At 70.8% G+C, this 115343-nt stretch carries 102 protein-coding genes, 2 pseudogenes and 2 riboswitches (2 of these 106 running past the window's edge); of the genes and pseudogenes, 41 read left to right on the top strand and 63 right to left on the bottom strand.

The features are described 5' to 3' along the window. From AB0J90_RS01050 to AB0J90_RS01035, 4 genes are all read right to left on the bottom strand, one after another. Window positions 1-765: the 5' portion of an SDR family NAD(P)-dependent oxidoreductase gene (locus AB0J90_RS01050; protein WP_363591381.1), read on the bottom strand. 144 nt of this gene lie to the left of the window's left edge; the window shows 765 of its 909 coding nt (coding positions 1-765); its start codon is at window positions 763-765; its stop codon lies beyond the left edge, outside the window. Window positions 766-987: 222 nt separating this feature from the next. Beyond that, window positions 988-1281 (bottom strand): DivIVA domain-containing protein, encoded by a 294-nt coding sequence (locus tag AB0J90_RS01045; RefSeq protein WP_363590816.1) that lies wholly within the window; start codon window positions 1279-1281, stop codon window positions 988-990. Window positions 1282-1341: 60 nt separating this feature from the next. Further along, window positions 1342-1584 (bottom strand): hypothetical protein, encoded by a 243-nt coding sequence (locus AB0J90_RS01040; RefSeq protein ID WP_363590815.1) that lies wholly within the window; start codon window positions 1582-1584, stop codon window positions 1342-1344. Further along, window positions 1577-1831, bottom strand: coding sequence for a hypothetical protein (locus tag AB0J90_RS01035; protein WP_363590814.1), 255 nt, complete (start codon window positions 1829-1831; stop codon window positions 1577-1579). The genes AB0J90_RS01040 and AB0J90_RS01035 overlap by 8 nt, the downstream gene beginning before the upstream one ends. A gap of 292 nt (window positions 1832-2123) precedes the next feature. On the opposite strand from AB0J90_RS01035, the gene AB0J90_RS01030 reads away from it, so the two are divergent. Further along, on the top strand, window positions 2124-3896 hold the full coding sequence (locus AB0J90_RS01030) for a prolyl oligopeptidase family serine peptidase (RefSeq protein ID WP_363590813.1): 1773 nt from the start codon (window positions 2124-2126) through the stop codon (window positions 3894-3896). Here AB0J90_RS01030 and AB0J90_RS01025 read toward each other — a convergent pair. The 4 genes and pseudogenes from AB0J90_RS01025 to AB0J90_RS01010 all read right to left on the bottom strand — a co-directional run bounded on the left by AB0J90_RS01025 (window position 3865) and on the right by AB0J90_RS01010 (window position 6307). Next, the gene (locus AB0J90_RS01025) at window positions 3865-4620 is read right to left on the bottom strand and encodes a hypothetical protein (RefSeq protein WP_363591405.1); all 756 of its coding nucleotides are present in this window, start codon (window positions 4618-4620) and stop codon (window positions 3865-3867) included. The genes AB0J90_RS01030 and AB0J90_RS01025 overlap by 32 nt on opposite strands. A gap of 369 nt (window positions 4621-4989) precedes the next feature. Continuing rightward, window positions 4990-5058, bottom strand: a pseudogene (locus AB0J90_RS01020) (hypothetical protein); the annotation flags it as partial. A gap of 232 nt (window positions 5059-5290) precedes the next feature. After that, window positions 5291-5917 carry a DUF1349 domain-containing protein gene (locus tag AB0J90_RS01015; RefSeq protein WP_363590812.1) on the bottom strand — a complete coding sequence of 209 codons (627 nt, stop codon included), beginning with the start codon at window positions 5915-5917 and terminating at the stop codon, window positions 5291-5293. Window positions 5918-5923: 6 nt separating this feature from the next. Continuing rightward, entirely contained in the window at window positions 5924-6307 is a 384-nt protein-coding gene (locus AB0J90_RS01010) for a VOC family protein (RefSeq protein WP_363590811.1), read from the bottom strand. An 86-nt stretch (window positions 6308-6393) separates the two neighbouring features. Here AB0J90_RS01010 and AB0J90_RS01005 point away from each other — a divergent pair, with 86 nt between their 5' ends. Beyond that, window positions 6394-6879, top strand: a complete 486-nt coding sequence (locus AB0J90_RS01005; RefSeq protein ID WP_363590810.1) for a hypothetical protein — start codon at window positions 6394-6396, stop codon at window positions 6877-6879. Here AB0J90_RS01005 and AB0J90_RS01000 read toward each other — a convergent pair. From AB0J90_RS01000 to AB0J90_RS00980, 5 genes are all read right to left on the bottom strand, one after another. Beyond that, window positions 6867-7184: a hypothetical protein gene (locus AB0J90_RS01000; protein ID WP_363590809.1), complete on the bottom strand. Its 318-nt coding sequence runs from the start codon at window positions 7182-7184 to the stop codon at window positions 6867-6869. The genes AB0J90_RS01005 and AB0J90_RS01000 overlap by 13 nt on opposite strands. Before the next feature lie 91 nt (window positions 7185-7275). Then, window positions 7276-8553: an adenylosuccinate synthetase gene (locus tag AB0J90_RS00995; RefSeq protein ID WP_363590808.1), complete on the bottom strand. Its 1278-nt coding sequence runs from the start codon at window positions 8551-8553 to the stop codon at window positions 7276-7278. Beyond that, window positions 8550-9527, bottom strand: a complete 978-nt coding sequence (locus tag AB0J90_RS00990; RefSeq protein WP_363590807.1) for a hypothetical protein — start codon at window positions 9525-9527, stop codon at window positions 8550-8552. The genes AB0J90_RS00995 and AB0J90_RS00990 overlap by 4 nt, the downstream gene beginning before the upstream one ends. Window positions 9528-9551: 24 nt before the next feature. Then, window positions 9552-10559 carry a molecular chaperone DnaJ gene (locus AB0J90_RS00985; protein WP_363590806.1) on the bottom strand — a complete coding sequence of 336 codons (1008 nt, stop codon included), beginning with the start codon at window positions 10557-10559 and terminating at the stop codon, window positions 9552-9554. Continuing rightward, window positions 10556-11308, bottom strand: coding sequence for an NUDIX domain-containing protein (locus AB0J90_RS00980; protein ID WP_363590805.1), 753 nt, complete (start codon window positions 11306-11308; stop codon window positions 10556-10558). Before AB0J90_RS00980 ends, AB0J90_RS00985 begins: the two co-directional genes overlap by 4 nt. A gap of 328 nt (window positions 11309-11636) precedes the next feature. Here AB0J90_RS00980 and AB0J90_RS00975 point away from each other — a divergent pair, with 328 nt between their 5' ends. Then, window positions 11637-13721: a multicopper oxidase domain-containing protein gene (locus tag AB0J90_RS00975; protein WP_363590804.1), complete on the top strand. Its 2085-nt coding sequence runs from the start codon at window positions 11637-11639 to the stop codon at window positions 13719-13721. A gap of 48 nt (window positions 13722-13769) precedes the next feature. On the opposite strand, the gene AB0J90_RS00970 is transcribed toward AB0J90_RS00975, so the two are convergent. Then, on the bottom strand, window positions 13770-14603 hold the full coding sequence (locus tag AB0J90_RS00970) for a bacterial transcriptional activator domain-containing protein (protein WP_363591379.1): 834 nt from the start codon (window positions 14601-14603) through the stop codon (window positions 13770-13772). Between the two features lie 529 nt (window positions 14604-15132). Between AB0J90_RS00970 and AB0J90_RS00965 the strand changes: the two genes are divergently transcribed. The 10 genes and pseudogenes from AB0J90_RS00965 (at window position 15133) to AB0J90_RS00920 (ending at window position 23954) form a co-directional block, all read left to right on the top strand. After that, the gene (locus tag AB0J90_RS00965; protein WP_363590803.1) at window positions 15133-15477 is read left to right on the top strand and encodes a TcmI family type II polyketide cyclase; all 345 of its coding nucleotides are present in this window, start codon (window positions 15133-15135) and stop codon (window positions 15475-15477) included. Further along, window positions 15474-17258: an acetyl-CoA carboxylase carboxyltransferase subunit alpha gene (locus AB0J90_RS00960; RefSeq protein WP_363590802.1), complete on the top strand. Its 1785-nt coding sequence runs from the start codon at window positions 15474-15476 to the stop codon at window positions 17256-17258. Before AB0J90_RS00965 ends, AB0J90_RS00960 begins: the two co-directional genes overlap by 4 nt. Continuing rightward, the gene (gene accB, locus AB0J90_RS00955; RefSeq protein WP_363590801.1) at window positions 17255-17740 is read left to right on the top strand and encodes an acetyl-CoA carboxylase biotin carboxyl carrier protein; all 486 of its coding nucleotides are present in this window, start codon (window positions 17255-17257) and stop codon (window positions 17738-17740) included. The genes AB0J90_RS00960 and accB overlap by 4 nt, the downstream gene beginning before the upstream one ends. An 18-nt stretch (window positions 17741-17758) precedes the next feature. Further along, entirely contained in the window at window positions 17759-19141 is a 1383-nt protein-coding gene (locus AB0J90_RS00950) for an acetyl-CoA carboxylase biotin carboxylase subunit (protein WP_363590800.1), read from the top strand. 166 nt (window positions 19142-19307) lie between these two features. Then, on the top strand, window positions 19308-20204 hold the full coding sequence (locus tag AB0J90_RS00945; RefSeq protein ID WP_363590799.1) for an SRPBCC family protein: 897 nt from the start codon (window positions 19308-19310) through the stop codon (window positions 20202-20204). Beyond that, window positions 20197-20616 (top strand): cupin domain-containing protein, encoded by a 420-nt coding sequence (locus AB0J90_RS00940; protein ID WP_363590798.1) that lies wholly within the window; start codon window positions 20197-20199, stop codon window positions 20614-20616. The genes AB0J90_RS00945 and AB0J90_RS00940 overlap by 8 nt, the downstream gene beginning before the upstream one ends. Continuing rightward, window positions 20613-21884, top strand: coding sequence for a beta-ketoacyl-[acyl-carrier-protein] synthase family protein (locus tag AB0J90_RS00935; protein ID WP_363590797.1), 1272 nt, complete (start codon window positions 20613-20615; stop codon window positions 21882-21884). Before AB0J90_RS00940 ends, AB0J90_RS00935 begins: the two co-directional genes overlap by 4 nt. After that, window positions 21881-23140: a beta-ketoacyl synthase N-terminal-like domain-containing protein gene (locus AB0J90_RS00930; RefSeq protein ID WP_363590796.1), complete on the top strand. Its 1260-nt coding sequence runs from the start codon at window positions 21881-21883 to the stop codon at window positions 23138-23140. Before AB0J90_RS00935 ends, AB0J90_RS00930 begins: the two co-directional genes overlap by 4 nt. A 17-nt stretch (window positions 23141-23157) precedes the next feature. Next, a pseudogene (locus tag AB0J90_RS00925) lies at window positions 23158-23463 on the top strand (antibiotic biosynthesis monooxygenase family protein); the annotation flags it as partial. Window positions 23464-23585: 122 nt separating this feature from the next. After that, entirely contained in the window at window positions 23586-23954 is a 369-nt protein-coding gene (locus AB0J90_RS00920; RefSeq protein ID WP_363590795.1) for a SchA/CurD-like domain-containing protein, read from the top strand. Between the two features lie 200 nt (window positions 23955-24154). Here AB0J90_RS00920 and AB0J90_RS00915 read toward each other — a convergent pair whose 3' ends face one another. From AB0J90_RS00915 to AB0J90_RS00865, 11 genes are all read right to left on the bottom strand, one after another. Continuing rightward, window positions 24155-24463, bottom strand: coding sequence for a hypothetical protein (locus tag AB0J90_RS00915; RefSeq protein ID WP_363590794.1), 309 nt, complete (start codon window positions 24461-24463; stop codon window positions 24155-24157). Between the two features lie 186 nt (window positions 24464-24649). After that, complete coding sequence (locus AB0J90_RS00910; RefSeq protein WP_363590793.1) at window positions 24650-25957, bottom strand: toxic anion resistance protein; 1308 nt, start codon at window positions 25955-25957, stop codon at window positions 24650-24652. Window positions 25958-26032: 75 nt separating this feature from the next. Continuing rightward, window positions 26033-27178, bottom strand: a complete 1146-nt coding sequence (locus AB0J90_RS00905; protein WP_363590792.1) for a hypothetical protein — start codon at window positions 27176-27178, stop codon at window positions 26033-26035. A gap of 50 nt (window positions 27179-27228) precedes the next feature. Then, window positions 27229-27825: a hypothetical protein gene (locus tag AB0J90_RS00900; protein ID WP_363590791.1), complete on the bottom strand. Its 597-nt coding sequence runs from the start codon at window positions 27823-27825 to the stop codon at window positions 27229-27231. 11 nt (window positions 27826-27836) lie between these two features. Beyond that, on the bottom strand, window positions 27837-29480 hold the full coding sequence (locus tag AB0J90_RS00895; protein WP_363590790.1) for a VWA domain-containing protein: 1644 nt from the start codon (window positions 29478-29480) through the stop codon (window positions 27837-27839). A gap of 248 nt (window positions 29481-29728) precedes the next feature. Beyond that, window positions 29729-30343 carry a DedA family protein gene (locus AB0J90_RS00890; RefSeq protein ID WP_363590789.1) on the bottom strand — a complete coding sequence of 205 codons (615 nt, stop codon included), beginning with the start codon at window positions 30341-30343 and terminating at the stop codon, window positions 29729-29731. Between the two features lie 253 nt (window positions 30344-30596). Beyond that, complete coding sequence (locus tag AB0J90_RS00885; RefSeq protein ID WP_363590788.1) at window positions 30597-31559, bottom strand: PDR/VanB family oxidoreductase; 963 nt, start codon at window positions 31557-31559, stop codon at window positions 30597-30599. An 18-nt stretch (window positions 31560-31577) separates the two neighbouring features. Then, window positions 31578-31808, bottom strand: coding sequence for a hypothetical protein (locus tag AB0J90_RS00880; protein ID WP_363590787.1), 231 nt, complete (start codon window positions 31806-31808; stop codon window positions 31578-31580). Then, entirely contained in the window at window positions 31805-32863 is a 1059-nt protein-coding gene (locus AB0J90_RS00875; RefSeq protein ID WP_363590786.1) for an aromatic ring-hydroxylating dioxygenase subunit alpha, read from the bottom strand. The genes AB0J90_RS00880 and AB0J90_RS00875 overlap by 4 nt, the downstream gene beginning before the upstream one ends. Before the next feature lie 65 nt (window positions 32864-32928). Next, on the bottom strand, window positions 32929-33891 hold the full coding sequence (locus tag AB0J90_RS00870) for an ABC transporter substrate-binding protein (RefSeq protein ID WP_363590785.1): 963 nt from the start codon (window positions 33889-33891) through the stop codon (window positions 32929-32931). Between the two features lie 193 nt (window positions 33892-34084). Then, the gene (locus AB0J90_RS00865; RefSeq protein WP_363590784.1) at window positions 34085-34663 is read right to left on the bottom strand and encodes an excalibur calcium-binding domain-containing protein; all 579 of its coding nucleotides are present in this window, start codon (window positions 34661-34663) and stop codon (window positions 34085-34087) included. A 172-nt stretch (window positions 34664-34835) separates the two neighbouring features. On the opposite strand from AB0J90_RS00865, the gene lon reads away from it, so the two are divergent. Then, window positions 34836-37178, top strand: coding sequence for an endopeptidase La (lon, locus tag AB0J90_RS00860; RefSeq protein WP_363590783.1), 2343 nt, complete (start codon window positions 34836-34838; stop codon window positions 37176-37178). A gap of 388 nt (window positions 37179-37566) precedes the next feature. After that, entirely contained in the window at window positions 37567-39237 is a 1671-nt protein-coding gene (gene abc-f / locus AB0J90_RS00855) for a ribosomal protection-like ABC-F family protein (protein WP_363590782.1), read from the top strand. A gap of 52 nt (window positions 39238-39289) precedes the next feature. On the opposite strand, the gene AB0J90_RS00850 is transcribed toward abc-f, so the two are convergent. Both AB0J90_RS00850 and AB0J90_RS00845 read right to left on the bottom strand, forming a co-directional pair. Further along, complete coding sequence (locus AB0J90_RS00850) at window positions 39290-40258, bottom strand: hypothetical protein (protein ID WP_363590781.1); 969 nt, start codon at window positions 40256-40258, stop codon at window positions 39290-39292. A 786-nt stretch (window positions 40259-41044) separates the two neighbouring features. Beyond that, a complete protein-coding gene (locus AB0J90_RS00845) occupies window positions 41045-41266 on the bottom strand; it encodes a hypothetical protein (RefSeq protein WP_363590780.1) in 222 nt (73 codons plus the stop codon). 592 nt (window positions 41267-41858) lie between these two features. Between AB0J90_RS00845 and AB0J90_RS00840 the strand changes: the two genes are divergently transcribed. After that, window positions 41859-42221, top strand: a complete 363-nt coding sequence (locus tag AB0J90_RS00840) for a hypothetical protein (protein ID WP_363590779.1) — start codon at window positions 41859-41861, stop codon at window positions 42219-42221. Between the two features lie 62 nt (window positions 42222-42283). On the opposite strand, the gene AB0J90_RS00835 is transcribed toward AB0J90_RS00840, so the two are convergent. Beyond that, window positions 42284-43225: a siderophore-interacting protein gene (locus AB0J90_RS00835; RefSeq protein WP_363590778.1), complete on the bottom strand. Its 942-nt coding sequence runs from the start codon at window positions 43223-43225 to the stop codon at window positions 42284-42286. 329 nt (window positions 43226-43554) lie between these two features. Between AB0J90_RS00835 and AB0J90_RS00830 the strand changes: the two genes are divergently transcribed. Then, a complete protein-coding gene (locus AB0J90_RS00830) occupies window positions 43555-44382 on the top strand; it encodes an SAM-dependent methyltransferase (RefSeq protein WP_363590777.1) in 828 nt (275 codons plus the stop codon). A gap of 30 nt (window positions 44383-44412) precedes the next feature. Here AB0J90_RS00830 and AB0J90_RS00825 read toward each other — a convergent pair whose 3' ends face one another. Genes AB0J90_RS00825 through AB0J90_RS00815 form a run of 3 tightly spaced genes read right to left on the bottom strand, consistent with a single transcriptional unit; the run spans window position 44413 to window position 47629 of the window. Then, window positions 44413-45261: a carbohydrate ABC transporter permease gene (locus AB0J90_RS00825; RefSeq protein ID WP_363590776.1), complete on the bottom strand. Its 849-nt coding sequence runs from the start codon at window positions 45259-45261 to the stop codon at window positions 44413-44415. Then, the gene (locus tag AB0J90_RS00820; RefSeq protein WP_363590775.1) at window positions 45258-46244 is read right to left on the bottom strand and encodes a sugar ABC transporter permease; all 987 of its coding nucleotides are present in this window, start codon (window positions 46242-46244) and stop codon (window positions 45258-45260) included. The genes AB0J90_RS00825 and AB0J90_RS00820 overlap by 4 nt, the downstream gene beginning before the upstream one ends. A gap of 8 nt (window positions 46245-46252) precedes the next feature. Then, window positions 46253-47629, bottom strand: coding sequence for an extracellular solute-binding protein (locus AB0J90_RS00815; protein WP_363590774.1), 1377 nt, complete (start codon window positions 47627-47629; stop codon window positions 46253-46255). Window positions 47630-48111: 482 nt separating this feature from the next. On the opposite strand from AB0J90_RS00815, the gene AB0J90_RS00810 reads away from it, so the two are divergent. Further along, window positions 48112-50511, top strand: a complete 2400-nt coding sequence (locus AB0J90_RS00810; protein WP_363590773.1) for a discoidin domain-containing protein — start codon at window positions 48112-48114, stop codon at window positions 50509-50511. A 175-nt stretch (window positions 50512-50686) separates the two neighbouring features. Here AB0J90_RS00810 and AB0J90_RS00805 read toward each other — a convergent pair whose 3' ends face one another. From AB0J90_RS00805 to AB0J90_RS00760, 10 genes are all read right to left on the bottom strand, one after another. After that, a complete protein-coding gene (locus AB0J90_RS00805) occupies window positions 50687-51943 on the bottom strand; it encodes a caspase family protein (protein ID WP_363590772.1) in 1257 nt (418 codons plus the stop codon). Between the two features lie 41 nt (window positions 51944-51984). Further along, window positions 51985-52356 carry a hypothetical protein gene (locus AB0J90_RS00800; protein ID WP_363590771.1) on the bottom strand — a complete coding sequence of 124 codons (372 nt, stop codon included), beginning with the start codon at window positions 52354-52356 and terminating at the stop codon, window positions 51985-51987. A 130-nt stretch (window positions 52357-52486) separates the two neighbouring features. Next, window positions 52487-54607 carry an alpha-L-fucosidase gene (locus AB0J90_RS00795; protein ID WP_363590770.1) on the bottom strand — a complete coding sequence of 707 codons (2121 nt, stop codon included), beginning with the start codon at window positions 54605-54607 and terminating at the stop codon, window positions 52487-52489. A 369-nt stretch (window positions 54608-54976) separates the two neighbouring features. Continuing rightward, entirely contained in the window at window positions 54977-55696 is a 720-nt protein-coding gene (locus AB0J90_RS00790) for a DinB family protein (protein WP_363590769.1), read from the bottom strand. 81 nt (window positions 55697-55777) lie between these two features. Then, window positions 55778-56617 (bottom strand): aldo/keto reductase, encoded by an 840-nt coding sequence (locus tag AB0J90_RS00785; protein WP_363590768.1) that lies wholly within the window; start codon window positions 56615-56617, stop codon window positions 55778-55780. A gap of 127 nt (window positions 56618-56744) precedes the next feature. Further along, window positions 56745-57539, bottom strand: a complete 795-nt coding sequence (gene trpA / locus AB0J90_RS00780) for a tryptophan synthase subunit alpha (RefSeq protein WP_363590767.1) — start codon at window positions 57537-57539, stop codon at window positions 56745-56747. Next, window positions 57536-58852, bottom strand: a complete 1317-nt coding sequence (gene trpB / locus AB0J90_RS00775; protein ID WP_363590766.1) for a tryptophan synthase subunit beta — start codon at window positions 58850-58852, stop codon at window positions 57536-57538. Before trpB ends, trpA begins: the two co-directional genes overlap by 4 nt. A 131-nt stretch (window positions 58853-58983) precedes the next feature. Next, window positions 58984-59265: a DUF6295 family protein gene (locus AB0J90_RS00770; protein ID WP_363590765.1), complete on the bottom strand. Its 282-nt coding sequence runs from the start codon at window positions 59263-59265 to the stop codon at window positions 58984-58986. 10 nt (window positions 59266-59275) lie between these two features. Then, complete coding sequence (locus AB0J90_RS00765; RefSeq protein WP_363590764.1) at window positions 59276-60019, bottom strand: dienelactone hydrolase family protein; 744 nt, start codon at window positions 60017-60019, stop codon at window positions 59276-59278. Between the two features lie 149 nt (window positions 60020-60168). Beyond that, window positions 60169-60885 (bottom strand): DUF981 family protein, encoded by a 717-nt coding sequence (locus AB0J90_RS00760; protein ID WP_363590763.1) that lies wholly within the window; start codon window positions 60883-60885, stop codon window positions 60169-60171. Between the two features lie 441 nt (window positions 60886-61326). On the opposite strand from AB0J90_RS00760, the gene AB0J90_RS00755 reads away from it, so the two are divergent. After that, window positions 61327-62181, top strand: a complete 855-nt coding sequence (locus tag AB0J90_RS00755; RefSeq protein WP_363590762.1) for a PhzF family phenazine biosynthesis isomerase — start codon at window positions 61327-61329, stop codon at window positions 62179-62181. On the opposite strand, the gene AB0J90_RS00750 is transcribed toward AB0J90_RS00755, so the two are convergent. Further along, the gene (locus AB0J90_RS00750; protein ID WP_363590761.1) at window positions 62178-63395 is read right to left on the bottom strand and encodes a CaiB/BaiF CoA-transferase family protein; all 1218 of its coding nucleotides are present in this window, start codon (window positions 63393-63395) and stop codon (window positions 62178-62180) included. The genes AB0J90_RS00755 and AB0J90_RS00750 overlap by 4 nt on opposite strands. Window positions 63396-63460: 65 nt before the next feature. Between AB0J90_RS00750 and AB0J90_RS00745 the strand changes: the two genes are divergently transcribed. Continuing rightward, on the top strand, window positions 63461-64696 hold the full coding sequence (locus AB0J90_RS00745; protein WP_363590760.1) for a low temperature requirement protein A: 1236 nt from the start codon (window positions 63461-63463) through the stop codon (window positions 64694-64696). 10 nt (window positions 64697-64706) lie between these two features. On the opposite strand, the gene AB0J90_RS00740 is transcribed toward AB0J90_RS00745, so the two are convergent. After that, entirely contained in the window at window positions 64707-65702 is a 996-nt protein-coding gene (locus AB0J90_RS00740) for a tripartite tricarboxylate transporter substrate-binding protein (protein WP_363590759.1), read from the bottom strand. Window positions 65703-65976: 274 nt separating this feature from the next. Here AB0J90_RS00740 and AB0J90_RS00735 point away from each other — a divergent pair, with 274 nt between their 5' ends. Further along, window positions 65977-67536 carry an ATP-binding protein gene (locus AB0J90_RS00735; RefSeq protein ID WP_363590758.1) on the top strand — a complete coding sequence of 520 codons (1560 nt, stop codon included), beginning with the start codon at window positions 65977-65979 and terminating at the stop codon, window positions 67534-67536. Then, the gene (locus AB0J90_RS00730) at window positions 67533-68210 is read left to right on the top strand and encodes a response regulator (protein ID WP_363590757.1); all 678 of its coding nucleotides are present in this window, start codon (window positions 67533-67535) and stop codon (window positions 68208-68210) included. The genes AB0J90_RS00735 and AB0J90_RS00730 overlap by 4 nt, the downstream gene beginning before the upstream one ends. A 12-nt stretch (window positions 68211-68222) precedes the next feature. Here AB0J90_RS00730 and AB0J90_RS00725 read toward each other — a convergent pair whose 3' ends face one another. The 8 genes from AB0J90_RS00725 to AB0J90_RS00690 form a co-directional block, all read right to left on the bottom strand. After that, window positions 68223-69773, bottom strand: coding sequence for a tripartite tricarboxylate transporter permease (locus AB0J90_RS00725; protein WP_363590756.1), 1551 nt, complete (start codon window positions 69771-69773; stop codon window positions 68223-68225). Next, window positions 69770-70357, bottom strand: a complete 588-nt coding sequence (locus tag AB0J90_RS00720) for a tripartite tricarboxylate transporter TctB family protein (protein ID WP_363591377.1) — start codon at window positions 70355-70357, stop codon at window positions 69770-69772. The genes AB0J90_RS00725 and AB0J90_RS00720 overlap by 4 nt, the downstream gene beginning before the upstream one ends. Before the next feature lie 101 nt (window positions 70358-70458). Further along, window positions 70459-71541, bottom strand: a complete 1083-nt coding sequence (locus AB0J90_RS00715) for a tripartite tricarboxylate transporter substrate-binding protein (RefSeq protein WP_363590755.1) — start codon at window positions 71539-71541, stop codon at window positions 70459-70461. A 243-nt stretch (window positions 71542-71784) separates the two neighbouring features. After that, window positions 71785-72129 carry a C40 family peptidase gene (locus tag AB0J90_RS00710; protein ID WP_326558844.1) on the bottom strand — a complete coding sequence of 115 codons (345 nt, stop codon included), beginning with the start codon at window positions 72127-72129 and terminating at the stop codon, window positions 71785-71787. Window positions 72130-72937: 808 nt separating this feature from the next. Next, entirely contained in the window at window positions 72938-75043 is a 2106-nt protein-coding gene (locus AB0J90_RS00705; protein WP_363590754.1) for an alpha-galactosidase, read from the bottom strand. Then, window positions 75040-75864 carry a carbohydrate ABC transporter permease gene (locus AB0J90_RS00700; RefSeq protein WP_363590753.1) on the bottom strand — a complete coding sequence of 275 codons (825 nt, stop codon included), beginning with the start codon at window positions 75862-75864 and terminating at the stop codon, window positions 75040-75042. The genes AB0J90_RS00705 and AB0J90_RS00700 overlap by 4 nt, the downstream gene beginning before the upstream one ends. Then, entirely contained in the window at window positions 75861-76799 is a 939-nt protein-coding gene (locus AB0J90_RS00695) for a sugar ABC transporter permease (protein ID WP_363590752.1), read from the bottom strand. The genes AB0J90_RS00700 and AB0J90_RS00695 overlap by 4 nt, the downstream gene beginning before the upstream one ends. Then, the gene (locus AB0J90_RS00690) at window positions 76799-78094 is read right to left on the bottom strand and encodes an extracellular solute-binding protein (RefSeq protein WP_363590751.1); all 1296 of its coding nucleotides are present in this window, start codon (window positions 78092-78094) and stop codon (window positions 76799-76801) included. The genes AB0J90_RS00695 and AB0J90_RS00690 overlap by 1 nt, the downstream gene beginning before the upstream one ends. A gap of 162 nt (window positions 78095-78256) precedes the next feature. Between AB0J90_RS00690 and AB0J90_RS00685 the strand changes: the two genes are divergently transcribed. From AB0J90_RS00685 to AB0J90_RS00655, 7 genes are all read left to right on the top strand, one after another. Then, the gene (locus AB0J90_RS00685; RefSeq protein WP_363590750.1) at window positions 78257-79003 is read left to right on the top strand and encodes an SDR family NAD(P)-dependent oxidoreductase; all 747 of its coding nucleotides are present in this window, start codon (window positions 78257-78259) and stop codon (window positions 79001-79003) included. 37 nt (window positions 79004-79040) lie between these two features. Continuing rightward, the gene (locus AB0J90_RS00680; RefSeq protein ID WP_363590749.1) at window positions 79041-79751 is read left to right on the top strand and encodes a FadR/GntR family transcriptional regulator; all 711 of its coding nucleotides are present in this window, start codon (window positions 79041-79043) and stop codon (window positions 79749-79751) included. Further along, on the top strand, window positions 79748-80893 hold the full coding sequence (gene dgoD / locus AB0J90_RS00675; RefSeq protein WP_363590748.1) for a galactonate dehydratase: 1146 nt from the start codon (window positions 79748-79750) through the stop codon (window positions 80891-80893). Before AB0J90_RS00680 ends, dgoD begins: the two co-directional genes overlap by 4 nt. Next, window positions 80887-81984, top strand: coding sequence for a hypothetical protein (locus AB0J90_RS00670; RefSeq protein WP_363590747.1), 1098 nt, complete (start codon window positions 80887-80889; stop codon window positions 81982-81984). The genes dgoD and AB0J90_RS00670 overlap by 7 nt, the downstream gene beginning before the upstream one ends. Continuing rightward, window positions 81981-82622, top strand: coding sequence for a bifunctional 4-hydroxy-2-oxoglutarate aldolase/2-dehydro-3-deoxy-phosphogluconate aldolase (locus tag AB0J90_RS00665; RefSeq protein WP_363590746.1), 642 nt, complete (start codon window positions 81981-81983; stop codon window positions 82620-82622). The genes AB0J90_RS00670 and AB0J90_RS00665 overlap by 4 nt, the downstream gene beginning before the upstream one ends. 194 nt (window positions 82623-82816) lie before the next feature. After that, the gene (locus AB0J90_RS00660; RefSeq protein ID WP_363590745.1) at window positions 82817-83767 is read left to right on the top strand and encodes a sugar kinase; all 951 of its coding nucleotides are present in this window, start codon (window positions 82817-82819) and stop codon (window positions 83765-83767) included. A gap of 137 nt (window positions 83768-83904) precedes the next feature. Next, on the top strand, window positions 83905-84783 hold the full coding sequence (locus tag AB0J90_RS00655) for an SMP-30/gluconolactonase/LRE family protein (protein WP_363590744.1): 879 nt from the start codon (window positions 83905-83907) through the stop codon (window positions 84781-84783). 8 nt (window positions 84784-84791) lie between these two features. On the opposite strand, the gene AB0J90_RS00650 is transcribed toward AB0J90_RS00655, so the two are convergent. Together AB0J90_RS00650 and AB0J90_RS00645 are read right to left on the bottom strand one after the other, a co-directional pair. Beyond that, the gene (locus tag AB0J90_RS00650) at window positions 84792-85715 is read right to left on the bottom strand and encodes a DMT family transporter (protein WP_363590743.1); all 924 of its coding nucleotides are present in this window, start codon (window positions 85713-85715) and stop codon (window positions 84792-84794) included. 113 nt (window positions 85716-85828) lie between these two features. Then, entirely contained in the window at window positions 85829-86287 is a 459-nt protein-coding gene (locus AB0J90_RS00645; protein ID WP_363590742.1) for a DUF3592 domain-containing protein, read from the bottom strand. 114 nt (window positions 86288-86401) lie between these two features. Next, a riboswitch (cobalamin riboswitch) is annotated at window positions 86402-86526 on the top strand. Between the two features lie 86 nt (window positions 86527-86612). Between AB0J90_RS00645 and AB0J90_RS00640 the strand changes: the two genes are divergently transcribed. Genes AB0J90_RS00640 through cobM form a run of 7 tightly spaced genes read left to right on the top strand, consistent with a single transcriptional unit; the run spans window position 86613 to window position 93600 of the window. Beyond that, window positions 86613-88628, top strand: coding sequence for a VWA domain-containing protein (locus AB0J90_RS00640; RefSeq protein ID WP_363590741.1), 2016 nt, complete (start codon window positions 86613-86615; stop codon window positions 88626-88628). A gap of 1 nt (window position 88629) precedes the next feature. Beyond that, window positions 88630-89232, top strand: a complete 603-nt coding sequence (cobO, locus tag AB0J90_RS00635; RefSeq protein WP_363590740.1) for a cob(I)yrinic acid a,c-diamide adenosyltransferase — start codon at window positions 88630-88632, stop codon at window positions 89230-89232. Continuing rightward, the gene (locus AB0J90_RS00630; protein ID WP_363590739.1) at window positions 89226-90575 is read left to right on the top strand and encodes a cobyrinate a,c-diamide synthase; all 1350 of its coding nucleotides are present in this window, start codon (window positions 89226-89228) and stop codon (window positions 90573-90575) included. The genes cobO and AB0J90_RS00630 overlap by 7 nt, the downstream gene beginning before the upstream one ends. Then, window positions 90566-91087 (top strand): cobalamin biosynthesis protein, encoded by a 522-nt coding sequence (locus AB0J90_RS00625; RefSeq protein WP_363590738.1) that lies wholly within the window; start codon window positions 90566-90568, stop codon window positions 91085-91087. Before AB0J90_RS00630 ends, AB0J90_RS00625 begins: the two co-directional genes overlap by 10 nt. Further along, entirely contained in the window at window positions 91084-91500 is a 417-nt protein-coding gene (locus AB0J90_RS00620) for a TIGR03618 family F420-dependent PPOX class oxidoreductase (protein WP_363590737.1), read from the top strand. The genes AB0J90_RS00625 and AB0J90_RS00620 overlap by 4 nt, the downstream gene beginning before the upstream one ends. Further along, window positions 91493-92860 (top strand): precorrin-6y C5,15-methyltransferase (decarboxylating) subunit CbiE, encoded by a 1368-nt coding sequence (cbiE, locus tag AB0J90_RS00615; RefSeq protein ID WP_363590736.1) that lies wholly within the window; start codon window positions 91493-91495, stop codon window positions 92858-92860. Before AB0J90_RS00620 ends, cbiE begins: the two co-directional genes overlap by 8 nt. After that, window positions 92857-93600, top strand: a complete 744-nt coding sequence (gene cobM / locus AB0J90_RS00610; RefSeq protein WP_363590735.1) for a precorrin-4 C(11)-methyltransferase — start codon at window positions 92857-92859, stop codon at window positions 93598-93600. The genes cbiE and cobM overlap by 4 nt, the downstream gene beginning before the upstream one ends. A 22-nt stretch (window positions 93601-93622) precedes the next feature. Here cobM and AB0J90_RS00605 read toward each other — a convergent pair whose 3' ends face one another. Then, the gene (locus AB0J90_RS00605) at window positions 93623-94711 is read right to left on the bottom strand and encodes a cobalt-precorrin-5B (C(1))-methyltransferase (RefSeq protein ID WP_363590734.1); all 1089 of its coding nucleotides are present in this window, start codon (window positions 94709-94711) and stop codon (window positions 93623-93625) included. Between the two features lie 68 nt (window positions 94712-94779). On the opposite strand from AB0J90_RS00605, the gene AB0J90_RS00600 reads away from it, so the two are divergent. Continuing rightward, complete coding sequence (locus tag AB0J90_RS00600) at window positions 94780-95556, top strand: cobalt-precorrin-6A reductase (RefSeq protein WP_363590733.1); 777 nt, start codon at window positions 94780-94782, stop codon at window positions 95554-95556. An 86-nt stretch (window positions 95557-95642) separates the two neighbouring features. Here AB0J90_RS00600 and AB0J90_RS00595 read toward each other — a convergent pair whose 3' ends face one another. From AB0J90_RS00595 to AB0J90_RS00585, 3 genes are all read right to left on the bottom strand, one after another. Beyond that, window positions 95643-96083, bottom strand: a complete 441-nt coding sequence (locus AB0J90_RS00595) for a hypothetical protein (RefSeq protein WP_363590732.1) — start codon at window positions 96081-96083, stop codon at window positions 95643-95645. A gap of 233 nt (window positions 96084-96316) precedes the next feature. After that, entirely contained in the window at window positions 96317-97366 is a 1050-nt protein-coding gene (locus AB0J90_RS00590; protein WP_363590731.1) for a LacI family DNA-binding transcriptional regulator, read from the bottom strand. 136 nt (window positions 97367-97502) lie between these two features. Continuing rightward, the gene (locus tag AB0J90_RS00585; RefSeq protein WP_363590730.1) at window positions 97503-100991 is read right to left on the bottom strand and encodes a discoidin domain-containing protein; all 3489 of its coding nucleotides are present in this window, start codon (window positions 100989-100991) and stop codon (window positions 97503-97505) included. Between the two features lie 259 nt (window positions 100992-101250). Here AB0J90_RS00585 and AB0J90_RS00580 point away from each other — a divergent pair, with 259 nt between their 5' ends. The 3 genes from AB0J90_RS00580 to AB0J90_RS00570 all read left to right on the top strand — a co-directional run bounded on the left by AB0J90_RS00580 (window position 101251) and on the right by AB0J90_RS00570 (window position 104954). Next, complete coding sequence (locus tag AB0J90_RS00580; protein WP_363590729.1) at window positions 101251-102669, top strand: GH1 family beta-glucosidase; 1419 nt, start codon at window positions 101251-101253, stop codon at window positions 102667-102669. Between the two features lie 137 nt (window positions 102670-102806). Continuing rightward, window positions 102807-104444, top strand: a complete 1638-nt coding sequence (locus AB0J90_RS00575; RefSeq protein ID WP_363590728.1) for a LamG domain-containing protein — start codon at window positions 102807-102809, stop codon at window positions 104442-104444. Window positions 104445-104462: 18 nt separating this feature from the next. Continuing rightward, window positions 104463-104954 (top strand): hypothetical protein, encoded by a 492-nt coding sequence (locus tag AB0J90_RS00570; RefSeq protein WP_363590727.1) that lies wholly within the window; start codon window positions 104463-104465, stop codon window positions 104952-104954. A gap of 289 nt (window positions 104955-105243) precedes the next feature. Here AB0J90_RS00570 and AB0J90_RS00565 read toward each other — a convergent pair whose 3' ends face one another. From AB0J90_RS00565 to cobG, 3 genes are read right to left on the bottom strand one after another with little or no spacing between them, the layout of a single operon-like run. Next, a complete protein-coding gene (locus AB0J90_RS00565) occupies window positions 105244-106845 on the bottom strand; it encodes a precorrin-2 C(20)-methyltransferase (protein ID WP_363591375.1) in 1602 nt (533 codons plus the stop codon). Between the two features lie 17 nt (window positions 106846-106862). Next, complete coding sequence (locus AB0J90_RS00560) at window positions 106863-107489, bottom strand: precorrin-8X methylmutase (protein ID WP_363590726.1); 627 nt, start codon at window positions 107487-107489, stop codon at window positions 106863-106865. Then, the gene (cobG, locus tag AB0J90_RS00555; protein WP_363590725.1) at window positions 107486-108754 is read right to left on the bottom strand and encodes a precorrin-3B synthase; all 1269 of its coding nucleotides are present in this window, start codon (window positions 108752-108754) and stop codon (window positions 107486-107488) included. Before cobG ends, AB0J90_RS00560 begins: the two co-directional genes overlap by 4 nt. Window positions 108755-108874: 120 nt before the next feature. Beyond that, window positions 108875-108997: riboswitch (cobalamin riboswitch) on the top strand. A 122-nt stretch (window positions 108998-109119) separates the two neighbouring features. Here cobG and cobN point away from each other — a divergent pair. Beyond that, window positions 109120-112740 (top strand): cobaltochelatase subunit CobN, encoded by a 3621-nt coding sequence (cobN, locus tag AB0J90_RS00550; RefSeq protein WP_363590724.1) that lies wholly within the window; start codon window positions 109120-109122, stop codon window positions 112738-112740. A gap of 41 nt (window positions 112741-112781) precedes the next feature. Here cobN and AB0J90_RS00545 read toward each other — a convergent pair whose 3' ends face one another. The 3 genes from AB0J90_RS00545 to AB0J90_RS00535 form a co-directional block, all read right to left on the bottom strand. Further along, on the bottom strand, window positions 112782-113975 hold the full coding sequence (locus AB0J90_RS00545; protein WP_363590723.1) for a cytochrome P450: 1194 nt from the start codon (window positions 113973-113975) through the stop codon (window positions 112782-112784). Between the two features lie 64 nt (window positions 113976-114039). Then, window positions 114040-115251, bottom strand: coding sequence for a nucleotide disphospho-sugar-binding domain-containing protein (locus tag AB0J90_RS00540; protein ID WP_363590722.1), 1212 nt, complete (start codon window positions 115249-115251; stop codon window positions 114040-114042). A gap of 44 nt (window positions 115252-115295) precedes the next feature. Further along, window positions 115296-115343: the 3' end of a glycosyltransferase family 2 protein gene (locus AB0J90_RS00535; RefSeq protein WP_363590721.1), read on the bottom strand. The gene runs 1290 nt beyond the window's last position; only the last 48 of its 1338 coding nucleotides appear in the window; its start codon lies off the right edge, out of view; the stop codon is at window positions 115296-115298.

Genomic DNA, 115343 nt, shown 5'->3' with positions numbered 1-115343 from the left:
GTCGATCAGTGGTGAGGCGGCGAGCAGCACCGACGTGGCGGCGCCCTGCTCCGGAGTCTTCCAGGACACCCCGGTGCTGTTCGTCTCCAGCGTTGCCGGTGCCTTCGCCGACTCGGGCAGGTGACGCATCAGGTTCGTACCGATGATGCGTCCGGGGTTCAGTGCGTTCACCAGGATCCCGTCGGCGGCCCAGCGCCTGTTGCCCTCGACCGCGAACAGGATGTTGGCCGTCTTCGACTGCCCGTACGCCACCCAGGGGTCGTAGGGGCGTCGCTCGAAGTGGATGTCGTCGAAGTCGATGCCGCCGCCGACGTGACCGACCGAGCTGACCGAGACGACGCGGGCGCCATCCGCCGCGGCGAGTGCGTCGTGCAGGCCGGTGGCCAGGGCAAAGTGGCCGAGATGGTTGGTGGCGAACTGCATCTCCCAGCCCTGCGCGGTGCGCATGAGCGGCGGGGCCATGATGCCGGCGTTGTTGACCAGGATGTGCAGCGGCCCGGTCCAGCCGGCCACGAACGAGGCGACCGATGCCCGGTCGGCGAGGTCGAGCGGGGCGACCCGGACCTGGAGGTTGCCGGTGCTGGCGATGATCTCCGCGGCCGTATGCTCGCCCGCCGCGAGGTCGCGTACGGCGAGGGTCACCTCGGCGTTCGCGCCGGCCAGCGCACGGGCGGTCTCGACGCCGATGCCGGACGCGGCACCGGTGACGATCGCACGGCGGCCGGCGAGATCAACGCCCGCGAGGACCTCCGCGGCGGTCGACATCGCGCCGAACGAGGTGGTGACAAGGTCGTTGCTCACGGTGCTGCTTCTTCCTGCTCGGACACGTACCTTGAAGTGGAGGTATGCCTCCGCTAAGCCAACGTAGCCGGACGGTGCTCGGCTCGCAACGGGGGAGGGACACGATGGGATGCCCCCTGCTTAAGGTAATCGTCCAATCTCGGTTAATTCGTGCGGTTCGGTCATACAGGCGCCGGGCCCAACCGGTCAACGCGAATCCGTCCAGTGCCCCGCGTTGTCCGGGCGACTCCTGGGTTGCCGCGCCTGCCAGTCCCGCAGCGCCCCCTTCAAACGGCTGTTCTCCTCTCGGAGACTCGCCTCGGCAGCGTCCCGGGCGATCAGCTCGTCCACCACCTGCCGGACGAAGGCGTAGACCTGCTCCTCGGCCAGTCCGCGCCGACCAAGCCGGGTGCGACCGAAGCGCACCGCCCGTACCTGCTCGGGCCGCAGACGCGACAACCGTCGTACGGCTCGCGTGACACCCACCGCCCGCGCGTTCACGACCGGCATCCGTACGTCTGCGACGTACCCATGAAGTTCGCTCCTTCTCTGGTTGACGGCTCAGTTCGGTCGTCGTTCGACCGGTAGCAGACTGGCTCGGACGAGGATCTGCGTCTGATCGCCGGAGCGACCGCCGGGCAGGATCCGCACCCCCTCCAGCCAGATCCACTCGGCCCGCTCGGGTCGGTTCGCCACCAGCCGCACGCCGGTGACCCGCAGCGTCACCGGCCCGTCGGTCGGCCGGAACCGGTCTTCCGCTTCGAGTCGCAGTACCGCGCCGAGCTGCACACGAACGTCAAACACGACGCCTCCGCGCGGGTGCCGCGATCGGGGCCGGTGGGATCAACTGGACCCCGGCGGGCTGGACGAACAGCTCACGCCGTTCGATCGCCGTACCCTTGCGGTCCAGGACGTATCCGGTGATCCAGGCCCAACCGTCGTAGGTCGGTTTCTTGCTCACCGAGATCACCCGGAACACCATCGGAGGCGATCCGGCGAACTGCACCGACGCCCGCCGGTCGATCCGCAGTACGTCACCCGGCTCCGGCACCCACACACGATCCTCCAGCGTCTCCACATCCGTGCCTGGAAGGCGGGCTCGCCGGCTGTTGCCGCTGCCGGTGAGCCCGCCCGGCGCCCACCGCCGCAGCCCTCAGGCGGTACGGCGGTGAGGTCATGGGTTCCATTCACGCGGTAGCGACCCGGTGCCCGCCAGACGATCGGTGGGGACGTCGGACGTGTCCGCTTCGCCGTTCGCTGACCATCCGTTCGCATCCGACCCGCCGGCCGTGTTGTGATCGGGGCAGCTTGGCAGGCAGGGGGCGAAGGTTATGGGCGCAGCGATGCCACTCACCGCAGACGAGGTGGCCAGGGTCCGCAGGTCCTACGACTGGCTTGCCGGTCTCGCTGGCGGCCTGCACTGGGTGGAGTCCTCGCCGCGGAGTGGCAAGGCGGTGGTGGCGAGTTGGTGGCCGTCACCGGGCTCCCGGACCCGTGTCTCCGAATTGCCGGCGGACAGCGTCGGCAGCACGCTGCACGCTTATGGCGGCATGCCCTACGGCTGGCTGCCGTCGCACGGAATGGTCCTGGTGGACGCCTCGGCCGGACAACTCCACGGAGTGGCCGGGCTACCTGCCACCGCACACTCGTACGGCGACCTCGCTGGCTCCGGCGACGAGCTGTTGTGCGTACGGGAGGACGACGGTGGCGACGAACTGGTTGCAATCGAGCCGGCGACGGGGACATGCCGAGTGCTGCGAGCGACGGATGGCTTCCTCGCCTCGCCGACCCCCGGCCGGGATCGGCTGGCATGGGTGCAGTGGGACAGGGCTGTCATGCCGTGGGACTCGAGCGAGATCTGGATCGCCGACCGAACGGCATACGGCTCGATCGGTCGACCCAGACGCGTCGCCGGTGGTCCGGACGAGTCGGCGGTTCAGCCGCGGTGGGGTGAGGACGGTGCGCTGTATTTTCTCAGCGACCGGAGCGGCTGGTGGAATCTCTACCGGTGGAGTGTGGGCGGCACGGAGGCCCTGGCGCCGATGGACGTCGACTGTGCCAGGGCGCCCTGGGAGTCCACTTATGCCGACTACGTCCTGCTGCCTGAGAACCGCATCGGCATGGTCGTCCAACGGGGCCCATCACACCACCTCGTGCTCGTAGAACCAGATGGCGAGGTCGTACGGATCGAACTGCCGTACACCTCGATCAAGCCCTACCTGGCCGCCCTCGGCAGCCGGATCGCGTTGATCGGCTCGTCGCCGACCCGCGCGCAGGAGGTCGTGCTGGTCGAAACCGACGGCTCGGACAAGATCGAGATAATCCGAGCCGGCACCGACCGGGCGGACCTGGCGGCGGTGCTCTCGATACCCGAGGTCATGCGCTTCAGTTCCGCCGGGATCGAGGTGACCGGGCTCTTTTATCCGGCTGCGACCGGCGGCGCCCCCGCGCCGTTGATCGTCAGGCCGCATCCCGGACCGACACACCAGAGCAATCTTCGGCTGGACTGGGAGGTGCAGTTCTTCACAAGCCGAGGGTTTGCCGTCGTGGACGTCGATTATCGGGGGAGTACCGGCTACGGTCGGCAGTTCCGGAAGGCATTGGACGGCCACTGGGGCCGTTTCGACGTGGAGGACTGCCGGACCGTCGCGCTGCACCTCATCGAGAACGGTTCGGCGCGGCGCGGGGCGGTCTTCATCTCCGGCGCCAGCGCCGGCGGCTATACGGCGTTGCGGGCCGTGTCTGAGGACGGACCCTTTGCCCTCGCCGTCGCCCGGTCGGCGATCGTCGATCCGGGGCGTTGGACGGTCACCGCGCCCCGGTTCCAGCGACCGCACGCGGCTGTCCTCGCCGGTGCCGACGGCAGAGTGGCGGCGACCGAGGTCCTGCGTCCGGTGCTGCTCATCCACGGAGTCGAGGACCCTGTTGCCCCGATCGCCGACGTCATCGAGCTTGCGGACGCGTTGAACGATCGGCAACTACTGGTTCGGATGATCCGGCTCGACGGCGTCGGACATTACCTTTCGGACGCCGCTACGCTGTCTGCCGCATTGGAAGCCGAACTCGACGCCTATCGGGCCGTACTCAGGAGCGCTGGGATATCCCCCGCAGAGTAACCACGGGCGGCAGTTTCGTGTGGACGTACTCGCCCAGGTCGCGAACCACGGGCAGATCGGCGTAGGGCTGGAGTTCAGCCATCATCAGCGCGATTCGGTGGGCGCTCCGAAAAGACACGACCTCTGCCGCCCGGTCAACGGCCCGGTAGCCGATCGCGCAGGCGTGCTCGATCTCGCGGGACCGGGCCAGCGAGGTGGCGTGCAGTGACGTGTCGAGCGCCAGGCGACGGGCACGGCGCGGCGTCAGCAGTTCCACCGCGCGGGCGGCTTCGCGTTGGGCGAGTTCGTGGTGGCCGAGGTCGAAGAGGCAGTGGGCTCTCTCGTCGGCGAGGTCGGCCTCGCCGAAGTAGGAGATCCAGGGTGGCTCGTCGGCGGGATCCCGCCGTGAGAGGTCGGCTTCGACCTGGAGCAGAGCAGCAGCACAGCCGGCTGCGTCACCGCGTCGGGCATGGGCACGGGCGAGCACGACGCGTAGTGCCGCGCGTACGGCGTAAATCGTCCGTTGTCTGGTGCCCGCCAATGCCGCTGCGGCCAGCCGCGCGGCCTGCTCCGCGTCACCACAGTGCAGGGCGAGATGGGCGAGGCTTACCGCGATCAGGTAGCCCCCGTAGATCCGGTCGCCGCTGGCGGTCACGATCTTGAGAGCGTGCAGATAGTGTTCCTGCGCTATGCCGTCGGCGCCGAGATCAACGGCCTCGTAGCCGGCCAGTTCGAGCAGACCCACCGCAATCTGGGGGGAATGGGTTGCGAGAACATCAAGATCAGGGCCGAGGTGAGTGGCAACCTCTGGGTAGGTGTCACCGGCTCCCCGGACATGTCCCATCACCCGAAGCCGCTGAAGTCGTTCGGCGAGAACTGGTTCGCGTTGGGCGTGAGGGCGCCGAGCGTCCCGCTCAGGAGAGAGGAGCCAGTCGAGCACCGGCCGATCAATGGCCGCCGCGTCGAACGCTACGGTCGTGGTCGGGCTGACCGGGTCGCCGGACAGACGAAGAAGTCGCTCACGTTGGAGTATCGGCGCCATCCACCGAAACGCCCCTCTGGCGCCGAGTGCCTCATCGCAGCGATCTATCAGCGCATCCGATGGCATCCGTTCGGCGGTCTCGATCTTCCGTACCAGGTCCTTGTGTACGAACAGCAAACCACCAAGGTCGGCTTGGGACATTCCCGAGGTCTCGCGCAGTCGCCGGACCTCGGCGCCGAAGAAGTGCAGTGGGGACCGCGTCGGGTCGAGTTGTTTGGGAGCTTGGCCCATCATCACCGCCGTCCGGACGCTACCAGTTACAAACAATCGCCTGTTTTCAGTCAAACGCTTGCAGTGGCCAAGTCGGACAGAATCCATGCGGACATTGGCTGAGTCCTCATCGCTGAGGACCAGGAAAGACCTCCGGGCTGGTTCAGGAGCCGTTGCGGAGGTCGCTCAGGCGCTCGTGGGTGAATCGGATGTTGTCGAAGGTGACAACACAGCCGTCACCGGTCGGCGACTGCGCCTCGAAGCCGATCATCGCGGACGTGGCGGGGCCGTCGACAGCGAAGTAGCGGATCATCCGCCACACCTCGCCGTCGAGCGAGGCGTGGTAGGCGAAGGCGGGGCCGATCCGGGACACCCGCAGCCACACCGTACGGCCGTCGACAGCAAAGGCGTTGGCGTCGTCGGCGACGCCACGGGCGACCACGGAGACGATCATCGGTTCGTCGTCGGGGGAGAACTCGAAGCAGAGCTTGCCCCAGTGGTGGTCGTCCACCCACAGGAGCAGCACACCCGCGTCGTAGGTGGCGGCGAACTCCACGGTGACGCGGGCGCTGAACTGGAAGTCACCGTCCGGCGGGACGCCAAGCAGGGTCACCGCGTCGAGCGTCGACCCGGCGTCGTGCGGGTTGTCGGACCCCGGGTCGATGAAGATGTCGCTGTGGGGTGCTGCCGTTCCCGTCACCGTGGCGGACGCCTCGGTGATCGTCCAAGCCGCCTCGGCGGACGGCGAGAGGGTGAACGGCAACCCCGGTACGTTCCACGCGCTGGCCATCAGGACCTACTCCTGGTCAAGGCAGAGGCAGAAGGGGTGACCGGCCGGGTCGAGGAGTACCCGTACGTTCTCCTGCGGCTGGGCCGAGGCCAGCGTGGCTCCCAGGGCGATCGCGTCGGCGACGGCGGAATCGAGGTCGCCGACCTGGAAGTCGAAATGGATCATCGGGCGTTGCTCGCCGTCGACGGGCGGCCAGACGGGACGCTGGTAATCGGTCGCCTGCTGGAACACCAGATAGACGGAACCCTGGGGAGGCGCGACGATCGCCGTACCCGGTTCCTCGTGGCCGATCGGCCAATCGAGCAGCTCCGAATAGAACCGCGCCAGGGCACCGGGATCGGGTGCTTCGATAGCGGTACCCCACCACATGCCGGCCGTCCGAGATCGCATCCTCGTATCCTGGCGCAGTGGCTTCGGTCACGCTACCCGGTGCGGCAGAACCGCGGTGCCGGTGACGGGCCGGTTCCGGGGGGATCATGAGTCGTACGGCTACGGTCAGCTTCGGCGACCGGTACTTCTGGACCTACGACGTCAGCCTCTCCATCCTGGTCGCGGAAACCGTCGCGGTCGCCGAGGAACTGCCGTCGGGCCACCGGCCGCCGTGGCTGGCGGAGATGCTGACCGACCTGCGGGTCACGGCGGTGGTGACGGATTCCGGCCTGAGTATCGGCGACGGGTGGCCGGCCGAGCAGGTCGAGCGGTTCGTCGGCTGGGTCGCGGAGGCGGGCCGGCGACTGGCCGTCCGTGGCACGATCACCGAGGCTGAAGCGTACGCGTGGAAGGTCCTCGACGATCACACCGTGGCCTGGCGGGGCGAGGCGACAGTGGACACCGGCCCGGTCGTACAGCTCGCGGAGGCGGTCATCGCGCTGGTGAACGGCACGCTGCCGCCGCCACCGGACGGGCACTCATGGTTCTACGGTCTGCCCGACGGGCCGAGGACCCTTCCTCAGCCGGGGTAGCCGCCGCGTAGGCGGGCGGTGGCGGTGCTGGCGAGCCGACGCAGCGGTTCGGCTGCCTCCGGGTGGTCGTCCAGGGCGTCCTGGAGGCGGGCCCGCCAGCGTCCGGCCTCGACCGCCTCGGCGTTCGTCCCGGTCGGCCACCGGAGGCGGGCGCGGGTGTCGGTCAGCTCCCGTCGGTGCTCGGGACCGAGGATCGTCGCGACCTCTCCGCTGAGCCAACCGAACACCTCGTCGGTCTCGGCGGCGGCCACGACGACCCGAGCGGTGTCCCATGCCACTCGTGGGTGGTGAATGACCTCTGGCATCGCGCCCTCCTCGACTCGTGGCGGTGCTGCGACCATCGTCTATCCGAACATCGACCGTTGACAAGCTGGCCGATCAGCCGAAACGACCCGATCAAGCGGCCAACGCGCCGCCGAGCACGCGTTTGTCGGTCAGGCTGGGGCCGTACGACTCGATCAGGACGGGGGCGTCGAGCAGTGCGCCGATCGCGGACGCCCAGTGTGCGGGCCGGTCGAGCCGCGCCGGGCGGGCGCGGCCCAGCAGGGCGGTCAGCCGTTCCTGGTACGCGAGGTCGCCGCGTCTACCGGGCAGCAGGCGGTCGAGCGTCGACCCGGACGGGCCGGCGAGCGTGTACGCCGGGCAGATGGCCAGCTCCGGAACGCGGTCCGGGACGTCCAGGTGGGTGACGGCCAGCGCGTCGACACCACCGGCCACCTCCACCGCGTAGCGGTGGGCGACCGCGTCGAAGTGACCCACCCGGAACGCGCCCTGCCAGCGCCCGGTGCCGTTGTGCCGCTCCGGCAGCGCGGCCGTCAACGACGCGTCCTCGGTGACCAGTGGTCCGGCGCCGTGCCGGGTGGTGTAGGTCCGGACCACCCCCAACCGCAGCGCCTCATGCCCCGCCTGCGCCAATAGTGTTTCCGCGTTGTCGAACGTCGTGGTGGACCACGTCGTGTACGGATGCCACCCGAACCACTCGTCCAACAGCACCCCCTGCGCCCCCTCGAACACACACCTGCCCGTTTCCAACAGCCGCCGCAACGTCGAGGGACCGTCCACGACCGACACGATCGAGCCGAACGCCCGGAATACCGACACCACCTCGTCTAGCGGCGGCCCGCCCAGCTCACCCAGCTCGTCGGTGAGGCGGTCGCGTACGGCCGCCAGCCGGTGGCGCAGTCGTGCCGGGTCGAGGGTGTCACCGGCCCGGGGTGCGTCGGGGTGGCACAGCGCGTACGCCGTGGTCTCGCCGACCCCCATGCCGCAGGAGCCGTGCCGCCCGGCGCCCCGACCCAGCTCGCGCAGCCGGTTCGCCGCGACGTGCCAGGGTGTGCTGAGCAGTGCCTGCGCGTCGACGGTGAGCAGCCCGAACGGGTCCGGTACGCCGAGCGCGTTGAGCTGCTCCGCCTCGGCGGCCAACGCGAGCGGGTCGACCACCATGAAACGCGACAGGTGGGTGGGCACCCCGTGCAGGGTGCCCGACCCGAACTGGGCGAACGTGTGGTGCCGCCCGTCCGGCGCCACCACGTTGTGCGCCGCCTGCGCGCCCCCGTTGAACCGGATCACCGCGCCGACCGGCCCGTCCGCGCAGAGCAGGTCGACCACGGTGCCCTTGCCCGCGTCGCCGTAACCGAGGTCGACGACGATGGTGTGCCGGCCGGCGCCGGTCACAGCCGGATCAGCCCGTCGTCCGGGCCGTCGGTGTCCAGACCGGCGGCGGGCAGGTCGGTCCGGACCACGGTGCCCCGCGCCGACCCGATGGTGGCCAGTGCCTTGCCGACCGAACCGGTGGCGGTGGAACCGACGTCCGCCAGGTCGGTCAGGCCCTCGGCCAGGTCGATCGCCTCCTCGCCCAGGCCGACGGTGAGCGCGATCGTCTCGCAGACCGCGTCCAGGTCGTCGAGTTCGATCACGTGCTGGCCGAGCAGCCGGCGCCAGTAACCGAGGATCTCCGGGTCACCGGCGTAACTCGCCCCGCTGGGCAGGATGTAGTAGACCTCGAAGCGCTGGCGCAACTCGGCCACGATCGCCGCGACCGAGATCGGCTCGGCCAGCTCGTCGCCGATCCACCGCCGCACCTCGGCCGGCTTCACCTGCGGGTACGGCAGCTCGTCACCGATCAGGAACAGGTAGCCGCGCCGGCCCCGACGCTCGACACTGTCCAGGCTGGTGTGCCGGGCCATGAAGTACATCGCCAGCTCGTACGACTCGGTGCGCTGACCGCCACCGCCGCCTTCCAGCACGATGCTGCCCAGGTCGTCGTCCATCCGGTTGTCCGACTCGAACTGCCCGATCTGCAACGGCACCCGGTCGCAGGTGGCGTCGCCGATCGCGCCGAACATGATCTGCGGATCGGCCGCGTACCCCTTGCGTTGCAGCAGGCCGAACAGTTCCGGCAGCTTGGTCTGGAGCGTACGGGGCACGTTGCCCATCGATCCGGTCACGTCGAAGAGCACCGCGATCGGAGTCGAGCGGGGGTGCTCGTCGCTGTCGCGGCTCTCCCGTACGTCCACCCCGCGCGGGTCGAGCCGTTCGTGCACCTTTCGCGCCCCACTGTCGCTGTACGCGAACGCACTGCGTCCGGTGGCCGCGCGGTAGCTCGCGGCGGCGCCGTAGACGTCGGTTGACCAGCGTCCACTACCCATGGTCTTTCTCCTTCTCTCGGTGTCTTACGCGGTTGTCGTCGGTAGGAGCAGGCGCCGGAACCGGCGCGGGCCGTAGAGCTTTTCGAGCAGTTCGTCGAGTTCGCCCAGCAGCCGCCAGGCGTCCTGGGGGCGTCTGCGCGGGTTGGGTTGGGTGCAGCCGCGGGTGAAGCGGAACAGGGCGTTGTTCGCCCGGCTCCCCATCAGCCAGCGCATGCAGCCGGTGGCCAGGTGGATGTCGGTGGCCGGGGTGGCCGGTGCCCGGTTGGTGACCTCGGGCGGGTACCAGTCGCGGTGGCGGGCGACCAGCGCCGGCACCGAACCGCCTTCGGTGGTCACCGAGTAGCACCAGTCGACCAGGACCACCCCGTGCTGGTCCGGTTCGATCAGCACGTGTTCGGGCAGCACGGCGCCGTGCACCACGCCGGCCCGGTGTGCCCAGCCGAGGGCGACCAGCAGGCGCCGCCAGATCCAGGCGACGTCGCGCGGGTCGAGCCCGTCCGGGTAGGCACGTGCCACCTCGGTGAGCGGGACCAGGCCGGGGGAGTAGGACAGCACGTTAGCGGTGCGGCGTACGCCGGTGGTCGGGTCCTCGTGCCGAAAGCTCTCCACCAGCTCCGGCGCGTAGGCACGATGCTGCGGGTCGCCGTCGCGGCGCAGTGTGGCGAGCGCGGTGGCCTCCCGTTCGAGCAGGTCGTTGGCGGCCGGTTGGCGGGGCAGTTTGAGCAGGGCTTCCTTGCCGTCGTAGCGAACCCGGTAGAGGTTCGCCAGGTCGCCGGTGGCGAACCGTTCGCCGAGCGAGTAGCGATGTCTGCGGGTGGTGAGCGTGGCGTCCCCCCGGCCCTGATGGGTGGCCCAGAGGCTGGACAGCCGGGCGAAGACGACCGTCGCGGTCGCCCGCCGCCAGGCCGGCACGGCGTCCGGGTGCAGCAGCCGGGCGAGTTTCCGGTACGTCGCCGCGGCGTCCTCACCACGGAACAGCTCGCCCGGCGTACGGGCGGCGTCGACGAGTGCGACGGCCTCGGCGAACGTCATCGCACACCGTCCTCACGGGACGGCCGGAGCAGGGCCGGGTGGAGCAGTTTGGCGTCGCCGGCCCGGTAGAGGCGGGCCCTGGGTCCGCCGCGCTCGCCACCCCGGCTGGTGGTTTCACCGGTGCTCTCCACGAAGCCGGGCACGGACAGCACCTTGCGGTGGAAGTTCCCGGCGTGCAGTTCCTCGCCCCAGACCGAGGTGTAGACCGCGCGCAGTTCGCCGATCGTGAACCGTTCGCCGAGGAAGGCGGTGGCCAGCGGGGTGTATTCCAGTTTGGAGCGTGCCCGTTCCAGCCCGGCGGCGAGGATCGCGGTGTGGTCGAAGGCGAGTGCGCCGGCCGAACCGACCGGGACCCAGGCCGCGGCGGCGGCGTCGGAGCCGGCCTGCGGGTCGGGCAGGCTGGGCGCGAACGCCAGGTAGGCGACCGACACGATCCGCATTCTCGGGTCCCGGTCGGGGTCGCCGTAGCTGGCGAGCTGCTCCAGGTGCAGCCGGGCGAGGGCGCCCTCGCCGGGATGCAGCCCGGTCTCCTCGGCGAGTTCGCGGACCGCCGCAGCCTCGAGCGGCTCGTCGCGGACGAATCCGCCGGGCAGGGCGCGGTGCCCGGCGAACGGCGGCGCCCCACGGGTGACCAGCAGTACGTGCAGGCCACCGTCGCGGATGGTCAGGGTGACCACGTCGACGGTGACGGCCAGCGCCGGAAACGCGCGCGGATCGTAGCTGTCGAGGAATTCCTGCTCGGTGGTCATGCCCTGCCTCCGGCCTATCATTCTCTAACTGAGTGTTTCTCAGATCGAGAGTAACCTAACCCGCAGGACGGCTGAGGTCAACCGGGTTCGGTGCCGGGTTTGGGGCTCCGACGACGACCCAGGGTTGTTTGGCGGAGCCCTTTTGCGCCTTGATCGGTCGGGTTTTCCGCATCTTCAAGCCTTCGGGGTGAATCCACCGATAGGTGGCTGACCGCGAGTCTTCCTCGGTTACCTTCAACCGGAAGATTCGCCCAAGTCGGACATTGACCTTGGACGGGCTGTTGCCAACCAAATGGTGTCGAAGAAGTGGCGGAAGGTGGAAAGGCTCATGGTTGGACGAAGGCAACTTCTCGCGGCCGGTGCCGCAGGTGGTGCCGCACTGATGATCCCGGCAGCGAGCCGCCCGGCGAGCGCGTACGCGAGCGTTCGGTCGGCGCTCGCGCTGAACCCGGCGACCATCCCGAAGTACGTCACCGACCTGGTGATCCCACCCGTGATGCCACCGCTGGCCCAGAGCGGACAGCACGCCCTCGACGAGTACCGGATCGCCGTACGCCAGTTCCAGCAGCAGGTGCTGCCGCCCAGTTACCCGAAGACGACGGTCTGGAGCTACGGCTCACCCGGCCACGGCAACACCTTCTCTTGGCCGGCGTACACCGTCGAGGCCAAGGTCGGCCGCCCGGTCCGGATCACCTGGGCGAACGAACTGGTCGACGACAAGGGCAACTTCCTGCCGCACCTGCTGACCGTCGACCCCACCCTGCACTGGGCCAACCCTGGTGGCGGCATCGAACACCGGGACCACCGCCCCACCTTCACCTCGGCGCCCGAGGCGTACAAGGGCCCGGTCCCGATGATCACCCACCTGCACGGCGCGCACACCACGCCGGAGAACGACGGCTACCCCGAGGCGTGGTACCTGCCCGCCGCCAAGAACATCCCCGACGGGTACGCCCCGGTCGGCAAGTTCTACGACGAGTTCCACGAGACCTTCAGCCGCCAGCACAAGGCGGCCTGGAAGGCCGGCTCGGCCACCTTCCAGTACCCGAACGACCAGCGCGCCACGACGCTCTGGTACCACGACCACACCCTCGGCATGACCCGGCTGAACATCTACGCCGGACCTGTCGGGTTCTACCTGCTGCGCGGCGGCCCCGCGGACGTGGCGCCGGGCGTGCTGCCCGGACCGGCACCCGCGCTCAACGACCCGCCGGGCTCGCGGTACTACGAGATTCCGCTGGTCATCCAGGACCGTACGTTCAACGAAGACGGCTCGCTGTCGTACCCGAGCGAGGCGGCGATCGACGGGTTCGACGGGCCGTACATCCCCGACAGCGACGTCTCGCCGATGTTCAACCAGACGTTCTTCGCCGAGACCATCGTGGTCAACGGCAACACCTGGCCGGTGCTCAAGGTCGAGCCCCGCCGCTACCGGTTCCGCGTGCTCAACGCCTGCAACTCGCGGTTCCTCGTGCTGAAGATCGCCGGGGACGCGACCGCCCGACCGGCCCCCACCGCCGTACCGATCTGGCAGATCGGCTCCGACGGCGGCTTCCTGCCCAAGCCGGTCCGGCACGAGCAACTGGTGATCGGCAACGCCGAGCGGGTGGACGTGGTCGTCGACTTCACCGGCATCGCCGAGGGCACCGCGCTGTACCTGGTCAACGAGGGGCCGGACCACGAGTTCAGCGGCGGTACGCCCGGCACCGACTACGCGGTCGCCAATCCCGCGACCACCGGACAGGTGATGAAGTTCCTGGTCGGTTCGCTCGTCGCACCCGACGGCAGCCTTCCGCCGGAGCAACTGGAACTGCCCGCGCTCACCCCGCTGGGCAAGGAGTCGGGCACCCGGCAGTTCTCGCTCAACGTGCAGAACTCGACCGTGGTGCCGGCCGCTGGCACGGTAGCGCACCTTGCCGGCGGGGTGGACGCGGCCGGCGCGCGGCAGCCGCTGCGCTGGCACGACCCGATCCGGGACAACCCGAGCCTGGGCGCCACCGAGATCTGGGAGTTCCGGAACTTCACCCCGCACGCGCACCCGGTGCACATCCACCAGGTCCAGTTCCAGGTGCTCGGTCGGGGGCCCGACGGTCAGACGCCACCGGACCCGTCGGAGTCCGGCTTCAAGGACACCGTCGTCACGTTGCCCGGCCACCTCACCCGGGTGAAGGCGAAGTTCGACCTGCCCGGCCGGTACGTCTGGCACTGCCACATCCTGGAGCACGAGGACAACGAGATGATGCTCCCGTTCTTCGTGGGGCAGGCGCCCAAGGGCGGGGCGCACACCGGCGACGGTGGCAAGGACGGTGCCGACCCGGTGCTGACCGCGGCCGGGGTGACCATGCTGGCGGCGGCCGCCGCGACCGGCGTCGTCCTCACCCGGCGCACCCCCGCTTCGTCCCCCTCCGCCTGACCGGTCAGCGAGGGGCCCTTCCTGTCGCTTCACAGGAGGGGCCCCTTGCTAACCGGAGCCGGGGCGCGGCTGGCGGGGGGCCGACGGTGGGAGCGGGTCGTGGGCGGCGTACGGGTAGCGGCCCGGTGTCGGCCCGCCCAGCGGGGCGAGAATGTCGTCGAGCAGGGCCCGCATCGCCACCGACGGCTCCAACTGGAGTTCACTCAGGATCAACTGCCGGTACGCGTAGAACGCGTGCAGCGCCTCGTACGCGTTGCCCTCGGCCAGGTGCACCTGCACCACCAGCCGGTGCGGTGTCTCCCGCAGCGGTTCGGCCCGCATCGCCTCCAGTGCCGCCTGCAACGCCTCGCCGTGCTGACCGGCGCGCAGGTACGCGCGGGCGATCTGCTCCAACGTGTGCAGCCGCAACTGCCGTAGCCGCTCCCGCTCCACCAGCACCCAGTCGTCGTACCAGCCGGGCAGCAGGTCGTGCCGGCCGGCGATCACGACTCCCTCGGCCCAGCGCGGGTCACCGCCCTCGCGTACCCGGGCGGCGGCGCGGACCAGGTCGTCCACGTCCACCTCTACCCGGGCGTCGAGGCGTACCGTGCCGCCGGAGGTGAGCACCGGGCAACTGCCGTTGCGGCGCAGCCGCCACAGTGCCGTACGCAGCCGGGACAGCGCCCGTTCCTCCGGAGTGTCCGGCCACAGCAACCCGGCCAGGTGCGTACGCGTGGCGCCCGGCCGCAGCCCGATCAGCGCGACCACCCGTTGCAGCCCCCGTGGTACGACCGCGGGGGCGCCGCCGTGCAGCAGGCGGAAGCCGTCGAGCAGGAAGAGTTGGACGGTCTCGGCCTCGGAGCGCTGGCCGGGGACCGGTTGGCGGAGCACGGTGGGCGCCATGCTGCTGTCAGAGGTCATGGTCGAACCCCCTGCACCGGAACCTTGTCCCGAACCGCGCTGGCCGGGAATGGTGCCCCCGGGCTGGCTGGGCATGACCGTGGTGCAACGGCTCTGTCGTTGAACTGTCCCATGCCCCCGAAAGTGTGACGAAGAGTAGCAATTGCCCATATGCTCGGTCAATCGTAGCGGCGATCTTTTGACTCCCGCGCGCCGTGGTGTGCCGGCGACTCGTTGGGCCAGGCCCCGAATCGTTGGCCCCGGTACGACCGCCGTACCCGATCCACCCTCCGCCGATCACGCCACCGCGGCGTCACCGCAACGTCACCGGATCCGGTCACCGGGCGGTCCACCTCCGTGACATCACGTTGACGGTCACCGGAGCATCGTGACCAGCGTTTCTGTGGACGCGCCGTCGCTTCCGCAGCGGCGGCGACCGGAAACCTCCCGCTGGCCCGATCGCACTCCGCGCACATCACGTCCCGACCCTCGAACCGAGCGGGCACGGGGCACGACCGTTGGGAGGTCACAGATGCATCGATCGCTGATCGTCGCCAAAATCATGCCCGGCGCCGAGTCGGAGGTGGCACGGATCTTCGGCGAGTCCGACGAGACCGAACTGCCGGGCATCGTCGGCGTACGACACCGATCCCTCTACCGCCTCGACGATCTCTACGTGCACCTGTTGGAGACCGAGGAACCGGTCGCGGCCGGGCTGATGGCGGCCAGCCAGCACCCCGAGTTCGTCCGGGTGAGCGAGCGACTGCGGCCGCACATCTCACCGTACCTGTCGACCTGGCGCTCGCCCCGCGACGCGGTCGCAGGATGCTTCTACCAGTGGAACGCGTCGGTCCCGGTGACCGGGAGCGGACGATGACCGCAACCACCACCGACGCCGTCGCGGACCAGTTCTGGACCCGCTGCCGGTCGTGCTCCTCACTGCTCTACCGCAAACGGTTGCGTCGCAACCTCGACGTCTGCCCCGAGTGCGGCGACCACCAGCGGCTTGCCGCGCCCGAGCGGATCCGGCAACTGGTCGACCCGGGCAGCTTCACCGCGCTGCCCGACGACGTCGCCGCGGTGGACCCGATCGAATTCGTCGACACGGTGCCGTACCCGCAGCGGCTGGCCGCCGCCCGCGCGGACACCGACCTCACCGAGGCCGTCGTTTGCGGCGAGGCCCGGATCGACGGGCACCAACTCGTCCTCGCGGTGATGGACTTCCGGTTCCTCGGCGGCAGCCTCGGCGCGGTCGTCGGCGAACTCATCACCCGGACCGCCGAGCGGGCACTCGACCGCGGCCTGCCGCTGCTGCTGGTCACCGCCTCCGGCGGCGCCCGGATGCAGGAGGGCGTGCTGTCGCTGATGCAGCTGGCCACGGTCAGCCAGGCCATCGCCGCGCTGCGCGAGGCGGGACTGCTCACCATCAGCCTGATCACCGACCCGACCTTCGGCGGCGTGGCCGCCTCGTTCGCCACCAACACCGACCTGGTGGTGGTGGAGAGCGGCGCCCGGATGGGCTTCGCCGGCCCCCGGGTGATCCACCAGACCATCCGCCAGCCGCTGCCGGGCGGCTTCCAGACCGCGGAGTTCCTACTCCGGCACGGTCAGGCCGACATGGTGGTGGAACGGTGGGGCCTGCGCGCCCGGCTCCGGCCGCTGCTCGCCACCGCACACGCCGCCCGGTCCGCCGCCGTACGCAGAGCCGACGGCACCGGCGGGGCAGGGTCGGTCGGCGGTTCGCCCAGTTGGGTGGGGCCGGCCGGCTCCGGACTGACACCCGGTGACGCCGCGGGATCGTCGGTGCTGATCCGGGACCCGGACCGGCTCGCCGAGCCGGACGGCTGGCGGGCGGTGCAGGCCGCACGCCACCTGGACCGGCCGACCACCCTGGACTACCTGGCCACCGCGTTCGACGGCTTCACCGAACTGCACGGTGATCGGCTCGGCGCCGACTGCCCGGCGATCGTCGCCGGCCTCGCCCGCCTCGGCGACCAGCACCTGGTCGTGGTCGGGCACCAGAAGGGACACCACACCAAGGACCTGCTGGCACGCAACTTCGGCATGCCCACCCCGGCCGGCTACCGCAAGGCGCAGCGGGTGATGCGGTTGGCGGTCCGGCTCGGGCTGCCGATCGTGACACTGATCGACACGCCCGGCGCGTACCCGGGCGTCGAGGCCGAGGAGCAGGGCCAGGCGGCCGCGATCGCGGACAGCATCCTGGCCATGACCGGTCTGCCGGTCCCGGTCGTCGCGGTGGTCACCGGCGAGGGCGGCAGCGGCGGTGCGCTCGCCCTGGGCGTCGCCGACCGGGTACTGATGCTGCAGCACGCGGTCTACTCGGTGATCAGTCCGGAGGGGTGCGCGGCCATCCTCTGGAACGACCCGACGGCCACCCCGCGCGCCGCGCGGGCGCTCCGGGTCACCGCGCCGGACCTGCTCCGGCTGGGTGTCGTCGACGGTGTCGTACCGGAGCCGCCGCACGGGGCGCACAGCGATCCCGCGGCCGCCGCCGACCTGCTGCGCCGGGCCATCGTCGAGACACTCACCCCACTGCTGCGGCTACCGGCGGAGACCCTGGTACGCCAGCGCCGGCTGCGCTTCCGCGGGTTCGGTGCCGGCAACCGCCGGGTCCTGCCACCGGCGGGTACGCGATGACGGGCGACACGACCGACGACGAGCACCTGTTGGCGCAGTTGCGTGAGCAGGCGAGCCGGCTGGTGGCCGAGGTGGACGGGCCGCTGCGCCGGATCAGGATGCGCAGCGGCAGCGCCGTACTCGAAATCGAGTGGCACGGTGCTCCGGCACCGAACGGGGCTGCTGCCGGCACCGGCATGCTCGCCGTGTCCGCCGTCGCGGGCGGGTCGGTGGTCGCCGGTGCCGCCGCCGACCGTGAGTCCCCCGACTGGGTGGTCGCACCGATGGTCGGCACGTTCTACCGGGCCGCCGAGCCGGGAGCGGCACCCTTCGTCGAGGTCGGTGACCTGGTCGAGCCCGGACAGGTGATCGGCATCGTCGAGGCGATGAAACTGATGAACCACATTACGGCCGAGCACGCCGGCAAGGTCGCCGAAGTGCTCGTTGGCAACGGCGAGCCGGTGGAGTTCAACCAACCGCTGATCGCCCTGGTATCTGCCTGACGCCGAGGACGGTGTCCGATGTTCGAAAAGCTGCTGATCGCCAACCGGGGCGAGATTGCCCTGCGTGTTGCCCGGGCCTGTCGTGAACTGGGCATCCGTACGGTCGCGGTCCACTCGACCGCCGACCGTGACTCGGCCGTCGTCCGGTACGCCGACGAGAGTGTCTGCATCGGACCGGCGGCCAGCCGGCACAGTTACCTCAACGCCGCCGCCATCGTCGAGGCGGCCCGACAGACCGGCGCCGAAGCCGTCCACCCCGGCTACGGCTTCCTTTCCGAGGACCCCGACTTCGCGGAGATCTGCGCCGACAACGGGTTGACCTTCGTCGGCCCGCGCCCCGAGGTGATGGCCGCGCTCGGCGACAAGTCCCGGGCCCGGGCGCTGATGCGCGAGGCGGGGTTGCCGCTGTTGCCGGGCAGCGTCGAGACGCTGGCCACGGTGGGGGAGGCCCGGGCGGTCGCGGACGAGATCGGCTACCCGGTGATCATCAAGGTGGCCGCCGGTGGTGGTGGTCGGGGCATGACCGTGGTCTGGTCACCCGCCGACTTCGCCCGCGCGTACGCGCACACCCGTACCGTGGCCCGCGCCGTCTTCTCCGACGACCGGGTCTACGTGGAGCGGTACCTGCCCCAGGCCCGCCACGTCGAGGTGCAGGTGCTCTGCGACGGGCACGGCGGTGGGGTGCACCTGGGCACCCGCGACTGTTCGGTGCAGCGCCGCCACCAGAAGCTGGTGGAGGAGGGCCCCGCGCCCGCGCTCTCGGCCGCGACCCTGGAGGCGATCGCCGCGGCTGCGCTGCGCGGTGCGCTGAGTGTCGGCTACAGCGGCGCCGGCACGGTCGAGTTCCTGGTGGACGAGGCGGAACGGTTCCACTTCATGGAGATCAACTGCCGGATCCAGGTGGAACACCCGGTCACCGAGATGATCAGCGGCGTCGACCTGGTCCACGAACAGCTCTACGTCGCCAGCGGCGTACCGCTGCGGATCAGCCAGGACGAGGTCCAGTTGCGCGGGGTGGCGATCGAGTGCCGGGTCAACGTGGAAGACCCGGACCGGGACTTCCTGCCCACGCCCGGCCGGCTGGACCGGTTCCAGCCGCCCGGTGGCCCGTTCACCCGGGTCGACACCCACGGCCTGCCCGGGTACGTGGTCGGACCGCACTACGACTCGCTGCTCGCCAAGGTCATCGTCTGGGCGCCGGAACGGGCCCTGGCCCTGGACCGGATGGAACGGGCACTGGACGAGTTCGACATCACCGGAGCGGGAGTGCACACCACCATCCCATTCATCCGGCGGGTCCTCGACGACGCCCGGTTCCGCAAGGGCAGCTACTCCACCGACCTCGTCGACCGCCTGCTGCGTGACGGCGGCGCTCCCGGCACGTCGGCGGTACACACCTGACCGAGCCGGCCGTAGGGCCGGCTCGATCCCGTTCGACACCGTGTTTCGACCACCTGACCGTGTTTCGACCACCTGTCCGTGTTTCGACCACCTGACCGTGTTTCAACCATCCGACCGTGTTTCGACCACCTGACCAGTCCTGTTCGTCGAGTTCAAGGAGACCCAGATGACCGTGCAGAGGGCGGACAAGCGGCTGGCCACAGCCGAGGACATCACCTCGATCCTCGTCCGCAACTGCGGACTCAACGCCGACTCGGCCGCCGCGGCACCCACCGCGTCACTGGAGGAACTCGGCATGGACTCCCTCGCCCTGCTCGAACTCCAGGCCGTCGTCGCCGACCGGTACCAGGTGCAGATCCCGGAGGAGGTGAAGCACCTGTCCATCGCCGAGATCGCCGAACTGGTGGACCGCCAGGTCGACCCGGCCAGCGTGCCCGTGCAGTCGACCGGTGCCGCCGACGAACCGCCGGACGCCGATCCCGCGGCGACCCTCGACGCCGCGACGACCACGCAGACCGCGGCCGGCGCCGCGGTGGTGACCACTATCGAACCGGTCAGCTCCGTCGGTACGGATCCGCCGGGGCACACGGAGAACAGCATCGTGATCGCCGCGCCCCGCCAGTTGGTCTGGGACCTGACCAACGACGTCACCACCTGGCCCACCCTGTTCACCGAATACCAGTTGGCGGAGGTGCTGGAGCAGCGGGGAAACCGGGTGCTGTTCCGGCTGACCATGTTCCCGGACGAGAACGGCACCGCCTGGAGCTGGGTCAGCGAACGCACGATGGACCCGACCGCGTACGAGGTGCACGCGCGCCGCGTCGAGACCGGGCCGTTCGCGTACATGCGGATCTACTGGCGCTACGACGAGGTGTCCGCCGGCACCCGGATGACCTGGGTGCAGGACTTCGCGATGAAGCCCACCGCCCCGGTCGACAACGCGCAGATGACCGAGCGGATCAACAGCAACAGCAGGATCCAGATGAACATCATCCGTGACCAGATCGAAGCGGCCGCGCGGGAGCGGGCCGTCGACGTACGCGCCGGGGGCGACGATGAGTGAGCGCAAGCCGTACCTGGTGGCCGCCCGGGACGTGCCACCGGACCAGCGACGCGGCGGAGAACTGCGGGTGCTGCTCGGCCCGAAGACCGTCGGTGCCACCTCGGGCTTCATGGGGGTGGCGACCCTGGCACCCGGGGAGCGGATCGCCGAGCACTACCACCCGTACAGCGAGGAGTTCCTCTACGTCGCCCGTGGTGCGATCACCGTCGACCTCGACGACCGACCCGTACCGGTCGCCGCCGGCGAGGCGCTCTTCATCCCGGTCGACACCCGCCACCGGCTGCGCAACACCGGCGACGAACCGGCCGAGGTGGTCTTCCAACTCGGCCCGCTCGCGCCCCGCCCCGAACTGGGGCACGTCGACACCGAACACGCCGACACCCCACCGACCCGGCCGGAGTTCGCGTCATGACAGCGCGCCGCACCGTGGTGACCGGCATCGGGGTGGTCGCGCCCGGTGGGCCGACCCGTAAGCAGTTCTGGGCCACCATCACCGACGGGCACACGGCCACCCGCCGGATCAGCTTCTTCGACCCGTCGCCGTTCCGCTCCCAGATCGCGGCAGAGTGCGACTTCGACCCGGTCGCGGCCGGACTCACCCCGAGGGAACGCCGCCGCGCCGACCGGTACGTCCAGTTCGCGCTGGCCGGCTCGATCGAGGCGATGGCCGACAGTGGACTCGACCTGAGCGACGCGACCCGGCTGCGTACCGGAGTGGTGCTCGGCTCGGCCGTCGGCGGGACCATGGCGCTCGAAGACGAGTACGTGGTGGCCAGCAACTCCGGCGCGGAGTGGTTGGTCGACCACGAGTGCAGCGGACCGTACCTCTACCAGGCGCTGGTGCCGAGCAGCCTGGCCGCGGACGTGGCGGTACGGCACGGGCTGCACGGACCCGCGCAGGTGATCTCCACCGGCTGCACCTCCGGCATCGACTCCATCGGGTACGCGTACCAGCTCATCGCCGACGGCGAGGCGGACATCGTGGTGACCGGCGCGTCGGACACTCCGATCTCGCCGGTGACGGTCGCCTGCTTCGACGCGATCAAGGCGACCACCCCGGACAACGACGACCCGGCACACGCCTCCCGCCCGTTCGACCGGGACCGGCACGGCTTCGTGCTCGCCGAGGGAGCCGCGGTGCTGATCCTGGAGGAGCTGGAACACGCCCGGCGCCGGGGCGCACACGTCTACTGCGAGGTCGTCGGGTACGCCAACCGCAGCAACGGCTTTCACATGACCGGTCTGCGCCCCGACGGCGCCGAGATGGCGCTGGCGATCGGCTCGGCGCTGGACCAGGCCCGGGTGAACCCGGACGAGATCTCGTACATCAGCGCGCACGGGTCGGCGACCCGGCAGAACGACCGGCACGAGACGGCCGCGTTCAAGCGCTCGCTCGGCCCGGCCGCGTACCAGGTGCCGATCAGCTCGATCAAGTCGATGGTCGGGCATTCGCTCGGCGCGATCGGCTCGATCGAGATGGCCGCCTGCGCGCTGGCCATCGAGTACGGCGTGGTGCCCCCGACCGCGAACTGGGCCAACCGCGATCCCGAGTGCGACCTCGACTACATCCCCAACACCGCCCGCGACCTGCCGGTCGACGTGGCCCTGTCGGTGGGCAGCGGCTTCGGCGGCTTCCAGTCGGCGATGGTGTTCAAACGGTTGCGGGAGCTGGACCGGTGACGCCCCGGGCGGTGATCACCGGCATCGGTGTGGTCGCACCGAGCGGCATCGGCACCGACGCGCACTGGAAGAGCGTGCTGGCCGGGGAGAACCGGATCGGTCGGATCACCCTGTTCGACCCGGACCGCTATCCCACCACCCTGGCCGGTGAGGTCGCCGACTTCGACGCCGCCACCTTCGCCGACAACCGGCGGCTGGTGCAGACCGACCGCTGGACGCACCTCGGTTTCGCCGCCACCCGGCTCGCCCTCGTCGACGCCGGCCTGCCGGAGGTGGCCACCGACCCGTACGGCTACGCGGTCACGCTCGCCAGTTCCTCCGGCGGCAACCTGTTCGGGCAGCGGGAACTGCAACGGCTCTGGGGGCAGCCGTCGCGCACCGTCGGGGCGTACCAGTCGATCGCCTGGTTCTACGCCGCCAGCGTCGGCCAGGTCTCCATCCACCACCAGTTCAAGGGGCCGTGCGGGGTGCTGGTCGCCGAGGCAGCCGGTGGGCTGGACAGCCTCGCCCACGCCGCCCGGATCATCCGTCGGGGTACCCCGGTGGTGATCGCCGGCGGCACCGAGTGCCCGCTGAGCCCGTACGCGCTGGCTTGCCAGATCCGCAACGGACTGCTCAGCGACAGCGACGACCCCCAGCGCGCGTACCGGCCCTTCGACGTCGCCGCCTCCGGTTACGTGCCGGCCGAGGGGGGAGCGGTCTTCGTGGTCGAGGAACTCGAACACGCGCTGGCCCGCGGGGTCACCACGATCTACGGCGAGATCGCCGGCTGGGCCGCGACCCACGACGGGCAGCACACCGTACGGGTCGGCGCCGCCGACGGTACCCAGTACGCCCGGTCCCTGCGGCTGGCGCTGGAACGGGCCGACTGCCCACCCGAAGAGGTGGACGTCGTGTTCCCCGACGCGCTGGGTGTACCGCGCTACGACCGGGCCGAGGCGGGCGCGCTGCGTACCGTCTTCGGGCCTGACTCTCCGCCGGTGACCACCCAGAAACCGCTGGTCGGACGGGCCCACCAGGGTGGTTCGGCGCTGGACGCGGCGAACGCGCTGCTCGCCCTGCGCCATCAGGTGCTGCCGCCGACCGCGGGCCTGGACAGCCCGGCGCCCGGCTGCGAGCTGGACTTCGTCCGGCAGACCCGCACCCAGCCGGTGCGTACCGCGCTGGTCGGCGCGCGGGGCTTCGACGGCTTCAACAGTTCCGTGTTGATCCGTGCCTACCAGCCGCCGGGCCAACGTGCCGGCGATGACCAGTGAGCCAGGAGAGGACGGCGATGGGCGTATCGGGCAAGGGACGGGTGGTGTTCCTCATCCGGATACCGGCGGAGCGGACCGACGAGTTCCTCCGGGCGTACGAGCGGATCCGCTACCAGGTCGCCGAGGGGGTGCCGGGACACCTGGTGGACCAGGTGTGCCGCTCGACCACCGACCCGGAGCAGTGGTTGATCACCAGTGAGTGGCTGTCGTTGGCCCACTTCGAGGACTGGGAGCGCGGCAGCGACCACCGGGAACTGGTCAAGCCGATGCGCGAGTGCATGACCGAGGCCCGGTCGATGCGGTTCGTCGTCCACGAGCAGACCTCGGCGCGAAACCGCACGGTCGAGCGGGACGGCGCCGGGGACTGGGCCGACGAGGAGATGGAGACGGTGACGGCGGAGGTCTGACCGGGATGCCGCCGCGCCGACCGAGGAAGGAAGAACGGATGAGTTCGAACTGGCATGCGCTCTACTACCCGCTCAAGCCGGGGAGCGAGGAGAAGGTCAAGGAGCTGTTCCGGATCAGTGGGCGACCACAGTTCGAGATCTTCGGCGACGACGGGCGGCTGGTCGGGCGACTGCTCGGCACGATGGCCTTCGTCGGCCGGGAGATGGCCGTACGGGTGATCGAGGTCGAGGGTCCGCTCGGCCTGGTCGCCGCGCACATGAGCAAGCAGGAGGCGGTACGCGAGTTCGAACGCGAGTTGCAGGAGCACCTTGCCGTTCCCCGGGACATGGCCACCCCGCAGGGTGCCCGGGACTTCTTCCGCCACGCCTCGATGGAGTGTGTCCTGTCCCGCCGCCACGACCAGTAGCGCGGGTCGACCGTCCGGCTCGGCACGGTGGCAGGTCGGGTGGGCGGTCTGATGTGGTGGTAGCTCGGGTGGCCGGTTCGGGCCACCCGAGCTACCCGGAGTCCGCGCGTCGGATCTGGTGCGGTCGCAAACCGGGGTACGGGTGGCGAGTCGGAAACCGGGGTACGGGTGGCGAGTCGGAAGCACGGCAGCGGGTGCCGTCACGACGAACTGCTGCCGCCGCCTCCACTGTCGCCCCCGCCGCCCCAGCCGCCTCCACTGTCGCCCCACCCGCTGTCCGGGTCACCGTGGCGCTCGTCGCCGTACTTCTTGATCGGCGTCTGGCCGAAATGCGAGCCGGAGCCGCGTACGCGGTAACCCCGCCGCCGACGAGCGTCGCGGGACATCGCCTGCAGCGCCCGCGCCCCCTCGTCCCGCGACGACCCGGTCCCCGTCCGCTGCCGTCCGCGCACCGCGACGACACCGATCAACGCCACGGCGACGATTGCCCCTATCGATATCCACAGCATGCCGTCAGGGTAGGAAGGCCGGTCCAGAGTGCAGAACGGCCGAGCGCGACAGCATTGGGGCCGGGCGCGCGGCGGTACGGCCACCGGGTGGCACGGCAAGCGGGATGTGCCCGGTGCTGCCTGACCGGTGACCGAACCGGGTCAGCGGGATGTGCCGGGTGCTGCCTGACCGGTGACCGAACCGGGTCAGCGGGGTGTGCCGGGTGCCGCCTGACCGGTGACCGAACCGGGCAGGTCGGGCGCCGCCGGCAGGACCAGCGGATCGCGGGCCTTCGCCACCAGGTCCACCACGATCCGGCTCAGCCGCTGGGCCGAGGCGGACATCGACTCGTTCGCCTCGACGATCGCGGACGCCACCTCCGCGCGCTTCTCCTGACCGTAGCGGACCGCCTCCTCGATCCCGCGCGCCTGGGCGTCGATCGAGTCCGCCACCTCGAGGATCGTCTCCGGCCGGATCGTCGGGGTCTGGATCACCTTGGCGATCTGCGGCACCGCCGTCCTGGACGCGGCGGCGTACGCGCTCAGCACGTCGTTGGCCCCGTCTGCCACCGCCTGCTGCATGCCGGCCGCCTGGTTGGCCTGTAGCAGCAGACCCCACTGGGCGATGGTCAGCTTCATGGTCGGGATGGTCAGGTTGATCAGCAGGGCCAGCCGCTGCCCCAGGCCGTAGTTGAGCGTACGGATGTTGCGGACCTGCGGTGAGGTCGACCACGCGACGAACAGCCGCTGCTGGAACTCGTTGATCCGCACCTCGAGGGCCGAGATGAACTCGGTCACCCGGGACAGCCGCTCCTCGGAGTCCCGGCGGTGGATGTCGTCCGGGTCGATCGTGATCGACCGCGCGTCCGCCACCGCCGCGTCCCGCACCAGCTCCATCACCGCTATCGCGCCGATGAGCTGCCCGATCGCCGCCTCGTTGGCCTTGTACAACTCGTCGCAGAGCACCACGTTACGACGCAACTGGAGCTGCTTCTCGCTGAGCTGGCCGGCGACCAGGTCGAGCTGGCGCTCCACCGTACGGGCCTCCTCGAAGAGCATCTCCAACAGGTTGCGCCCCTTGCGGAACAGTCCACGGATCGAGTCGGCGAACTTGTCGAACGCCTCCCGTACCTTCGGATCCGACGGGTCGTATTTGCGGCGGAAGCCGCGCATCCGGTCGTTGAGCTGGCGCATGATCGACGTCAGCTCCGGGATGTCGACCCGCCCGACCTCCCGGAAGATCCGGGTCACCTGGGCGTTGACCTGCTCGATCGCGGCGCTGCCGAAGTTCGCCAACTCGTTGGTACTGGCCAGCATCGTCGGGTAGAGCTTCTCCGCGACCACCCGGGCCTGTGCCCGCTGCTCCGGACTGAGCAGGTCCGCGCAGACCAGGGCCCGTGGCTCGGTCGAGACGAGCACGGTGGCCACCGCGCTGTCAGCCGCGCCGGCCGGCGGGTCGGCCGGCCCGCCGACGATGGTGCCGAAGTCGATCTGTAGGGCGTTGCCTTGCGTCATCGGGTTCCTCTCCCGTTCGGGTGCGTCATCGGGGTCTTCTCCCGTTTGGGTGCGTTCATCGGGGTCGGTACCGGGTCAGGCACAGGTCTTGGCGTCCTTGACGCAGGCCAGCAGGGCGAGCGTCACGTCCGCGGCCGGAGGCGGGGTGACCCGGATCTGTTCGGCCAGCGGGATGTCCGGGAAGTCGGCCACGTTGCTCAGTCCGAGTTGGATCGCCGACCGGAAGCCGTAGCTGCGCCAGGCCACCGTCTGGACCTCCGGGTCCTTCATCGCCTCGATGAACCGGGCGCTGTCGGCGTCGAGGGCGAGGATCGGGTGGTCGCTGTAGATGGTCGGGTCGGGGTAGAGCACCCGGATGTTCTTCAGCAGCGTGCCGGCGGCCGACGAATCGCGTACGATTTGCTGGATCACCTGGTTCTCGTAGCCGGCGTAGATCGGCGCCTTGAACTCGCCGCCCTGGGTCAGCCACTCCCGGAACCCGGTCTCGGAGGTACGCGACTGCAAGCCCTGCGCGTCGTAGATCTGCCGCATCGTCGGCAGGGCGGTACGCGCCTGCGCCAGGTTCGGTGCCGCGTACGGGTCCGAGGTCGCCACGATCGCCAGCTGCAACTGGGCCAGGGTGAAGCCGCTGTTGGACTTCGCCGGGTCGGTGCTCGACACCGAGATCGGCCCTCGTAACCCCTCGGCGCCGACCGAGTCCCAGGTCCGGTGCTTGAGCACGTAGTCCAGCAGCAGCGCCTTCATGTCGATCAGGTAGTAGCGGTTGTCCCGCTGCTCGACCAGGCCGAGCTTCACCAACGCCTCGGTGCCGCGCGGTCCGGCGTACAGGACCTCCGGCGACTGCAACACGTTCTCCGCCCGGTACGCCGCGAACGCGCCCTGGTGGCCCGCTTCGAACACGCTCTGTGCGCTCGAACTGGACGGCCACAGGCAGCCGATCTTCCTGGCCTTCAGCTCGTCCGTGGAGAGCTGCACCTGGTCGTACGACCCGAGATGCTGGAAGTCGACGGTGAGCCCGTACCGCTCCCGCAGGACCCGGGTGACGGTGGGATCGGCCATCAGCTCCGACTTCTCCGAGCCTCCCAAACAGGTGATCGCCACCGGTGCCGCCGGGCCCGGTGCCGCCGGCTGGCCGGATCGCAGCCACAGCACTCCGGCCACCACACCGACCACGATCACCATGCCCAGCCCGATGAGAAACCGCAGACTCGGCAGTCTCACGTCAACTTCCTCTCGATTGAACCGTCGGAGCACGCTGCTGACGGCATCGGCTACGTCACCTCGGGCATTCGTGGCGGGGCCACCGTGTCGAGGTTCGCCACGTACTGTCCGATGTCGCCCTGGTTGACCAGCCGCACGCTGTCCAGGGTGAAGTCCGCGAACCGTTGGAACGCCTGGTCCCCGCTGGTCAGCAGCGCGTCCGCGTCCCGGTAGAGCAGCGGTGAGCCCTGGATGTCGAGGTACCTGCGTACGGCACCGTCGAGGGAGACCAGGTGCGCGCCGATCTGGCTCGCGGTCGAGTACAGGGTGTTGGGCGAGGTGCTGCGTACCCGGTCGAACAGGTCGGGCACGTGTCGGCAGGCGGTCTCCAGACTGGCGCGGGCCGCCGGTGCCTGCACCTCCCGGCTCAGCCGCCGTACGTCGCGCAGCGTGCGCAGCGCCTCCGCGACCTTCGCGTTCGCCTCGTCCAGGTAGCTGTCACCCGCCGCCCTCGCCGGGGACCGGTCGTCGACCATCAGGTAGACGCCGATCGCCGCCGTCACGGCGAGCAGCGCCGGCCACAGCACCGATCGGGTGGCGAGCAGGACTCCGACGAAGACCAGCGCGCCGGTGGCCAGCCCGGCCGGGGCCGCGAGTTTGTGTCGCACCGGGCCCGCCCTTACTTGTAGCCGGCGGCCTGGCGCAACGCGGCGACCAGGTCGTTCTGCTCGAAGAACGCGCCGGAGGTGGCCTGGGCGACCTCGGTCAACTGGCTCGGGTCGGCGTCCTTGCCGAACGCGATGGCGACCACCGGCACCCCGGCCCTGCGCAGCGCGTCGAGCGCCGCGGGCCGCTCGCCCTGGCTGGACTTCCCGTCGGTCATCAGCACCACCAGGCGCTTGCGGTCACCGAGGGACGAATCCGTGAGCTGGGCCGCGGCCCGGAGCAGGCAGCCGTACAGGTTGGTCTCGCCGTCGGGGCGGTAGCGGGTGATCGCCTCGGTGAGGCCGTGCAGTTGACCGGGGTCGTTACCGCTGACCGTGAAGGGGCTGCCACCGGTGATGCCGCCGTTGAAGATCGTCACGGTGGTCACGTCCTGCGGGTGGGTCTGCAGGAAGTTGCGGGCGGCCTGCTCGGCGTCGAAGACCTGGGCGGCGGCCTGCTTCACCCCGGTCCACCCGTCGTTGTCCTGCATGGAACCGCTGCCGTCCAGGCAGTAGTGCACCGCGACCGGGCGGCGGTAACTGGTCTGGTAGCGGTTCAGCGCCGACTCGATCACGGTTGCCACCGGGAACTGGATCCCCTGTTCGTTGATGGTGGCCTGGATGCCCCACTCCGGGTTGAACACCGACAGGTCCGGGTTGTCCAGGGTGAGACCGATACTCGACGCCGGACGGCGTCCGAGGCCGCGTAGCTTCGCCTGCGCGTCCGGCGCAGACAGCACGTGCGCCTGCAACTCGGTGAAGAGCTGCCGTTTGGCGGCGTCGTCGCCGTTGCCGTGCGGCAGGAAACCGAGCGGTGCGTCGCTGATGGCCAGGGAGCCACGGGGGTAGGCGACCACCAGCGGTTCCCGGCCCGCCTTGACCAGTTCCTGGTTCCGCTCGATCACCAGGTCCTCGTAGGTGAACATGGTCCGGCAGTCGTCCGGCCGGGCCAGGCAGTCGGTCATCAGGGTGCCGGTCGACGGCGGGGTCTGTTCCATCGCCTTGACCAGCCGGGTCACGCCCTGCACCACGGCGGGCGAGTCGAGCTGTTCCTGGGTCAGCGGCTTGCCCGGCCCGTTGCCGGCGAAGTGGTTGAGGAAGCCGAACAGCACCGTCGCGCCCGAGTTCGACTGGGTGGGGTTGGTCATCCAGACCCGGGTCCGCCCGGATTCGACCGCGGTCAGGATCTCCGCGATCGACACGTCGTCACGCCCGGCGAAGCCGAGCCGCTGCATCTCGCCGCGCCAGCCGGCGAACACCACCGGGGTCAGGAACATCGGCTTGACGTCCTGCAGGACGTTGCGCTGGTCGCCGACCTGGAGGAAGACGCTGCTGGCGAACCAGTACGCGTCGTACTCGCCGGAACCGGCGGCGAGTTGCCGCGCCTGGTCCACCGAGCCCATGAAGGTCACCGGGCACCGGTAGCCCTTGGCGTCGCACCAGGGCTTGACGATGGTGTCGATCACCGACTGCTGCTCGGACCCGGCCACGATCCGCAGCGTCGTACCGACCGGGCCGGACGCGCCGGACCTGTCGGGGTCCGGTGGCCCGTCGTCGGTACAGCCGGTGAGGAGCAGCGCCACCGCCAGCGCGGTACCGGCCAGTCCCTTGAATCGCACCCGTGCCCCATTTCCCGTATGGAGATCCTGTTCCGAACGGGTTCTTGGTAGCAGTGCGCGGCTACCGGCGGGTTACCCGGCACGAGGGGACTGACCAGGGCCGCAGCGGTTCGGCCAGGGATGATCAGGGCGTGCCGCACGTCGATGACGCCAGGTCGTCGATGAGATGTCATCCGGATGTCGCCGCCCGGTCACCGTCGTCACCCGGGCGGGCCGGCGCGGAAGGTTCGGACCGGCGGGTCGGGCGGTCAGCGGTGGTGGCGGCGCCTTCGCCGTACGACGAACCAGCGGACGAGCACCGCCAGCACGACCACCGCCGCGATCCCGATGCTCGCCGCCCCGAGGTAGCCCTGCGCCCGTTTCCAGGACGCGCCGAGTACGTACCCGACCAGGACAACCGTGGTCGCCCAGGTCACCCCGCCGACCACGTTGTAGGCGAGAAACCGCCGGTACGGCATCCGGGTCATCCCGGCCAACGCCGGTACCAGCGCCCGCAGCACGCCGATCCAGCGGCCGAGCATGACGGCGGCCGGGCCGTGGCGCTGGATGAACGTCTCCGCCCGTTGCCAGCGCTCCTCGCCGACCCAGCGGCCCAGCCGGCTTCGGCGCAGCGGCATTCCCGTCCGCCGGCCGATCTCGTAGCCGACGCTGTCCCCGACGACCGCGCAGACCGCCGCGACGATGACCAGCGCCGCGATGTTGGTCCGCCCGGTCGCGGCGAGCGCGCCGCCGATCAGCAGGGCCGTCTCGCCGGGGAGGATCAGCCCGATGAAAGCGGCGCACTCGCCGAAGGCGAGCAGCCCGACCAGCACCAGCAGCGGCCAGCCGGACAGGTCGGACAGGATGCTGGTGAGTTGGTCCACCCGTCGGCCCCGATCAGCCGCTGCCGGACGGTGGGCGCATCCGCGCGCCGCTGCCGTTCGGGCGCGGGTCGACTCGGACGGGTGTGCGCATCTCGTCCCCTCGTCGGGCAGGTGCTGCCGCTGGTGCCGCAACCGGTGGTCGGCATCGGACCACCAGCACCATCAGAACACCTCGCGACGGTCCGACCAGGGAGAATCCGCGACCCTCCCAGGTCACCGTCGTCACCCGGACGGGTGACCCGTCGACTCCGGCTCAGAGATCCAGTACGAGTCGTGGGCCCCGGGACCGGGACACGCAGATGTACATCGTGTCGTTGGCCGCCTGCTCCTGCTCGGTGAGCACCGAGTCCCGGTGGTCGGGTTGCCCCGCCAGCACACTGGTCTCACAGGTCCCGCAGGTCCCCTCGGTGCAGGAGTAGAGCACGTCCACGCCCGCGTCCTCGATCGTCTCCAGTACGGAACGGTCGGGTGGCACGGTCAGCACCAGACCCGACTTCGCGAGTTCGACCTCGAAGGAGCCCGCCAGCACCGGCGCGCCCTGCTCCTTCGGGGCGAAACGTTCCACCCGCAGGGTGCCCGGACGCCGCTCTCGGCAGGCCGCTTCCATCGCCAGCAGCAGGGGTTCCGGCCCGCAGCAGTAGACCAGGGTCGCCGGATCCGTGTCGGCCAGGATCTCGTCGAGGTCGAGCAGGCCCGTCTCGTCCTGCGGCCGGACCGATACCCGGTCGCCGTACCGTGCGGCCAACTCGCGCAGGAAGGCCATCGAGGAGCGGGTACGGCCGCCGTACACCAGCCGCCACGGGACACCGGCGGCCTCGGCGGCGGCGAGCATCGGCACGATCGGGGTGATCCCGATGCCGCCCGCGACGAAGACGTACCGCGGTGCCGGCTCGAGCGCGAAGTGGTTACGCGGCCCCTGCACCCGTACGGTGTCGCCGGTCGCCAGGTTGTCGTGCATGAAGCGGGAACCGCCGCGGGAGGTCGGCTCCAGCAGCACCGAGATCGTCCACTGCCCCGCCTCGGTCACATCGCCGCAGAGAGAGTACTGACGGGTGGTGCCGTCGTCCAGGATCACGTCGATGTGGGCGCCCGCGGTCCATTCGGGCAGCGCCCCGCCGTCGGGCTGGGCGAGGGTCAGCCGTACGACTCCCTCGGCGGCCCGCTCCCTGCTCCGGACGACCAGGTCGAGCTTTTCCTCGCCGCCCGTGCTGCCCATGTCCGCTCCTCCTGGTGCTCACACCCGCATCTCGGCCCGGGACCGACCGGTGGGTGGGACCGGCCGGTACGGCGCGGCGTCGCCGCCGTGCTGCTCGGGATGGCGCAGCAGCCAGTCCCAGAGTTCGACCGGATCTTCGGCCTCCTGCGTCGTACCGCACCAGCAGTAGCCACGCAGGAGGTCGGAGCCGGGCAGCCAGACGATGCGGTAGATCCCGGTGCCGGTGAGCCTGGTCGGCTCCGGGGTCATCGCGCCGCTGCCTGCGCCTGTGGGGTGTTCGCCGCCGCCATCCGCCTCAGTATGCGGCGGGCGGCCAGGCCACCGGTATCGATGTTTATGCTCAGTTCCCGGAAGCCCTCCGGCTCGGTGGCGATGACCTGCTCCAGCCGGTTGAGCGCGGTGACGTCCTGCAACACCACGGTCCGGTTGCTGCGCTCCAGGAAGTCCGAGACCTCCCGGTCGTCGAGGGCGAAGTCGCGCGCCACCGCCCAGAAGTCGTGCGTACTGGTCTCGGTTTCCGGGGTGATGGCGTAGACCACCTCGACGTGGAACGCGCGCTCGTCGGTGCCGTCCGGCTCCGGGTAGACCCCGACCGGGGCGATCCGGCTGTGCAGCAGGTAGAGGCACGGCGGGTGGTACTCGATGTCCTGCCACCGTACGATCCGGCCCTCGATGCCGGTCGAGCGGGAGTAGAACGGGGGGCATTCGGCATCGTCCATGTGCCGACTGACGTAGATGATGCCCCGTTCCTCGTCGACCTCAGTGGTGATCGGCGTGTTCGCCACCTCCGGGGTGCCGATGTAACCACCGTGCAGGTACGTCTCGTGCGAGAGGTCGAGCAGGTTGTCGACCAGCAGGTCGTAGCGGGCTGCCAGCGGCTCCATCCCGTACACGGCCGTGTAACCGTCCAGGTCGAGCCAGGGCGCCCGCGGGATGGTCGACTCGTCGGCACCGGCCGGCTCACCGATCCACACCCAGACGAACGAGTCCTGCTCCTTGACCGGGTACGAGCCCAGTCGCGCCGCCCGGGGCACCCGGGTCTGCCCCGGCACCGCCACACAGACCCCGTCCGCGCCGTAGGTGAAGCCGTGGTACCCGCAGACCACGGTGTCGCCGACCAGGTGACTCGGCGGTTGGGACAGCGGGAAGCGGCGGTGCACACAGCGGTCGGTCATCGCGACCACGGCACCGGCCTCGGTACGCCAGAACAGGATCGACTCCCCGCAGACCGTACGGGAGAAGAGGTCCCGCCCGATCTCGCTGCCGTAGGCCGCGACGTACCACTGGTTCCTGACGAACTCCATCTCCGGTCTCCTTCCCACCGGCCCCGCCCCGCGGGCTGCGCGGCGGGGAACGGTTCCGTTCCGGCTTACTGGAAGAGCGCGTCGACCTGCGGCGCCTTCGTGACCAGGCCGTCGCGCAGGGCCAAGTCGGCCAGCGCCTGTACGGACTGCCGGTTGATCTCCGCCGGGAAGGAGGGCAGCGTCAGGGTGGGGATGATCTCGGCACCGATCGAGGTGTACGTGGACAGGACCTGTCGGGTCTCGTCCGGGTGGGACGAGGCGTACGCCTGCGATTCCACCATCGCGTCGGTGAACGCCCGAGCCAGGTCGGGGTCGGACTTGAGCAGCGCCTCCGAGGTGAAGTACGTGGCCACGGAGAGGTTCGGGGTCGCCTCGGCGTAGGCCGAGGAGATGTCCCGGCCCTTCTGGTTGCGGGCGATGGTCAGGAAGGGTTCGACGATGAACGCGGCGTCGACCCGACCGTTCATGACCGCCGCCGGCATGTCCGGGAACGGCAACTCGACGAACTTCACCGTCTTGGGGTCGCCGCCGGCCTTGCGGACCGCCTCGCGTACGACGGTGTCGCTGATGTTGTTGAGGGTGTTGATCGCCACGGACTTGCCGGACAGGTCGGCGCTGGACTTGATCGGACTGTTTTCCGGCACGACCACTCCGGCGAAGTCCTTGCCGGGTACGCCGGTGGAGGAGGGACCGGGCGCGACGATCTTGAGGGGGAGCCCGCGGGTCTGCGCGAGCAGCAGCGACGTGTTGTTGCTGAATCCGAACTGGAACTGGCCGGAGAGCACGGCCGGCACGATGGCGGCGCCGCCCTGGGCGAGTTCGAGTTTCACCTCGAGTTTGCGCTCGGCGAAGAATCCCTTCTGGACGCCGAGGTAGATCGGCGCCACGTCCAGGATCGGGATCACCCCGACGGTGATTTTCCTGGCCTGGTCCCCGGCTCGGCTGTCGGTGCTTTCGCCGTCTCCACCACCGCCGCAGGCGGTGAGCAGCATGGCCGCGGCCAGGACTACGGCAAGTTTCCTACGCATCTGGTTCTCCCGATCCGGCCGAGAACATGTAGCTTTCGGCCAACCCCGTGCGAATCGTGAAGGTGAATCCCTCTATGGACCCTAGAGACGGTCGGACGGGCGGTCAACAAACCGCCGGTCGGAGGCCGTGGGCAGCGGATCGTCGACCGGCGAGCCGCTGTCCGGTGGACGGGCCGGGAGCGTACGGGCCGGCTCAGTCCTTGTTCTTCTCGCAGGCGATGCCGTCGCCGTCCCGGTCCAGCTTTGCCGAGTAGCCGGGATCGCCCCGGTGCAGCGGTGTCACGCCCGCCCGGCGGGCCTGGTTGCAGTTGCGGTAGACGACGGCGCCCGGGGTCGGCGCGACGACGGGTTGGGCGGTGGGCGGGGTGCTGGTGGCCGCGGTCGTGCTCCGGGCGGTCCCGGTTTTCGCGCGGGGCTGGGCCGGCGGCGCGGCAGTGGTCGGCCGGGCTGTCGTCCGGGGCGTGGGGGGTGCCGGTGGTGCGACCTGCACCGGTGCCATGGCGGCGCCGTCCGGTGCGAGTGCGGTCGGGGTCTGACCGGCGAAGACGGCGCTCAACGTGGCCGCACCCACGCCCAAGATCAGGACCAGCAGCATCGCGAAGAGCCAGTAACGTCGGCGGTTGGCGCCAATCCGGGCAGGTGCCGCGGCGGTGGGCGAGGGGTCCGCCGGTCGGGGGACCGGCGAGCGGTAGCGGCCCGCCGCCTGGTTACCTCGCCCGTACGCGAATGCGCGAGGCTCCTGCCGCTGGTTGTCGAGGGGCGGCTGGCTCACCAGAGCAGGTTACAGGTGTGCTCAGCGAAGCCGGCCGATGGCTGGCGCGCGTCGGGAAGGTTCGGACGGCCGATGGCCGGGGCCGGATGTGGCCTGCGCCACAAGGTGGAACACGGGGCATGGTTTGTTACTTGAGTCGTACAGGCTCAACTCAAACGATGGCAGGTGTTCGATGGCAACTCTTCCGGTTCTGCCCCTGACCGACGCAGTCCTGCTGCCCGGGATGGTCATCCCGGTGACCCTCGACCCGAGCACCCAGGCTGCCGTCGACGCCGCTCGCGCGGCGGGTGACAAGAAAGTTCTTGCGGTGCCCCGAGTTGATGGGGAATATGGCTCTGTGGGCGTTATCGCCCTGATTGAGAAGGTCGGTCGGCTGCCCGACGGCGAGCCGGCCGCGGTGGTCCGCGGCCTGTCCCGGGCCCGGATCGGCTCCGGCGTGCCCGGACCCGGAGCGGCGCTCTGGGTCGAGGCCAACGAGTTCGAGGAGCCCGCGCCCAGTGGCAAGGCCAAGGAACTCGCCCGCGAGTACAAGGCACTCACCACGTCGCTGCTCCAGGAGCGCGGTGCCTGGCAGGTCATCGACGCGCTCGAGCGGATGACCGACCTGTCCGAGCTCGCCGACTCCTCCGGCTACGCCTCCTGGCTCACCCTCGCTCAGAAGACCGAACTGCTCTCCGCGCCCGACGTGACGACGCGACTGGAGCTGCTCGTCGGCTGGGTCCGCGACCACGTCGCGGAGCAGGAGGTCACCGAGCAGATCAACTCGGAGGTCCGGGAGGGTCTGGAGAAGTCCCAGCGCGAGTTCCTGCTCCGCCAGCAGCTCGCCGCGATCCGCAAGGAACTGGGCGAGGACGAGCCGGACGGCTCGGCCGACTACCGGTCCCGGGTCGAGTCCGCCGACCTGCCCGACAAGGTACGCGAAGCGGCCATGCGCGAGGTCGGACGGCTGGAGCGGGCCAGTGACGCCTCCCCGGAGGCGGGGTGGATCCGCACCTGGCTGGACACCGTACTCGAAATGCCGTGGACGACCCGGACCGACGACAACACCGACCTGGCCGCGGCCCGTGAGGTGCTCGACGCCGACCACGCCGGCCTGAGCGACGTGAAGGACCGGATCCTGGAGTACCTGGCGGTGCGCAACCGTCGGGCCGCCCGCAACCTGCAGGTGGTCGGCGGTCGTGGCTCCGGTGCGGTGCTCGCCCTCGCCGGCCCGCCCGGAGTGGGCAAGACCAGCCTCGGCGAGTCGGTCGCCCGTGCACTCGGCCGCAAGTTCGTCCGGGTGTCCCTCGGTGGCATCCGCGACGAGGCGGAGATCCGGGGTCACCGGCGCACCTACGTCGGTGCGCTGCCCGGCCGGATCGTGCGGGCGCTGCGCGAGGCGGGTTCGATGAATCCGGTCGTGCTGCTGGACGAGGTCGACAAGATCTCCGCGGGCTACGCCGGTGACCCGGCCGCCGCCCTGCTCGAGGTCCTCGACCCGGCCCAGAACCACACCTTCCGGGACCACTACCTGGAGGTCGACCTCGACCTCTCGGACGTGCTCTTCCTCGCCACCGCCAACGTGGTCGACTCCATCCCCGGCCCGCTGCTGGACCGGATGGAACTGGTCACGCTCGACGGCTACACCGAGGAGGAGAAGGTCGCCATCGCCCGCGACCACCTGCTGCCCCGGCAGCTGGAGCGGGCCGGCCTGACGGCCGAGGAGTTCAGCGTCAGCGACGAGGCCCTGGGCCAGGTCGCGGCCGAGTACACCCGCGAGGCGGGGGTACGGCAACTGGAGCGGGCCCTGGCCCGGATCCTGCGCAAGGTCGCGGTCGCGCTGGCGACGACCGACGGACCGGTACGGGTCGACACCGACAACCTCAAGACCTACCTGGGACGGCCCCGGTTCACCCCGGAGTCGGCCGAGCGCACCGCCGTACCGGGCGTGGCGACAGGTCTTGCCGTGACCGGTGCCGGTGGTGACGTGCTCTTCATCGAGGCGACCAGCATGGAGGGCGAGCCGGGGCTGACCCTGACCGGCCAGCTCGGCGACGTGATGAAGGAGTCGGCGCAGATCGCCCTGTCGTACCTGCGCTCGAACGGCCGCAAGTTCGGGCTCGACCCGAACGCGCTGGCCGGACGCCGGATCCACCTGCACGTACCGGCGGGTGCGGTGCCCAAGGACGGCCCCAGTGCCGGCATCACCATGGTCACCGCGTTGGCCTCGCTGGCCTCCGGCCGGCCGGTCCGCCCGGAGTTCGGGATGACCGGTGAGGTCACCCTGGCCGGCCGGGTGCTGCCGATCGGTGGGGTGAAGCAGAAGCTGCTCGCCGCACACCGGGCCGGCCTCACCGAGGTCATCATCCCGGCGCGCAACGAGCCGGACCTGGACGACCTGCCGACCGAGGTGCGCGAGGCGTTGACCGTGCACACCCTGGCCGACGTGGCGGACGTGCTCGCGCTGGCCCTGCGGCCGGCCGAGGAGGTCGAAGACGTGCAGACGCTGGACGGTCCGGCGCTCGCGGTGGCTTAACACCTGCGATCGCCCACGGTCCCGGGCGATCGATGCGAGGGCGCTCCACTTCGGTGGGGCGCCCTCGCCGTCTTCGCGTACGCCGGATGGCACACTGCCGCACATGGGTGACGTACGGCCGTGCTCGCCTTGGCGCAGGCGCCCGTCGGCCGGCATCCGCTCGCGCCCTGAGAAGGGGTTCCCCGGCTGGTAGAGTCACCTGCGAGTGATCGGGAACCAGGGAGACGAAGACATGGTGGGTGACGACGACATCTCCGGGTGATACCCGGAAGTGATCGGCCATCGGTGGGCGCCCAGCAGCGCCGACATGGCCATGTTGTCGTTCGATCCTTCCCTGTTTCCCGCCGGGCGGCCCCGGTACGCCCGCATCACCCTCGAAGGCAATCGCATGTCCGACGCGTTCATCGTCTGTTCGAACGTTTCCTTCTCCTGGCCGGACGACACCCCGGTCTTCCAGGACCTGTCCTTCTCCGTCGGCGGCGGCCGTACGGGCCTGGTGGCGCCGAACGGTGCCGGCAAGAGCACCCTGCTCAAGCTGATCGCCGGGGAGTTGCGGCCCAGTACCGGCTCCGTGTCCGTGTCCGGGATGCTCGGTTACCTGCCGCAGACCCTGCCGCTCGTCGGCGACCTGACCGTGGCGGAGGTACTGGGCATCGCCCCGGTGCTCGCGGCGCTGCAAGCGATCGAGTCCGGCGACGCGAGCGAGGAGCACTTCACCACGATCGGCAACGACTGGGACATCGAGGAACGTACCAGCGCCGAACTGGACCGACTCGGTATCGGCGACGTCGACCTCACCCGCCGCCTGCACACCCTCAGTGGTGGTCAGGTCGTCTCCCTGGGCCTGGCGGCACAGCTGATCAAGCGGCCGGACGTGCTGCTGCTCGACGAACCGACCAACAACCTCGACCTCGACGCGCGCCGCAAGCTCTACGGCGTGATCGAGGAGTGGAAGGGCTGCCTGCTGCTGGTCAGCCACGACCGCGCCCTGCTCGACCGGATGGACCGCATAGTCGAACTCGACCGGGGCGAGGTCCGTTCCTACGGCGGCAACTTCACCGAGTACACCGAGGCCGTGCGCGCCGCGCGGGAGGTCGCCGAGAAGAACATCCGCAACGCCGAGCAGGAGGTCAAGCGGGAGAAGCGGGAGATGCAGCAGGCCCGCGAGCGGGCCGACCGGCGGGCCAGCAACGCCTCGAAGAACCTCAAGAACGCCGGTCTGCCGAAGATCTTCGCCGGGACGATGAAGCGGGGCGCCCAGGAGTCCGCGGGTAAGGCGAACACGACACACGCCGGCCGGGTCAGCGATGCCAAGGCCCGACTCGACGAGGCGGGCCGCGCGCTGCGCGAGGAGCAGAAGATCACGCTGGAACTGCCCGACACCAAGGTTCCGGCCGGGCGTACGGTCTTCCTCGGCGAGCGAATGCGGATCCGTTACGGCGACCTGGTCCTGTTCACCGGCGACGGCGCCGACCTGACGATCCGGGGCCCCGAGCGGATCGCGCTGACCGGGCCCAACGGCGCCGGCAAGTCGACCCTGCTGCGGTTGGTCAACGGTGACCTGGAGCCGGAGGGCGGCGAGATCAAACGGGCCGACGGCCGGATCGCGTACCTGTCCCAGCGGCTGGACCTGCTGGACCTGGACCGTACGGTGGCGGAGAACCTGGCCGCGTTCGCACCCGGGATGGCGCAGGCGCAGCGGATGAACCTGCTCGCCCGCTTCCTGTTCCGGGGCTCCCGCATCCACCTGCCGGTCGGGGTGCTCTCCGGTGGCGAGCGGTTGCGGGCCACCCTGGCCTGCGTGCTGTTCGCCGAGCCGGCGCCGCAGTTGCTGCTGCTGGACGAACCGACGAACAACCTCGATCTGGTCAGCGTCGCCCAGTTGGAGAGCGCGCTCGACGCGTACGAGGGCGCGTTCGTGGTGGTCAGCCACGACGAACGGTTCCTCGCCGAGATCGGGGTGGACCGCTGGCTGCGACTCTCCGACGGCCGGCTGTCGGAGGCCCGGGCACCCGACGCGACTGAGGGCGTACGGAAGGGCCGGACGGGGGACCGGTGACCTACCCCGGGTGGGGTGGGCACCGCCCGCGTCCGGCCCGCCGCTGCCGTCGTTACCGCTGCGCGGTGCGTACCAGGTACTGCACGCCGCCCACGTCGGTCTTCGGCCCACCGGCCTTGGCCGGTCCGAACTGGACCACGTCGACGGTGAAGAGCCTCGACGACACGGTCGTCGTGGAGAAGATCAAACTGAACGCCGGACGTTCACCGGGGTTGAGCAGCAGGTCGTTGATCTTGGCGTTTGCCGCCACGATCTCCACCTGGTTGCGGCCGACTTCGCGGATGCCGGTGCCGGGCCGCCCAGCCTGTACCCACCGCTCGAACAGAACCGGACCCAGGTCGGCGACGATCCGCCCGCCGGCATTCTGGAACGGTTCTCCCCGCTGGTTGAACACGAGGTCGTTCCTGGTCGGTACCTCGGTCTCGTTGCCGATCGCGAATGGGCGCACGGCGGGGCTTCCCGGGGCCGGGTTGACCGAGTCGACGTTGCGCCACGCAAGGTTGTTGTTGTACTGGACGTTGATGCTGTGGCTGGGACCTTCGGACGTCATCGGGTCGGTCGGGGACACCCACCGGGCCAGCAGACAGAAGTGCCCGGGACCGGGTACGCCGTTCCACGGGATCGTCACCGTGGTGACGCCCGGCACCGCGCTCGCCGGGGTCGCGCCGATCAGCGTCCAGTGGATCGGCCAGGTCGCGCCGCCGCCCGGAGTCGTACGGTAGAGCTCCAGCGTGCCGTTGCTGACTCCGGAGCCGTACGGGCCGGGGTTGTTCAGCTTGACGAAGACGTAGTTGGTCACGCCGACGATCGGGTTCTGGCTGGTGGCGCACTCGATCGCGGTCGGGCAGACCTTGATGTCCGGGCTGGCCCAGAGCGGGTTGAGGTAGTGCGGTTCCGCGCCGACGTCACCCGTGACGTCCCGGATGTAGGCGTCGGTACGCGCCGCCACCGTTGCCCCGTCGGTGGTCGAGCCGGCCAGGGCGGCGCCGGCGGTGGTCAGGGTCAACAGTGTCGCCAACACCGTTCCGACGATCAGCCGGGGCCCTGAGCGTCGGGCATTCTGTCGTGCTGTGCCCATGGTAATTCCCTCCGGTTGGTGGTGGAGTGGTCCGACAAATCGCTGCCCGGATGGGCCGCGGGGTCGGCAGAATTACTGTATGGCACAGATCGACGACTATGTTTAGAGGCGTAATTCCGATTGCCTTGGGTGCCCGGTTATGTCGGTAAGATTGCCATTTCGAATGCGGCCCGAATGTCGACTCGGCAAGCGGCCCGCGGCGATCGTCGGCAACCGGATGCCGTGCGTCACGGCCGTCGATCGAGATGGAAATACCACCGGACGGCGGGTGCGCGGTACCGCGGCTGCGCCGCTGTCTGTGCTGCTCCGCCTGCCTTCGGCCCGTGGGTGGCGGCCGTGACGTGGATCGGGCGGTCGTCGTCGGTTGGCACCGCCGATCCCGTCTCCGCGTGCCTTGGGTGCCGATCGTGGGCGCCTGTTTGCACGGTTCAGTGGACCAGTCAAAACGAGGGTGCCGGTAAGCGACTCGGATGACGAAAGACGTACGTCGGGTGCAGTGCCTTGGTGTCACCGATGCCCGGTGACGAAGAAAATCGGTCGCCCATCCTCCCCAAATGAGCGACCGATGTCCCGAGCCGGTCCGGTCAGGGCGTCCAGGTCGGTCCGATGTCCTCTGACCGGGTGGACAGATTGCGATAGATGTCCCGGCGGAGGGTGATCTGTCCGACCGGATGGCGGCCGGCGTTGCGCCTGATCCTCCTCAGGCGGCGCTGCCGGTCCACCATGGAATCAAAGCGCTGGTCTGCTGGGTTCGGCATTCCGACCTTCCGGGTTGTCGTCGTCGTCCTCGGGGGCCAGGTGCCGTACGGCCTCGGTGTCCACCTTGACCCGTAGGCGCCTGTTGATCTGGATGTCGACCGCGTACCCCCGGTTGCTCGGTGCGTCCTCCGGGTCTGATGCCTCGGTCGGGTCATCACCGTCTCGGGGGCTCGCTCCGTCTTGCTGGGTCACTCGTTGAGTCCTTCTGTTCGTAGGGGAGGCTTGTGGCCCGGTACGCCTGCGTCAAGATCACCTAGGGTGACCGTGACGCTACAGACCATACATTGACTGGCTGGATCCCCGATCTCGTGCTGCTAAGACGAGGTGTGTCCCGGCAATTAGGTAAAAAAGTCGCGCTACTGGACCATCTGGTGAAATGGTGGTCGTCGCACCGGGCGCAAGGTGAATTGCGGAATGCCGCAATGAGTACGCCACAGTGATGGCTGTCAACCTCCGATGTGGATGTCGCACACCCGGTACGTCAATTGGGGTCCTATGTGTCCCACTAGTCGTGTTCCTGACAGCAGACTTCGCAGTAGCGGGAATAACCTCCCGGCGACCGTCGCGGGAGGCGAAAGTGGGGGCGATCGCCACCCGGGCAGGTCCAGCTCGGTCCGAGGGTCGGACCGGTCGTCATCGAGGGGACAACCGTGATCACACCGGGGGAGTGCGCTGTGGCGACCAGAGGCGGCACTGGGAAGCCAGCTCACGACCGGGGCCCCGGTGCAGGACGGTGCCCGTGACGCGGGTGGCCGACGGACGAACCATGACTGATGGGCGAAGCGTGGCTGACGAGCGAGCGGTGGCCGACGGACCGGGCGGGATCATCGGGGGACCACCCTTGCCGACCGGGCCGGTGGTGTCCGAGGCGGGTGTGACCGGCGACGGATCCGTGGCCGGGGGAAGGGATGCGGGACCGGGCGCTGGCGACGGCAGCCGGTCACTGGTGAAGGTCACCGTCAACCTCACCCCGCGCGCGGTGGACGCACTCGACCTGGCCTGTACGCGTACCAGGGACACCAAGACCGACACGATCAACCGTGCGCTGGTGGTCTACAACCTGGTGCTGGAGCTGATGGAACGCGGCGGGGGCAGCCTCACCCTGCAAAACCGCGACGGTGGCACCGAACGGATCCACCTGCTCTGAACGGCGACCCCGCTCGGCTGACGGGAAGCGCCGGGGGTGGCCCTTCCCGTCAGCCGGTGGTGTCAGTTCTGCTCGGTGCGGCCGAGGCGCCAGTAGCCCATGAACGCGACCGCCCGGCGGTCCATGCCGTACTCGCCGACCAGTTGCCGGCGCAGCGTCTTGACCACGCCCGCCTCGCCGGCCAACCAGGCGTAGAGGTCGCCGTTGCCGGTCTGCCGGTGGTCGTCGGCGTCGACCGGGACCTCCCACAGGATGTCGGTGTCGACGTCGACGTCCTCCAGCTCGACCGCGGGTGCCGGGGTCGCCGAGCCGGCTCGTAGGCGTCCGGCGGCGGCCCGTACGGCTGGGACGAGTTGGCTGCCGTGTTCCGCGCCGTCGCGGGGCAACCAGGTCACCCGTACCCCGGGAGGTCCGGCGATCGGCAGGTGGTCGCCGCTGACCGGTACCTCCAGCAGTGCCTCGCCGTACGCGTCGGCGGGCAGCCGCTCCAGGATCGAGCCGATCGCCGGTACGGCGGTCTCGTCACCGGCCAGCAGGAGGCGGTCGGTACCGACCGGTGGGTGGAATTCGAGCCCGCCGTGCACGCCCGGGTAACCGGCGTCCGGGCCGAGCAGGGCCGCGGTCGAACCGGGCCGGGCGGCGACGGCCCACCGCGACGCCGGTCCGCCGTCACCGTGCAGCACCAGGTCGACGTCGACCTCGGCCGCTCCTGGCCGGACCGCCCGGACGGTGTACGTGCGGATCGGGTTGCGCCGCTCGGCCGGCAGCTCCCGCCAGCGCGGGTACCAGTCCGGTCCGACCGGCATGTCCGTCAGCCCGGTGTCCGGCAGCGGCAGGATGAGCTTGATCCGCTGGTCGTAGCCGTTGTCGGCGAACGCGCCGAGGTCCGGCCCGGTGAAGGTCACCCGCAGGAAACTCGGACTCAACCGTCGGGCGTGCAGCACCTCGACGCCGAAGACGCGGTACGGCTGGATCGAAGTGGGTCGCTCGGCGGTCTGGGTCACGGCAGCCTCCATCTTCCTTAGGTATGGCTAACCTAATCCAACCGGGCTGGAGATCGTCAACCGCCCCCGCCGGCGGCGACCGCGACATCGGCCCGCCCCGGTCGAGTCGTGTTACCGCCGTGCGGGCGGCTGGCGGCGTTTCGGTTCGGTCGTCACAGGTGCGGGCGGTGCGCCGACGGATGCTTGCCCGGATTTGTCGCCGAGGACGGATTTTGTTGCTGGGGACGGATTTTGTCGCTGGCACCGGGCAGGCATGATGGTGGCTTCCCAACGAACGGGTCGATGGTCTTCCGTGACGGGGATCAATCCGGTCGACCGGAGGAGGAGTCATGGCGCGGTCCGAGGACAAGCAGTGGATGCCGGACGAGGTGGACCCGACCGGACCGAACCTGGCCCGGGTCTACAACGCCATCGGTGGCGGTACGCACACGTTCGGTGCGGACCGGGAGATGGCGAACCAGCTGCTGACCGTACAGCCCGAGTTGGCGTACTGGGTGCGTACCAACCGGGCGTTCCTGGCCCGGTCGGCCAGGTTCGTGTTCGAGGCGGGGATCCGGCAGGTGCTCGACGTCGGCGCCGGTCTGCTCGCCCCGGGCAGCGTGCACGACATCGCCGCGCAGGTCGCGCCGGACGCCCGCGTGCTCTACCTGGACGTCGACCCGGTGGTGGTCGCCCAGGCCAACGAGATACTGCGCGACCAGCCCTTGGTGTCGGCGTTCCGCGGCGACCTGCGTAACCCGGCCGAGGTGGTCCGGCTGGCCTCCGAGGCCGGCCTGGACTTCACCCGCCCGGTGGCGATCCTGCTGGTCGCGGTGCTCCACTTCGTGCAGGACTCGGACGACCCGGAGGGGATCCTCGCCCGGCTGCGTGACGCCGTACCCGCCGGATCCTATGTGGTCATCTCGCACGCGTCCCGGCCGCCGCAGCTCACCGAGGCGGGTGTGCAGGCGGAGAGGGAGTACAGCGAGCGGACCGCTCCGGTGGCGTTGCGCACCCGGGAGCAGGTCGAGCGCCTCTTCGAGGGCTGGGACCTGCTGGAGCCGGGACTTGTCCAGCCGCCGTTCTGGCGCCCCGAGCCGGAGGACCTGGTCGAGCCCGCCGAGGTCGAGCGGGCCAAGGGGACGCCGGCCTGGGTCGGGGTGGCGATCAAGCGTTGACCCGGTCGAGGCGTCACCGGCGCCGAGGGTTCAGTCCTTCACGGCGCCGGTGAGGCCGTTGACGAAATAGCGCTGGGCGACGAGGAAGAGCACGATGACCGGCACCACCAGGATCAGCGAGCCGGCCATTATCTCGTTGTACCGGGGCACGTTGCCCGAGGCGAGCATCTCCAGGGCCAGCGGCAGGGTGTAGCGGGACTCGTCGTTGAGCGAGACCCGGGTCAGCACGTACTCGTTCCAGGTGGGCACGGCGGTAAGCACCGCGATGGTGATCAGTGCCGGACGGCTCAGCGGCAGGTAGACCCGCCAGAAGATGCGGGCCTCGCCGGCCCCGTCCACCCGGGCGGCGTCGTGCAACTCGCGCGGAATCGACCGGAACGCGTTGGTCAGCAGCAGCACCGTCAGCGGGGCGGTCCCGTTCACGAACGGCAGCACCAGTCCCAGGTGGGTGCCGAGGATGCCGAGCTTGTTCTCCAGGATCACCAGCGGCAGCAGCACGGTGATGCCGGGCACGAACAGCAGCGCGACGAAGAACCAGAACAGGAACCGGCGACCGGGGAAGTCGAGCACCGCGAAGGCGTACGACGCCAGGCTGTAGACCACCAGCACCCCGAGCACGGTCAGCCCGGTCACCCGCAGGCTGTTGAGCAGGTAGTCGAAGAAGTGCAGCCGGCTCCAGGTCTCGACCAGGGTGTCCCAGGTCGGCTGGCGTGGCACCAGGTGGCCACCGCGCAGGATCTCGTCGCGGTCCTTCAACGCTCCGGACACCATCCAGGCGAACGGGTAGAGGCTGACCACGGCGTACAGCGCGAGCGCGGCGTACGCGACGAGCTGGCCGACGGAGGGGCGACGGCGTACGGCCGGTCGGATGACGGTCACTGGCTGCTCCGCAGCAGTCGGGCGTTGACCACGGTGAGCAGCAGGGCGGCCAGGAAGATGAGCCAACCGAGCGCGCTGGCCACGCCGAGGGTGGGGGAGAGGTTCTGGAAGAAGGCGAGCTGGTACGCCTGTAGGCCGAGTACGTCGGTGTGCCCGCCCGGCCCGCCGTTGGTCATCAGCAGGAAGATCTGGAAGCCCTGCATGGTGTCCCGGATCCCGAGCAGGGTGATCGCCGCGGTGATCGGCACCAGCAGTGGCCAGGTGATGTGCCGGACCACCCGTACGCCACCGGCGCCGTCGAGCTGCGCGGCCTCCGTCAGGTGCGGGTCGATGGCCTGTAGTCCGGCGAGGTAGAGCAGCATCGCCACCGGCACGCCGCCCCAGATGATGATCACGATGAGGGTGCCGAGTGCGGTGTCCGGATCCGCGAGCCAACCCTCGGGACGGGCCACGCTGCCCAGCCCGACCGAGCGGAGCAGCAGGTTGATCGCCCCGTCCGGTTCGAGCACGTACCGCCAGGCGTAGTAGACCGCGATCCCGGTGGTCACGTACGGCAGGAAGTAGACCGACCGGAGCAGGCCGCGCAGCCGCCGGATGGTGTTGAGCAGTACGGCCAGTGGCAACGCCACCGCCACCGTGCCCAGCGGTACGGCGAGCATCGCGATCGCGGTGTGCCACGCGGCGGCCCGCAACTCGGGCGCCAGGGTCGGGTCGCGGTAGAGCAGGTCGCGGTAGTTGTCCAGCCCGACCCATTCCCAGTTCGGGGTGAAGCCGTTCCACTTGGCGAAGCTGAGCGTGACGCTGTAGCCGACGGTGTAGAGCCCCATCACCAGGAAGAGCAGGACGGCGGGCGCGACGAAGGCGTACCCCATCAGCCACTGTCGCCGGGACCGGCGGCCGGCCCGGCGGGTGCGGCGGCGTTGCCGTCGGGACGGCCCGGCTCCGGGCCGTCCCAACGGGTCGATCGTGTTCAGGATCGCCACGGTGCGTCCTAGCCGGACTTCTGCCACATGGCCGTGATCACCTTGTCGAGCTGCGCGGCGGTCGCCGCCGGGTCGGTCTCGCCCAGCGGGGAGAACTTCACCAGCGGATCGCCGACCTGGACCTCGTCGTAGTCCGGCGGCCGGAACCCCTTGTCGGCCGCGTCGTAGGTGCTCTCCGGCGGCCCGGTGAAGTACTGCTGCAACGCGGCGAGCTTCGGCCCGAGCAGGGTGGCGGCCTCGGCGCCGAGATCGGTCGCCGGCAGGTCCAGCGACGCCTTGGCGAACGCGCCCGATCCCTCCGGGGAGGTGAGGTGGTCGATCCACTTGACCGCCGCCGCCCGGTTCTTCGTCTGGGAGCTGACCGACAGGCCGGTCAACGCCAGCGGGGCGAGCCGCAGGTCGGTGACCTTACCGCCGGTCGCCGGTGGGATCGGGAACGTGACCAGGTTCTCCGCCGGCATGCCGTTCTGCGCCAGGAAGGCGAGGGTGAAGGTGCCGCCGACGTTGAACGCGGACTTGCCCTGGGCGAACGCGACGTCGGCCTCGTCGATGCCGAGCGCGCTCACCCCGGCGATCCAGTGTGGCTTGAGCTGCTGGTAGAGCTGGAGCGTACGGAGCCCGTCCGGGCTGGCGAAGCCCTGCGCGGGGTCCTTGTCGAACAGCGCCTCGAACCCGGCCTGGCCGAGGTACGCGAAGGCGAGCTGCTCGTAGATCCAGTTGAAGCCGGTCTGGCTCACCTTCAGGCCGAGCGACAGTCCGCCCTGTTTCGGGTCGGCGGCGCCGGTCGCCGCGAGGTAGCCGATGAACTCCTCCCAGGTGCGCGGGGGCTTGTCCGGGTCGAGTCCGGCCGCCTTCATCTTCTCCCGGTTGCCGTAGACGATGCCGAAGGTGCCGGCGGTGAACGGCACGCTGAACAGGCTGCCGACCTTGGCGTCCTTGACCTCTTCCTGTTCGGCCCGGCGCTTCTCGGTGACCAGCCCGGCCGCGCGGGTGTTGGGCAGGAACCGTTGCAGCGCCGACTCGGGGAAGTCGGGGGCGAGGTCGCCGAGCAGTCCGGCGCCACCGATGCGCAGGTCCTCGCCACCGGCGTGCAGTTCGAAGACGTCCGGCAGGTCACCGGTCTGCGCGGCACTCTGGATCTTGCTGGTGAACACGTCGTCCGGCGTGTACGCCTCGATCTTGACGGTGATCCCGGTCTTGGTCTTGAACTCGGTGGCCACCTGTTCGAGGGCCGCGACGTGGGTGTTCTTGAAGGTCCACATGGTCACCGACTGGTCGGTCGAGTCGGCGTTGTCGTCGTTGCCGCAGGCGGTCATGCCGAGTGCCAGCGTCGCGGCGGCGACACCGGCGAACATCCGGCGGCGGGCCGCCGATGATCTGCTCATGGTCACGGTCTGCTCCCCAGGAAGACGGGTGTGTCGGGTGCGCCAGTGCTGCGGTGGGTCACCTTCCTCGCGCGCCAGTCATCCGAGCTATCCCACCGGCCGGGGCGCCCGGCATCACGGCGATCCGGTGTATTAGCCCTGGCCAAGGCGGGTAGGCATCCGATGTTTATCGCAGGTTACGAGCATCATGCCGAAGAAACAAGACGTGGGTAAATATTCATCGATGTTGCACCCCTGGCCTCGTCGCCCTCGGGTCGGCCTTCATCGTGGACGGTGATGGTCGTGATTTTGCTCCACGCCGTCCAAATGTTTCACACATCGATCCTTGTATTGCGGTCATGTGAACAAAGCTGGCAGGATGACCGTGATCGGCCGGCTGGGCGGACGCCCCGCGGCCGGCACCCTCGGCGCGCGCCCGTGTCACCCCTCGCCCCGGTACGACGCGGTACCGATCCCGCTCCTTCACGAAAGGGAGTGCACCCATGGCAGTCTCCCGCCGCAGGTTCATGTCATCGGTCGTGGCCGGCTCCGCGCTGGCCGCGGTGTCCACGTCAGAGCTGCTCGCCGCCGCGGCCCGGCCGGCCCACGCGGCCAGCCCGCCCGGCGACGTCGTCGGCAAGATCTCCGTGGGATACCAGGGCTGGTTCTCCGCCCCCGGCGACGGCGCGCCGATCGGCGGCTGGTGGCACTGGAGCCGCGACCGGTTCCAGTCACCGTCGCCGAGCAACACCACGATCGTGTCCTGGCCGGACAACCGCGAATACACCCGGACCTACAACACCGCGTACCCCAACCTCGGCAACGGCCAGCCGGCGGCGCTGTTCTCCTCGTACGACCAGCAGACCGTCGACACGCACTTCCGGTGGATGCAGGAACACAACTGCGACACCGCCGCGCTGCAACGCTTCAACCCGTTCGGCGACGAGGGCCCCACCCGCGACGCCATGGCGGTCAAGGTCCGCGGCGCGGCGGAACGCTTCGGCCGCAAGTTCTACATCATGTACGACGTCACGAGCTGGACGAACTTCCAGTCAGAGTTGAAAACCGACTGGACTACGAAGATGTCCGCCCTGACCGCGTCACCGGCGTACGCGCGACAGAACGGCAAGCCGGTGGTCTGCATCTGGGGCTTCGGCTTCAACGACAGCGGTCGGCCGTTCCCGCCGGCACCCTGCCTGGAGGTCGTGAACTGGTTCAAGGCACAGGGCTGCTACGTGATCGGCGGGGTGCCGACCTACTGGCGTACCGGGGTCAACGACTCCCGGCCCGGCTTCCTCGACGTCTACCACGCCTTCAACATGATCTCGCCGTGGATGGTCGGCCGCACCGGCACCCTCGACGGGCTGGACTGGTTCTACAACAACGTCAACGTCCCCGACCAGGCCGACTGCAACGCCCACGGCATCGACTACCAGCCCTGCGTCATGCCCGGTGACCTCTCCTCCGGTCACCGCTACCACGGCGACTTCTACTGGCGGCACCTCTACAACATGATCAGGCTCGGCGCGCAGGGCCTCTACGTCTCCATGTTCGACGAGTACAACGAGGGCAACCAGATCGCCAAGACCGCCGAGAGCGCCGCCTGGGTGCCGGCCGGCACCGGCATCCGTGCCCTCGACGAGGACGGCACGGCCTGCTCCTCCGACTACTACCTGCGGATCACCGCCGACGGCGGCCGGATGCTCAAGGGTCAGCTCGCCCTCACCCCGATGCGACCGACCCAGCCGGTTGCCGGCGGTGGCCCCGGCCCCGGTCCGACCAACCTCGCCGCGGGCAAGCCGACCACGGCCAGCAGCCAGAACGGCCCGTACCCGTCCGGCAACGCGGTGGACGGCAACCCGTCCAGCTACTGGGAGAGCAGCGGCAGCCTGCCGCAGTGGTTCCAGGTCGACCTCGGTGCCGCGGCCGGCGTCAACCGGGTCGTGCTGCGGCTGCCGAGCGGTTGGGAGAGCCGTACCCAGACCATCACCGTGCAGGGCAGCACCAACGGGTCCAGCTTCTCCACCGTCGTCGGCCAGAGCGGTTACCTGTTCAACCCCGCCAGCGGAAACACGGTCACCGTCAACTTCGCCACCGCCAACCTGCGCTACCTGCGGCTCACCGTCTCCGCCAACACCGGCTGGCCGGCGGCGCAGTTCTCCCAGGTGGAGGTGTACGGCGGCGTGATCAGCGAGCCGGGCACCCCGCCGAGCGTACCGAGCGGGCTGAACGTCACCGCCAAGACCGCCACCAGCGTCTCGCTCGCCTGGACCGCCTCCGTGGACGACGTCGGGGTGACCGGCTACCAGGTACGCCAGGGCAGCACCGTGGTCGGCTCGCCGAGCGGTACGTCGTACACGGTGGGTGGGTTGAGCCAGGCCACCGCGTACAGTTTCTCGGTGGTCGCGCTGGACGCGGCGAACAACGTCTCGTCGCCGTCGAACACCGTGACGGTCACCACCGACGCGGCTCCGCCGCCCACCACGAACCTGGCGCTGAACCGGCCCACCGCCGAAAGCGGCCACGTCCAGGTCTACGGCTCGTCCAACGTGGTCGACGGCAACCCGAACACCTACTGGGAGAGCCCCAGCAACGCCTTCCCGCAGTGGGTGCAGGTCGACCTCGGTGCCGCGACCCCGGTCCGCCGGGTCGTGCTGAAGCTGCCGCCGTCATCGGCCTGGGCGACCCGCAACCAGACGGTCACCGTGCAGGGCAGCACCAACGGCTCGACCTTCACCGCCGTCGCCGGCCCGAGCAGCGTCACCTTCAACCCCGCCAGCGGCAACACCGCGACCGTCCCGCTGCCCGCCACCACCACCCGGTACGTCCGCGTGGTCTTCACCGCCAACACCGGCTGGCCGGCCGCCCAGCTCTCCGAACTGGAGATCTACAGCACCACCTGACCCGACGCCACCGGCCCGGACCCAGTACGGTCCGGGCCGGCAACCCTGCTCCGAATCCGGGTTGCCGCCTTGGGCTCCCCGCCACAGCAGGTGCGGCGGTCGGTTGATCGTGTCTGTCCTGGTACCCCCGGTCCGCGCGCACGCGTCGAGGGGCATCGGGGCGCGGGGACGAGTGTTACACGCAGGGGCGGCTGCTGCGCGGCGCCTCGCCCCGACCCCACCGCACCTGGAACACCACCGGGGTATCGAAGTCGTCGTCGGTAGCGTCAGCGGTCGAGAAGATCTGCCGCAGCGGCACGAACCGGATCCAAACGTCGTCGTGCTGCGGCACCACGATCGACTCCCCGATGTCGGAACCTTTGACGCTGCAACTGGCCTGGGGGGTCACGACGGAGAAGGATATGCCGTCCTGGTTGACCCCGCTCAGCACGATCTGGACAAGACCGTCGGGCGTCGAGACGTCGCGGAGCCAGCTCGCGGTCACGTTCTGCGTCTGCGGGAGCGTACTGGTCGTTGTCGCAGGAGCCTCGGTGGCGTGGCTGGTCGTGGCGGGGACACCTGACCCGACGGGTGGGGTGGAGCCGGTTACCTGCGGCGCTCCCCGGTCGCGGCCGAGCGTGAGGATGCCCGCGAGCCCGGTCGCGGCGACCACCAGGGCGGCGGCCGTCACCCAGAGGACCCTGCGCTGCCGGCGGGGCTGCTCGTACGTCCACGCCGGAGTCTCGCCCGGGGTGTCGGCGGCAGGGTTGCGGACCAGTGCGATCCGATTGCCGTCGTTGCGGCTGCGACGCTGCGGAGTCGGCTGGCCACGGCTACGCAGCTCGGACTCGACCTGGTGGAAGAGGGTGTCCATGTCGAGCGGGTCGGGGCCACCGGGCACGCCCTTTTCCAAGGCACCCAGCAGCGCCGCAGTGAAGGCGGTGTACCTGTTTCCCGGTGGCGCCAGGGCGAGTGTCGTCTCGGCGGTGGCAGTCATCAGGTATGTGCCGTCGATGACGGCGTGGTCGGCCAACGGTCCCGGCGCGGCCATGAAGCCCGACATCGCCCGCCCGCTGAAGCAGCAGTCGAGCATTACCACCTTCGCCCGGCAGCGACGCGCGGTCGTGACCACCTCCCGGCGTACCTGGGCGAACCGCACCGCATGGTGCAGCGCGTCCGCGGCACCACCGACCAGAGCGAGCTCAAGCTCGCCGTTGTCGAGCAACCCGTGACCGGCGAAATACACAACCAGCGCGTCGGTGGCCGCCGCGGCCGCCTCGTGGATCGGGTCGAGGATGTCCTGAGCGGTTACCGGGTCCACGACCACGCGGCAATGCTCCGTCGGCAACCCCCACCGGCTGGGGTCCGTGAGCACGGCGGACAGGGCGGCGACGTTGGCCGCGGCGGCGGGAATGGCCGGCATCCGGGTGTACGCCGAGACACCGATCAGCACGGCCCGCGACCTGGCCGGATCGGGTAGGTAGGCGGACCCCGTCACTGGCCGGTCTGACCCGACCCGCCGTCCTCCTCAGCCAGGAACTGCCGGATCACGTCGACGTTCCCGGCATCCCCGCTCGGCAGCGTCAAGGTGGCACCGTCCTCCCGGCTGATCGTGATGGTCTCCGGGCGAGAGCGGGAGCGACGCCAGGCGTCGACGGCCAACGCGAGACCGGAGATCGCCGTCGCCTGCCCGAGCAACACGTCGATGATCTCCAGTGCGCCGAGCTTCCCCGGATCGGCCGGCCCGGGCCGTACCTCGGCGCTTCTGACCAGGCCGGCATCCGCGCGCAGCCAGTCGAAGAGCTCGGCCGAAGCCGCAGGGTCGTCCATCACGATCCGTACCTGCACGCCGTACTCCCTCTCCATCGCCAAAGGCCATGGTCAGCGTCCATGATAGGCGCCGGGCGCACCGCGATCACGCCACCGGCGGAGTGCCGCCGCCGGCCACCGGTGCGGTTGGCGGCCGGCGGGGCTCGAGCCCCGCCGGCCGCATCCGCTACTGGGTTACCACGTCGAAGCGGTCCACGAGCATGTACGTGCCCGATCGTTTGACGCCGCGCAGGGTGTGCGAACCCGGCGATAGTCCGCGGACGCCGTAGACGACCTGTTGGGTCAGGCGGGTGCTGCTGCTGGTGTCCACCGTGGCCCGCAGGACACCGTCAAGGTAGATGTCCACCAGGCCCTGGTCGGAGTAGCGCTCCGACAGGTAGTCGATGCCGGTGCCGTTGAACGTGTACGTGAACGACCCGCCGTTGCCGGTCGTGTAGTGCACGTCGTCGTTGTAGTCGCCGAAGCCGCGGGCGCTGCTGACGGCCCAGCCGGTGCTGTACGTCGCCACGTTGTCGTTGAATCGCTGGAGCGCGCCGGTGGTCGGATAGAGCTGCGACCGCGGCACGATCTGGGCGGGTGTGTTGGGGCTGCTCCAGATGAGCTTCATGTACGCCGAGCCGCTCTGGTCGGTCTGTTCCAGGCGGATGTCGTGCCGGCCGGCGGTGAGCGTGACGCTGCCCTGGTCGACGGCGGGTGCGTGGGGCGTGGCGTTGTCGATGACCAGTTGCCCGTCGATCCACAGCCGGACCGTGTCGTCCGACACCGCGGTGAAGGTGTACCGCTCGGAGTACCGCGGCTCGATCGAGCCGGTCCAGCGGCTGGCGAAGTTGTCGGTGCCGATCGAGGCGGCTGGGGAGCCGCTGAAACGCCAGGCGTAGTTGACGGTCGGATCCGTACGGGTGACCGCTGGCGTACCGGCGAATGTGGTGTTGTTCCAGAATTCCGCCTTGAGCCCGGAGCCGGTGCCGACCGCCGCGGGTGCGGGGGTGCTGATGTCGGCCTCGATGACGGTGGCGATGGCGTTGGTGGCGCCGCCGCTCGGCAGGAAGTCGTATCCGTCCCCGGCGGCGCGCACGGTCACCGGCGCCGCGCTGCCGAGCACCCGGGCGCCGGTGACCGTGAACGGCGACCGTTGGCTGAGGTGCAGAGTCGTGGCCCAGTTGTTGACGATGAGATAGAGCTTGTTGCCCTTGCGGGTGACCTTGCCCCAGGTGGGCGTGCCGACCAGGCCTGTGTAGCCCGCGCCGGTGATGGCCGCGCCGTTGGTGGTCATCCAGGTTCCGACGCCGTTGAGGGCACCGGACTGCCCCGCCGTGACCGCACCGGTGGGCGTCGGGCCGATGTTGAGCAGGAGGTTGGCGCCGTTGCTCGTCACGCTAGCCAGGTCGCGTACGAGTTGGGTCGGTGACTTGAAGTTGGTGTCCCAGGCCGCGTACCCCCAGGTGTTGTTGATGGTCATGCAGGTTTCCTGCAGTTGTGCCGACGGCGGGGAACCGGCGAGGGCCTGTTCAGGGGTGCCGTAGTCGCCGTCGACGGGCCGGCGCTTGCCGATCCGGTTGTTGGTGATGACCTGGGGTGAGATGCCGCGGACGAACCGCTCCAGATCCTCGCCGTTCTGTTCCGACCACGGGTTGGTGGGATTGCTCTCGGTCCACTCGCCGTCGAACCACAGCAGCGCCGGGTCGTAATTGGTCACGAGTTCCTGCAGTTGCGCCTTCATCTTCGTGACGTACGCCGGGAAGTTCGCGACGAAATCCGTGTCGTGCCAGTCCCAGATCGAGTAGTAGAAGCCGAGTTTGATGCCGTTGGCGGTCGCGGCGTCCTTGAGTTCGCGCAGAAGGTCGCGGGAGAAGCCGGAGTGGTCGCGCAGGTTCCACCGGTTGACGCGGGTGGGCCACATGGCGAACCCGTCGTGGTGCTTGGCGGTGATCACGATGTACTTCTGACCTGCCTGCTTGGCCAGCTGCACGATCGCGTTCGCGTCGAACGCCGCAGGGTTGAAGGTGGCGGCCTTGGCCTCGTAGTCGCTCCACGGGATGTTGCATTGCCGCTTGATCCATTCGACTTCCCGGCAGGTCCCGTATTGGCCCTGGTAGACGGCGTACGTGCCGAAATGGATGAACATGCCGAAGCGTGCCTCGTCGAACCAGCGGGTGCGTGGTCCGCTCAACGCGTCATCGACGACGTAATTGTCGCCCGGAGCGGCGGCCGCCGGTGCCGACGGAATGACGACCGTCGCCGCCATCGCGATGAGCAACGACAGTCCTATTCGGAATATTGGTCGCATGGTGTCCTCTCCTGTGCGTCGCGCACCATCCACGCACCGGCCCCGGGCAACTGGCGATGGACGTTCAGAGATTGAAATGACTCGATAATATTCCCGAAACATCGGAGGTATGTCAAGGACCGGTCCTCACGTGGGGTGCAAACAGCGAGAGCCCCGGCCGATTCATCGGATGAGTTCGGTGAGCGGTCGCGCCGAGTGACACTGCTCGGGCTGCGATCGCCGAGAGTGCCGTCCGCATCCGCGCAGCCGCTGGCCCGGAAGTCCTCACCCACGCAGCCGGTCGTACCGAGCTGCCGCCGGTCGCGCTGAGCTGCCGCCGGTCGGGCGAGGCGGCGTTGCCTTGCCCCGTGACGGGGCGGTGGGCGGCCTTCAGCCCTGCGCGTCCAGGTCGCGCAGGGCGAAACGGAGGTGCTCCCACTCCTCGTCGAAGATCACGTGTAGGCAGCGCAGGACGGACTCTTCGTGGTCGGGTGACCAGGCGCTCGATCGACGCTCGGCAAGCACGTCCGGCGTGACGGCCGCGAGGAAATCGCGGACCATCGCCTGCCGCTCGGCCCGCACCCGGAGCACCGCAGCGAAAGTCGGCTCTTCGCTGGCGAAGATCGACATGTCGAGCCCGTCCGTCTCGTACTCGGCGTGCGGCTGGCCGAGCGGGTGGAAGGGGTGTGGCAGGCGCAGGATCGCCTTGCCGAGCCATGCGTCGGTGGCGAACGCGAGGTGGCGCAGCGTCTGCGCGAACGACCACTCGCCGTCTATCGAGACGTCGGCGGCACCCTCGGGCATGGACAGGACCCGGTCGACGGCGGCTGCCCAGGCGCGTTCGAGCGCCGCCCACGCCGTACGCAGACCGTCCGGGTCGCTGGCCTGCTTCAGCTCACGCCCCGGGAACCGCCGGTTGAGCTCGGCCTCGACGAGCGGCACGACGTCGACACCATTGACCAGCAGCGGGCCTTCGGCCAGCCACGGTGCGTCGATATCCAGCCCGTGTACGTCGACACCGCGCATCACGGCGCCGGCCAGCGTCGACCTGTCGAACCGTGCACCCCGCAGGTCCCGGTCGACAAAGGTCGTGATGTTGTCCTGGGCCATGGCGCCATCCCACCCCTCCGGTGATCGGGGGGATGCTAACGCTCGGGTCCGACAATCCGGGCCCGACCCGCCAGTCCGGTCCTATGCCGGCTCGTGCAGCCGGTCCAGGCGGGCGCGATGGGCCTGGCTCAGGTGAAGCCCTTGCGCAGCGAGATTCTCCTCCAGGTGGTCCACCCGAGCCGTACCGGGAATTGGCAGGATCACCGGCGACCGGCTCAGTAGCCACGCCAGCGCGACCTGGGTGGACGTGCCACCAGCCTCAGCCGCCACCGCGGCGACTTCCGCCTTCGCTCCCGACGCCCCGGCCGAGATCGGGCGCCACGGCAGGAACGCGATCCCGGCCCGCTCGCAGGCTTCGAGAACGGGCTCATGCTCACGGTCGAGCACGTTGTACCTGTTCTGCACACTCGCCACGTCGACGATCCGCCGTGCCTGGTCGAGTTCGGCGACGGTGACCTCGGAAAGTCCGATCCGGCCGACCTTCCCCTCGGCCCTCAACTCCCGCAGCGTGCCGAGCTGGTCGGCGAGCGGCGTCTCCGGATCGATCCGATGTAGCTGAAGCAGCTCGAGCCGCTCCAACCGCAGTCGGCGCAAACTCTGCTCGACCTGCGTACGCTGGACAGCCGGTCGCCCGTCCAGCCTCCATTCGCCGGAAGGGCCCGACCGTTCGACACCGACCTTCGTGGTGACGAGCAGTCTGTCCGGATAGGGGTGCAGCGCCTCGGCCAGGAGTTCTTCGTTGGCGCCCCCGCCGTACAGGTAGGCGGTGTCGATCAACGTGACGCCCAGCTCGACGGCCCGCCGGGCCACCCGCAGGGAGGCTTCGCGGGCAGGGCCCGGCTCGGTCGGCAGGTGCATCGCGCCGAACCCCAGCCGCCGTACCTCCAGGCCTGCGTCGAAACGGAACACCGACGATGTCATGCGCTCTCCCCGCTGAAGGAGAAACGCTAACACCACGATCGGGCCACGTCCGGCCGCAGTCGGGGAGCGCGGAGCCCACCGGGAACACGACAAGCAACAGCCTGGTACGGAATTATCGGTTCGGGGATCAGGCGGAACGGACGCCCTCGGCCAGGTCTCTGGCGATGGCTTCCACGGCGGCGATGCCGGACTGGCGGTCGGGCGCGTCGATCAGGGCGCGGACGAAGGCCGAGCCGACGATGACACCGTCTGCGAAGGCGGCGACCTGCGCGGCCTGGACCCCGTTGCTCACCCCGAGCCCGACACAGACGGGTACGTCGGTCACCGCCTTCACCCGCTCGACCAGGTCCCGCGCGCCCGCGCCGACCGAGTTGCGCTCGCCGGTCACGCCCATCAACGACGCCGCGTAGACAAAACCGCGTGACGCGTTCGCCGTCATCGCCAGCCGCTGCGGGGTGGAGGTCAGCGCGACCAGGTAGACCCGGTCCAGGTCGTGCGCGTCCGAGGCGGCCTGCCACTGCGCGGCCTCGTCCGGGATCAGGTCCGGTGTGATCAGCCCCGAACCGCCCGCGGTGGCCAGGTCGTCGGCGAACCGGTCCACGCCGTACCGGTCAACCAGGTTCCAGTACGTCATCACCAGTGCCGGCGCACCGGCGTCGACCACCCCGCGTACGGCGGTGAACGCGTCCCGGGTCTGGGTGCCGGCGGCCAGTGCCGCCTCGGTGGCCCGCTGGATCACCGGGCCGTCCATCAGCGGATCCGAGTACGGCAGTCCCACCTCGACGATGTCCACGCCACCGGCCACCATGGCCCGCATCGCGGCAACCGAGGTCTCGACGTCGGGGAACCCGACCGGCAGGTAACCGATCAGTGCGGCGCGGCCCTCGGCGCGAGCCTTCTCGATGGTCGTACGGACGGTCACTTGGCCGCGTCCTCTCCGTGCGCCGCGTCGGCCGCCCCGGCCGGTGCGGAGGTGGCGTCCGGCGCGGGCGCGCCGTCCAGCAAACCGAAGTAGCGGGCGGCGGTGTCGACGTCCTTGTCACCGCGGCCGGAGAGGTTGACCAGGATGACCCCGTCCGGGCCGAGTCGGCGGCCCTCGCGCAGCGCACCGGCCAGCGCGTGCGCGCTCTCGATCGCCGGGATGATCCCCTCGGTACGGGAGAGCAGCAGGAACGCCTCCATGGCGTCCGCGTCGGTCACCGCCTCGTAGCGGCCCCGACCGATCTCGTGCAGCCAGGAGTGCCCCGGCCCGACGCCGGGATAGTCGAGCCCGGCCGAGATAGAGTGGCTCTCCACGGTCTGGCCGAACTCGTCCTGGAGGATGAAGGAGCGGCTGCCGTGCAGCACACCGGGTGCACCGCCGCTGATCGCCGCCGCGTGCCGGCCGGTGTCGACACCGTCGCCGCCCGCCTCGAATCCGGCCAGTTCGACCTCGGTGTCGTCGAGGAAGGCCTGGAAGATCCCGATCGCGTTCGACCCGCCGCCGACGCAGGCGCAGATCACGTCCGGCAGCCGGCCGACCAGGTCGAGCACCTGCTGCCGGGCCTCGATCCCGATGATCTTCTGGAAGTCGCGCACCATCGACGGGAACGGGTGCGGCCCGGCGACCGAACCGATCAGGTAGTGCGTGTTGTGCACGTTGGTGACCCAGTCGCGCATGGCCTCGTTCATCGCGTCCTTGAGCGTGCGCGAGCCCGCCGTGACCGGGATGACGGTGGCGCCCAGCAGCCGCATCCGGGCCACGTTCAGCGCCTGCCTCCGGGTGTCCTCCTCGCCCATGTAGATCACGGCTTCGAGGCCGAGCAGGGCGGCGGCGGTCGCGGTGGCGACGCCGTGCTGGCCGGCGCCGGTCTCGGCGATGACCCGGGTCTTGCCCATCCGTACGGTCAGCAGCGCCTGACCCAGCACGTTATTGATCTTGTGGGACCCGGTGTGGTTCAGATCCTCGCGCTTGAGGATGATCCGGGCACCACCGGCGTGCTCGCCGAACCGAGGCGCCTCGGTCAGGATGCTCGGCCGGCCGGAGTAGCTGCGGTGCAGCTCGTCGAGCTGGGCGACAAATTCCGGATCCAGCAGCGCCGTGGTGTACGCGGCGTCCAGCTCCTCCAGCGCCGCGATCAGCGCTTCGGGCACGAACCGCCCACCGAACCGACCGAAGTACGGCCCGTTCTGTGCGGAGAGCGGGGCGGCCGCGGCCGCGGGATCCTGTGCGGTGTTGTCGACAGTCTGGGTCACCGGGTCCTCATCAGTTCGGAGCAATAGGTCGCGATCAGCGCGGATCGTCCGTCGCGGTGGCGAGGCCTGCGGAAAAGCTTACTTTCCGCGTCGAGCCGCTCCGGCGCACCGGATCCGCCCCTTCCCGAGGATCAGGACGCCGGACGCGGCGCGCTGGCCAGTCCGGGCGGGGCGCTGGCCAGCGCCGCCTGGATCGCGGCGATCAGGGCCAGCGCCGACTCCTCGGTCAACTCCACCGCCACCCGGGCGGCCGGACCGGCGGCCGGATTCACCAGATCGATGTTCACGGTGTGCTCGTACGGGGCGTGCACGGGGTGGTCGACGTACACGGTGGCGTCGGTGAGACCGAACCAGCCGGTCGGGCCCTTGCCGCTGCCGTCGATCTCGATCTTCTCGGTGACGTAGGTGCACATGTCCGGCTCCTCAGGCGCTCAGGTAGCGGTCGAACCAGGCGAAGATCTTCTGCCAGCCGTCGACCGCGGCCTGGGGGCGGTAGCTGGGCCGGTCGGTGGCGAAGAAGGCGTGACCGGCGTTGTCGTACGTGTGGAACTCGAAGGTCTTGCCGAGCCGGGTCAGCTCCCGCTCCAGTTCCTCGGTCTGCTCCGGCGACGGGTACTTGTCCTCCGCGCCGAAGAGCCCGAGCAGCGGGGCGGAGAGCCGGTCGGCCATGCCCAGCAGCGGTTGGAACGTCGCGGGCATGCCCGCCGGGGGCGTACCGACCACGAACGCGCCGTAGCAGTCGACCGCGGCGTCGAGCGGCAACTGGCAGGCGGCCAGGAACGACTGCCGGCCCCCGGAGCAGTGCCCGATCACGCCGACCTTGCCGTTGCTGGACGTCAGCCCCCGCAGGTACGCCGCCGCGCCGGCCACGTCACCGACCAGCCGTACGTCCGGCACCCCGCCGTTGGCGCGGGCGGCGGCGGCCGCGTCGTCCGGGCTCGCGCCGGGCGCTTCCCGGCTGTACAGGTTCGGGCAGACGGCCAGGTAACCGTGGTGGGCGAGGCGACGGGTCATCTCCTTGGTCGCCTCGTCGTAGCCGGGCATATGGTGGATCACCACCACCGCGCCGTACGGGCCGGGGCCCAGCGGGCGGGCCAGATAGGCCTCGATCTCGTCCCCGTCCGCCCCGGTGAGCGTGACCGTCTCCGCCAGCATCGCGTCGTACATGGTGCCACCCGATTTCCGCGCGTTCGCCGTACCTTGGCCGGTATTCCGGCCCGGATCCGGGTCAGCTTAGATCAGCTAGATCCACCGATCCTGGGGGCCTCCGGACCGACCCGGCGGCCCCCAGGCGATTCACGCGGGGTCGGTGCCGCTCACCACCGGTAGTCGGCGCCGTCCGTGCCGAGGTTGATCAGCATTCCGGTGTGGGTGTAGAAGTTCATCGCGCTGAACAGGGCGAACCCGAAACCGGCGATGGTCCAGCACCAGTAGAGGGTGAGCCAGGCAACCCGCCCGTTGCCCCGTACGGCGGCGGGGAACAGCAGACAGCCGACGGCCGCGGGACCGTACAGCAGCAGGGCGAAGAAGAGATTCTCCACCATCGGCCAGTCGTGCAGCAGTCCGGTGATCGGTTCCTCCGCCGGGGCGGCGCCGACGACGTTGAACCGGATGATGGCCAGGGTGCACCAGACCAGGATGATGCCGAGCCAGAACACCACCCAGCTCACCGGGGTGAGCACCGCGCGCAGCGCCACCGGGTCGAGTTCCTCGCCGTCGGGTCGTCGGCCGAGATACCAGGCGGCGGCCAGCAGGATGACGCCCAGCAGCAGGGTCGGCTCACCGAAGATCGTGTCGATGTAGTCCTTGGCGGGGGCGGAGGGATGCCAGATCGTGGTGACGAAGCCGAGCGAGGTGAGGACAAAACCGAGGATGCCGAACGTCGCCGCCCAGCCGCTCGGGCTGACCGGCTGGTTGCCGAGCAGCAGCAGCGGCGGTCGTTCACCCCGTACCACCGCCCAGAAGCGGGGTACGAGGAGCAGTGCGATGCCGGCGCAAGCGCCCATCAGGGTGTTGAAGAGGATCAGCCGCATGGTGTCTCTCCTTAGGCGTGCGGCGAGAACTGCCATCGTGGTGCCGTCCGAACCGAACTTGTCGCGGTAGGGAAGGAGGCTGACGCGGATGGGAGCCGACTGCCATGGGGCGGGCGTCACCAGGGCTGTGGATGGAGATGGGTGCCTGCGGAGGGTTTCGGGGTTGACTCGTGATCGGTGATCTGCCTGCCCGCGGTCGTCGTCCGGCGACCGCCGGCATCGGTTGGGAGTGACCACCGACGGCCCCCGATACATTCAAGTTTGTCAACAATCCGGGGTGTGTTCGCGGCGTAGACGATGAGTGAAAATGAACCATTCTCGTACTCACCGGCACTAGGGGTGCGAGCAGGGGATCCTTGCCGGTTGCGGGTCGGGTCCGTCGAGCCAGCGGACGGCGATTGGCCGTCGCTGGTCCCGTACGCCGCGCGTAGGGTCGTGATCATGGAAATCCTGCGGTACGCCGCCTTCAGCACCGACCCGAGCGGCGGTAACCCGGCCGGGGTGGTGCTCGACGCGACCGGCGTGGACGGTGCGGAGATGCTCCGGGTGGCCGCCGAGGTCGGCTACTCCGAGACCGCCTTCCTGCTGCCGCGCGGCGACGACCACTTCGACATCCGCTACTTCAGCCCGCTGGCCGAGGTGCCGTTCTGCGGCCACGCCACCATCGCCACCGCCGCCGCGTACGCCCAGCGGCACGGCACCGGACGGATGCACCTCGACACCCGCGCCGGTCGGGTCGACGTGACCACCGCCGCCACCCCGGACGGTACGACCACCGCGACGTTGACCAGCGTCGCGCCGCGTACCGATCCGATCGACGCCACCGACCTCGCCGAACTGCTCGCGGCCCTGCGCTGGGATCCGGCCGACCTCGACCCGGCCCTGCCGCCACGGGTCGCGTACGCCGGTGCCCGGCACCCGGTGATCGCGGCGGCGACCCGGCAGCGGCTCGCCGACCTGGACTACCACCTGCCCACGCTGGCCGCCCTGATGGCGCGCCACGACTGGACCACCGTCGACCTGGTCTGGCGCGAGTCGGCGGAGATCTTCCACGCGCGCAACCCGTTCCCGCCGGGCGGGGTGTTCGAGGACCCGGCCACCGGCGCCGCCGCGGCCGCGTTCGGCGGCTACCTGCGCGAGTTGGGGCTGGTCACCGTGCCCGCGATGGTCACCGTCTACCAGGGGGCCGACCTCGGCCGCCCCAGCGTGCTCACGGTCGGCATCCCTGCCGCCCCCACCTCCGGCATCGCCGTCACCGGCACCGCCGTGCCCCTGCCGAGCCCGTTGCCGAGCTAGGCGACCGTCCGGTTCTCGCGTAGCCCGGCGATCGCGGCGGGGGAGAGACCCAGGTCGGCGAGGATCTCGTCGGTGTGCTCGCCGGGGTGCGGCGGCGGACGGCGGATCGCACCGGGGGTGCGGCTGAACCGGGGGGCCGGCGCCGGCTGGACGGCACCGGCGTGGCTGACGAAGACCCCGCGCGCGGCCAGGTGCGGATGCTCCGGCGCCTCGTCCCAGTCGAGCACCGGGGCGACACAGGCGTCGCCGTGTTCCAGCAGCGTCGCCCACTCGTCCCGGGTCCGGCTGCGGAACAGCTCCGCCCAGGCCGCCCGGTCGACCGCCCAGGAGTCCGGATCGAACCGGCCCTGCCCGTCCCCGGACGGCGGTCGCAAGCCGGTACGGGTGACAAGCTCGGCGTAGAAGCGCGGCTCCAGCGCGCCGACGGCGACGAACCGGCCGTCGGCACACTCGTACGTGTCGTAGAAGGGTGCCCCGCCGTCGAGCAGGTTGGCGCCCCGCTCGTTGCGCCACATGCCGAGACCGCGCAGCCCGTGCAGGGCGGTCGAGAGCAGGGTGGCGCCGTCGACGATGGCGGCGTCGACCACCTGCCCGGCACCGCCGGCACGTACGTCGAACAGCGCGCAGACCACCCCGAAGGCGAGCATCATCCCGCCGCCGCCGAAGTCGCCGATCAGGTTCAGCGGCGGCACCGGTCGTTCGTCGGCGCGGCCGATGGCGTGCAGGATCCCGGTCGGCGCGAGATAGGTGAGGTCGTGTCCGGCGTACCCGGCGTTCGGCCCGTCCTGCCCCCAGCCGGTCATCCGCCCGTACACGAGGCGCGGGTTGACCTCGTGGCAGTCGGCCGGACCGAGGCCGAGCCGCTCGGTCACCCCCGGACGGAACCCCTCCAGCAGTACGTCGCTGTCCCGCACCAGGTCGAGTACGAGTTGCCGGGCGCCGTCGGCCTTCAGGTCCACGCCGATCGAGCGGCGCCCCCGGTTGAGCACGTCCGGGTGCGGAGTGCCGAACCGTTCCGGGTGCACGTCGGCGGTCCGGTCCACCCGGATCACGTCCGCACCCATGTCGGCCAGCATCATCGCGGCGAACGGGCCCGGCCCGATCCCGGCGAGTTCCACCACCCGTACGCCGTGCAGCGGACCCACGGCCGGGCCGTCGGCTGGACCGTCGGACGGGTCGACGGACGGATCGACGGACGGGTATCGTGCGGGCATCCCGCCACGATAGTGATCTGATCGCTCCGGCTCCGGCGACCCACCGTGATCGGTATGTTGATTCGGTGCGGCAGCGGCAGTCGGACAAGGGGGTGACCTGGGAAGAACTCTTCTTCGATCTGGCCTTCGTCTTCGCGGTCACCCAGATCACCGCCGAGCTGTTCCGCGACCACGACCTGTTGGGTGTCGCCCAGGCGCTCATCCTGTTCATCTCGATGTACTGGGCATGGGTCGGCGTCACCATCTACGCCAACCAGCGCGACATCGGCAACGTCCGCGACCGGGTCGTCATCTTCACCCTCGGCTTCGGCAACCTCGTCCTGGCCCTTGCCATCCCCGGCGCGTTCGACGACCGTGGGCTGCTCTACGGGGTCAGCTACCTGATCATCCGAGTTCTGCTCGCCGGCTTCGCGGTCAACAACTTCCGCGAGTGGCGGGGCTTCTTCGTCGGCCCGTACGGGGTGGGCGCGGTGATCGCCGGGCCGTTGCTGCTGATCGGCGGCATCGTGGACGGCTACGCCCGGATCGTGCTCTGGGCGACCGCCTCCGCGATCGACATCTTCAGCCCGTTGGCGTTGCGCAGGCAACTGGCCAGGTTCCGGGTCCGGCCCGTGCACTACACCCACCGGTACGGGCTGCTGCTCATCCTCGTACTCGGCGAGTCCGTGGTGCAGGTCGGCGCCGTCGCCTCCAGCCTGCCGTTGACCTGGTACCGGATCCTCGCCGTCGCCGGCTCGTACGCGCTCGCCTGCGGGCTCTGGTGGGCCTACTTCATCCACGGTCTCTGGGCGTTCCGTCGTGCCGTGGTCCAGTCCGAGGGCAGCGGCGACGTACGGCGGGCGATCCTGCTCTACGCGCACCTGGGTTTCAGCTGCGGGATCATCGTCATCTCCGTCGGCCTGGCCGAGGTGGTCCGGACGCCGGAGAACGGGATGCGGATGGGAGACGCGGCGCTGCTGTACGGCGGATCCGCGCTGTTCCTCGGCACCTTCGCCTACACCCACTGGCGGCTGCACCGGACCGTGGCCTGGCGCCGGCTGCTGGCCGCCGGTGCCTGCCTGGTCTTCTTCCCGGTCGCCACGGTGATCCCCTCGCTGGCCGCGCTGGTCACCCTGGCCGCCGTGATCATCGTGGTGAACGTGGTGGAACAGGCGATCCTGCGCCGGCACGGCGCGGGGCGCTTCTCCGGCATCGGCCCGTACCGCCCGGACGGGGTCGAGTCCGAGGCCGACGAGGGCATGCGGATCGGGCCGGGCAGGGGAGAGGACACCACCGACGACGGCCCGGTGGTGAGCGACTGACCCTCGGGGCTCAGCCGGTGCCGGCACCCGTGCCGGTCAGGCCGAGCCCACCGAGCAGGTGGTCGAGCCGGTCGTTCTCCGTACGCAGGAAGTCGCCGAAGGCGTCGCCGTCGAGGTAGGCGTCGGTCCAGCCGTACCTGGTCAGGGCGGTCCGCCACTGCGCCGAGTCGTGCAACCGGGCGATCGCGTCCCGCATCGCCTGCACGTCGCGGCGGGCCAGTCCGGGTGGGGCGACGATGCCCCGCCAGTTGCTGAACACCACGTCCACGCCCTGCTCCCGCAGGGTCGGGGTGAGGATGCCGGGGATCCGGTGTTCGCTGGTGACGGCGAGGACCCGTAACTGCCCGGAGGCGATCTGGTCGGCGTACTCGCTCTGCCCGGAGACACCGAACGCGACCTGGTGGTGCAGGATCGCCGCGAGCAGGTCGCCACCGCCGTCGTACTGCCGGTAGGAAACCTTCCGGGGTGGGATGCCGACGGCGTCCGCGACCAGCATCGGGGCCAGGTGGTCCGGGCCGCCGGCCGAGGAACCGCCGCCGACCGGTACGGCCGCCGGGTCCGCACGCCAGGCCGCGATCAGCTCCCCCAGGTCCCGGTACGGGGACTCGCGGGTGACCACCACGATCGCCGGCTCCTCGATCAGCCGGGCGATCGGCGTGGTGTCCTGGAGCGTCACCCGGGCGCTCTCGGTGTACTGGCTGCCGACCACCCCGAGCCCCATCAGCATCATCAGCCGGCCGTTGCCGCGCTCGTAACCGAGCCGTTGCAGACCGACCACGCCCCCGCCGCCGGGCAGGTTGAACACCTCCACACCACGGATCACCCCGGCGTCCTCCAGTGCCTTCGCGGCGATCCGCGCGGTGACGTCGTAGCCGCTGCCCGGCGCGTTGGGCACCAGCACCCGCAGTTCGGACAGGTCACCAGCGGGCCGGCCGGTGCCGCAGCCCGGTACGCCGACCAGCAGCACGGCGAGGCCGAACGCCAACGAGCGCTTCAGCCGTCGCACTGGTGATCTCCTCCTCTGTCGGCTTTCCTCCGCTGAATCCCCGCTGCCGTTATCTGTCGGCCCGTGGCCGTCCGGTGCGCGCATACCTGGCGCCTGGCCGAGGTACCTGACGATCCTGCTCGTCCGACGCCCCGTTGTCACCCGCCTGGCCTCGGGTAGTTTGCGGTTGACTCCGGCGTCGGTCGGGCGGACGCTTCCCACCACGCCCATCCGGGTCCGGTCCAGCCCGTCCCGGCGTCGAAATGGGTGCCGACCCCCCGGCGGAGGAGGAGCGATGCGTCAGCGGATGTCCCTGGCCGGCCAGTTCCTGCTGCTCCAACTCGGCATCGTGCTGCTGGTGGTCGGTGCGGTCGCGGCCGTGTCGATCGCCGAGTCCGACGCGGCGTTCCGTCGCGAGGAGGGCGCCCGGCTGCGGTCGGTGGGGGAGAACGCGGCGATCAACCGTACGGTGCGGCTGGGTCTCGGCGACCCGACCGGACAGGAGGCGCTGGCCGCGGTCGCGGAAAGCGCCCGAGCGGTCTCCGGTGCCTCGTACGTCCTGATCGCCGACGCCACCGGCAAGCTCGTCACCGGCCCGGACGCGGGCACCGCCGCGATGCTCGGCACCAGTGACGGGCTCGCCGGCCGGTCCTGGGTCGGCGTGGTCGACGACGGGTCCAAGGCACTGGTGGCGCACGTGCCCGTACTCGACGAGCGGGACGGCAGCTTCCTCGGCCTGATCGTGGTCGGCGACGTCTACCCCACCCTGCCCGAACAGCTCGCCGCCGGGCTCACCAACCTGCTTACCTACCTGCTGCTCGGCGGGGTGCTCGGGGTGGCCGGGTCGCTGCTGCTGGCCCGCCGGGTGAAGCGGCAGACGCTGGGCCTGGAACCGGACGAGATCACCGGCCTGGTCGAGCACCGGGAGGCGATGCTGCACGGCATCAAGGAGGGCGTGCTCGGCACCGACGCCGCCGACCGGGTCACCCTGGTCAACGACGAGGCCGTACGCCTGCTCGGGCTGCCGGCCTCGCCGGTCGGGCAGTCGCTGCACGCCCAGCCGATGGAGCCCCGGCTGCGTGACGTACTCACCGGGCGGGTCAGCGGGGTGGACCAGATCGTGCTCAGCGACGACCGGGTGCTGGTGCTCAACCGCCGGCCGGTGCTGGTCCGGGGGCGCCGGGTCGGTTCGGTGACGACCCTGCGGGACCGCACCGAGCTGACCGCGTTGCGCCGCGAACTCGACGTCAGTCGACACACCACGGACACGCTCCGGGCCCAGGCACACGAGTTCAGCAACCGGCTGCATACCATCGCCGGGCTGGTGGAGTTGGGCGAGCACGAAGAGGTGGTCCGCTACATCACCCGGGCCAGCCAGGTGCACGAGGCGCTCAACCGGGACGTGACCAGCCTGATCCGGGACCCGGCGCTGGCCGCGCTGCTGATCGCGAAGGCGAGCCTGGCCGCCGAGCAGGGGGTGCAGCTGGTGATCTCCGCCGAGTCGGACCTGCCGGTGGTCGACGAACGGCTCGCCGGTGACCTGGTCACGGTGATCGGCAACCTGATCGACAACGCGCTGGACGCGATCGGGCCGGGCGGCCGGGTGGAGGCGGGGGTACGGGTGCACGACGGCGAGGTCCACGTGACGGTCAGCGACTCCGGTCCCGGCGTACCGGAGGAACTGGTCGAGGAGGTGTTCCGGCAGGGCTACAGCACCAAGGACGAGGCGCTCGGTCACCACGGCCTCGGTCTGGCCCTGATCCGGCTGATCTGCCAGCACCGGGGCGGCAGCGTGCAGGTGCGCGGCTCGTCGTTCGTGGCCCGGCTGCCGCTGGTCGTCGGGGTGTCGGCATGATCCGGGTGCTGGTGGTCGACGACGACTTCATGGTGGCGAAGGTGCAGTGCGGCTTCGTCGCCCGGGTGCCGGGCTTCGCCGTCGCCGGGGTGGCGCACACCGGCGCCGAGGCGCTCGCCGAGGTGGACCGGCTCCGGCCGGACCTGGTGCTGCTCGACATCTACCTGCCGGACGTCTCCGGCCTGGAGGTGCTGCGCCGGTTGCGTGAGGGCGACGCGGTGGTGGACGTACTCGCGGTGACCGCGGCCCGGGACGTCAACACCATCCGGACCGCGTTGCGCAGCGGCGTGGTCCACTACCTGATCAAGCCGTTCAGCTTCGACGCGCTGCGTGACCGGCTGGAGCGGTACGCGGTCGCCCACCACGGTCTCGCCGGCTCCCGCGAGGTGGCCCAGGACGACGTCGACCGGCTCTTCTTGGCGCTCCGCCCGGCACCCCCGGTCGAACTGCCCAAGGGCCTGACCCCACCCACGGCCGACCTGGTCGCCGAGGCGCTGCGAAAGGCCGACGGCGACCTGTCGGCCACCGAGTGCGCCGAGCGGGTCGGCCTGTCCAGGGTCAGCACCCGCCGCTACCTGGAGCACTTCGTCGGTGCGGGCAAGGCCGGGGTGAGCCTGCGGTACGGCTCCGCCGGCCGACCGGAACGTCGTTACCGGTGGACCGGCGGAGCCTGAGGCGGTTCTGCCTCAGTCGTCCTCGCCGAAGGCGAGGCGCTGCACCGACTTGGCCGACCTGCCCCGCAACCGGGCGATGATCCTCGGCAGGTACGGCACCACCACGGCCAGCACCACCAGCGACAGCAGTACGGCGGTCAGCGGGCGGGTGACGAAGACGCTCAGGTCACCGTTGCTGAGTACGAGGGTGCGGCGGAACTGCAGTTCCATCATCGGGCCGAGGATGGCGCCCAGGATGACCGGTGCGATCGGGAAGTCGTAGTGCCGCATGAAGAACCCGATCACCCCGATCCCGTACGCGATCAGCACCTGGGTGATGTCGTTCGACGCGGCGTACACGCCGAGGGTGGCGAAGACCAGGATGCCGGCGTACAGCACCGGGCGGGGGATCTGGAGCACCTTGACCCAGAGCCGGATCAGCGGCAGGTTCAGCGCCAGCAGCAGCACGTTGCCGACGTAGAGCGATGCGATCAGCGCCCAGACCAGCTCCGGCGACTTGTCGAACAGCTGCGGGCCGGGTTGCAGGTTGAAGATCTGGAACGCGGCCAGCATCACCGCCGCCGTGGCCGAGGTCGGAATACCCAGGGTCAACAGCGGCACGAGTACGCCGGAGAACGCGGCGTTGTTCGCCGCCTCCGGCCCGGCCACGCCCTCGATCGCGCCCTTGCCGAACTCCGCCTTGTTCTTCGAGCGGTACTTCTCGAAGGTGTAGGAGAGGAAGGTGGGGATGTCGGCGCCACCGGCCGGCAGTGCGCCGAACGGGAAGCCGACCGCGGTGCCGCGCAGCCACGGGCGCCAGGACCGCGACCAGTCCGACCGGCTGAGCCAGCCGAAGCCGCCGCGGCCCGGTTCCAGCGGGGTGACGTGCTCCGGAAGCTGCCGCAGCCGGCTCGCCACGTAGAGCGTCTCGCCGATGGCGAACAGCCCGACGATGATCACCACGACGTCGATGCCGTCGAGCAGTTCCAGGGTGCCGAAGCTGAACCGGGCCTGGCCGGTGAGACCGTCGAGCCCGACCAGCCCGAGGAAGAGTCCCAGGCTGAGCGAGAGCAGGCCGCGTACCAGGGAACGGCCGACCAGGGCGGTGACCGCGACCATCGCCAGCAGCGCCAGCGCGAAGTAGTCCGCCGCCCGGAACTCGACCGCCAGCGCGGCCACCGGCCGGGCGAAGAGGGTGAGCAGCAGGGTGGAGATGGTCCCGGCGACGAACGAGCCGATCGCCGCGGTGGCCAGGGCGGCGCGCGCCCGACCCCGTCTGGCCATCTGGTAACCCTCGATGGCGGTGGCCACCGAGGCGGACTCACCCGGGGTGTTCAGCAGGATGCTGGTGGTCGAGCCGCCGTACATGGCGCCGTAGTAGATCCCGGCGAACATGATGAACGTGCCGATCGGGTCGTCCAGGCTGAACGTGACCGGCAGCAGCAGGGCGATGGTCAGCGCCGGACCGATGCCGGGCAGTACGCCGACGAAGGTGCCGAGGGTGACCCCGATCGCGGCGTAGAGCAGGTACTGCGGCTCCAGCACGGTGCCGAAGCCGCTGAGCAGGTCTCCGAAGACGTTCACAGCGGCAACACCCCGGACGGCAGCGAGATCTCGAGTAGGTGGGTGAAGCCGAGGTAGATGCCGAGCACCAGGGGCACCGCCACCAGCACGTCCCGGATCGAGTGGTGACTACCGAGGATGCGGGCGGCGGCGACGAAGAAGACCGCCGAGGCGAGTACGAAGCCGACCGGGTCCAGGAGGAGCACGTAACCGAGCAGTGCCACACCGAGCAGGGCCGGGGTGAGCCACTGCACCGGCCCGGTCGCCTCGGTCTCGTCGACCAGCTCCGTACCGTCGGGCAGGTTCGTACCGTCGGCCAGTTCCGTACCGGCGCCGGGTTCCTTGTCGGCCGGGGCGGTTCCGGCGACCGGTGCCGGCTCGTGGACCGTCTCCGAACGGAGCGCCGGATCCGCGCCGTCGGTCGGTTCCACTGTGGTCGCGGCGGCGTCGGTCGGGTTGGCCGGGCGGACGAACTGGCTGACCAGGTACCAGGCGGAGAGGACCACCCAGCCGGCCGTCACCACCAGCGGCGCCAGCCACGGCCCGTGCGCGGAGAAGTCGCCCTCGGCGGAGTCGTACGCGGTCCAGCAGAGGAACAGTCCCACCAACAGCAGGACGGCGCCGAGGATCCGCGGTCCCCACGGCGCCCGGGGGAGGGCGACCCGCGGGTCGACCCTCCCCTGTGCGTCAGTTGTCGGCAGAGCCATTAACCGGCCAGGCCGATCTCGCTGAGGACCGTGGTGATCCGGGTGTTCTCGCTCTCGAAGTACGCCTTCGCCTCGTCCCCGCTGCGGTAGAAGTCCTCCCACTTCTGGTCGGTGAGAGTCTGCTTCCACTGCGCCGACGAGTGCAGGTCGTCGATCAGCTTGATGATGGCGGCCCGCTCACCGGCCTTGATTCCGGGCGGGGCCACCAGTCCGCGCCAGTTCATCAGCTCCACGTCGTACCCCGATTCCTTGATCGTCGGGGTCGGCTTGCCGGCGCCGACGTCGATGCCGGCCGGTCCGGAGACCGCGAGGGCGCGCAGCTTGCCGGCCGCGACCAGGTCGGAGTACTCGCTCGCGCCGGAGACGGCCGCGGTCAGGTCACCGGAGAGCAGCGCGGCCTTGGACTCGCCGCCACCGGAGTACGCGATGTACTTCATCGCCTTGGGGTCCGCGCCGGCCGCCTTGGCGAGCAGGCCGACCAGGATCTGGTCGGTGCCGCCGGCCGAACCGCCACCCCAGTTGATCGACGAGGGGTTCGACTTGGCGTCGTCCATGAGCTGCTGCAGGGTGGTGTACTTCGAGGCCGCCGGTACGACGATCACCTCCTGCTCGGCGGTGAGCGTGGCGATCGGCGTGACCTGGCTCAGCTTCACCGGCGACTTGTTGGTCACCACGCCGCCGATCATCACCAGACCGGTCACCATGAGCTGGTGCGAGTCACCCTTGTTCTTCGTGACGAGCTGGGACAGGCCGAGGGTGCCGCCGGCACCGGGCACGTTGTAGACCTCGACCGACTCGGTGACCAGCTTGCTGTCGGTCAGCGCCTTCTGCAGCGACCGTGCGGTGCTGTCCCAGCCGCCGCCGGGTGCGGCCGGCGCCATCAGCTCCAGGGTGCTGGTCGGGTACTTCACCGCCGCATCCGAGCCGGCGTCGTCGCCGTCCTTGGCGCAGCCGACGGCCCCGAGAGCCATCAGCGGTACGCACACCAGCGCGGCGGCCCGACGCCGGATCGCCGGTCCCCGGCCGGGTGAGTACGGGCCGCCGCGGGATCGGAGTCCCGCCGTGCCTCGAACGTCTGTCATCACTATCTCCTCGGCCGGGATCGTCATCTGTTGCCGCAGCGTTTCCACTGGGTTGCGTAGATGCTTCCGGGCCGAGTGACTCCGGTCACGGTTGCGGTCGCGGAGTTCGTTGTGGTCTTTGTGGTCATGGCGGGTCTTCGGCGCCCGCTACTGCTCGGGTCGGGGCCGGACGAGGTGGTGCCCGGAGCAGCGTCGCTCCGGGCACCACGTCTTGATCCGTCTTGCCGATCGGCCTACCGGGCCTTACAGGAACCGGTACGCGGTCCCGCCCCGGACCGTGCCGATCCGCACCCCCGTGCTGGGCTTCGTCGCCGCGACCATCCTGTTGTTGCCCAGGTAGATGGCCACGTGACCAGGTGTGTAGATCACGTCTCCGGGCATCCACTGCCCGGCTGGGACACGCCGGCCGCGGCTGGCGATCGCTCCGCTCTGGTGCGGCAACTTGATGCCGACCCGGGCGTAGCTTGCCGCGACCAGGCCACTGCAGTCGAAACTGTTCGGGCCGGACGCTCCGTAGACGTAGCGCTTGCCGACCTGGGCCAGCGCGTACGAGACGACCGTTCCGGCGGCGCCGGACGGGGGTTTCACCGTGGTGCCCGGCTTCGGGGTGCCGGTGGACTTCTTCCGCGCCGGCGCGGTGGACGTGCTCTTCGGCGTGCTGGCTGTGCCCCTGCTGGGGGTCTTCGCCTTCTCCTTGGTTGCCTTCGCCTTCGGCGGCGTCGTCGCCGTGACCGTCGGTGTGGCAGGGAGTGCCGGTGGAATCTTGGGAAGCCGGTCCGCGCGATCGGCGCGTTCGGCGGCGAGCAGTCGGGCCTCGGCTGAGGCCTCCAGAGCGGCGCTGGTCTCGACTGTCGAGCGTTCTTCCGGTTCGGGTCGGGCCCCGATGGCTGCCGGCGGGAGCCAGAGGGCGGTGACGGTCAGGACGGTGGTACCAGCTGCGAATCGGTGCAGCGGATGCCGTACGTTCAGGATCGCTCCAATGTCGGCCCGGTGCTCACATGCGTATCTCGGGCGGTGTGGCCTGAGTTGCCGGCCACAGGTCCGAAGTACCGGGCAAAGCGGTATGGAAGTGCTTCGGCCGCGATGAGGGCCGTTCCGGACGCTAGGCGCTCACGCCGTGGATCGCCTGTTGGCGTGAGCCGATTCACCCTTACCAACGACTACTTCGTCGGAACGTCGCGGATTCCTGCCCGATTGCCGTCTCAAACCACCTATATTGGTTCCTATTCGGGCAATCCTCAAGGGACACGCCCGGAAATTCGCGATCAAATTGGCCCGACTCTCGAACTCCCGGGCAATCGCGAATGTTCCTCCCGTTCCGACGCGGAAATGCGAGGTGAAAAGGGCCCCTTCCCATGCAACAAAGCAATAGGAGAGGGCCCTTCACCACCAAGGGTCAGGCGCGGTGGAGGACGGCCAGTTCGGCGTCGTGGGTCGCGGTCCAGTGCACCGGGAGGCCCACCGCTCGCAGGTGGCTGCCCGAGTAGAGCCGCTCGTCGTGCCGGTAGCGGGCCGCCGGGTCGAGCCCGCGCAGGGGCAACCGGACCGGGCGGGACGGCAGCAGTCCCGCCCCGTCGAGCCGGCCGGTGTGCCAGGCCAGCACGACCACCGTGCCGCCGTCCGGGGAGGTGTACTGCACCGCGCAGCGGGACTGGTCCGGCCCGCCGACCAGGTGCACGGTGCCGTGCATGACGATCTCGCGGATCTCCTTGTAGCGGCCGATCCAGACAGCGGCCTCCGTACGCTGCGCCGCGCTCCAGTGCCGGATGTCGGCCCCGATGCCGAGCACGCCGGCCATCGCCAGCACGAACCGGAACGCCAGCGACCGGGGACGCGGGTCGAACAGTCCGGGCGAGTCGGTCACCCACGAGCTGAGCAGGTGCGGCGCGTTGGCGTGCAGGAAGCCGTACTGGATCGCCAGCCGGTCCAGCGGACCGGTGTTGTCACTCGGCCAGAACACATCGGACAGACCCGCCATCGCCAGGTCGGTACGGGCACCACCACCGGCACACGCCTCGATCACCACGTGCGGGTGGTCCCGGCGCAGGTCCTGGTAGATCCGGTGCAGGTTCGCCACGTGCGCCCCGTCGAGGTCCACCCGGGCACCCGCGCCGCCCCGGCCCGGTTCCGTACGCGGCCGGTTGAAGTCCCACTTCAGGTAGCTGATGTCATGCCGGCGCAGCAGACCATCCACGGTGGAGTGGACGAACTCCGCGACCTCGGGCCGACCGAGGTCGAGCAGGTACTGGTTGCGGATCGGCGTGATCGGTCGACCGTCGATCGCGTACACCCAGTCGGGGTGTTCGGCGTAGAGCTTCGAGCGGGGGCTGACGCACTCCGGTTCGACCCAGAGCCCGAAGTTCAGGCCCAGCGCGCGTACGTCTTTGACGAAGTTGTCGAAGCCGGCCGGGAACTTGGCCGGATCCGGGGTCCAGTCGCCGAGCCCGCCGTGGTCGTCCGGCCGTCCGACGAACCAGCCGTCGTCGACCACGAACGTCTCCACACCCAGGTCGGCCGCGATCCGGGCCAGCGCGAGCTGGTTGTCCGCGTCGACCGCGAAGTAGGTCGCCTCCCACGAGTTGTAGAGCACCGGCCGGGGGCCGAGCCGCTCGCCCGCGAGCTGACGCTGGTAGGCGTGCCAGACCCGGGCCAGCCCGTCCAACCCGTCCGGGCTGTACGCACCGGCGGCGACCGGGAGGGTGAGGCTGGCACCGGCGGGCAGGTCCAGCGGGCCGTCGGGCAGGTTCCGACCGACCCGTACCCGGGTCAGGCCGCCGGTGTCCCGGTCGGCGCTGATCTCCCACGAACCGGTCCAGGCCAGCGCCATGCCCCAGGTCGGGCCGTCCGGCTCGGCGCTGTCGCGCACGGCGAGCCAGGGCACGTAGAGGTGTCCTGGCACGCCCTGTGCGCTGCCGATGGTGAAGCCGCCGTGGCCGAGGTCGACGTGGTCGAGCTGGAACTCCTGGGCCCACTGCCCCCACTGGTAACTCAGCCGGGCGCCGTGCGGCGTGGGCACGCAGAACCCGGCCGAGCCGGCCCGGACCAGTCGCAGCGCTGCGGTGCCGTCGTTGGTCAGCTCGACCCACCGGCGTACGACGTCGGTGCCGGCCGGTATCTCGTAGCGGATCACCGCGCGCAGCCCGGTGACCGGGTCGGCGAAGCCGACGGCGAGTTGCCGCTGGTCGGCGTCGGCCTCGGTGTGACTCCACCGCCAGGAGACCCTCCGGTCGCCGGTGGCCGTCTCGACCACCAGATCCGGGCCGGTGAACGGGCGGTTGGCGTCGGTGGCGTACTCGATCGGGGCGGCGTCACCGGCGGTGAGGAACGGGGTCGGTCCGTCGTAGCCGACCGGCGAGGGGCCGTCGCCCACGCCGTGCGGACCCCAGGCGACGAGTTCGAGCCAGCGCCCGTGTTCCGGCACCTCCGGCACCGCCACGGTGTACTCGGTGCTCGCTCCCCGCAGCGTCCACACCCGTCGGGTCCGACTGTCGAACGTTGTCACTTGACCGCTCCGATCGCGAGGCCGGACACGAAGTGGCGCTGGAAGCGCAGGAACACCAGCAGGGTCGGCACCGCGGCGATGACCGTACCGGCGGCGATGACGTTCCAGGACGACACGAACTGCCCCTGCAACGCGAGCAGGGCCGGGGTGACCGGCATGTTGTCGTCGGTACGCAGCACCGTGATCGCCCAGAGCAGGTCGTTGAAGATCCAGGTGAAGGAGAGCGCGCCGAGCGCGGCGAGCGCCGGTCGGGTCAGCGGCAGGATCACCCGGGCGAAGATCTGCCCCGGTCCGGCGCCGTCGATGGTGGCCGCCTCCTGGATCTCGTTCGGCAGGTCGCGCATGAAGCCGTGCAGCACGAACGTGTAGAAGCCGAGCCCGAAGCCGACCTGCACCGCGATCAGCGCGTACAGGGTGTCGAAGGTGCCGGTCAGCTCGCTGAACTTGCTCACCGGGATGAGCAGGATCTGCGGTGGCAGCAGGTTTCCGGCGAGCATCAGCAGCAGGATCGTGCGCCGGCCGGGGATCCGGAAGCGGGCCAGCGCGAACGCCGCCAGCGCCGCGAGGACCAGGCTGAGGGCGACCGCCGGCACGGTGACCAGCATGCTGTTGATCAGGGCGCGCAGCTCGCCGCCGTCGGTCCAGGCCTGGCGGTACGTGTCCAGCGTGAACGAGTGCGGCAGGCTGCCGACCCCGTTGGCGGCGATGTCGTCGAACGTACGCGTCGACATCACCACCACCCAGAGGATCGGGGCCAGCCAGAGCAGCGACAGCAGGCTCATGCCGAGGTGGAACGAGCCGGTGCGCAGTGCGCGGATCATGCGTCCTCCCGGAACGCGCGTACCAGGTAGCCGAGGATGACGGCGAGCGCGAGCACGAAGATGACCACGGCGATCGCGGACGCGTAACCCAGCCGCAGGCTCTGGAACGCGGTCGAGTACATGTAGGTGCTCAGCAGTTCCGACGAGTGGTACGGCCCGCCGCGGGTCAACGCCCAGACGATGTCGAACGACCGCAGCGAGTCGATCACGATGACCGACAGCACCACCGCGTTGACGCCGCGCAGCTGGGGGATCGTCACGTTCCACAGCCGCTGCCAGTTGTTGGCGCCGTCCATCTTGGCCGCCTCGTGCAGCGCGGGGTCGATCGCCTTCAGCCCGGCCAGGAACAGCACCATGACGTAGCCGATCTGCCGCCACAGGGCGGGCAGGATCACCGCGTACAGGGCGGTGTCCGGGTCGGCGAGCCAGGGCCGGATCAGGTGCTCCAGCCCGACCGCGCGCAACAGTTCGTCGGCGACCCCGTCCGGCTGGTAGAAGACCCGCCAGACCAGCGCCGTCACCACCAGCGAGAAGACGACCGGGGTGAAGAGCGCGGCGCGGTAGAAGCCCACCCCGCGCCGTTCCCGCTGCAACAGCAGCGCCATCCCGAACCCGCCGAGGACCGACAGGCCGCCGAAGAGGACGAGCCAGAGCACGGTGTTGAGCAGCGCACCCCGGAAGGTCGCGTCGCCGGCCAGCTCCGCGTAGTTGTCGAAGCCGATGTACGTGGGCGGCTCCAGCCCGTCCCACCGGGTCAGCGAGAACCAGAATCCCTGTAGGGCGGGCCAGAACACCCAGATGCTCTCGACCGCGAAGGGTACGAGTACGAAGGCCACCAGCAGCGGCGACAGGGGCTTGCCCCGTCGCCGCCGCCAGCGGGTGCTGGCCGGTGCCGGCGCGTCCGGCGCCAGCACCCGCTCGTCGACGGAAGTCATCAGCCCTTGAAGACCTTCTCGGCTCCGGCCTGCCATTCGCGCAGGATCGCGTCGATCTGGTCGGGCTTGTCGATGAACTTGGTCAGCGCGGTGTCCGCGGTGGGCTGGAGGGCGTCACTGGAGTCGCGGTTGAAGAACTGGGTGAGTTCCTTGGCGCTGTCCAACATCGCCTTGCCCTTCACCACCAGCGGCGAGTCGGACGCCTTGGCCTTCGGGTTGGCCGGCAACACGATGCCCGCGCTGGCCGCGACGTACGCCTCCTGCGCCTCCACGGAGGCCAGGTAGGTGAGCAGTGCCTTGGTGCCGGTCGGGTTGCCGGCCTTGGCGCTGGCGAAGAAGCCGTCGGTCGGTGCCTCCTCGGCCACCGGCACCGCCGGGTCGATGATCGGGAAGCGGAAGAAGTCGAGGTCGCCGAGGGCGTCCTTCGGGGCGGCGTCGGCGAAGAAGGTGCCGATCAGGAACATGCCGGTCTTGCCCGCGAGCAGCGCGGTGGTCGCCTCCTGGAACGGGTACGCCTTGCCCTTGGGGTCGAAGTACGGCAGCACCTCGCGCCACTTCTCCAGGACCGCCTTGACCTTCGGGTCGTCGAAGCGCTGCTTGCCGGCGAGCAGCTCACGGTGGAACGGTGCCCCGTTGATCCGGATGTTGAGGTAGTCGAACCAGGCCGAGGCGACCCACGGGGTGTCGCCGAGTCCGATGCCGATCGGCGGGATGCCCTTGCCCTGGAGGGTCTGGCAGAGCGTGATGAACTCGGCCCAGGTCTTCGGCTCCTGTACGCCCCACTTGGCGAAGTTCGACTTGCGGTAGAAGAAGCCCCACCAGTAGTTGTTCATCGGCACGAAGATCTTCTTGCCGGAGGCGTCGGTGGAGAGGGTGCGCAGCGACTCGGGGTAGTCCGACATGCCCTGCCACACGTCGGAGACGTCCAGCAGGAGGTTCTTGCTGGCGTAGTCGTTGGCGACGGAGCCGGCGTACCAGGTGTAGAGGTCCGGCGGGTTGGCCGAGGTCAGGTACGTCGGTAGCTGGGTGCGGTAGGTCTCGGACGCGATGGTGTTCAGCGTCGCGGTGCCCTTGCCCTGCTTGTTGAAGTTCTCGATGATCTTCTCCATCGCGGCCTTGGCCTGCGGGGAGGAGAGGTTCGACTGGAGGGTGATCGGCCCGGTGGCGCTACCGCTTCCGCCGGGGCTGCTGGCGGAACTGGCGCAGCCGACCAGGCTGCCCGCTCCGAGCACGCCCAGGCCGGCGAGGCCGACGTGCCCAAGGAACCGGCGACGACTGGGGTCGAAGTCGCTCACGGGGGTGTGTCCCTTCCTCAACGACACGATGCGTCACGGATCGCGGTGTGTCGGTCCTGTAAACGGTGTGATCAGAAGGTTGCATCTGGGGCCGGCGACTGTCAAGATTTCTTCGTAATTAATGATTTGATCATCGAGGTTCGGCGGACGGTGAGCCAGCATATGCGACGGCTTGAAGGCAAGGTTGCCCTGGTCACAGGGGCAATTGGCGGCATCGGGGCGGCTGTTGCCCGGCGGCTCGCTGCCGAAGGAGCGGCGGTCGGACTCACCGACCTGCGCGACTCGGAGCCGCTCGCCGAGGAGATCAGGGCGGCCGGTGGGCGCGCACATTCGGTGATGTCCGACGTGGCCGACGAGGACGGCTGGACCGCTGCCGTGACCGCCGTACGCGACCGCCTCGGGCCGGTGGACATCCTGGTCAGCAACGCCCACCTCAACGAGGTGGCACCCGCGCACGAGACCAGCCGCGAATCCTGGGACCGGCAGATCTCGGTCTGCCTGACCGGCACCTTCCTCGGCGTCCGCGCCTGCCTGCCCGACCTGCGGGCGAACCGGGGCGCGGTCGTGATCGTCTCCTCCGTACACGCGCTCGTGGGGTTGCCCGGACATCCGGCCTACGCGGCGGCCAAGGGCGGCCTGGTCTCCCTCGGCCGCCAGCTCGCCGTGGAGTACGGCCCGGAGGTACGGGTGAACAGCGTGCTGCCCGGCCCGATCTTCACCGCCGCATGGGATCGTGTGTCCGAAGAGGACAGAGCGCGTAGCGTCGCCCAGACGGTCGCCGGCAGGTTCGGCACCCCGGACGAGGTGGCCGCCACCGTGGCCTTCCTCGCCTCACCAGACGCCGCCTACGTCACCGGCACCAGCCTGGTGGTGGACGGCGGCTGGACCGCGGTGAAAGCCTCGGCCTGAAAAATCGATCCTGACGAGCGAGAAGGCACCCAGAGCATTGGCACAGTACGCACGCCGCGGCATCCATGGCCAGACCGTCGAGGTCCTGGCCCGACGCATCCTGGCCGGCGAGATCGCCGAGGGCGCGACCCTCAACCTCGCCGCCCTCCAACAGGAGCTCGACGTCAGTCTCACCGTGCTGCGCGAGGCGCTCAAGGTGCTCACCGCCAAGGGCATGGTCGACGCCCGGCAGAAGCGCGGCACCTTCGTCCGGCCCCGGTCGGACTGGAACCTGCTCGACGGCGACGTCATCCGCTGGCAGTTCGCCGACGGCGCCGACCCGCGCCTGCTCGACGCGCTGCACGAGGTGCGCAGCATCATCGAACCGGCCGCCGCCCGGCTCGCCGCCACCAGGGCCGTCGCGGCCGACCTGGACAGCCTCGACGGCGCGCTGGCCGAGATGTCCGCCGCCGAGGGTGACCCGGTGGCCGCGGTCGGCGCCGACCTCACCTTCCACCGCGCGCTGCTCGCCGCCACCCACAACGAGCTGCTGGTGCGGATGGAGGTGGTGATGGAGACCGGCCTCGCCGAACGTGACCGCCTCGTGCACGGCGTCGAGCAGTACGACGACCCGGTACCCAGCCACCGCGCGGTGGTCGACGCCATCCGGGCCGGCGACAGCGCCGGTGCCGAACAGGCCATGCGCGGACTGCTGGACAAGGCCGTCCGGGACGTCGAAAAGGTACGTCAACAGAAAGGCACCCGGTGAAGATCAGCCGAATCGAAACCTTCCTCGTCCCGCCCCGGTGGCTGTTCTGCCGGGTGGAGACCGACGAAGGGTTGATCGGGTGGGGCGAGCCCGTGGTGGAGGGGCGCGCGGAAGTGGTACGCAGCGCGGTCGAGGTGCTCTCCGAGTACCTGATCGGTGAGGACCCACTGCGGATCGAACAGCACTGGCAGGTGCTCACCAAGGGCGGCTTCTACCGGGGCGGGCCGGTGCTCTCCAGCGCCGTCGCCGGCCTCGACCAGGCACTCTGGGACATCGCCGGCAAGGCGTACGGCGCCCCGGTGCACGCCCTGCTCGGCGGCCCGGTCCGGGACCGGGTCCGGATCTACTCCTGGGTCGGCGGGGACGACCCGAACGAGGTCGCCGACGCGATCGCCGCCCAGGTCGCCGCCGGCATGACCGCGGTGAAGATGAACGCCTCCGGCCAGCTCTCCGCCATCCCCACCGCCGCCGAGGTGGCCGGGGTGGTCCGGCGGGTCGCCGCCGCCCGCGAGGTGCTCGGCGAACACCGCGATGTCGCCATCGACTTCCACGGCCGGGCCACCGCCGCCGGAGCCCGCCGCATCCTGCCGGAACTCGCCCCGTTCCACCCGCTCTTCGTCGAGGAACCCCTGCTGCCCGAACAGGGCCACCTGCTGCACGACGTCGTCACCGCCTCGCCGGTGCCGGTCGCCACCGGTGAGCGGCTCTTCGGCCGGGCCGAGTTCCTCACCCCGCTGCAGGCCGGGGTCGCGGTGCTGCAACCGGACCTGTCCCATGCCGGCGGCATCTCCGAGGTACGTCGAATCGGCGCGATGGCCGAGCCGTACGGCGCGGTGCTCGCCCCGCACTGCCCGCTCGGGCCGATCGCGCTCGCCGCCAGCCTCCAGATCGCCTTCGCCACCCCCAACTTCCTGATCCAGGAACAGAGCATCGGCATGCACTACCACGGCGGCGCCGAACTGCTCGACTACGTGGTCGACCCGGAGCCGTTCCGTTTCGTCGACGGGCACATCCGCCGACCGGAGGGACCCGGCCTCGGCGTCACCGTCGACGAGGTGGCGGTCCGGTCCGCCGCGCGGGAGGGGCATGCCTGGCGCAACCCGGTCTGGCGGCACGACGACGGATCCTTCGCCGAATGGTGACCAGGTCATCGGCCCCGGCAGTGCCGATCCCGTTGCGGGTGACGTACGACCACCGCCTCGGCGGGCGGTGGACCAGCATTGCCGGTGGGGGTCGGCAGTGGCTCTGGACCGGTCCCGACGGTGGCCGTGACCAGGTTCTTCCCGGCGACCCGTTCGTGGACGCGGGCGGGCTGGAGGAGTGCGTGCCGACCGTGCGGGGCACACCGGACCACGGCGACGCCTGGTCCCGCCCCTGGCGTGTGACCGGCCCCGGGACCGCCACCGTCGAGTGTCCCGACTTCACGCTCACCCGTCGGTTGACCGACGAGGGCGGTGTGGTGGTGGCCGACTACCGGCTGCGAGCCGCCCCCGGATACCGGTTCGTCTGGGCCGCGCACGCCCTGCTCGACCTCGGCCCCGAAGCCCGGCTGGTGGCGCCCGCCGGCACCCCGACCCGGCTCTACCCGGAAGCCGCCGAACTGGTCCGCTCGGCGGTGGCGTCCTCGGTGAGGGCGCCCTCGGCGGTGGTCCGCTCGGCGGGGGCGCCCTCGGTGGGGGCGCCCTCGGCGGTGGCGCGCGCTGCGGTGCCGGATGATTCCGGCGGGCTGCCGGGCCATGGTGGATGGCCGGGGGGCCGGCCGTGGCACAGCGCCCCCTGGCCCGAACCGGAAGGACTGCCGCTGCACCGGCTCGGCCCGGACGACGGCACCGCCGTCGGTGCCGTACTCGTCGGCTGCGCCGAGGTACGGGTGGTCGACGGTACGGACACCCTCACCCTCCGACTCGACTGCGCCGACCAGCCCCGCTCCACCGCCCTGTGGCGCAACCTGCGCGGCTGGCCCGCCGAGCGCCCGTACCGCAGCATCGGCGTCGAACCCATGCTCGGCACCGTCTTCGACCGCTCCGAGGGCGGTCCCGATGCGGCTGTCGCCGTCGTACCGGCAGGTGGCGAGGTCCGCTGGCAACTCACCATCTCCGCCCACCGATCCGACCCCGACCACGGATCCGACTTCGCCCACGGATCCGACTTCGCCCACGGATCCGACTTCGCCCACGGATCCGACTTCGCCCAACTTTCCGCCCAGCGATCGCCCGGAGGCGACCACCGATGAACCTGCTCGACTCCCTGCGTACCCACCGGCTGCTGGCGATCGTCCGGGGGAGCGACCCGGACGCCGCGCTGGCGACCGTACTGGCCCTGGCCGACAGCGGGATCAACCTGATCGAGGTGTCGCTGACCAGCGTCGACGCCCTCGGGGTGCTGCGCCGGGCCCGTGCCGCCCTCGGCGCCGAGTACGGGCTCGGCGCCGGCACCGTACTCACCGCCGAGCAGGCCGCCGACGCCGCCGAGGCCGGTGCGACCTACCTGGTGACGCCGGCACTCGCGCCCAGCATCGCCGAAGCCGCCCGGCTCGGACTGCCGGTGCTGGCCGGGGCACTCACCCCGACCGAGGTGGTCCAGGCGACCACCGCCGGGGCGGCTGCGGTCAAGCTCTTCCCCGCCTCGGTCGGTGGCCCCGACTACCTGCGCGCCCTGCGTGACCCGTTCCCGCAGACCGCGTTCGTACCGGTGGGCGGGGTGGACGCGGCCGGTGCCCGCGACTACCTCGACCGGGGCGCGATCGCGGTCGGGGTTGGCTCGCCCCTGGTCGGCGACGCGGTCCGGGGCGGCGACCTCTCCGCCCTCCGGCAACGGGCGGCCGACTTCCTCGCCATGACGGCGGTCGCCCCGGCCGGCGGGGCATCGTGACCGGCACCCCGATCCCCGGCGCGGACGGCCCCTTTCTCGGGCTCGACGTCTCCGCTGCCGGCACCGACATCCCCGGCTTTCTTGCCGGCCCCCGCGCTTCCGGCTTCGACGGGCCTCCTGGGCTCGATGTTTCTCCCGGGCCTGATGTTTTTCCCACGCCCGACGGTTCTTCCCGGTCCGATGCGTCCTCCGGGGTGTCCTCTCGGTTCGACGTGTTGACGCTCGGGGAGACGATGGCCGCGTTCCGGGCGGCGGCGCCGCTGCGCCTGGGCGGCACACTGTCGCTGTCCGTTGCCGGTGCCGAGTCGAACGTGGCGATCGGTCTGGCCCGGCTCGGTCACCGGGTGCGGTGGATCGGGGTGACCGGTGCCGACGAACCGGGCGAACTGATCCGCCGTACGCTGCGCGCCGAAGGCGTCGACCTGGGACTGGCCAGGATCGAGCCGGACGCCCCGACCGGACTGATCCTGTTCGAGGCGCGAGTCGGCGACATCAGCCGGGTCACCTACTACCGGAGCGGGTCGGCCGGCTCACGGCTGAGCCCCGACGACGTGTCGCCGGCCTTCGCCGACGCCCCCTCGACACCCCGGATCCTGCACGTCACCGGCATCACCGCCGGGCTCGGTACGCAGCCGTACGCGGCGGTGCTGGCGGCGGTCGACGCGGCCCGCGCCGCGGGGACCACGATCTGCCTCGACGTCAACCACCGGCAGCGGGTCTGGTCGGTCGAGCGGGCTGCCGCCGCGCTGCGTCCACTGCTGCCCTCGATCGACCTGCTGGTCGCCTCCGACGACGAACTGGGCGTACTGACCGATGATCCGGACCCGGTCGGCGCACTGTGCGCCGCGGGTGTGCCGGAGGTGGTGGTCAAACACGGCGGGCAGGGTGCCACCAGCCACAGCGGACGGGGAACCGTGCACGCCCCGGCCCGTACGGTTCCGGTGGTCGACACCGTCGGCGCCGGGGACGCGTTCGTCGCCGGGCTGCTGTCGGGGCTGCTCGACGGGCTCGACGTGGCCGGACGGCTGGACCGGGCCGTCACCACCGGCGCGTTCGCGGTCGCCACCCGGGGCGACTGGGAAGGGCTGCCCACCCGCGCCGAGCTGTCGTTGCTCGACCACGCCCCCGGCAGCGCCGTACGCTGAACCGCTCCGCGCGGCGCCCTTGTGCCCGCCATCCGTGCGGCGCCTTTGTGCCCGCCATCCGTGCGGCGCCCTTCTGCCTGCCATCCGTGCGGCGCCCGTGCGTCCGCTGTCCGCTGAGCACCCTTGTGGAGGAAACGATGCGGCTCACCGAGCCGACCCCGTGGAGTAACGACCGGTTCGAGTTGGGCGAGGGAGCCCGTTGGGTGGACGGCCGGCTGGTCCTGGTCGACCTGCTCGCCGGCCGGCTGTTGGAGACCACCGGCGAGGCACCCACGCCGCTGCGGGAACTCCGCCGGCTGGACGCCCCGCTCGGCGCGGTGGCGCCGATCGCCGGGCGGCCCGGTGACTGGGTGGCCGCGACCGGCACCGGAATCGCCGTGCTCACCGGCACCGACGGCTACCGCGAACTCGCCGACCTGGAGAGCGCCAATCCCTCACCCGCGCGGATGAACGACGCGGTCGCGGATCCGCACGGCCGTTTCTGGGCCGGCAGCATGGCGTACGACAACACGCCCGGCGCCGGCACCCTCTACCGCTACACCGGGTCGGGTGCGCCGGTACCCGTCGTCACCGGCCTGACCATCGCCAACGGGCCCGCGTTCGACGCCGCCGGCACCACCATGTACCTGGCCGACACGCCCCGGGGCGAGGTGGACCGCTTCGCCGTCGACCCGCGTACCGGGGATCTCTCCGGTCGGCAGCCGTTCCTGCGACTCGCCCCCGACGAGGGTGTCCCGGACGGCATGACGGTCGACGCCGCCGGCCACCTCTGGGTCGCCCTCTGGGGCGGGTACGCCGTCCGCCGCTACCGCCCCGACGGCACCCTGGATCGCGAGCTGCGCCTGCCAACCGCCCAACCCACCAGCGTCTGCCTGGGCGGCCCGAACCTGTCTCGCCTCTTCATCACCACCGCCCACCACTCCCTGTCCCCCCGCCACCCCCAAGACGGCGCCCTCCTAGCGATGGACACCGAAACCCCCGGCCTCCCCACCCACCCCGCCACCCCACCCCGTTGATCATGAAGTTAGCGCGGGTTTTCGGCCTCTACGGTGTCGTTAACTTCATGATCGACGGGGTGCTTCGGGTGGTTTTGGATGAGGGAGGTGGCGGTTAGGACCAGGGCTGTGCCGGTGAGGGTGGGGAGGGTTACCGGTTCGTGGAGGGCTAGGGCGCCTAGGAAGAGTGCGACTACGGGGAGAAGGTAGGTGGTGGTGGACGCGACGGTCGATCCCAGGTCGTCGATGAGGCGGTAGTTCAGTACGTAGGCCAGCCCGGTACCGACGGTGCCGAGCAGCAGCAGGCTGCCGACCGGCACCACGCCCCACGTCGGCGCGGTCAGGCCACCGAAGGGCAGGGCGAGGGTGAGCAGTACCGCCCCGGCGGCGAGCTGACAGGCTGCCAGCACCATCGGGGGAATGCCACGTCCGGTGAGATACCGGCCCATGTAGACGAAACTGACGCCATAGCTCGCCGCGGCGGCGAGGCAGGCCAGCCCGCCCCAACTCGCGATGTCACCGGCCGACTCCCAGGGCGTGAAGATCAGCACGGTTCCGGCGAAACCGAGTGCGATGCCCATCCCGCGCCGGAGGCTCACCGCCCGGTCGGTACCGGCGAGTACGGCGACCAGCACCGTCCACAGCGGTGTGGTCGCGTTGAGGACTCCGGCGACGTTCGACCCCACGGTCTGCTCGCCGAATCCGACGAGCGTGTACGGGATCGCGTTGGCGAACAGCGCCGCGACGACAAGATGCGCCCAGATGCCGCGCCGGGTCGGGAAGGGCATCCTCCGTAGCAGGGCGATGGGTGCCAGCACCGCTACCCCGAGCAGCAGCCGGAACAGGACGAGTTGGACCGGTGTGAACCCGTCCAGTGCCAGTTTGATCCAGAGGAAGCCGGAGCCCCAGATCAGGGCGAGCAGGGCGAGTCTCAGGGCATTTCCGCGGCTCAATCCGTCTCCCCGTTCCGGTACTCGATCTCCGGCAGGTCGAGGACGACCCGGCGGACCGGTGCGGGTTCATGATCCACCGCGGGTCGGCCGAGCGGGGGCCCGGCTGCCGCCGACTATGCCCCCACCCGGTCCCGCCGGTTGGCCCGGACCAGCGCCCAGGTTGCCAGCGACACCCCGATCCCGGCGAAGAGGGTCGCACCCAGCAACAGGTACGCCGTGTCGTGGTTCTCACCGGCGCGAGCGTCGTTGACGTCGGCTTCCGGAGCCTGCGGGTCGTAGACGATCGGCACCTCGTCGCCGACCGCCGGCTGGGGACCGGACGCCTCGTCGCCCTGGCCGATCAACGCCCGCACCTGCCTGCCGTCGGGCGTACGGAACTCGACCTCGGTCCGTTTGGCCTTGCCCGCACCGACGTCCACCACCCGGGCGGTGGTTCGTTCACCGTGATCCCGCAACGCGTTGTCATTGCGCCACACCTGCACCGTCGCGATCGCGAACCCGACGATCACCGCGATCCCGAGACCGACGAAGAGCGGCACCGGCGGCCGACGACGTTTCCCGAAGAAGACCATGGACGTCGATTACCCGGTCGGTGCGGAAGACGAACCGGGCGACGCGCGGTCGCGGTGGTCACGTTGACGCCGGACCGGTCCGTGGGACAGCATGGCCTGCACGAGCGGTGCGCGGAGGAACCCGGTGCGAGTCCGGGGCGGTCCCGCCACTGTGACCGGGGAGTGACCTCTCACGTACGGGCCACGGCCGAGCGGCCGGAAGGTCGAGGGGAAGCGTCGATCCGGGAGTCAGGAGACTCCGACCGCTCGGTGACACCCAGCCACACGCGGGCGTGGATACCCGCGGAAGGGACTTGAGCATGGCTTCTGCGCGCCTGAGCGGGCGATGACCCCGCCGTACCCCTTCTCCGCCGTCGTCGGCCTGGCCGAACTGCGACTGGCCCTGCTGCTCAACGCGGTTTCTCCGGCGATCGGCGGGGTGCTCGTCCGGGGTGAGAAGGGCACCGCCAAGTCGACCATCGTCCGGGCGCTCGCCGCGCTGCTGCCCGACGTCGACGTGGTCCCCGGCTGCCGGTTCGCCTGCGACCCGGCCAACCCGGACTCCGAGTGCCCGGACGGCCCGCACGAACCGGGCGTGGTCGGCCTGCGGCGCCGCGCGACCCTGGTCGAGCTGCCGGTCGGCGCCACCGAGGACCGGGTGGTCGGCACCCTCGACCTGCAACGTGCCCTGGCCGACGGGATCAAGGCGTACGAGCCGGGGCTGCTCGCCTCCGCCCATCGCGGGGTGCTCTACGTCGACGAGGTGAACCTGCTGCCGGACCACCTGGTGGACCTGCTGCTGGACGCCGCCGCGATGGGTCGGGCGCACGTCGAACGCGACGGGGTGTCGGTCAAGCACGCCGCCCGGTTCCTGCTCGTCGGCACGATGAACCCGGAGGAGGGCGAACCCCGCCCCCAACTCGTGGACCGGTTCGGGCTGGTGGTCGCGGTGACCGCACCCCGGGAAACGGCTCCCCGGGCCGAGGTGGTCCGGCGGCGGCTCGCGTACGAGACGGACCCGGTGGGCTTCGCGGCACGCTGGGTCGACGAGGACGCCGTACTCGCCGAGCGGATCGCGGTCGCCCGTCGACGCCTGCCCGGGGTGCGGCTGCCCGACCAGGAACTGGACCGGATCGCCACCATCTGCCTCGCGTACGGGGTGGACGGGTTGCGCGCCGACATCGTGGTCGCCCGGACCGCGGTGGCGCTCGCCGCCTGGCACGACCGGGACGTGGTGACCGCCGACGACGTCGCCGCCGCGGCCAGGCTCGCCCTGCCGCACCGCCGCCGCCGGGACCCGCTCGACCCGCCCGGCGCCGACCAGGAGAAGCTCGAGGAACTGCTGAGCGAGCACGGTGCGGACGCCGACCCGGAGCCGGACCCGCCGGCCGGACCCGACGACGATCCCGACGGTGGCCCGCCCGACGGGCCGCCCGAGGGACCCGACGGTGGCCCGCCACCGGGCGGACCCGACCGGGGACCGGACTCGTCCGACGGGACACCCCCGGCGGCCACCGGACCGGAGCAGACCGGCCCGGACGAACAACCCGTACCGGAGCAGCGGACGGACGAGCAGAAGACGGATCAGCCGACCGCCGGAAACCAGCCGACGGTCGCGGCGACCAGCCCGTACCGGACCCGTGCGCTGGCCGTACGCGGACGGGGGACCGGTGCGCACACCGGCCGCCGCTCCCCGGCGTACGCCCGGCGGGGTCGGGTGGTCGGGGCCCGGCTGCCGGCCGGCCGGCTGACCAGCCTGCACCTGCCCGCCACCCTGCTGGCCACCGCCCGGCGCGGAGCCCGCACGGTCACGGCAGCGGACCTGCGCGAGGCGGTGCACGTCGGGCGGGAGGCGAACCTGGTGCTCTTCGTGGTCGACGCCTCCGGGTCGATGGCGGCGCGCCGCCGGATGCGGGTGGTGAAGACCGCCGTGCTGTCGCTGCTGCGCGACGCCTACCAGCGGCGGGACAAGATCGGCATGATCACGTTCCGGGGCACCGGGGCGAGTACGGTGCTGGAACCGACCGCCAGCCACGAGGTCGGCGTGCTGCGGTTGGCCGAACTGCGCACCGGAGGCCGTACCCCGCTCGCCGCTGGCCTGCGCCAGGCGGCCCGGACCCTGGAGTCCGAACGCCGCCGCGACCCGCGCCGCCGGCCCCTGCTGGTGGTGGTGACGGACGGTCGGGCGACCAGCGGTCCGGACCCGTTGACCGTCGTGCCGTCGCTGGCCGACGTCGCCTCCGTGGTGGTCGACTGCGAGTCCGGGCCGATCCGGCTCGGGCTGGCCCGGCGGCTCGCCACCGCACTCGACGCCGACTGCGTCCCGCTGGACGCGCTGCACACTCTCGGAAAGGCGGCCTGACATGCCCCAGGGCAAGCCGGAGCAGGTACCCGACGACGGTCTCACCACCCGGGAGCGGCGCCGCCAGCCGGTCACGGCGGTGCACACCGGTCAGGGCAAGGGCAAGTCGACCGCGGCGTTCGGGATGGCGTTGCGGGCCTGGAGCGCCGGTTGGCCGATCGCCGTCTTCCAGTTCGTGAAGAGCCCGAAGTGGAAGGTCGGCGAGGAGACCGCGCTGCGTGCGCTCGGGGAGAGCGGCAAGGGCGGCAGCGTGGTCTGGCACAAGATGGGCGAGGGCTGGTCCTGGATCCAGCGCCCCGGCACCGAGCGTGACCACGCGGTCGAGGCGGCCGAGGGCTGGGCCCAGATTAAACGCGACCTGGCCGCCGAGGCGTACCGCTTCTACGTGCTGGACGAGTTCACCTATCCGATCAAGTGGGGCTGGATCGACATCGACGACGTGGTCGCCACGCTGCGTGACCGGCCGGGCAACCAGCACGTGGTGATCACCGGCCGGGACGCCCATCCGGACCTGGTCGACCTCGCCGACCTGGTCACCGAGATGACCAAGGTGAAGCACCCGATGGATGCCGGCCGCAAGGGCCAGCAGGGCATCGAGTGGTGACGGTTCCCCGACTGGTCATCGCGGCACCCGCCTCCGGGCACGGCAAGACCACCGTCGCGACCGGATTACTGGCCGCGTACGCCGCACGGGGGGTGCGGGTGGCCGGGTTCAAGGTCGGTCCGGACTACATCGACCCCGGCTACCACACGCTCGCCGCCGGCCGCCCCGGGCGCAACCTGGACCCGGTGATGGTCGGGGAGGACCTGGTCGGGCCGCTGTTCGCGCACGGTGCGGCCGGCGCCGAACTCGCCGTGGTCGAGGGTGTGATGGGCCTGTACGACGGGCGGGTCGGCGCCGGTGACTTCGGCTCCACCGCGCACGTGGCCGCCCTGCTCGACGCGCCGGTGCTGCTGGTCGTCGACGCCTCCGCGCAGGCCCGTTCGGTGGCCGCGCTGGTGCACGGCTTCCGCTCGTTCGGTTCGGCCGCGACCGGGGCGATCCGGATCGCCGGGGTGCTGCTCAACCGGGTCGGTTCGGACCGGCACGAGCAGCTACTCCGGGAGGCCTGCGCCGAGGTGGGCACACCCGTGCTGGGTGTGCTGCGCCGGCACGCGGTGATCGCCGCCCCGTCCCGCCACCTCGGGCTGGTGCCGGCGGTGGAGCGGCGGGCCGAGGCACTCGAATCGGTGGCCGCGCTGGCCAGCCTGATCACGGAGAGCGTCGACCTGGACGCCGTACTCGCGGTGGCCCGCAGCGCACCGCCGCTGGCCGCGCGACCGTGGGAACCGCCGACCGTCGCCGTCACCGGGCCACGCCCGGTGGTCGCGGTCGCCGGTGGTCCGGCTTTCAGTTTCGGGTACGCCGAAACCACCGAACTGCTGCGCGCGGCCGGTGCCGAGGTGGCCGTGGTCGACCCGCTGCACGACGAGGCGCTGCCCGCCGGCACGGCGGCCCTGGTCGTCGGCGGCGGCTTCCCCGAGGTGTACGCCGAACAGCTCACCGCCAACGCCCCGCTGCGCGCCGAGGTGGCCCGGTTGGCTGCCTCCGGCGCCCCGATCGCCGCCGAGTGCGCCGGCCTGCTCTGGCTCTGCCGCAGCCTGGACGGGGCACCGATGTGCGGGGTGCTGGACGCCGAGGCGGTGATGACCAGCCGGCTCACGTTGGGTTACCGGGACGCGGTCGCGCTGACCGACAGCGTGCTCGCACCGACCGGTACCCGGGTCACCGGGCACGAGTTCCACCGGACCACGATCACCCCCCGAGCCGGTCGGACACCGGCCTGGGCGTGGCGGGACGCGGCACCGGAGGGCTTCGTCACCGGGGGCGTGCACGCCTCGTACCTGCACCTGCACTGGGCGGGTCAGCCGTCGCTGGCCCGGAACCTGGTCGCCGCGTGTCGCTGATCGTCGGCGTCGGGGCACGTTCGGGGGTGCGCGCCGACGACCTGGACACGCTGATCGGCGCGACGCTCGCCGCCAACGGGCTGGACCCGGCCCGGGTGACCGCGCTGGTGACCGTGGACCGGCGGGCGGCGGGACCGGCGCTGGTCGAGGTCGCCGCGCGGCGGGGCTGGCCACTGCTCGGCTACCCGGCGGAGACGCTGGCCGGCGAGCGGGTGCCGCACCCGTCCGCCCTGGCACAGGCCACCATCGGTACGCCGAGCGTGGCGGAGGCCGCCGCCCTGCACGCCGTACGGGACACCGGTGCCGAGCCGATCCTGCTGGTCGCCAAGCACACCGACGGTACGGCCACGGTGGCGGTCGCCGCCCCGGCGGGTGACCTGGACACGTACCGTCACCACGTTGGCGGCTCGGGCCAGCGCGGCTCGGGCCAGCGCGGCGAAGATCGGCACGGCGGGGATCGGCACGGCGGGGATCGGCACGGCGGGGATCGGCACAGCGAGGAGACGAGATGACGGAGCGGACCGGTGGGAAGGTGGACCGGCGGGTCGAACCGGGCGGCGGTGCGCTCGGGGAGTTCTGGCGGGAGCGGCACCTGTGCACGATCACCACCATCCGGCCCAACGGCACACCGCACGTGGTGCCCGTCGGGGTCACGTACGACATCGAGACCGGCCTGGCCAGGGTGATCTCCTCGCGTACCTCCCGCAAGGTGGTCCACCTGGCGGCTGCCGGTGGCCCGGTCGCGGTCTGCCAGGTCGACGGCCGCCGCTGGTCGACGCTCGAAGGGCACGCGGTGATCCGGGACGACCCCGCATCCGTGGCCGACGCCGAGCGCCGCTACGCCGAGCGTTACCGGCAGCCGCGTCCGAACCCGGAGCGGGTGGTCATCGAGATCCGGGTCACCCGAGTGCTCGGCAATGTCTGACCAGCCCACCTTCGTGGTGTCCGCGCCAACCGGTTCGACGGTGTCCGCGCAGTTCGGTTCGACGGTGGCCCGGCGGTCGGGTGTGGTGACGGTGGTCGGGATCGGCGCGGACGGCTGGGCCGGACTGACCGGTGCCGCCCGAGCCGCGATCCGCTCGGCCGAGGTGCTGCTCGGCAGCACCCGGCAACTCGCGCTGCTGCCCGTGGACCTGTCCGGGCCGGACACGACCTTTGCCGCCCGGCCGGACGAGGCCGAGCCGTCAGCCGTCACCTCCGCCGCCGCGCCGCTCGACCAGGAACGGATCGCCTGGCCGTCGCCGATGCTGGCGGCGCTGCCCGGCCTGCTCGACGCCCACACCGAACGGGCGGTCTGCGTACTGGCCAGCGGCGATCCGATGTTCTTCGGTGTCGGTACGACGCTGACCCGGCTGCTCGGACCCGAGCGGGTACGGGTACTGCCGCACCCGTCGTCGGTCTCGCTCGCCTGTGCCCGGCTCGGCTGGCCCGCCGACGAGGTGGAGGTGGTGAGCCTGGTCGGGCGGGCGGTGGACCGACTGCACCGATCCGTGCACCCGAACCGGCGGCTGCTCGTACTCAGCGCCGACGGCGCCACCCCGGCTGCGGTGGCCGCCCTGCTCACCGGCCGTGGCTACGGCGACAGCGCGCTGACCGTACTGGAGTCGCTCGGTGGGCCGGACGAGCGGATCCGGGTCGGCACCGCGGCCAGGTGGGACGAGCCGACCGGTGCGCTCAACATCGTCGCGGTGCACTGCCACGCCGACCCGGACGCGGTGGCACGCCCGCTGGTCCCCGGTCTGCCGGACGACGCGTACGAGCACGACGGGCAGTTGACCAAGCGGGAGATCCGCGCGGTCACCCTGGCCCGATTGGCGCCGATCCCCGGCCAACTGCTCTGGGACGTCGGCGGGGGCGCCGGCAGCATCGCGATCGAGTGGCTGCGTACGCACCCGTCCTGCCGGGCGGTGGCGGTCGAGCGGGAGCCGGCGCGGGCGGACCGGATCGTGGCCAACGCCGCCGCGCTCGGCGTCCCGGAGCTGCGAGTCGTACGCGGTGCCGCCCCCGAGGCGCTGGTCGACCTGGAACCGCCGGACGCGGTGTTCGTCGGCGGCGGGGTGACCGTGCCGGGCCTGCTCGACCGGTGCTGGCAGGCGTTGCGACCGGGTGGTCGGCTGGTGGTGAACGCGGTCACGCTGGAGTCGGAGCGGGTGGTGACCGACGCGTACGACCGGCTCGGCGGTGACCTGATCCGGCTGGCGGTCCAGCGGGCGGCACCGGTCGGCAACTTCACCGGCTGGCGGCCGATGCTGCCGGTGACCCAGTGGACGGTGGCGAAACGATGACGGTGTTCTTCATTGGTGCGGGTCCGGGCGCCGCGGATCTGATCACGGTCCGGGGCCGGGACCGGCTGGCGTCGGCACCGGTCTGCCTCTACGCCGGCAGCCTGGTCCCGCCGGAACTGCTGGAGCACTGCCCGCCCGGTGCCCGGCTGGTGGACACCGCCAACCTGGACCTGGACCAGATCGTGGCCGAACTGCTCGCCGCGCACACCGCCGGCCTGGACGTGGCCCGGCTGCACTCGGGTGACCCGTCGGTGTTCAGCGCGATGGCGGAGCAGATGCGCCGGCTGGACACGCTCGGCGTGCCGTACGAGGTGGTGCCGGGAGTGCCCGCGTTCGCCGCGGCGGCGGCGGCGCTGGGCCGGGAGCTGACCGTGCCGGGGGTGGGTCAGACGGTGATCCTCACCCGCACCGCGGCCCGTGCCACCCCGATGCCGCCGGGGGAGGACCTGGGCACCCTGGGCCGTAGCCGGGCCACCATGGTGCTGCACCTGGCCGTGCAACGGATCGGTGAACTGGTCGACGAACTGGTTCCGAACTACGGGTCGGACTGCCCGGTGGCCGTGGTCGCCCGCGCCAGCCGCCCCGACGAACTGGTGCTGCGCGGCACCCTGGCCGACATCGCCGACCAGGTACGCGAAGCCGGCATCGTCCGTACCGCCGTGGTGATCGTCGGCGACGTCCTCACCGCCGCCACCTTCCCCGACAGTCACCTCTACTCGACCACCCGCTGCCGTGTCTGATCCGTGGGTGGATCGGGTCAGGTCAGGGGGTACGGCCGACGATGGTGCCGGCGCGGTCGATGACCACCACGTCGACCTCGACCGGGGCGCCGCGCAGGACCTCCGCGGCGGTGTTGCGGGCGCCGACGGCGACCAGGTCGCCGAGCGGCAGCCCGGCCGCCTGGCACTGGCGCAGCGCGTCCAGCGCGGTGTTCGCCCCGCGTACGCCCTCGACCAGGGCGGGACCGCCGCCCGACCCGGCGACCAGTTCGGCCAGGGCGTGGAAGTCCACCTGGGACCGGCCGGAGTGCAGGTCGAGGTGACCGTTCGCCAGTTTGGTGAGCTTGCCGATGCCGCCGGCCACGGTGAGCCGGGGAATCGGGTGTCGGCGCAGGTACTTCAGCACCGCGCCGGCGAAGTCGCCCATGTCGAGCAGCGCGTCGTCGGGCAGCCCGTACAGCTCGGTGGCGACCCGCTCCGAGGTGCTGCCGGTGCAGGCGGCCACGTGCCGGTGCCCGGCGGCGCGGGCCACGTCGATGCCGCGCCGGATGCTGTCGATCCAGGCCGAGCAGGAGTACGGCACCACGATGCCGGTCGTGCCGAGGATGGACAGCCCACCGAGGATGCCCAGCCGGGGATTCCAGGTGTGTCGGGCGAGTTCCTCGCCGCCCTCGACGGAGATCTCCACCAGCACGTCCCCGGTGCCGCCGTGCCGGTCGGCGACCTCCGCCACCGCCCGGCGCATCATGTCCCGGGGCACCGGGTTGATCGCCGGCTCACCGACCGGCAGCGGCAGGCCGGGTTTGGTCACCGTGCCGACTCCCGGCCCGGCCTGGAACACCACGCCGACGCCGGCCGGTGCCGGGCGTACGGTGGCGCAGACCAGGGCACCGTGGGTCACGTCGGGGTCGTCACCGGCGTCCTTCACCACACCCGCGAACGCCCGCCCGTCGCCGAGTTCCTCGCGGGCCAGCGCGAACGCCGGCCGCTGTCCCTTCGGCAGGGTGATCTCCACCGGGTCCGGGAAGGAGCCGGTGAGCAACGCGGTGTACGCGGCGGTGGTCGCCGCGGTGGCACAGGCACCGGTCGTCCAGCCGTACCGCAGCTGGGTCGTGGTCCTGCCGCTGGTCACCAGCTCAGCATGCCTGCCGGCCGGACGGGGGCCGACCCGGGGGTACGGCCGCGTGAGCGGGAGCGCCGGTGGTGGTCGTGGCGGAGCTGACCGTCCTGTTGCTCGGCGGCACCGGCGAGGCCCGGCGGCTGGCTGCCCTGCTGGCGCGCGAGCGGCCCCGGTGGCGTGTGGTCACCTCGCTCGCCGGCCGGGTGGCCGAGCCGGCGCTGCCCGAAGGCGAGGTCCGGATCGGTGGCTTCGGTGGGCCGGCCGGGCTGGCCGACTGGCTCCGCCGGGAACGGGTCGACGCGGTGCTCGACGTGACCCATCCGTTCGCCGCCACGATGAGCGCCTCCGCAGTGAGTGCCTGCGCCGAGGTCGGGGTGCCGCTGCTGGTCGTACGCCGAGCGGGGTGGACCGCGCAGCCCGGTGACGCCTGGCGGCGGGTGCCGACGCTCCAGGCCGCCGCCGCGACCGTCGCCGGGCTGGGGGAGCGGGTTTTCCTCACCACCGGACGGCAGAGCCTGGCCGCCTTCGCCGGGCTGGACCGGCAGTGGTTCCTGGTCCGCTCGGTCGAGCATCCCGAGCCGCCGTTGCCGCGCCGGCTCGCGGTGATCCTGGACCGGGGCCCGTTCACCGTGGACGGCGAGCTGGCCCTGTTGCGCCGGTACGGCATCGACGTGCTGGTCACCAAGGACAGCGGTGGCACCATGACCGCGGCGAAGCTGCACGCGGCCCGGCAGCTCGGTATTCCGGTGGTGATGGTCGACCGTCCCGCAGCCCTGCCCAGCGACCAGGTCACCCGGATCGAGGACGCCCTGCCCTGGCTGGCCGCGCACTCCGGTTCGCCGGGACAGGGCTGCTAGCAGGCAGTGCAGCCAGCACACGGAACGGGGGCCGCAGCGTGGGCCGCGACCCCCTCATCCGGCGTTGCCCCGCCGGGATCAACTTGTCAGGCGTTGTTGTACAGCCAGCTCGACCAGCCGGAGCAGGTCGTGTTGCACAGGCTCATCCTGACCCTGCTGCCGTAGGAGCCGTACGCGTTGAGGCTGCTGTCCTCGTAGTAGTCCTTGTTGCAGACGCCCGGCTCCCCGAGGCCGAGGTTGTTGATGCAGACCCCCTCGCGGTAGAGCACCCAGCGGGAGCCGTTCCACAGCTGGTTCTGCCACTCCAACCGGGTGGTGCCGGACGACCAGGACTGGGAGCCCCACTGGTCGCCGTACTTCTTGAAGCAGCCGTCGAGTTCCTGGGTGCCGATGCAGTCCCCCTGGATGTACGACGCCGACACCGCGTAGTTCGCCTCGTACGCCGCGGCCGAGGCGGCGGTCGGTGCGATCGCGCCACCGACCACCAGCGCGGCCGCCGTTGCGATGATTGCGAGCAGTCGTCTCATGCGTTACCTCCGTCGTAGGCGGAGAACTCCGGGCCACGGAACCGGTACGACTCGTCCTGTGCGCCGAACCCCCGCATGTCGCCAGACAGGTCGTGTGTCTGATGCCCGCCCCGTGGACCCGGAGCGATGACCCCACCCTGCCCTGCGGACCTGTCGGGAACGTTGGGTGAACCTTGAATCGGCTCGTCACGGCGGAGCGGGCCGATCAAGCCCGGTACGCCCCGTACCCGCTGTCAGGCCGACTGGCGGTGGACCAGGACCGGGTCGAAGATGACCGAGGTGACGCGTTGCTCCGAGTCGTCGATCCGGGCCAGCAGCAGCCGCGCGCTCTCCGCGGCCATGTCCTCCAGCGGGTGCCGGATGGTGGTCAGCGGCGGTCGGGCGGCCAGCGCGGCGGAGCTGTCGTCGAAGCCGATCACGGCGATGTCGTCCGGCACCCGGCAGCCGGCCTCGCGCAGCGCCATCAACGCCCCCTGGGCCATCAGGTCGTTGGCGACGAAAACGCCGTCCAGTCCTGGGTGCTCCCGGTGGAGCTGGTACATCGCCTGCTCACCGCTGTCGTGGGTGAAGTTCCCGGCGACCGCCGGCACGTACGGGTGGCCGTGCCGGGCCATCGCCCGGCGGAAGCCGGCGATCCGGTCCTGGCTGGCCGGCACGTCGACCGGGCCGCTGATCATGCCGACCTGTCGGCAGCCCCGGCCGACCAGGTGGTCGGCGGCGAGGGCGGCGCCCGCGTCGTTGGCGACGTCGACGTAGCTCACCGGCAGCGGGGTCGCCGGTCGGCCGACCAGTACGGCGGCCAGGCCGGCCTCGGTCATCAGCGCGGGCAGGGTGTCCTCGGGGTGCAGTGAGAGGACAACCGCCCCGTCGGCCTGACCCTGTCGCAGGTCGCCGACGAGCCGGACCCTGGCCTGCTGGGTGCCGACGAGTTGCAGCGCCAGTTGGATGCCGAGCGGGCGGAGCACGCTCAGCAGGCCGCCGACGACGCGACCGAAGAACGGGTCGGCGAAGAACCGGCTCATGAACGGGTCGTCGTCGTGGTCCTCGTTGTCGGAGACGACCAACGCGATGGTCCCGGTACGGCGGGTGACCAGCGATCTGGCGGCCCGGTTCGGCACGTAGCCGGTCACCTCGACGGCGTGCCAGACCACCTCGTGCAGTTGCGGGTCGACGTTGCGGATCCCGTTGACGACCCGGGAGACGGTGGCTCGGGAGACACCGGCGACCCGGGCGACGTCCTCCAGGGTGGGCAGCCGGGCACCGGCCCGGATCTCACCGCTCATCGAGCGCGGCACCGATGCTCATGCCGGCATTTATAGCACAGCGACCGGAGAGCGCTTTCCCATCGATTCGGGTCGACGCGGGGATGGCGGGGCGCCCCACCGGCACCCGCCATCCCTTCCGTGCCCCGAGGAAACGTCAGCGGTAGACGCCGAACTCCCACAGCGAATAGCCGTACGCGGTGGCCCGTTCCGTGCCGTTCATCCGTACGTATCTGCCGGTGCCGGAGATGGCGAGACTGTCGAAGCCACCGTTGCCGCTGGTGGTCGAGTAGACCGTGGTCCAGGTGGCACCGTCGGTCGAGGTCTGGATCTGGTACGCCTTCGCGTACGCCGCCTCCCAGGCCAGTTGTACGTGGTTGAAGGTGGTGACCGTACCGAGGTCGACCTGGATCGAGGCGGCCCCGACCCACTCGCTCGCCCAGCGCGTGCCGTAGTTGCCGTCCACCGCGTACGACGGCAGCTGTGGCCCGCTCGGTCCGGTCGGCTGGTACGACGACGCGCTGGTCGGCTTGCCCAGCGCCACGTTGGTGCCGGGTACGGTCGGTGGGACCACCCGGAACGAGCGCTGCTCAATGCCGACGTTGCCGTGACCGTCGAACGCGTACACGTAGACCAGCCAGACCCCGAGCTGCTCCGGTGCCCGTACGGTGAACCGTCCGTTGCCGGTCTCGGTGAAGCTGACGTGGTCGAACCCGCGGTTGCCGTTGATGTGCTTGCTGTTGACCATCAGGTTGTAGCGGATCAGGTCCTGCTGCGGATCGGTCGCGGCCACCTCCACGGTGAACTGACCGCCGGCCGGCACCGCCGTCGGCGAACCGACCGTCATCGCGGTGATCTCCGGTGGGGTGTTCGCCGACACCTGACCGGTGTACGCCTGCCGCAGCGCGTGGTAGCCGAGCCGCCGCCAGCCGCCGGTGGTGACGTTCAGCCAGACCCCGCCGAAGTCGTTCTCCAGTCCGTAGTGGAACTCGGTCGCGCCGAGCGCCACCCCCGGATGCGCCTTGATCGCGTTCCAGCTCGCCGTGTAGCCGGCCCGCTTCTCCAGGTCCGACGGCTCCTTGGCGACCCCGTTGGCGTCCGGGTCGACCTCCCACTCACCGGCCGGTCCGGCCTCGGTCACCAGGTACGGCTTGGTGTATCCACCGGCGATCCAGTCCGTCTTGACCGTGCCGATCGCGCCGTACGCGTTGACCGCCAGCAGATCCAGCGCCGGGGAGTACGTCCGGTAGTACGGCCAGGCCCCGGTCCACGCGTCGGTGGAGGTGACCGGGTGGTTCGGGTCGGCGGCGTGGATCGCCACCGCGATCTCGTTGACGAACCGGGCGTACGCGATCCGGCGTGCCTCGACCTCGGCGGCCGGTAACCCGTGGTCCTGCATGGTCAGGATGACCTCGTTGCCGACGTCCCACATCAGCACGCCCTGGTAGCCCTTGAGTGCGTTGACCCGGGCCACGATCTCGTTCCGGGCGGCGGCCTTGTATGCGGTGTCGTTGACGTAGTCCGCGCCCTGGTTGAGCCAGTGCCCGACGACCACCTTGATGCCCTGCTGGGCGGCCCGGTTGAGCAGCGTCGGGGTCTGCGCGTCGTCCACCCCCCAGGTGCGGATGGTGTTGACCCCGGCGTTCTTCAGGTCGCGCATGTAGCCGTCGGCGGCACCCTGCGGCGGACCGTAGGTGAGCCCCTTCACCTCGTACGGCGCGCCGTTGACCTGTAGCTGCCAGTTGCCCTGGCTGCCGGTCACCCGCACCACGCTCGGTCCGGCCGGGGTGGCCGGGTCGGTCATCGCGGCCGGGACGGTGCCGGTGGCGCGGGCGACCGTCACGGAGTCGACGCTCAGCGTGCCGCCGGAGACGGTCTCCGAGGTCGGGGTGGTCTGCCCGGCGACCGCGTTCGGCAGCGAACCGCCGATCGCGAGGTCGAACCGCAGGTAGAAGGCGTGCTGCACGGCGGCCTGCCAGGCGGTCACGCCGACCTGGCTCTCCCGGACCACCCAGGTCTGCCGGCCGTCGAGGTAGAACCGGATCTCCTCGTCGGTCTTCGTCCGGTCGATGACCTGCGCGTACTCGTGGTAGCCGGTCTGGCATCCGGTGCAGCTCGCCAGGCCGCTGGTCCGGCCGTTGTACTCGTTGCACACGCCCTCCGGGGCGGTGCCGCAGTGCAGGGTCTGGGAGAGCTGGCTGCGGCCGTTGACGTCGGTCATGATGTCGGTTTCGCCGACACCCGGCCAGTTGTTGTAGTTGCCCCGGTACGCAGCACCGGTGGCCCGGAACCCCGGCCAGTAGCCGAGCGCGTTCGTGCCGTCCGGCTGCTTGAGCACCGCGCTGAACTTCAGCAGCTCACCGGGGCGGGGGGTGAAGTCGGCGCGCTGGGTCTCGATCCGGCCCGAGGTCCAGTTGCCGGCACCGTCGCGGATCGCCCGCAGGTTGAGCCGACCGGCGCCGTCGAGGTGCACGTTCGCCGTCGACGCGCTCGCGGTTTCCACCGAACCGGTGCCCCAGTTCGGGGCCCCGCCGGGATACTGCGTACCGGTCCGCAGCAGCCAGTTCGCCGCGGACGGGCTGGTGTTCGCGGGTCCGGTGAAGTCGTCGGTCCAGAGCGTGGTCCAGTTGCCGGGCACCGGGTCCGTCGGAGTGGGGGTCGGTGGCGGCGTGGTGGGCGGCGGGGTGGGTGTGCTGGTCCCGCCGGTGCGGATCAGGAGTTCGTAGAGGGAGTAGCCGTAACCGGTGGCCCGGGTGGTGCCGTACATCCGCAGGTAGCGACCGCTGGCGCTGAGCGGGATCGTCTGGGTGCCGCCGGTGCCGGTGGTGGTGGCGTACGCGGTGGTCCAGGTGGTCGCGTTGGTCGACGTCTGGATCTGGTACGCGCTTGCGTACGCGCCTTCCCACTGCAGGACCGCCTGGCAGATGGGCCGTACGGTGCCGAGGTCGACCTGGAGCCACTGTGGATCCGACCAGTCCGACGACCAGCGGGTGGCCGGGTTGCCGTCGACGGCGGCGCTGGCCGGGGTGTCGGCGGCCTGGGCCGAGGAGGCGGTCGCGGGTCGGCCGAGGGCGGCGTTGTCGGTGCCGCAACCGCCGGTCGGGCTCGGCGTGGGTGTGGTGCCGGTGGTGCCGTACACCTGGAGTTCGTAGAGCGAGTATCCGTAGCCGCTGGACCGGGCGGTGCCGTACAGCCGCAGGTGGCGGCCGGTGCCGGTGACCGGGATGGTCTGGGTGCCGCCGGTGCCGGTGGTGGTGGAGTAGATGGTGGTCCAGGTGACGGTGTCCGCCGAGGTCTGGAGCTGGAAGGCGGAGCCGTACGCGCCCTCCCAGCGCAGTACGACCTGGTTGATGGTGGCGGTGACGCCGAGGTCGACCCGGATCCACTGCGGGTCGGACCACTGGCTCGACCAGCGGGTGGCGAAGTTCCCGTCGACGGCGGCCGAGGCCGGGGTGTCGGCGGCCTGGTCGGACGACGAGACGACGGGCCGGCCCTGCGACAGCAGGACGTCGGCCGCGCTGGCCGGGGGTGGGGCCACGAACAGGTAGGCCGCGACCAGCGCGAGCAGGGCGGCCGGGAGCAGGACCTGCCAGCGTCGGGGCACGGCTGTCGGCCCGGCTGGTGGGGCTGGGGGGACCGGGTACACGGTGGACTCCTGCCTCTCGACGACAACGGGGTCGCGGCGGGGTGGGATCGGTGCTTTCCTTGGAGAGCGCTCTCCGTTGCTCGAAGTGTTACGCCGAGTTTTCCGGCATGTCAAGAGATCCGTCGATGTCTGCCCGGCCCTTCTTGACACGGCCCGCCGGTCCGGGGGACTCTGGCGAGAGTGGTCGGAGAGCGCTCTCCGGCGCAGACGCACGTATCCGTCGTCGTAGCAGTCCGTCGTCGTAGAAGCTGGAGATCGGATGAGCATCCTCGGGGCAACGGAGACGCTGGCCGGCGACCGCCGGGCCGACCTACGGTTCCCGGTCGACTTCTGGTGGGGGGCGGCGACCGCCGCGTACCAGATCGAGGGCGCCGTGACCGAGGCCGGCCGTACGCCGTCCATCTGGGACGTCTTCGCCGCCGCACCGGGGCGCATCGAGGACGGCGCCACCGGCGAAACCGCCACCGACCACTTCCACCGTTACCGCGAGGACGTCGCGCTGATGGCAGAACTCGGCCTGTCCGCGTACCGGTTCTCGATCGCCTGGCCCCGGATCCGTCCCTCCGGCGGGCGCGGTGTCAACGCCGCCGGACTCGACTTCTACGACCGTCTGGTGGACGCGCTGCTCGCCGCCGGGATCACCCCGGTCGCCACCCTCTACCACTGGGACCTGCCGCAGGAGTTGGAACAGGCGGGCGGCTGGACCAACCGCGACACCGCCGGCCACTTCGCCGACTACACGGCCACCGTCGCCGGCCGGCTGGGCGACCGGGTACGCCTGTGGAACACCCTCAACGAACCCTGGTGCTCGGCCTTCCTCGGTTACGGCTCCGGCGGCCACGCGCCGGGCCGGACCAGCCACCGGGAGGCGCTGACCGCCACCCACCACCTGCTGCTCGCCCACGGTCTGGCCACCCGGGCACTGCGCGCCGCCGCGACCACCGGACAGGTCGGCATCGCCCTCAACGCCGGTCGGGTACGGCCGGTGTCGAACGCCCCCGCCGACCTGGACGCCGCCCGCCGCATCGACGGGCTGCTCAACCGGATCTTCTTCGACCCGCTGCTGCGCGGCGCCTACCCGGCCGACGTCCAGGCGGACACCGCCGGGCTCACCGACTGGTCCTTCGTCCGGGACGGCGACCTCGCCGTGATCAGCACCCCGATCGACGCGCTCGGCGTCAACTACTACCAACCGGACCTGGTCGGCGCGGCACCCGTCGGGCAGACCGACCCCGGTACGCCGTACCCGACCGCGCAGGACATCGCGTTCCACCCGACGCCCGGCCCGGTGACCGACATGGGTTGGTCGATCGACCCCACCGGGCTGCGTGAGGTGCTGCTGGGGATCCGCCGCGACTACGGCGACATCCCGATGTACGTGACCGAGAACGGTGCCGCGTACGCCGACCGGGTCACGCCGGACGGGCGGGTGCGCGACCCGGAGCGGATCGACTACCTGCGCGCCCATCTCGCCGCCGCGCACGAGGCGATGAGTGCCGGGGTGGACCTGCGCGGCTACTTCGTCTGGTCGCTACTCGACAACTTCGAGTGGGGGTACGGCTACAGCAAGCGGTTCGGCCTGATCCACGTCGACTACGCCACCCAGGCCCGCACGTGGAAGGACAGCGCCCACTGGTACCGGGACGTGATCGCGGCGGGCGGTGTCGAAATCAGCTAGGAATCTGTCCAATGTGTTCACAGAAAACGGTGGTGTACGGGCACCGCGTCCTGTGAGACTTGTCCCCGCGATCATGACGGGCGGCGTACCGGCCGACCGTCGGTTGACCCATTCGTCGACTCACGGGGAGTGTTTTGGTGTTCAATCGTGCACGCAGTTCGGCAAGTCCGATGTCCTGGTGGGGTGCGGTTGTCGCGTCCGTACTGGCGGTGGTGCTGGGCACGCCGGCCCCGGCACTGGCGGATCCACCGTCGAATCTGGCGCCGCCGGTGACGGAGGACCACGGGTCGATCGAGATCACCGTGCCCCGGCCCGCGCCACCGACGGCCCGATGGGGACTGGAGTCGTACCCCGGGGTGACCCGGGAGCAGGCGCTGGCCGATCAGAACGCCGAGTTCGACACTCCGCTGGCCGGAGTCGACATCGGCTGGGCGGACGACGTCCGGATGATCGGTGCCCAGGTCGTCGACTTCGACGGGCAGTCGTCGTACCTGACCGCGGCGCCGGCCGCGCTGGACACCTCCAGGACCTTCGCCATCTCGGCCTGGGTCAGGCTGACCGACAAGTCCCGGGACCGGGCCCTGGTCAGCAAGGACAGCGATGGGCTCGACTCGCTGTCCTTCGGCTACCGCGCGGACATCAACCGGTGGTCCGTACAGATGCCGTCCAAGGCCGCTGCCCCGAGGGTCAAGTGGGCGAAGGCGCGGTCCGTGTCGGTCCCGAAGGTGGGCCTGTGGACCCACCTGGCAACGGTCTACGACACCGCCGACCGGACCCTCAAGCTCTATGTGAACGGCATCCTCGAGGGAACGGCCACCAACGCCGTCGGATTCCAGGACCCGCAGGGTGAGGTTCGGCTCGGCCGCTCGGATGCGGCCTGGTGGCAGGGAAACGTCGCCGACGTGGTGGTGTACGACCGTGCCCTCACCGACGCTGACTTCTTCGGTCAGCGTGCGTCGGACCCCAACTCGGGCGGTGTGGACGAGCCGGGCCTGCTCCGGCCGGTCATGGTGGGAACGTGGGGCTTCTCGCGTGCGCGGTCCTGTTACGAGGAGGGCAGCGATCCCATCTTCTGCGGCGCACCGGAGGACGGCCAGTTCGGGCGACGCCTCAAGCTGACCCAGGGCAGTTCCGTCGACTTCGGGCGCGACGGTGACGCTGGACTGCGGTTGGACGGCGTGCACTGGATCGACGACCCTTCCGACCCGTACTACGGTCTGGCGACACAGGAGTACGGCCGGTCGCAGAGCAACGTCGGCGACGAGGGCAACCCGGTCTGGCAGGACGGGCCGGTGCTGCGTACCGATCAGTCGTACTCGGTGTCGGTGTGGAGTCAGCTCGACCAGGTGCAGGGCGCGCAGACGCTGGTGTCGCAGGACTCGACCGGCTTCAGCGCCTTCCAGGTGGCGTACCGGCCGGACAACGGCGGGGAGTGGGTGTTCAAGGTCCGGGCGAACGCCAACGGTCCGAAGGACACGAAGACCACGTACGCGGTCACACCCGCGCTGGATCCGACCGGCTGGCACCACCTGGTCGGCGTACTCGACGCCACCCGGTCCCAGGCTCGTCTGTACGTGGACGGCGCGCTCGCCCAGACGGTCGGGCTGAACCCGGCGTGGAAGCCATGGCAGGCGTCGGGCCCCCTGCTGGTGGGCCGGGCGACCACTCCGGCCGGTCCGGTGGAGTGGCTGCACGGCGGCCTCGACGATCTGGCGCTGTACCAGGGCGCGCTCACCGACACCGCCGTCAGTACGCTCTTCGACCAGCAGTCGTGATGATCGAAGGCTGAATCCTTGGTCCTGCCCGATCTGTTCTCCGGTCTCGAGCACGCTTACGGCGGGGCCGACGACGTACCCGGAATACTGGCTCGGATTGCCCGCACCGATCGCGCGGACGCGAGAGAGGCGGTACGCGACCTGGGACTGCGCGTCTGCCAGCAGGGTGGTGCCGTCAACCAGACGACTCCGTACGTGGTCGGGCCGCTGTTGGGTCTGGCACTCGATCCCGGGGTGCTGGTCCGGGGCGAGGTCGTCGGTCTTCTGCTCCGGATCACCAGGTCCGGCCGGGCGTGGCACAGTGCGGCCCGGCTCGCGGCTCCCCAGTACCAACAGAACTACACCGAGCGGTTGGAGTGGGAGAACCACCTGCTGCGGCAGGTTCTCGCGGCCGGCCCCCGCATCGTGCAACTGGCCGAGTCCGCGAACGCCGAAATCGAAAAGCCGGCCGAGGAACTGCGGCAGGCGAGTGCGGAACTCGTCAGGAGAGCACGGGAACCACTTCACTGACGGAGCTGTCCGCCGGTTCGGGTCACCTCAGGTGCCGAGCCGGCGGACACCTCTTCGCGCCGACCGACTGGCCGCGCGGGTGCGACCGGCGGACCTCGGCGGCGGCGCTCGTACCGTGCTGTCGCGGGCGGGGTCAACACGTGAATGTTCCAGTTGCAGTACCGCGACGACGTCGATGCGGACGGTCGGTCGGGGTCGGCACCCCTCGCCAAACCTCTCGAATCGGCGGGGCGACCGCAGATCTTGCCAGTTCCGCCGCCCACCGACCGACCGATCGGCGGTCCGGCGGTCAGGCCGGATACCGCCGGGGCGTGAAGACCACCGGATCGGCGGAATTCCGGGTCACCACCCGCGTGGTGGACGAGCCGACCAGCAGCAGCGTACGCATGTCGACGTCGGCCGGATCGAGGTCGGCGAGCCGGACCACCCGGACCCGTTCGCCCGAGCCGCCGACGTCCCGACCCAGCACCACCGGGGTTTCCGGTGACCGGTGCGCCAGCAGCAGTTCCTTCGCCGCCGCGACCTGCCAGGTACGGCTCTTCGACCCCGGGTTGTAGATCGCGATCACCAGGTCGGCTTCGGCCGCAGCGCTCAATCGCTTCGCGATGATGTCCCAGGGCTTGAGCCGGTCCGACAGCGACAGCACGCAGTAGTCGTGCCCGAGCGGGGCACCGACCCGGCTCGCCACCGCCTGGGCCGCGGTCAGGCCGGGCAGTACCCGTACCGGGATGTCGGTCCACTTCGGTTCGGAGGCGACCTCCAGTACGGCGGCGGCCATCGCGAACACGCCGGGATCGCCGGAGGAGACCACGGCTACCCGCCGCCCGCGTCGGGCCAGGTCCAGGGCGAACTCGGCCCGTTCCGCCTCCACCCGGTTGTCGGAGGCGTGCCGGCGCTGGCGCGAGTTGGCCGGCACCCGGTCCAGGTACGGCCCGTATCCGACCAGGTCGTCGGCGGCGGCGAGCGCGTCCTGCGCCTGCGGGGTGCACCACTCGCGCCCGGCCGGACCGAGCCCGACCACCACCACCTCGCCGAGGCCGTCGGGCGCGACGGGCACCGGCTCGGTGGCCGGCACCGTCGGTGAGTCGACACCGGCCAGCTCGGCGCGGGTACGTTCGTGCACCCGGCTCGGCAGCAACGCCAGCGAGAAGTACGGCACCGTCGCCGGATCCACCTCGGCGAGCCGGGCCGACTGCTGACGATCGGTGGTGGCGCGTTCGACGTACCAGGCCTCGTCCAGCCGCCCGGCCTGCGCGAGTGCCGCGCGGACGTTGCCGAAGGTGCGGCCCAGCTTCATGATCGCCGCCGAGTCGGTGGCCGTCAGCCGCTCCGCCAGAACCTCGGTCGGCAGAGTACCGGGCAGCACGGTCAGGATCTCGTCCCGCTCGACCAACGGACGCCCGAGTACGGCCGCGGCCGCGCTGACCGAGGTCACGCCCGGCACCACCTCGGTCGGGTAGCGACCAGCAAGCCGCTTGTGCATGTGCATGTACGAGCCGTAGAAGAACGGGTCGCCCTCGCAGAGGACCACCACGTCCCGCCCGGCGTCCAGGTGTGCGGCGAGCCGGGCCGCGCTCGCCGCGTAGAACTCCTCGATCTCGGCCCGGTAGCCGTCCGGGTGCTCCGGCTTCTCCGTGGTGACCGGGTAGGTCAGCGCCTCCTCGATCTGCCCGTCCCGCAGGTACGGCTCGGCGATCGTCCGCGCCACACTCCGCCCGTGGCGCGCACTGTGGTACGCGATCACGTCCGCCCGCTCGACCAGCCGGGCGGCCTTCACCGTCACCAGTTCCGGGTCACCCGGTCCGAGCCCCACCCCGTACAGCCGGCCCGTGGTGCGGCCCGGTTCCGTCCCGCTGCCGTCGAGGCCCGGTTCCGTCGCGTCCACGGGCATGCCGCCGTCCACGCTGGTCACTCTTTCTCGCTGGCGATGGCGTTGATCGCCGCCGCGGTCATCGCGCTGCCACCGCGCCGCCCGTGCACGACCAGGTATTCCAGTCCGCCGGCATGGTCGGCGAGCGCCCGCTTGGACTCGGCCGCGCCGATGAAGCCGACCGGGATGCCGAGCACCGCCGCCGGCCGCCCCGCACCCGCGTCGACCATTTCGAGCAGGCGGAACAGCGCGGTCGGGGCGTTGCCGACGGCTACCACCGCGCCGTCGAGCCGGTCGCCCCACAACTCCAGCGCGGCGGCGCTGCGGGTGGTGCCGAGTTCGGCGGCGAGCGCGGGCACCCGTGGGTCGCGCAGGGTGCAGATCACCTCGTTGTCGGCGGGCAGCCGGGTCCGGGTCACCCCGGAGGCGACCATCTCGGCGTCACAGAGGATCGGCGCCCCGGCGCGCAGCGCCGCCCGCGCCGCCGACACCACGCCGGGGGAGTGGTCGACGTCCGCCGGCAGGTCGACCATGCCGCAGGCGTGGATCATGCGTACGGTCACCGCGGCGACGTCGTCGGGCAGGCCCGACAGGTCCGCCTCGGCGCGGATCGTGGCGAACGACCGGCGGTAGATCTCCGCACCGTCGCGGACGTAGTCGATCACTTACCCCTCCGTGCCGCCGCGATCGCGGCAGCGGTTTCGTCCAGCGTCGCCGACCGCGGGTGCGGTCGACCGTCCAGGCTGACCTGGTAACCCTCGACGGTGGCCAGCACCTCGACATGCCGGTCCGCCGGCCGGCCGCAGCGCCGCTCACAACCGACCCAGTGCACCGGCAGGTCGCCAGCGCCCGGCACCGCCGAGGCGTGCACCCGGGTGGCGTCGGTCCGTACGTTCGCGAGCGCCTTCGCGCAGCCGGGACGCCCGGCGCAGCCGGTCACCCCGACCCAACCGGCGGCGGCATCCGCCACCAGACCCTCGGCCGCAAGCGTCGCCAGCCGGCGCTCAGCCTCGCGGGTGCTCAGATCGGGTACCACGACGGTGCGCCACGGAGTGATGTTGATCTCGTCGCTGCCCGCGCTCGCGGCTGCCCCGAGTGCGTCGAGCTGCGCTTTGGTGAGCCGGCCGAGCGGCACCACCAGCGCCAGCGCCACCCGCCCGTCGAGCTGGGACACCGCCCCGACCGGTGCTCGCGTCGGCACCTCGGGGATCGTCAGGTCGCCGGGCGGCACCAGGAGCGTCGGGTCGAGCGCCGCAACCAGGCGGGCGGTGACCCTCCGTACGCCGTCGTCGAGTTCGGCCAGCCGCCAGGCGGTGCTGTGCTGCGCGGTGGACTCGGCGAGGAACAAGCGCGCGGCGAGCAGGGCGGTCGAGGCGGCCTCCCGCGGGCTGACCCGTACTCCCGTGTCGGTGCCGGCCAGCAGCACCGCCACCGGACCTCCCGGCACGGCGAGCAGCCCCACGTCCGCCCCGAAGCCGGTCACGTCGCCCCGACCGTCGTCGACGGTGAACAGGAACCGACCGGGCAACCCGGCCAGCGCCGGATCTGCGCAGAGCCCCTCGTCCAGCGCGTCGACCAGCGGCCGGACGTCGAGCAAACCCCCACCGACCCGACCACTGAGTACGGAGGCGATGACGTTGCGTACGCGTTCGTGGGTCTCCGACGGCAGCAGCCCCGCCTCGTACAACCGGGCGGCCAGTTCCCGCTCGGCACCCGCCCGCAGGCCACGAAGCTGTACGTTCCCGCGCGAGGTCAGCTCCAGACCACCGTCACCGAGTTCGTCCGTGGCGGCGGCCAGCGCGGCCAACTGGTCGGCGTGCAGCCGCCCACCGGGCACCCGCACCCGGGCCAGGTTGCCGTCGGCAGCGGCATGTACGCGCAGCGTCCCCGGACAGGCGTCCGGTGCCGACCGCCCTCGTGGTGACCACACCCGGCGGATACTACGGCCTGGGTGGGCCCACCCCGGCGGAGCGGCACCCCTACCGGGGGCCGCTTGACGAACGGGGGTCCGACTCGTGAGAGTGAGAACCGCTGAACGCGGCGACAGGTGGAGGAAGCCGGTGTGATCCCGGCGCGGTCCCGCCACTGTTACCGGGGAGCGGACCCCGACACGGTCACGGCCCACACGGGCGGGAAGACCGGGGCGAGCGACGATCCGGGAGCCAGGAGACTCCGGGTCACCGCGCGGCATGGAGCGTACCCGTCCGGGCCCGCCCCGAGCCGCAACCGACGAACCCGGGGCGCGGACCCCGAGGGAGGAACCACCATGTCACGCCACGCCCTGCGCGGTGCCCGATGATCCTGCTCCTCTCCACCTCGGACACCGACCTGCTCTCCGGCAGGGCCAGTGGCGCCGACTTCCGGCTGGCCAACCCGGCCCGCACCTCGGTCGAGGACCTGCCCGCCCTGCTCGACGGCGTCGACCTCGTGGTCGTACGCATCCTCGGCGGCTACCGGGCCTGGGAGGAGGGGCTGGACGCGCTGCTGGCGGGTGCGCTGCCGGTCGTACTCCTCGGTGGTGAGCAGGCACCGGACGCGGAGCTGATGCGCCGCTCGACCGTGCCCGCCGGGGTGGCCGCGGAGGCCCACGCCTACCTCGCGCACGGCGGCCCGGCCAACCTCACCGAGCTGCACCGGTTCCTCTCCGACACGATCCTGCTCACCGGGTACGGCTTCGCCCCACCGGTGCCGACCCCCGAATGGGGACGGCTGGAGCGTACGGCCCGCAACAGCGACGGGCCGGTGATCGGGGTCCTCTACTACCGGGCCCACCACGTGGCCGGCAACACCGCCTTCGTCGAGACGCTCTGCACCGCGATCGAGGACGCCGGAGGTCGCCCGCTGCCGGTCTACTGCGCGTCGCTGCGCAGCCCGCAGGCCGCCCTGCTGGAAACCCTCGGTGAGGCGGACGCGCTGGTCGTGACCGTGCTCGCCGCCGGTGGCAGCCGACCCGCCGAGGCCGGTGCCGGCGGCGACGACGAGGCCTGGGACGTCGGCGCGCTCGCCGCCCTCGACGTGCCGATCCTGCAGGGGCTCTGCCTGACCAGCAGCCGTGCGGTCTGGGCGGACAACGACGACGGCCTCTCCCCGCTGGACACCGCCACCCAGGTCGCCATCCCCGAGTTCGACGGCCGGATCATCACCGTGCCGTTCTCGTTCAAGGAGATCGACTCCGACGGGCTGACCGTCTACGTGGCCGACCCGGAGCGATCCGCCCGGGTCGCCGGCATCGCGGTACGGCACGGCTCGCTGCGCCACATCCCGCCCGCGCAGCGCCGGATCGTGCTGATGCTGTCGGCGTACCCGACCAAGCACGCCCGGATCGGCAACGCGGTCGGCCTCGACACCCCGGCCAGCGTCGTCCGGCTGCTCACCGCCATGCGCGACCAGGGGTACGACATCGGTCCGGCCGACGGCCCCGACGCCTTCCCCGGAGTGACCGCCGGTGACGGCGACGCCCTGGTGCACGCGCTGATCGCCGCCGGTGGCCAGGACCTCAACTGGCTCACCGAGCAGCAGCTCGAAGCCAACCCGATCCGGATCCCGGCCAGCCGCTACCGGGCCTGGTACGACACCCTCCCGTCCGAGCTGCGCGAGGGCATGGAACGGCACTGGGGGCCGCCGCCCGGTGAACTGTTTGTCGACACCTCCCGCGACCCCGATGGCGAGATCGTGCTCGCCGCGCTGCGTTCCGGGAACACCGTGGTCATGGTCCAACCGCCGCGTGGTTTCGGCGAGAACCCGGTCGCCATCTACCACGACCCGGACCTGCCGCCGAGCCACCACTACCTGGCCGCGTACCGGTGGCTGGCCGACGAGTTCGGCGCGCACGCGATGGTGCACGTCGGCAAGCACGGCAACCTGGAGTGGCTGCCCGGCAAGACGCTCGGCATGTCCGCCGCCTGCGGGTCCGACGCCGCCCTCGGTGACCTGCCGCTGATCTACCCGTTCCTGGTCAACGACCCCGGCGAGGGGACCCAGGCCAAGCGGCGGGCGCACGCCACCCTGGTCGACCACCTGATCCCGCCGATGGCCCGCGCCGACAGCTACGGCGACATCGCCCGGCTGGAACAGCTCCTCGACGAACACGCGAACATCGCCGCGCTGGACCCGGCGAAGCTGCCGGCGATCCGGGCCCAGATCTGGACCCTGATCCAGGCCGCCAAGCTCGACCACGACCTCGGCCTGTCCGACCGGCCGCACGACGCCGAGTTCGACGAGTTCATCCTGCACGTCGACGGCTGGCTCTGCGAGGTCAAGGACGTCCAGATCCGCGACGGGCTGCACGTACTCGGGGTGGCGCCGAGCGGGCAGAACCGGGTCGACCTGGTGCTGGCGATGCTCCGCGCCCGGCAGATGTGGGCCGGTCAGGTCGCCGCCCTGCCCGGCCTGCGCGAGGCGCTCGGCCTGACCGAGGACGGCACCGCCGGCCGGGTCGAGGTCGACCGGATCGAGGAAACCGCCCGCGCGTTGGTGCTGGCGATGGAGGAACGGGACTGGACACCCGGCGTCGGCACCGAGGTGTGCGAACGGGTGCTCGGCGACGCCGTGGCCGACCACGAACCGGTGGTCCGGGTGCTGGAGTTCGCGGCAGGCGAGATCGTGCCCCGGCTGGACCGGACCAGCGACGAGATGACCTCGGTGCTGCACGCCCTCGACGGCGGCTACGTGGCCGCCGGCCCGAGCGGATCGCCACTGCGCGGCCTGGTCAACGTGCTGCCCACCGGCCGCAACTTCTACTCCGTCGACCCGAAGGCGGTGCCGAGCCGGCTGGCCTGGGAAGCCGGGCAGGCGATGGCGGACTCGCTGCTGGCCCGCTACAAGGCCGACAACGGGGAGTGGCCGCGCTCGGTCGGACTGTCCATGTGGGGCACCAGCGCCATGCGTACCGCCGGTGACGACATCGCCGAGGTACTCGCGCTGCTCGGCGTACGGCCACGCTGGGACGAGGCGTCGCGTCGGGTCACCGGCCTGGAACCGATCGACCCGGCCGAACTGGGCCGGCCCCGCATCGACGTCACGATGCGGATCAGCGGCTTCTTCCGGGACGCGTTCCCGCACGTGGTGGCCCTGCTCGACGACGCGGTACGCCTCGTCGCCGGACTCGACGAGCCGGCCGAGTCGAACTACGTACGCGCACACGCGCTCGCCGACCAGGCCGAGCACGGCGACGAGCGGCGCTCGACCATGCGCATCTTCGGCTCCAAACCGGGCGCGTACGGGGCCGGACTGCTCCCGCTGATCGACAGCCGGAACTGGCGCGACGACGCGGACCTCGCCGAGGTGTACGCGGTCTGGGGCGGTTACGCCTACGGCCGGGGCGTGGACGGGGTGCCCGCGCGCGGGGACATGGAGACGGCGTACCGGCGGATCGCGGTGGCGGTGAAGAACACCGACACCCGTGAGCACGACATCGCCGACTCCGACGACTACTTCCAGTACCACGGCGGCATGATCGCCACGGTACGGGCGCTCACCGGCAAGGCACCGGCGGCGTACATCGGGGACAGCACCCGGCCGGACGCGGTGCGTACCCGTACGTTGAGCGAGGAGACCGCCCGGATCTTCCGCGCCCGGGTGGTCAACCCGCGCTGGCTTGCGGCGATGCGCCGGCACGGCTACAAGGGCGCGTTCGAGTTGGCCGCGACCGTCGACTACCTCTTCGGGTACGACGCCACCGCCGGTGTGGTCGCCGACTGGATGTACGAGAAACTGGCCGAGACGTACGTGCTCGACCAGGAGAACCAGAAGTTCCTCACCGAGTCCAACCCGTGGGCGCTGCACGGCATCACCGAACGGTTGCTCGAAGCGGCCGACCGGCACCTCTGGGAGCACCCCGAGCAGGCCACCCTCGACGCCCTGCGCGAGCTGTACGTCCAGACCGAGGGCGACCTCGAAGACGACGGCTCCGAGTAGCAGGGCTGGGCCCCTTGTGAACGACAAGGGGCCCAGCCTCGCTACCAGGTGATCGGCAGGGTTTCCAGGGTGCGTACGGCCATGCCCTGACGGAACCGCAGCTCGTCGGTCGGCACCGCGATCCGCAGGTTCGGCAGCCGGCGCAGCAGCCCGCCCAGCGCCTCCTGCAACTCCATCCGGGCGAGCTGTGCGCCGAGACAGTGGTGGATGCCGGCGCCGAAGCCCAGGTGCGGGTTCTCCGGCCGGGACAGCCGGAGCTGGTCCGCGTCGGCGAACGCGGCCGGGTCCCGGTTCGCCGCGACGAACGCGGGCAGCACCGCCGAACCGGCCGGCAGGACCACCCCGCTCAGTTCGACCTCCTCGGTGGTGACCCGGGGCAGCATCACGCCGGTTTCACCGAGCTGGATGAAGCGGGTCAGTTCCTCGACCGCCTGCGGGATCCCGTCCAGGTCGGCGCGGAGCCGGGCGAACTCCTCCGGATGGTGCAGCAGCGTCAGCAGGAACATGTTGATCTGGTTGGTGGTGGTTTCGTGGCCACCGATGAGCACACCGACGCAGACCGAGACGAGCTCCCGCTCGGTGAGCTTGTCCTCGTCGTCACTGGCGCTGATCAGGGCGGTGATCAGGTCGTCGCCGGGTTCGGCGCGCTTGGCGTCGATCATGTCGGCGAAGCTGTCGAACGCCGCCTGGGTGCCCTCCGGATCCCGGCTCCAGTCGCCCATCATCGTGTCCGACCAGGTCTTGCAGAGATACCGCAGGTGCTCCGGTACGCCGAGCAACTCGCTGATCACCGCGATCGGGAACGGGGTGGAGAAATGCTTGGCCAGGTCGACCGGACGGGGTTGCGCCTCGACCGTGTCGAGCAGTTCGTCGACGAGTTTCGCCACCCACGGGCGCAGTTGCTCGACCCGACGCGGGGTGAAGGCGCGGGCGACGAGCCGGCGCATCCGGGTGTGGTCCGGCGGGTCCATCCCGATCAGCGACTCGGTTTCCAGCACGCCGAGTTCCTTCGGCGGCCCGCCCGGCCCGACGGCGGCGGCGCGGCTGAACCGGGCGTCGGTGAGCACCCGGCGGACGTCGGCGTACCGGCTCACCAGCCAGGCCGGGCTACCGTCGGGCATGGTCACCGGCACCACCGGCTGGTGATCGCGCAGCTCGGCGAGCTGCGGGGACGGGTGGAAGATCGTCGGCGGTGCCGCGAACGGGTAAGGAATCGGCGTCTGCTGGTCGGTCATCGGTAACCTGCCCTGGGGTTGAGCTGCGGATACGGTGCGGGTACGAGGGTCTGCCGCCGACGGTTCACGGCGGCGCGCTTGCCACCTGCCTGGTCGGTTGCCACTGCGCGGCGAGTCGTTGCAGCACCGGGACCAGGTCGGCCGGGGTGGGCCGGGACTCGATCCGGTCGCGCAACCGTCCCGCCGCCTCGGCCCAGTGCTCGGCCCGCAGCAGGTCGGCCACCCGGTCGCGGATCTCCGGGCCGCTCACCGAAGCGTCGGTGAGATAGTCGCCGGCTCCGGTGACGGCCAGCCGGCCGGCGTTGAAGTGCTGGTCGCTGACCTGGGGCAGCACCAGTTGGGGTACGCCGGCAGCCGCCGCGGTCATGGTGGTTCCGGCGCCTCCCTGGTGCACCAGCGCCCGGCAGGTCGGCAGGACCAGGTGCAGGGCCAGCGGTGCGGCGGCCAGCCGTACGTTGCGCGGCAGCTCGCCGAGCCGGTCGTGCTGGCTGGCGTCGACCGCGACCACCACCTCCACGTCCAGCGCGGCGATCGCCTCCACCACCTGTGCCGCGCCGAAGAACCCGGTCAGCTCGGCGCCGGCCATCATCGTTCCCCAGGTGACACAGACCCGGTCCCGGCCGCGTCCCACCGTCGCGTCGGTCGCCCACAACCAGTCCGGCACCCTCGACACCCCGTTGTAGGGCACGAACCGGGACGGCTGGCTGGTCACCGCCAGTGGCACCTGCATCGGCGCCGGACACGGGTCGACGGTCAGCGCGCCGTCGAGGTCGACCCGGTCGACGTCGACGCCGAGCCGGGCGGCCAACGGCCCGATCACCGTGTCCGGGTCGAGGTCGAGTTCACTGCCGGAGTCCGGCCCCCACAGGTGCCGCACCCCCGGTACGCCGAGCGCCGCCGCGGCGATCGCACCGGCCAGGTTGAACGGCTCGTACAGCACCAGGTCCGGCTGGAACACCCGACCGAAGGCCACCAGGTCGTCCAGCATCGCGTCGGCGTACCGGACCACACCGCCGTCCGGGGTGATCTCCGGCTTCATCCCGTCGCCGGCCGGGGCGGAGCCGGCGGACCGTGCCGCCACCCGGCCGATCTGCCCGCTGAACACCGCCGCGAAATCGAGGTCCACACCGACCGGTACGGCGGTCAGCCCGGCCGAGGTGATCGCGTCGACGAGCCCGGGCCGGCTGGCGACCCGCACCTCGTGACCGGCGGCCTGCAACGCCCAGCCGAGCGGGACCAGCGGAAAGAAGTGCGACCGCCAGCCCCAGGTTGTCATCAGCACCCGCACCGGTGCCGCCTACCGGCGCCGTACGGTGACCATCAGGCCCCGCCGATGGCGAGTATGGTCACCCCGTCGACCGTGCTGAT

The sequence above is a fragment of the Micromonospora sp. NPDC049523 genome, assembly GCF_040676775.1.
In the GTDB taxonomy this organism is placed as follows: Bacteria; Actinomycetota; Actinomycetes; order Mycobacteriales; family Micromonosporaceae; genus Micromonospora_G.
This window is presented reverse-complemented; position numbering and strand designations above follow the sequence as displayed.

Bases quoted from the DNA above. Each gene is read 5' to 3' on its own strand.
- AB0J90_RS01030 (WP_363590813.1), top strand. From the start codon at position 2,124: ATGCCACTCACCGCAGACGAGGTGGCCAGGGTCCGCAGGTCCTACGAC.
- AB0J90_RS01015 (WP_363590812.1), bottom strand. From the start codon at position 5,917: ATGGCCAGCGCGTGGAACGTACCGGGGTTGCCGTTCACCCTCTCGCCG.
- AB0J90_RS01010 (WP_363590811.1), bottom strand. From the start codon at position 6,307: ATGCGATCTCGGACGGCCGGCATGTGGTGGGGTACCGCTATCGAAGCA.
- AB0J90_RS01005 (WP_363590810.1), top strand. From the start codon at position 6,394: ATGAGTCGTACGGCTACGGTCAGCTTCGGCGACCGGTACTTCTGGACC.
- AB0J90_RS01000 (WP_363590809.1), bottom strand. From the start codon at position 7,184: ATGCCAGAGGTCATTCACCACCCACGAGTGGCATGGGACACCGCTCGG.
- AB0J90_RS00990 (WP_363590807.1), bottom strand. From the start codon at position 9,527: ATGGGTAGTGGACGCTGGTCAACCGACGTCTACGGCGCCGCCGCGAGC.
- AB0J90_RS00985 (WP_363590806.1), bottom strand. From the start codon at position 10,559: ATGACGTTCGCCGAGGCCGTCGCACTCGTCGACGCCGCCCGTACGCCG.
- AB0J90_RS00980 (WP_363590805.1), bottom strand. From the start codon at position 11,308: ATGACCACCGAGCAGGAATTCCTCGACAGCTACGATCCGCGCGCGTTT.
- AB0J90_RS00975 (WP_363590804.1), top strand. From the start codon at position 11,637: ATGGTTGGACGAAGGCAACTTCTCGCGGCCGGTGCCGCAGGTGGTGCC.
- AB0J90_RS00970 (WP_363591379.1), bottom strand. From the start codon at position 14,603: ATGGCGCCCACCGTGCTCCGCCAACCGGTCCCCGGCCAGCGCTCCGAG.
- AB0J90_RS00965 (WP_363590803.1), top strand. From the start codon at position 15,133: ATGCATCGATCGCTGATCGTCGCCAAAATCATGCCCGGCGCCGAGTCG.
- AB0J90_RS00960 (WP_363590802.1), top strand. From the start codon at position 15,474: ATGACCGCAACCACCACCGACGCCGTCGCGGACCAGTTCTGGACCCGC.
- accB (WP_363590801.1), top strand. From the start codon at position 17,255: ATGACGGGCGACACGACCGACGACGAGCACCTGTTGGCGCAGTTGCGT.
- AB0J90_RS00950 (WP_363590800.1), top strand. From the start codon at position 17,759: ATGTTCGAAAAGCTGCTGATCGCCAACCGGGGCGAGATTGCCCTGCGT.
- AB0J90_RS00945 (WP_363590799.1), top strand. From the start codon at position 19,308: ATGACCGTGCAGAGGGCGGACAAGCGGCTGGCCACAGCCGAGGACATC.
- AB0J90_RS00940 (WP_363590798.1), top strand. From the start codon at position 20,197: ATGAGTGAGCGCAAGCCGTACCTGGTGGCCGCCCGGGACGTGCCACCG.
- AB0J90_RS00935 (WP_363590797.1), top strand. From the start codon at position 20,613: ATGACAGCGCGCCGCACCGTGGTGACCGGCATCGGGGTGGTCGCGCCC.
- AB0J90_RS00920 (WP_363590795.1), top strand. From the start codon at position 23,586: ATGAGTTCGAACTGGCATGCGCTCTACTACCCGCTCAAGCCGGGGAGC.
- AB0J90_RS00915 (WP_363590794.1), bottom strand. From the start codon at position 24,463: ATGCTGTGGATATCGATAGGGGCAATCGTCGCCGTGGCGTTGATCGGT.
- AB0J90_RS00910 (WP_363590793.1), bottom strand. From the start codon at position 25,957: ATGACGCAAGGCAACGCCCTACAGATCGACTTCGGCACCATCGTCGGC.
- AB0J90_RS00885 (WP_363590788.1), bottom strand. From the start codon at position 31,559: ATGGGCAGCACGGGCGGCGAGGAAAAGCTCGACCTGGTCGTCCGGAGC.
- AB0J90_RS00880 (WP_363590787.1), bottom strand. From the start codon at position 31,808: ATGACCCCGGAGCCGACCAGGCTCACCGGCACCGGGATCTACCGCATC.
- AB0J90_RS00875 (WP_363590786.1), bottom strand. From the start codon at position 32,863: ATGGAGTTCGTCAGGAACCAGTGGTACGTCGCGGCCTACGGCAGCGAG.
- AB0J90_RS00870 (WP_363590785.1), bottom strand. From the start codon at position 33,891: ATGCGTAGGAAACTTGCCGTAGTCCTGGCCGCGGCCATGCTGCTCACC.
- lon (WP_363590783.1), top strand. From the start codon at position 34,836: ATGGCAACTCTTCCGGTTCTGCCCCTGACCGACGCAGTCCTGCTGCCC.
- abc-f (WP_363590782.1), top strand. From the start codon at position 37,567: ATGTCCGACGCGTTCATCGTCTGTTCGAACGTTTCCTTCTCCTGGCCG.
- AB0J90_RS00830 (WP_363590777.1), top strand. From the start codon at position 43,555: ATGGCGCGGTCCGAGGACAAGCAGTGGATGCCGGACGAGGTGGACCCG.
- AB0J90_RS00815 (WP_363590774.1), bottom strand. From the start codon at position 47,629: ATGAGCAGATCATCGGCGGCCCGCCGCCGGATGTTCGCCGGTGTCGCC.
- AB0J90_RS00810 (WP_363590773.1), top strand. From the start codon at position 48,112: ATGGCAGTCTCCCGCCGCAGGTTCATGTCATCGGTCGTGGCCGGCTCC.
- AB0J90_RS00800 (WP_363590771.1), bottom strand. From the start codon at position 52,356: ATGGAGAGGGAGTACGGCGTGCAGGTACGGATCGTGATGGACGACCCT.
- AB0J90_RS00795 (WP_363590770.1), bottom strand. From the start codon at position 54,607: ATGCGACCAATATTCCGAATAGGACTGTCGTTGCTCATCGCGATGGCG.
- AB0J90_RS00790 (WP_363590769.1), bottom strand. From the start codon at position 55,696: ATGGCCCAGGACAACATCACGACCTTTGTCGACCGGGACCTGCGGGGT.
- AB0J90_RS00785 (WP_363590768.1), bottom strand. From the start codon at position 56,617: ATGACATCGTCGGTGTTCCGTTTCGACGCAGGCCTGGAGGTACGGCGG.
- AB0J90_RS00770 (WP_363590765.1), bottom strand. From the start codon at position 59,265: ATGTGCACCTACGTCACCGAGAAGATCGAGATCGACGGCAGCGGCAAG.
- AB0J90_RS00765 (WP_363590764.1), bottom strand. From the start codon at position 60,019: ATGTACGACGCGATGCTGGCGGAGACGGTCACGCTCACCGGGGCGGAC.
- AB0J90_RS00760 (WP_363590763.1), bottom strand. From the start codon at position 60,885: ATGCGGCTGATCCTCTTCAACACCCTGATGGGCGCTTGCGCCGGCATC.
- AB0J90_RS00755 (WP_363590762.1), top strand. From the start codon at position 61,327: ATGGAAATCCTGCGGTACGCCGCCTTCAGCACCGACCCGAGCGGCGGT.
- AB0J90_RS00750 (WP_363590761.1), bottom strand. From the start codon at position 63,395: ATGCCCGCACGATACCCGTCCGTCGATCCGTCCGTCGACCCGTCCGAC.
- AB0J90_RS00735 (WP_363590758.1), top strand. From the start codon at position 65,977: ATGCGTCAGCGGATGTCCCTGGCCGGCCAGTTCCTGCTGCTCCAACTC.
- AB0J90_RS00730 (WP_363590757.1), top strand. From the start codon at position 67,533: ATGATCCGGGTGCTGGTGGTCGACGACGACTTCATGGTGGCGAAGGTG.
- AB0J90_RS00715 (WP_363590755.1), bottom strand. From the start codon at position 71,541: ATGACAGACGTTCGAGGCACGGCGGGACTCCGATCCCGCGGCGGCCCG.
- AB0J90_RS00700 (WP_363590753.1), bottom strand. From the start codon at position 75,864: ATGATCCGCGCACTGCGCACCGGCTCGTTCCACCTCGGCATGAGCCTG.
- AB0J90_RS00695 (WP_363590752.1), bottom strand. From the start codon at position 76,799: ATGACTTCCGTCGACGAGCGGGTGCTGGCGCCGGACGCGCCGGCACCG.
- AB0J90_RS00685 (WP_363590750.1), top strand. From the start codon at position 78,257: ATGCGACGGCTTGAAGGCAAGGTTGCCCTGGTCACAGGGGCAATTGGC.
- AB0J90_RS00670 (WP_363590747.1), top strand. From the start codon at position 80,887: ATGGTGACCAGGTCATCGGCCCCGGCAGTGCCGATCCCGTTGCGGGTG.
- AB0J90_RS00665 (WP_363590746.1), top strand. From the start codon at position 81,981: ATGAACCTGCTCGACTCCCTGCGTACCCACCGGCTGCTGGCGATCGTC.
- AB0J90_RS00655 (WP_363590744.1), top strand. From the start codon at position 83,905: ATGCGGCTCACCGAGCCGACCCCGTGGAGTAACGACCGGTTCGAGTTG.
- AB0J90_RS00645 (WP_363590742.1), bottom strand. From the start codon at position 86,287: ATGGTCTTCTTCGGGAAACGTCGTCGGCCGCCGGTGCCGCTCTTCGTC.
- AB0J90_RS00640 (WP_363590741.1), top strand. From the start codon at position 86,613: ATGACCCCGCCGTACCCCTTCTCCGCCGTCGTCGGCCTGGCCGAACTG.
- cobO (WP_363590740.1), top strand. From the start codon at position 88,630: ATGCCCCAGGGCAAGCCGGAGCAGGTACCCGACGACGGTCTCACCACC.
- AB0J90_RS00620 (WP_363590737.1), top strand. From the start codon at position 91,084: ATGACGGAGCGGACCGGTGGGAAGGTGGACCGGCGGGTCGAACCGGGC.
- cbiE (WP_363590736.1), top strand. From the start codon at position 91,493: ATGTCTGACCAGCCCACCTTCGTGGTGTCCGCGCCAACCGGTTCGACG.
- cobM (WP_363590735.1), top strand. From the start codon at position 92,857: ATGACGGTGTTCTTCATTGGTGCGGGTCCGGGCGCCGCGGATCTGATC.
- AB0J90_RS00595 (WP_363590732.1), bottom strand. From the start codon at position 96,083: ATGAGACGACTGCTCGCAATCATCGCAACGGCGGCCGCGCTGGTGGTC.
- AB0J90_RS00590 (WP_363590731.1), bottom strand. From the start codon at position 97,366: ATGAGCGGTGAGATCCGGGCCGGTGCCCGGCTGCCCACCCTGGAGGAC.
- AB0J90_RS00580 (WP_363590729.1), top strand. From the start codon at position 101,251: ATGAGCATCCTCGGGGCAACGGAGACGCTGGCCGGCGACCGCCGGGCC.
- AB0J90_RS00565 (WP_363591375.1), bottom strand. From the start codon at position 106,845: ATGCCCGTGGACGCGACGGAACCGGGCCTCGACGGCAGCGGGACGGAA.
- cobN (WP_363590724.1), top strand. From the start codon at position 109,120: ATGATCCTGCTCCTCTCCACCTCGGACACCGACCTGCTCTCCGGCAGG.
- AB0J90_RS00545 (WP_363590723.1), bottom strand. From the start codon at position 113,975: ATGACCGACCAGCAGACGCCGATTCCTTACCCGTTCGCGGCACCGCCG.
- AB0J90_RS00540 (WP_363590722.1), bottom strand. From the start codon at position 115,251: ATGACAACCTGGGGCTGGCGGTCGCACTTCTTTCCGCTGGTCCCGCTC.